This is a genomic window from Pseudoalteromonas sp. Z9A4 (assembly GCF_011378845.1).
In the GTDB taxonomy this organism is placed as follows: domain Bacteria; phylum Pseudomonadota; class Gammaproteobacteria; order Enterobacterales; family Alteromonadaceae; genus Pseudoalteromonas; species Pseudoalteromonas arctica.
On the sequence record NZ_WTLA01000007.1, the window covers coordinates 1 to 115,343 of the forward strand.

A 115,343-nucleotide genomic window follows, 5' to 3' on the forward strand; every position below is an offset into this window, starting at 1 on the left:
CAAGGTAAAACAAAAATGCAGGCAATTGGTGCTGCAATGAGAAAGCTGACACATATCTGTTTTGGTGTTGTGAAGAATCAAACTGAATACCAGCCTCAAGCTATTTAAAGAAAGCTTGAGGCTGGTTAGAAGAGATGGTATCTACGCCCATATCATTTATGGCAATCACCACACACAAAAAAGCCGTTGCATTGCTGCAACGGCTTTTATAATTTTGATAAATTCCCAAACTATAATGGGATTTACTACCCATTAAAGTTCAAAAATTAGTCTCTGCTCTTAATCGCGGTATGTCTCTACCGGTGGGCATGAACATACCAAGTTACGGTCGCCGTATACGTCGTCTATACGAGTAACGGTTGGCCAGAACTTGTTTTTAGCCACTGCAGGCACTGGGAATGCAGCGTAAAAACGGTCGTATGCACGATCCCATTCGTTACCTAACACGTCACCTTGTGTATGCGGTGCAAACACTAGCGGGTTGTTTTCGATTGACCATTCGCCAGAGATTACTTTTTCGATTTCGCCTTTAATTGACACCATTGCTTCGATAAAGCGGTCAATTTCACCTTTTGATTCAGACTCAGTTGGCTCAATCATTAATGTACCAGCTACTGGGAACGACATAGTGGGTGAATGGAAGCCGTAGTCTTGCAAGCGCTTAGCTACGTCCATTTCAGTAATGCCTGATTGCTCTTTAAGCGGGCGTAGGTCAACAATACATTCGTGAGCAACACGGTTGTTACGACCACGGTATAAAATTGGGAAGTGCTTGCTTAGCTCATGCGTTAAGTAGTTAGCATTAACGATTGCCATTTCAGTGGCTTGTTTTAAGCCCTCTGACCCCATCATGGTAATGTAAGCCCATGAAATAGGTAAAATAGCGGCTGAGCCGTAAGGCGCTGCCGATACTGCACCGTTACCAATGCTAGTACCTGGCACGTTAATTACGCTGTGGTTTGGCATAAATGGCGCAAGGTGCGATTTAACACCAATTGGGCCAACACCTGGACCACCGCCACCGTGTGGAATACAAAACGTTTTATGCAAGTTTAAGTGCGATACGTCTGAGCCAATAAAGCCTGGGCTTGTTACGCCAACTTGTGCGTTCATGTTTGCGCCGTCCATGTAAACTTGGCCGCCGTGCTCATGAATAATGTCACAAATTTCGCGAATTGTTTCTTCGTATACGCCGTGTGTAGACGGGTATGTGATCATAATGCACGATAAGTTTTCAGACACTTCTTCAGCTTTCGCTTTAAGATCAGCCATGTCTACGTTACCGTTTTTGTCGCAGTTAACTACCACAATTTTCATGCTCGCCATTTGCGCTGATGCAGGGTTAGTACCGTGCGCAGAGCTTGGGATCAAACATACATTACGGTGTGCATCGCCGCGTGACTCGTGGTATTTACGAATCGCGATTAAGCCTGCGTATTCACCTTGCGCACCAGAGTTTGGCTGAAGTGATACTGCATCGTAACCGGTAATATTTACTAGCCAGTCGTGTAGCTCGCCAATCATTATTTGGTAACCTTCTGCTTGATCTAGCGGGCAGAATGGGTGAAGGTTTGCAAACTCAGGCCACGTAATTGGGATCATCTCTGCGGTCGCGTTTAGTTTCATGGTACATGAGCCTAACGAGATCATTGAGTGATTAAGCGATAAATCTTTGCTTTCTAGTCGCTTAATGTAGCGAAGCATGTCTGTTTCGCTGTGGTAACTGTTAAAGTTTGGATGCGTTAGTACTTCGTCGTCACGTACTAAACTTGCAGGGATAGACTCGCTGCCATTTGCTTCAACGTCTGCTGCAATAGCATCAACACTTAGGCCATGGCCTTCGCCTAAAATAATATCGAATAGCTCAGCAATATCTGCACGTGTTGTTGTCTCTGATACCGAAATTGAGTACTCGCCTTCGTGGTTTGTTGCAAAGTTAACGCCTTTTGCAATTGCACGTGCTATTACGTCGTCTTTGCTGTCGCTTACTACTGTTAGCGTATCAAACCAAGTACTGTGCTTAAGTGCAATGCCTTTAGCTTTAAGGCCGCTTGCTAAAATATCAGCAAAGCGATGTATACGCTGCGCGATAGTTTTTAAGCCTTGTGGGCCGTGATACACAGCGTAAAACGCTGCCATGTTGGCAAGTAATACTTGCGCTGTACAAATGTTTGAATTGGCTTTATCGCGGCGAATGTGTTGTTCGCGCGTTTGCATTGCCATACGTAGTGCGTCGTTACCTAAACGGTCTTTAGATACACCAATAATACGACCAGGTAATGAACGTTTGTATGCGTCACGTGTTGCAAAAAATGCAGCATGAGGACCGCCGTAACCCATAGGTACGCCAAAACGCTGAGCCGAACCAAGTACTACGTCTGCGCCTAGTTTACCCGGTGCTTTTAATAGTAATAAACTCATTATGTCGGCAGCAACACAGGCAATGGCCTTTTTGCTTTGTACGCCAGCAATTAGGTCAGTTATGTCTACCACTTCGCCAGATGTAGATGGGTATTGGAATAATGCGCCAAAAATGTCATGGTTAACGGCATCTTCTGCTTTACCTACAATTATTTCAAAACCAAACTGCTCGGCACGCGTTGTTACTACGTCGATTGTTTGTGTGTGTACGTCGTCGGCGATAAAAAAGGCATTGGCTTTTTTAGCTTTTGATACGCGTTTTGCAAGGCCCATAGCCTCTGCAGCCGCTGTTGATTCGTCAAGTAGTGATGCGCTTGCTAAATCAAGGCCGGTTAAATCTAGAGTCATAGTTTGGAAGTTTAATAATGATTCTAAACGCCCTTGTGCAATCTCTGGCTGATACGGTGTGTACGCTGTATACCAACCTGGATTTTCTAGTACGTTACGTAAAATTACGTGCGGTACGTTAGTTGGGTGGTAGCCTTGGCCAATGTACGATTTGAAAACTTTATTTTTGCTTGCTACTGATTTTAGGTAGCTTAGTGTTTCAACTTCAGTACGGCTTTCGCCAACTGTTAGCGGTTGTTCTAGACGAATGCTAGCCGGTACAGTTTGGTCAATGAGCTCTTGCACACTCGATACTTCTAAAGCACTTAGCATATCGCTTACTTGTGCTGGGCTTGGCCCAATATGGCGGCGAATAAAATCTTGCTTTTGCTCTAGTTCTTCAAGAGATTTGGCGTTTGACATGAATCCAGATTCCTATGATCCTAAATGCTAATGGGTAACTAGCATTAATTAAAATATTTGACGATTTAACAGTTCACTCAGTATGGGGTGGTGAGCTGTAAAATCATAAAAGCCCCATTTTTATACATTAAACGGGGCTTTTAGTTATCTACAAAAAATGATTATTCTTCGTCGATAGTGTGCGAGTAACCTTCAGCGTCTAATAAGTTGTCTAGCTCAGACTCGTCAGATGCTTTAATACGGAATAACCAACCGTCGCCGTAAGCGTCGCTGTTTACTGTTTCAGGTGAATCTTCTAGCTCTTCGTTAATAGCAACAATTTCGCCACTGATAGGTGCGTAAATGTCTGATGCTGCTTTAACTGACTCTGCTACTGCACAGTCTTCGCCAGCGTCTACTTCGTCGCCAACTTCTGGTAATTCAACAAATACCATGTCGCCAAGAAGTTCTTGTGCATGCTCAGAAATACCAACAGTAAATGTACCGTCGCCTTCACTGCGAACCCACTCGTGTGAAGGTGCGTATTTTAACTCGCTAGGAATATTGCTCATTTTATTTGTCCTTTGGTTTATATTGGGAGGATACCAATCGCAATAATTATTGTGATTGGTATAACCAAATTATTTAAATTATTGATTTACCGTTACGTACAAAGCTAGGCTTTACTACTTTAACGTTTACTAATTTTTTACGCATTTCTACTTGAGCTGTGTCGCCTGTTGAACGTGGTACACGTGCAAGGGCTACACTAAAACCAAGTGTTGGTGAAAAAGTACCTGATGTAATAATACCTATCCCACCGTCAACAATTACTTTAGAACCGCTACGCAAAACGCCTTTTTCTTCAAACACTAAGCCAACTAGTTTGTCAGTGCTTTTTTCTGCGCGTTGCTTAACAAGTACGTCACGGCCAATAAAGTCGCGATCTTCTGGTTCCCATGCAATGGTCCATGCCATGTTAGCTGCAAGTGGTGATACGCTTTCGTCCATATCTAGGCCGTAAAGGTTCATACCGGCTTCTAAACGTAGCGTGTCGCGTGCACCTAAACCAGCAGGCTTAACACCTGCGTCTAGCAGTTGTTGCCATAAATCGGCTGCTTGGTCGTTCGGTACTACTATTTCGTAACCGTCTTCGCCAGTATAACCCGTTGTGGCAATAAATAAATCACCTACTTGAACGCCAAAAAACGGCTTCATACCTTCAACGGCTGCTTGTTGCTCAGCATTTAAAAGTGTGGCTGTTTTTGCTTTAGCGTTAGGGCCTTGTACTGCAATCATTGCAAACTCTGGGCGCTCTGTAACAGTTACGTCAAAGTCGCTCGATACGTTAGCTAAATGTGCTAGGTCTTTTTCGCGCGTTGCTGAATTAACAACTAAGCGGTAAAAAGTTTCACTGAAGAAATAAATAATTAAGTCGTCTATTACACCGCCTTGCTCGTTAAGCATGCCTGTGTAAAGCGCTTTACCTGGTACGGTTAATTTTGCAACGTCGTTAGCTACTAGCTTACGTAAAAATGCTTGTGCTTGAGGCCCTTCAATATCAACAATAGTCATGTGTGATACATCAAACATACCTGCGTCGGTACGCACGCTATTGTGTTCTTCTATTTGTGAGCCGTAGTTGATTGGCATTTCCCAGCCATGAAAATCAACCATTTTTGCGCCCGCTTCTAGGTGCTTAGCATGTAGTACAGTTTTAGAAGTCATAACATTCCTTCACGTTTAAATTAACCCTATTTAGGGCGTGGCTTAAATTAGTTTTTACTTAACCGTAATTAAAAACAGGTAAACATTGTTATGCTCACCTGTTGTTTGTATTCGTTATGCGGCTTCACTATGCATAAGTGCAAAACCTTGCGCTTGCATGTAGCTTTGCCATTTTTGTAATTCTTGTTGTTTAGCTACTAATACAAAGTGTTGTTCGTCGTTTTTATCAATGGCGGTAATAAATACATCACCACTTTGCGCACCGTAGCATAGTTGCGCGTCAGAAAGGCGCAAACCTGGTGTTAATTTAAAAGCATTTACTAGAGTATCAAACGCGTTGTCGCCACTTAAAATAAAGCTTGCTAGGTCGGTGCGTACTACATAGTCAATATCAAAACGTAGCTGTTGCTCGTTTATAAGTGCTTGTAGTTGAAGGCTTGCATTGTGTGGCAGTACGAATCTAAAGGCGGTTTCGCTAAAGTAATAAACAGCAAAGCTGTAGTCAGAATTATAGTCGCCATCAAGCGTGCCTTTTAAGCCTAAACCGCTGGCGGTAAGCTTAGTTAAATCGAGCCCTAAAATAGTGCTTAAAAATACACTGGTTTCGGTGCCGCTAAAATCCATTACAACGTGATTGTTGTTAGTTTGCAAAGCGTTAGTAACCGCACTACTTGCGTTGCTGTGGCGGGCAAACATTATTGGGTTAAAAGTCATAACAAACACCTGTGTATTTTCGATTACAAAAGTATATTGCCCACGCCTACCAACAACAAATTGTAATTTTTTATCAATTGATAAATAATACTTATATATATAGCTATATAAATTGTAATTTTAAATATGAAAAACATATCAACAGACGGTTTACGTACTTTTGTAATGGTAGTTGAAATAGGTGGCTTTGCTAAAGCAGGCGATTTACTTGGCTTGTCGCAACCTGCTGTCAGTTTGCAAATAAAGCGCTTAGAAGACGTGCTTGGCTATAAACTATTTAAAAAACAAGGACAGCGCCAAGTATTAAACCAGTACGGCGAGCTATTATTGCCTATGGCAAAACAAATGATGCAACACAACGATGCTATTTTGCAGCAGTTCACATCAGAAAACATCGCAGGTAAAGTGCGCTTGGGTATTCCGAGCGAATTTGCAGCGCGTATTTTACCTTCTATTATTGGCGACTTTGTGGCGCTCTACCCTGAGGTGTCGTTAGAAGTTAAATCGCGTTTAAGTAAACATTTACTTTCGGCCTCAAGGCAAGATCAGTTCGATTTAGTACTTGCACTAAATGAGCGGCTCAACTCTGATAAGTTTCCTATTTTTATGCAAGACGAATTAGTGTGGGTGGGCGATCTATCACTTGCGCAAAACGATGTGGTTACGCTAGTTACCGCACCAGAGGGGTGTATTTATCGTCGCCGTGCAATTGATGCATTAAAAAGTGCAGGCATAAAATACCGTATCGTATATAGCAACGCCGATTTAACTGGCCTTATTGCGGCATTAAAAGAAGGCTTAGGCATTACGGTACTCGCTAAAAGCACAGTACCTAGCGAGCTTAATTATCAAGTTCAAACCAAACATTTACCCACTCTTGGCAATATTGGTATTAGTTTAATTAAAAGCTCGGGCGAATCGGATCATGCTGTAGATAAACTCGCGGAGTTTATAGCGCTACGCTTAGGTTATAGCTAATCAAAACTTTATAACGAGCAAAGCAATTACAAACTAATACAAAAGAAACGATTTAGTTAACAAAGTTGCATAAGTAGGTATTTTTAGTTCTATTAAACTGAATAATTAAATACTTAATAACATTGATTCGTATTCGTTAACGTGTTCAAATTACGCCAATTAAGATAATTGACATGATTAGGAACACAATGAACCCTAAGTTTTTAGTATCTACCTTGGCAACTGCGGTTGCTTTGTCTTTTAGTGCTACTGCAATAGCAAAAGACACCAGCGATAAAGAACAACGCTTTGAGCAAATTACCGTTATTGGCTCTCAGCAGGCAATTAACGATATTCCGGGTTCGGCTACGTTTATTTCTGATGAAGAACTTCAAAAATTCAAATTTACTGATATTTCTCGCGTTTTAGCGTCTGTTCCGGGCGTTTACGTGCAAGAGGAAGACGGCTACGGCCTTCGTCCTAATATTGGTATGCGCGGCACAGGTACTGGTCGTAACGATAAAATATCAGTAATGGAAGACGGTGTATTAGTTGCACCAGCACCATACTCAGCACCATCTGCTTACTACTTCCCTACTACGGGTCGTATGGAGTCTATTGAAGTATTAAAAGGCGCGGCATCAGTTAAGTATGGCCCGCGTACTACGGGCGGTGTTTTAAACTTACTTTCGCGCAGCTTACCTACTGAGCCAAATAGCTCAAAAGGTATGGTAGATGCAGCCCTTGGTGGTGATGGTTACTACAAAGGTCACGCTTACTTCGGTAAAGAAAAAAACAACACAGCAGGCTTAATTGAAGTATTTACTTACGGCGCAGACGGCTTTAAAGAGCTGCCAGTAGGTAATGACAACACCGGCTTTGAAAAAACAGATTTACTATTAAAGTTTGGTCATACGTTTGGTCAAAACGATGCGCATAATTTAGAGCTAAAAATTAAGTACTCTGACGAAACATCAGACGAAACATACATGGGCTTAACTGACGAAGACTATCAAGAAAGTCCTTACCGTCGTTATGCTGCATCGCAAAACGATGAAATGAACACCCGCCACAACGCATACCAACTTAACTACGCGTACCGTTTTGGTGATGGCTATGAGTTTTTAGCTACGGCTTACTTAAACGATTTTCATCGTAACTGGTATAAAGCCAGTAAAGTAAGCGAAAGCTACCTTGAGCAATACAGTGAATTTGAAGCAAACCCGACAAGCGAAGGTATTGAAGGTATTGGTATTAAAGCTAATAACCGCGATTATCAAGCTAAAGGTATTCAGTCTGAATTACATATTCCTGCAGGCGATCACTATGTAACTGTTGGCGTACGTTACCACGAAGACGAAATGGATCGTTTTCAATGGGAAGACAAATACACACTTAATCAAGACCTAAGCTTAACGCTTACAGAGCAAGGCGTTCCGGGCTCTGACAGCAACCGTGTAGATAGCGCAGAAGCAAGTACCTTGTTTATTCAAGACGAGTGGACAATTGATGCATTAGTAGTAAGTGCAGGTCTTCGTTATGAAGATATTACTATTACGCGTGAAGAGTGGTCTAAATCAGATCCAACACGCAGCAACGGTTTAACTAAAGATGTGTCGAACGACACTGAAATTTTAGTTCCGTCACTAGGTGCTACTTACACGCTTAACGAAAACGTAACGCTACTTGCGGGCATTCAAAAAGGTTATGCACCAGCAGCACCTGGTAATGCTGACCAAGAAGAAGAAGAAAGTGTAAACATTGAGTTTGGCTCTCGCTTTAATATGGATGGCTTTAGCGGTGAAGTAATTGCGTTTTACTCTGACTACAGCAACATGCACGGTAACTGTACTGCAGCGGTTGGTTGTAGCGACGACAACATTGGCGACCAATACAACTACGGTGAAGTAGAAGTAGCGGGCTTTGAATTTAGTGCAGCACATACGTTTGCAACTGATACAGCTATGTTCCCAGTTAAATTAACGTATACCTACACAGACTCTGAGTTTAAAAACGATTTTGATTCAGAAATTTGGGGCACGGTAGAAAAAGGCGATGCAATGCCTTACGTACCAGAAAACCAAGTAGCGTTATCGTTAGGTGCTGAGTTTTCTGCGTTTGTAGTTAACAGCCAAATACGTTACGTATCTGATGCGCATGCTAACTTAACGCAGTCGGGCTTAAACGCAATTGATAGCCGCGTAGTATGGGATTTAGCTGCTAAATACTTAATCGATGAAAATCAAAAAGTATACCTAAGCGTTGATAACTTGTTTGATAAAACATACGTTGCTAACCGTTCAAACGGTGGCATTCAACCAGGTAAGCCGCGTACTGTACAGATGGGCTACACTTACTCATTCTAAATTGAAAGCTGGTTAAACGGTTCACTAACAGCGTTAATAATTTTTTATGTAAAAGCACTACACATCTAAATTATTGCCTTGTTATTAAACCGTTTACCTGCGCTTTGTATGAGATAAACGGTTCACTAACAGCGTTAATAATTTTTATGTAAAAGCACTACACATCTAAATTATTGCCTTGTTATTAAACCGTTTACCAAAGCTTACAAAGTTAAAGCGTAAGTTACAGATACAAAAAAGCCGAGATTGAACTTCAATCTCGGCTTTTTTAATACTTAATTTAAATTAGGTATTATTAATTAGGTATTAGTTATTTGCGTTACGTTGGCGTAATACTTCAAACAAACAAATACCCGTGGCTACCGATACGTTTAAGCTTGAAACAGTACCCGCCATTGGGATTTTAACAAGCATATCGCAATGCTCACGCGTTAAGCGTCGCATGCCCTCGCCTTCTGCGCCCATAACAATCGCCATTGGGCCCGTTAAGCTTGCATCAAATACGTGGTTATCAGTTTCGCCAGCGGTGCCTACAACCCATACGCCTGCATCTTTAATTTCGCGAAGCGTACGTGCAAGGTTAGTCACTTGAATAAGCGGTACTGTTTCGGCTGCACCACAAGCAACTTTACGTGCTGTGCCGTTAAGCTTGGCAGAGCGATCTTTAGGTACAATTATAGCGTGAACACCAGCAGCGTCTGCACTACGTAGGCATGCGCCTAAGTTATGCGGATCGGTAATACCATCAAGCACAAGTAAAAACGGTGTGTCTTCACGAGCGATGATCGCATCAAGATCTTTTTCGTTAAACGTTGGCGCTGCTTTTACGTTGGCAATAATACCTTGATGCTGCTCACCCTTTGATTTGCTATCAAGGGCTTTACGCTGCATAAACTGTACTGAAATACCAAACTTACGTGCTTCATCAATAATCGGAGTTGAGCGTTTGTCGTCACGACCTTTAAGGGCGTAAATTTCTACAAAGCGCTCTGGCTCGCTTTCTAAAATTGCTTCAACAGAGTGAAAGCCAAAAATTAATTCATTACTCACGTATTATCTGCTCCTGGGCTAGTACTTTTACGGGCATTTTTGCCAGCTCTTTTAGGCTTTTTAACTGCCTTCTTCTTAGGCTTTTTCTTTACGGCAGTGTCTGCTGCTTTTTTATCTGCGGGTTTAGTTGCAGACTTATTTGCAGGCTTGCCTTTATCTTTATTTGCTGGCTTTTTTTTACCTTTTGGTTTGTCATCGCTGTGCGACTTTTTACCCGGTACTTTGCCTGCTTTTAATTGCGAACGCACACTTGCTGGCGCATGCTCAGATTTACCTGAACCTTTTTTTGGCGCACGACGACGTGAGTATCTGTCTTGTGCAACATCGCCTTTAAGCGTTAAGTTGATACGACGGTCGTCTAAACTAACCGACGCAACTTTTACTGTTACTTTATCGCCAAGGCGATAAACTTTGTGAGAGTGCTCACCTATTAGGGTGTGTTTTGCAGCATCATGCGCAAAAAACTCGTCGCCTAAATTAGTAACGTGAACAAGCCCGTCAATTTGTAAATCGTCTAAACGAATAAACAAACCAAAGTTAGTGACCGATGAAATAACACCATCAAACTCGCCACCTACGTGGTCTTGCATAAATTCACATTTAAGCCAATCAGCTACTTCGCGAGTTGCATCATCGGCGCGGCGCTCTGTGGTAGAACACTGCTCACCTAGTTGATCAACTTCGTCGTCGGTATAAGCGTATTCGCCAGACGTTTGCTGACCTTGTGCTTTTATAACTGCTTTAATAGCACGATGTACTACTAAATCTGGGTAACGACGTATTGGCGATGTAAAGTGCGCATAAGCCGATAACGCTAAACCAAAGTGACCAATGTTATCTGGCTGATATACAGCTTGTTTCATTGAACGCAGTAGCATAGTTTGAATAAGCTCGGCTTCTGGGCGGTCACCTAGTCGCGCTAATACTTGGGTTATTTCTTTTGGTGTTGGCTCGTCGCTTAATGTGCTTTCGATTCCTAACTCGCCTAAAAACTTAGTAAAGTTACCTAGCTTTTCGCTGTCTGGTTCGTCATGCACACGATAAAGCGCGCTTGCTTCGTGCTTTTCAAGAATTTTAGCCGCCGATACGTTGGCTAAAATCATACATTCTTCAATTAGTTTGTGCGCATCGTTACGAATAACAGGCACTATTGATTCTATTTTACGCTGAGCGTTAAATACAAAACGTGTTTCTAGGGTTTCAAACTCAATGGCACCACGGTCTTGGCGTGCAGCTTTAAGTGCCATATACATTTGCTGTAAGTCAGTTAAATGTGGCACTACGGCTGAGTATTCTTCGCGTAGTTTTTCGTCGTTTTGTAAAATGGCATTTACTTTGGTGTAAGTTAAACGCGCATGCGAGTTCATTATCGCTTCGTAAAACTTATAGCCCGAAAGTTTACCCGCGCTCGATACGGTCATTTCGGCAACCATACATAAGCGATCTACTTTTGGATTAAGCGAACATAATCCGTTAGAAAGCACTTTTGGTAGCATCGGAATTACTTGCTCAGGAAAATACACTGAGTTACCACGCAAAATTGCTTCTTTGTTAAGCGGCGTGTTCATTCCTACGTAATGCGATACATCGGCAATGGCAACCCATAAGCGCCAGCCACCCGATTTTTTAGGTTCACAGTATACGGCGTCATCAAAGTCGCGAGCGTCTTCGCCATCAATAGTTACAAGTGGTAAGTCACGTAAATCTACGCGGCCTTTTTTGTCAGCGTCTTCAACAAACTCACCTAGGTGAGCAACCTGTGCTTCAACTTCTTCAGGCCATACATGTGGAATATCGTGATTGCGCAGTGCGACTTCAATTTCCATACCTGGGGCTAAATGCTCACCAAGTACATCAATAATTTTACCTACCGCGTTCATGTTGCGACTCGGATTTTGAGTGATTTTAACCTGCACCATTTGGTTATGGCGGGCACCGTTTTCGTTGCCTGGTAAAATCATTATATCTTGCGTTATGCGCGGGTCTTCAGCTACCACAACGGCAACACCATGCTCTACAAAGTAACGGCCAACAATTGGCGCGCGCTCGTTAGTAAGCACTTTTATAATACGTGCATCGCATTTTGAGCCAGAGCCACGTTTAGTGCCTTTAGCTAGTACAATGTCGCCATGTAACACCATATTCATTTGGTGCTTAGCAATAAACCAATCTTTACTCTCGCCTTCAACTTCTAAAAAGCCAAAACCGTCTCTGTGGCCTATTACTTTGCCTTTGGTTAAACCGGCTTCGTCAATTAGGGCATAGCATTTAAATTTATTAAAATACAGCTGTCCGTCACGCTCCATAGCGCGAAGGCGGCGTTTAAATGCTATTTGGCGTTCGTCATCATTTACTGCTAGTTCTTCACATAATTGCGCGTAGTTAGCAGGTTTTGAACGCTCTTGAAGGTGAGTAAGTATAAACTCACGACTAGGGACTGGGTTTTCGTACTTTTCTTGTTCTCGACTGAGATTTGGATCTTGGTTTGACATTCACTATCTTGTTAGTTGGTTATGTAGGTATTTTAACCCATATAGTTATAATGAGACAGGTAAAAGCTATTAAACTTTTAAGAAAGCGCTTTTACCTTGGTGTTTACCTTAGTGTATAGTTTAGAAATCTAGCGCAATGGGGCTTAACGACCCCTTAACTGCAAAGTGTTTAGTCATCTAGTAGCAATGCTAAAACCCTTTGGCGCTATTATAACCTGAGCTCTGGATAATAAATCTATCTCGAGCAGCTATTTTCAGCGCTAACAGCGTTGAATATAGCTGCAATAGGCCAGCTATTGACGCGTAAATTCGCCTTGTTTTCACTAAAAATCTCTGGCTAGAGAAAATAAATTTAAATATCGGCATGATTCAATACGTTAGTAAATCTCTTAACCAGAGCTCCGGTTATTTATACTATTTTTTTTGTAGGTTTTTCCAGAGCAATTTACTTATATTATCAATAAAGCTTGGATCTTCTTCTTTCATTGTAAGCAAAATTTCTTTGTTCATTTGTGTTTTGTTTTGAGCGTAAATCCAACGGTTTTTATTAAACTGCTGGGCAAACTCAAGTACACCTGCTTGTAGTTCGTCGTTATTTGCAAACACAGCTTCAACCACTTTATTGTCTAGCAACTGCTGTGCACCAACACGCTCTCCTGACATAGCTAGGCGATTAAAGAATGTTTGCGAAATTGCTTTATTAATTATAGGAAACATCGACGGTACAAAAGGCACCATTACATCAACTTCAGGAAAACAAAAAAAGCCTTTATCTGACTTCATAAATCTAAAATCGCACGCACACGCAAGCACAGCACCATTGCCATAGGTATGCCCGTTTAACGCAGCAATAATAGGCATAGGAAAAGTAACTATGCGCTTAAACAAGTCACTTATTTGAATCATAAAGTCAGAAATAGCTGCAGGTAAAATACTTGGATTGGACATCCATTGAAGGTCGATGCCTAATGACCAGTTTTTGTCACTCGAGGACGTTAAAATAACTGACTTAATATTTTGATCTGCCTCAATGTGGTCAAGATGTAAATTAAACTCAGCCACAAACGCTGGATTGTGGCGGTTTTCAGCGGTATTCATAGTGAGTATTGCAGTACTATTTTTAGTTATTAGTTCTATTAGATTTGCCATTAAACCCTCTTTTAACGCTTTTTAAGCTAACTTTAAGCACTGTTCGTTACTTTTATAAGTAACATAGTAATACTTTGCTTATAATTTATAAACCCACTATTTAAAGCCATCCTTTTTGTTTAGCTATACGCGCAGCATCTATACGGTTAGTGGCGTTTAGCTTAGCAATAGCGTCTGATAAATAATTACGTGTGGTACCTTCACTTATACATAACTGCTTGGCTATGTCGCTTGTTTTAAGGCCGTCGCTTGCAAGTTTAAGTGCTTTGCGTTCTTTATCTGTAAGCGGATCTGCGTCGTCTAATGCATTGATAGCAAGCTCTGGGTCTATCACTTTTTGTCCCTGCATTACTTTTTTAAGCGCATTTATTAGCTCTTCACTGGGTGCTTCTTTTAAAATAAAACCTTTAACGCCTGCCGTAAGCGCTCGCCTAATATAACCCGCACGAGAAAATGTGGTCATAATAACCATTTTTATAGCGGGGAACTTAGCGGCTATTTTTTCACTCAGCTCTATACCATTCATGGTTGGCATTTCTATATCGGTTAAAATTATATCGGGATGTAAATCACTATCAAGTGCTTCAATTGCATTAAGTGCATCTTGCCCGTTACTTGCTTGCCCAATAATCTCAATATTAAAATCGAGTCCTAACAATGCTGCTACTGCGTCGCGCACAAGCGCTTGATCTTCCACTAAATACACTCTGATCATTGTAAATCCTTAGCTGAAATTGGTAGCATTACATTTAAAGTAAAAATATCGCCACAGGTAAATGTTGCACTGCCATTGAGTTGCTCTGCTCGCTCTTTAATACCATTTAGGCCATTGCCCGAATTTAATGTAGAGCACGGTGCACGATCAATAACGGTAATGAGTAGCTGCTGCGCTGTTTGTTCTATATTTATTTCGCAATTTTTTGTGCTGCTATGACGTAGCAAATTGGTAACGGCTTCTTTAATTATAAGGCCTGCGATGCCCTCTACTTTAGCGGGTAGAGTATTTAAAACTACATTAAATGAAACGTTAAAGTCTTGTTCTATTAATCTTTGTTTTAACTGTGCTACTTGGCTAACAAGGTTAAGCTGTTTTAAATCACTAACGGCGCTTCTTACATCACTGAGTAACTGCCTTGCCAGATCGGCCACTTGTGCAATTTCGCTATTTGCTTGAGCGTAACGCTCACCTTGGTTTAATTTATTTGCAAGCTCAGCTTTTAAAGCAATAGATGACAGTGAGTGACCTAAAATATCGTGCAAGTCGCGGGCTATCCGTTCACGCTCAGCAATTGCTGCTAATTGCTCTAATTGGTTAGCGCTTTCTTGCTCACGTTTTTTGTACAGGCTCTCTCTTTTAGCTGCAATACCGTAACTAAATAAGGCTGCACATAAAATCAAAGCAACGGCTAAAAAGTATTGAACCTTCCCTATATCACCAATATATGCGCTTAATAAAACCGTAGATATAATCGCGAGTGCAGCATAAATTCTTTGATGGTAGTTGTATGCATAGCCTGCTACGTAGGCTGCAAAGCCAAATAAAGTAGGAGTACCTGTGGTGTAAAAAGTAGCGCAAAAACAAATTAATAGCATGGCTACAAACAACTTGGTCACCCCTGCACTTTTGCAGTTTATTGCTTTTACATATAAAAGAATAAAAGCAACATAAAAGGCTAAAGACATCGTTATTTGGTTAGCAGTAAAGCTCGCAAAATTAATTATTAATGGGAGTAAATAAAAGCCTGTAAAAATTAAATGCCCATATTTCCAAAAACCTTTATCACTTTGTTGAGAAAAGGAGTTAAGCGAGCTCATACAAATACCTCTGGCATATTATTTTTACTTATAGGACTATTTTTATTAATAAATATAAATAACATAAAAATGCATGCCAGCATAAAGCAATCTGCGTACGTAATCGTAAAACTTAATGCCTCTAGCACTTCATTAATAGTTAAGCTGATTAAAATTAAAGAATTCATAATTATCCCCTGTTGAGTAAGGTAACTATGCCAGCGTACAAAAATAATAAGAGTGTGAAGTGTCATCAACTTTTATGACATTTGTCATGCGATAAAAAAATTCATCTTAAGAATTTTTAAGCAATGTTAATATGTTCAAAAAGTACAACAAGGAAACTAAATGCAATCTCAGCAGCAAAGTTTAATTTATTTGCACATAGCGGTATTACTTTTTGGCGGAACCGCTTTATTTGCCAAGCTTATTGGTTTAAATGCTTTAGATATTACCGTTTACAGAACTGCAATTGCAGGAATGGCTATTTTAGCCATGCTGTATTTTCAAAAAAAACAAATTAAACTAAACAAGCCTAAAGACTACCTTATTGCATTATTTTTAGGTGTTGCGGTGGGTATTCACTGGGTAACCTATTTTGCTGGTATGCAAATGGCCGGTATAACAATTGGGATGTTGGCATTTTTTAGCTACCCCGTAATGACGGTATTTTTAGAGCCCTTATTTAATAAAAGCAGGCCAAAAGCAAAAGATATAATAAGTGCGGCGGTGGTTGTTTTAGGGATTTACCTGTTAGTACCAAGTGCAAACTTGGGCGACGATGTAACCTTAGGTGTAATAACAGGTGTGATATCGGCATTGTTTTTTTCAATCAGAAACATTACCCATAAGCGCTACTTTAGCCAATATGGTGGCCCGCAAACGATGTTTTATCAAACCTTAGTGGCAAGCATTATGCTGTGCGCATTTATAGAAGTGCCGGTATATGAGGTTAGTCATCACGACCTAATTTTAATTGCCATAGCGGGTGTTATTTTTACAGCTACACCGCACTCGTTATTTGCAGCAAGTTTAAAGCATTTATCAGCGGCAACTGCGGGGTTAATTTCTTGCTTACAACCACTTTATGGCACCATACTGGCTATAGTAATTATTCATGAACGTCCTACTGTTATGACGTTAGTTGGTGGAGCACTTATTGTTAGTGCCGCTTGTTTTGAAACGTGGTCAATCACTAAAAAGGCTCGACAATGAAAGTATTTGCACACCGTGGTGCCAGTGGGGATTTTCCTGAAAACACCAAAAGCGCTATTTTAGAAGCGTTAAAAGTAGGTGTTGATGGTATTGAAGTAGATATTCAAAGTTCCATCGATGATTACATGTTAATACACGACTCATGGCTCGATAGAACCACCAGCGGTAAAGGTAGAGTGAGTAACTTTACGGCACATGAACTATCTAAACTTGATGCTGGAAATGGTGAAAAAATTCCCACTCTTCAACAGTTGTTTGATTGGAATAACAATAAATCTTTATTAAATATTGAGCTTAAACATACATTTGAACTAGAAAGGTTTGTGGCTCAACTTGAAGAAAATATTGAAGCTAACAAAATATCGAAAGCGAATATTTTAGTATCATCGTTTGATCATCATCAACTACAGTGGCTTAAAAGCAAGCTACCATGGCTTAAAATAGGCGCCCTTACTTCTTCTATTCCAATTAACTATGCAAAGTTTGCAAGTGATTTAAACGCTTATAGCGTACATGCAGATAAAACCTTTATAAATAAGGCTTTTGCCGATGATGCAAAAAAAAGAGGCTTAAAGATTTATGCTTATACGGTCGATAGAGAACAAGATATAGCGCTAATGCTTGAGTATGGCATAGACGGAATTTTTACAAATTACCCAGCGCGAACCAAAGCTTACTTGTTATCGTTACAAAAAAGCTAACTTACACCTCCCTAACTAAAATAAGAATCGTAGGGCTTAAGCATAATGAGTAGTTTTATGAAAATTTATAACTATATAGAGCAAACATTCTTTTTTACGTTAACGCGTAAAATAATCGGTAATTTAAGTTTTGTATTATTGTTCCAAGCAATTACGTTATTTTGGCTGCATCAGAGTTTAAGCGAACAACAGCAAAGTACAGGGCTATTTTGGCTGCTTACGCTTGTTATTATATCTGGTTTTATTTTTACTCTTTTTTATATGCGTTTTTTAATTGTTCGCCCTGTTACCGCTATGCGCGATACTTTGATAAAAATAAACCAACAAGATGCAAATTTAGCAGCAAAACTTCCCCACTTTTCGTATGACGAATTTAAAGATTTAAGTTCACAATATAATATATTTACTGCCCATTTAAGTGAGTTACTCAGCACAACATATAACAGTGCTCAAGCTAGTGCACACAGTAATATACAAGTCACTGAATCGATGAAAAATACTGAGCAATCAAGTGAGCAACAAATACAGTTAAGCCACAGTATTATTAATGGCAGTATGCAAATAACCCAAAGCTTACAAAACATAGTAAATAATACAGATAGCGTGCATAACGTTAATAATGAACACCTTAACTTTGTAAAACTATCTGCGTCAGAACTCGCTGCTTTAGTAAAGCAGGTTAAACTTATTACTAATATGCTAGGTAGCTTTTCAAATACAATTGCGGGACTGAAAGAGAACAGTGAAAACATTCGTAGTATTTTAAAAATGGTTGAAGAGTTTTCCGATCAAACTAATTTGTTAGCCCTTAACGCCGCAATAGAAGCAGCTAGAGCGGGTGAAGCTGGTAGAGGGTTTGCCGTAGTTGCAGACGAAGTACGCACACTTTCAATAAAGGTAAGTGGCGCAACTAGGCAAATAAGCGACTTTATTACTCAAATGAATGAGCTAGTAAATGAAACAAATAAAGAGTCAGAGCAATTAATGACTCACTCCAATAATGCACAAAGCTCAATTAGTGCAACCTGTGAGGGTTTTACAAAAATGCTTAGTGAGTTTGAGCACAACCAACAGCAACTACAACAAATAGCCAGTGCTGTACATACGCTTGAGGGCACTCAAACTAATACTCACCAATCGGTAGAGCAAATCGTAGCTTTAGGTGAGCAAGCTAAACAGCAAATAGATACGGCATTAGCCGATAGCGAGCAATCTCAACAGTTAAGCTTACAAACTCAGCAACAGTTAAAGCGCTTTGTGCGCTAAGAGGCGTTTTCGGGCTCAGAGAAATATGGTAAATTACGCAGCTATTAATTTAAGTGTGTGAAGTGTGTGAGCAACCCTACCCCAGACTATGAAAAATTAGCCCTGCAAATAAAAACCTGGGGACAAGAGCTTGGCTTTAGCGAAGTGGGCATTACTGATATTGACCTATCTAAGCACGAAGCCCAATTGCAACGTTGGCTTGATGCTGGCTACCACGGCTCGATGGATTATATGGCTGCTCACGGTATGAAACGCGCCCGCCCTGCTGAATTAATCCCTGGTACACAGCGTGTTATATCCGTAAAAATGAATTATCTCCCTCCCGATGCTGGCTTTGCAAAAACCTTAAAAAATAAAGAAAAAGCATACATAAGTCGTTATGCACTGGGTCGTGATTACCATAAATTAATGCGTAATCGTTTAAAAAAACTCGGCCAAAAAATAGAGCAAGAAATTGGCGAATATGGCTTTAGACCCTTTGTAGATTCAGCTCCTGTACTTGAGCGTCAACTCGCCGAAAAAGCCGGTTTAGGGTGGCGTGGTAAGCATTCGTTGTTAATTAATCAAGAGGCAGGATCGTGGTTTTTTTTAGGTGAGCTATTTATTGATTTACCCCTACCAATAGATGCAGAGAACACGTTTGAAGGCTGCGGTAAATGTGTTGCTTGTATTACTCTTTGCCCAACAGGTGCAATTGTAGAGCCTTACGTTGTTGATGCACGTAAATGCATATCGTACTTAACGATAGAACACCAAGGACCCATCCCCGAACAATACCGAACTTTATTAGGCAACCGTATTTATGGCTGCGATGATTGCCAGTTAGTATGCCCTTGGAATCGTTATGGACAAATAACAGATGAAAATGATTTTCATCCCCGTACTCAATTAAAAAATAAAGATTTACTTGAGCTATTTGCTTGGGATGAGCCTACATTTTTAAAAAATACCGAAGGCAGCCCTATTCGCCGCATAGGTCACGAACGTTGGTTACGTAATATAGCGGTCGGTTTAGGTAATGCAGAGTTTAGCCCGGCTATTATTCATGCCTTACAAGATAAAAGCCAAATATGCAGCGAGCTTGTTTTAGAACATATTGAATGGGCGCTTGCTCAACAAAACGATAAACAACGATTACAAATTCGTAAAACGGCTAGGTTAATCAGAATCGTAGAAAAAGGCTTACCCAGAGATGCATAATGCAGTTGGAGTAAGCCTTAAAGTAACATTATTTAATTAAGTATATTTAGCTCTTTAAAAGCAATGACAGGTCTTGCTCAATTTCAGAAAAAGCTGCTTTTACCTGTTTAACAGACCTCTCTGAGGCCACTGAGTTTTGGAAAGTTTCATCTACTTTTTTATAAATAAACACCTCCTGATCTTCATCTAATCCCATTGATGGGATACGTTCTGCGAGTCCTTCTTGTAACTGTTTAAACACTTTTTCGTTGTTTTGACGATTGTCATTCAATAAGCTAATTAAGCCATTAAACTTACTATGAACTGTACTTGCTACGGCATTAAGTTTTGCGTGTTGTGATTCAAGCATTTTCTTAGTCATGATGGCGCGTAGCTGCTGCTCGGTAACACTGACAATAAAACATACATGGTCACGGATACGCCCATGTTTGTCTGGGTCGTGATCTGGCATATTTAAAATAAGTAAGCTGATCAATTCATAGTTAACTAAAATTCGGTGCGAAAATTCATGTAAGCGCCCTTTATTTTTAAGCATCTCAAATAACTCCACCACAATAGGTGAACACACGCCATTTAATGCAAAGTGGCTTATTTGATCATTATCTCTAAACTCAATATTACTTTGTAAATCGAAAGACTGTAGGCAATCTATAAGCGCTTTACCTAGCTCTTGAGGGTCGTTAATAAAACCTATATTTTCGACGTAGTTAACTATTTTCCCCATTTCACTACTATTAGCCATTGCATTAAATGCAGTTGATGTAGCATCTTCAACTTGTTTTTCAAGACTTTGCTTTTCAACGAGTACTTGGTTTAAATTTTTAAGCTTTGACTTAAGTTCGTCATGGCCAAAAGGTTTTACAATATAATCTTCTGCACCAACCGAGTAGCCTTCCATACGCTCTTCAACTGTGCCTCGAGCAGACACAAACATAACAATAATGTGTGCCGTATTTGGATTTGCTTTAAGTGCTTTACATACTTCATAGCCATTCATTTGCGGCATACTTACGTCGAGCAATATAACCTGAGGCATATAGCCTTCAACCATGTTTAAACACTCAGGACCACTTGTTGCTACTTGTAATTCAAAATCAAGCTCCTCTAAAATTTCATCAATAATTTCAAGGTTAAAGGGTTCATCATCAACGGCAAGTATTTTAGTTAAGGCCATAATTTATCATCCATTCAAATTCTCAAAAAAGTTACTTGGCTTGCCAAAAAACAATTAATTACTGTGTTGTATTAATTGCTCTTCAGCCAAATGATCATCTAGATTTATTTCTAATGGCACCTGTATAGATATAGTTGCACCACCATTTTCGTTGTTACGTGCAGTGATCTCACCTTGATGTAAAGACACAAACTCTCTACACAATGCAAGGCCCAATCCGGTACCACCGGCACCGCTATTTGTTTTGCTGCTTTGTACAAACTTAGTAAAAATATGTTCCAGCTCATCTTCTGGTATACCGACCCCATTATCGGTAACCTCTATAGTAGCAAATCGACTATCTGACTCTAAATTTATCTGTATTTTACTTTTTGGTTCACTAAATTTGAGTGCATTACCTAATACGTTTCGAAGTAACTGGTTTATTTGCTCTTCATCACACTGCGAAATTACAGGTAGCGGCTGCTCGGTAAATACAATCTCAATTTCTTTCTCCATTGCCGTACCAGATACATCATCAATACTTGTTTTAATGATGTTAGCTAGATTATACGGACGAGGATTAAATGGAAACTTACCCACATCTAACTTAGATAGATCGAGTAAATTATTCAGTAATGACAGTAAACGCTCACCACTACTCTCTATTCGCGATAGGTATTTAATGAGTTTTTCTTTTGCAAAATCTCCAGCATCTAATTTGCTTAAACCAAAACGTGAAAAACTTAAAATCGAATGCATTGGTGTGCGAAGTTCATGTGACATATTTGCTAAAAATTCTGATTTACTTAAATTTGCAGCTTCAGCAATATTTTTTGCATGTTCAAGCTGTGAGGTACGCGCTCTTACTTGCTCTTCAAGGATATCTTTTGCTTCAAGTAGTAAATCTTCTTTTTGCTTAAGGTGGGTTACATTTTTAAATATTACGGCAAGTGCTATTTCTCCGTGATGATCTATCTCATTAAAAGATCCCACTAGCGGTATATAGCCCCCTGCTGTTTTAGATAAACGTAAGTCGCAACTAAATTGGCGATTACTATTTAATGTCGATATTTTATTTTTAATACCTAATGTTGAATCATCATCTAAAAAGCTAAATACTGATTTACCTTCTAGTTCGTTAAACGGTAAGTTAAATAGTTTTAAACAGGCATCATTAGCTTCTATCACTCTACCGCATTTCTCAAACAACATAATTGCATCGGGCGTATGCTTATAAATAACCTGAAGTAGGCTGTCTTTTTCAATCAGGGCATCAACCGTATCTTGTAGCCTTTCGACAAGTTCTGCGTTATGGCGTTTTAATAACTCTGTTTGCCACAGTTTATGTATTGATTGTAATAATGAGCTGTCGTTCAATGGCTTAATAAGTACGTCTTCTACACCTTGACGAATAGCTTCAATCATTGAAACTTGATCGGGACGTGAGGTAAATAATAAGCAACGGCAATGTGGTTGCATTATTTTTAAGTTTGAAAAAATTTCTAGACCAGTTCCGTCATCTAAAACAAAATCACTTATCAGTATATCGATTTGCTTTTCTTTCGTAATTTCTAAAGCTTCTGCAGAGGTGGTTGCTGTATGGGTCTCGATATGAGCACCGATCAAGCTGTTTTTCATTTTTTCGAGGCGCTCAGGAACATGATCGACGAGTAAAATAGCGGGTAATTGCAAAATATGATTGGAGCCTAATTCTAGTAGGCTCTCTAAAAGAGAAGTAATTTCTTTATTAGAAAAAAACGGGTAGATCACGGTTGCGTCAGGCGCAACATGATTGAGCTCACTAAACGCAGTTAGTTGCTCACCGCTTTGTGCTTTTGGAGCAAGCAGCATAAAACGCTCTTGCGCTACTTGACTAACAAGCGGTTTTATAGAATCAACAGGCACACCATGGGCAACAACAACTAAGTCGTAGTCGCCTATATTGATATACATGTCTAGCATGCTGAAATGAATTAATTCGACTTCACATCCTATTAATTCTAAAAGCACTTTCACACGCATTGCGATGACACTGCTACTATCAACAATTAATATTTTTCGAATCATCAAGCTAAACTTAAAATTAATAAACTTAATATGTTAATAGCGTAGTCTATTTTTACTTGATTAGCATAAATCCTTATATTTATTTTGTAAAAAAACATAAGGAGTTTTTACTATAATTTATTAGAGGTGTTTTCCAAAAATAGTAAGGCTGTACGCCTTATCATCCATTATGGCAACGCTTGGCAACTCCCCCCATATTTCAAAATTAAAATGTTTAAACAGATTAACGCTGGGTGTGTTATGACTAAAAATAAAGCCGAGTAATACTTTCATATTTAACTGCTTAGCTTGTGTTTGAGCAAATATCATTAGCTTTTTACCAAGCCCTTTACCTTGCGCTTTACTGGTAATGTAAATGCTCATTTCTACTGTACCATCATAAGCAGGGCGCCCATAAAACGACTTATAACTTACCCAAGCAAGTACTTGGTTATTTTCGCAGTAAACATAAATAGGCCTTTTATCGTTGTGGCTATTAAACCAGTCACGCTTTTCATCAACGCTCACTTCTTGCGTATCTGCTGTTACCATTCGCCCTGCAATGGTTTCGTTATAAATTGCTACAATTTCATTAAGATCATTAATAGTTGCTAAACGGATTGTCATAGGTCATTAGAGTGTTGATCAATTTGTTCCATATTAGCGTATGATTATCCATTCAAACAATCGTAAAGTTTAGGTAATGTAATGCTTAAAATAATTATAATAGGTTTAACGGCTTTACTTATTAATGCTCCCCTTCAAGCTCAAACACCATCAATCATAAATAAAACCTCTACACAGGACTGCCAAGATTTTACCAATGTAGATATACGAAAGCTTCGCTCAAAAGAATCTATTAACTTGTGCCAATTTAAAAATAAACCTTTGTTAATAGTAAACACGGCAAGTAATTGTGGTTTTACATATCAATTTAAAGGCCTTGAAGCGCTATATCAACAATACAAAGAGCAAGGTTTAGTCGTATTAGGGTTCCCCTCTGATGACTTTTTTCAAGAAGAAGACAATGAAAAAGAAACAGCGAAAGTATGCTTTGTAAATTATGGTGTAACTTTTCCCATGTTTGCCACCAGCAAAGTTCGTGGTAGCGAAGCAAATCCAATTTTTAAATATTTGAATGAGCAAACTAGCTCTCCAAATTGGAACTTTTATAAATACTTAGTGTCTGCTGATCGTAAAACAGTTTTACGGTTTAACAGCAAAGTGGCACCTAATTCAGAGCTAATGATTACTGCAATTGAAACTGCGTTTTCTGATAAATAAGTTTATACTGGTACAATTAGTTGAAACTAACTAGAATGATATTTTAATTTGGTTAAAAAAACACCACACTATATTCGGGAGATTTTATGACAGTAGCAAGCGCACGACATATACTTGTAGACAGTGAAGCACAATGCTTAGACTTAAAAACAAAAATTGAGCAAGGCGAAGACTTTGCTGAATTAGCAAAAGCACATTCTAATTGCCCTTCAGGTCAGGATGGAGGTGCTCTTGGTGAGTTTGGCCCTGGTATGATGGTTCCAGAGTTTGATAAAGTTGTGTTTTCTGCGCCAATGAATCAAGTACAAGGCCCGGTACAAACTCAATTTGGTTATCATTTACTTGAAGTTACTAGCCGTTCAGAATAAATTAAACTGTACTGTAAGTAACATTTAATAAAAGCCGCTTATGCGGTTTTTTTATGGAGTAATTATGCAATTAATTGGTTCTGTACCTTCACCTTACGTGCGTCGCATTAGAATTTGGGCACAACAAAACAGCTGCAAACTAGAGCTTGTAAGTCTCGATATATTTTCTGAGCAAGATCGCCCGACTATGGTCAGTAAAAATCCAGCTCGAAAAATCCCAATCCTGGTAGATGGCGATTTAACACTTAGCGATTCTAATTCTATATTGCGTTATTTACTTGAAAAAACAGGTCAGCCAAAACTAACGTGGCCTCAAGAGCACTTACTTACGACTATAAACGCTTGTAACGATTCGTTAGTAGAAATGGTGTTATGTAAACGTTCTGGATTTGACACCAAAAGCGATAAATTATTTTTTAATCTGCAAAACGAACGTATTGAACAAACATTAAGCTTTTTAAATACCCATTTAAGCGATGAAGAATTTAAAAGCTGTGAATACCTCAACATCAGTTTATACTGCCTGCTTGATTGGATTTGCTTTCGCGAATTAGCTGACTTTAGTCAGCATTCAGCGCTTGTTGCTTTTCATAAGCAATATGACGAGCGCCAAGCAGCAATAGATACCAATCCTCGTCACTAATTTAAAAGGGTAAATACATGAGCGATATCGAAATTGAATCACAACTAGTTAACTTCGTAGAAAAAGTACGTATTAGCGAAGTAATTTGGGCACTTGGTGCAGAAGATAATGGCTTTGTAGTGTGCGATTCTAACCAATTTGATGAAACTGACGTATTACTGCTTTGGGAAAGTGAAGCAGCAGCTAAAGCACAATGTAAAGAAGAATGGAAAGACTACAGCCCAGTAGAAATCAATCTTGATGAGTTTTTAGATGCATGGGTTGAAGACTTAAACGAAGACAACGCACTTGTTGGCATTAACTGGAATGATGACCAAGTATGCACAGAAATTGAGCCTACAGGTTTAGCTCGCGCATTGAGTGAATAATACTTTATACGCTTTACGTTAAAAGCGAATAAAACCCGACTAGCATCTACTGCTAGTTGGGTATAAAATAAAACACATCATTATTTTCAAGGTATTACGTTGAAAACCCATCTTGGTCGTCGGCCCTTTTCAGCCATGGAACTGCACACTCTTTATAATGGATATATATACGGTGATTTTAAAGTTGCACGAGAGCAACCAAAACACTGGCATTTTTGGCTCCCTTTAATTGCATATTATAGCGGTGCTTATAGCGATGAGATTGGTTACTTAACGCTTGATGATCTGTCCCTTGAAAAAAACGTCTTATGTTTTAATTTTCATACCCACGGTAAAATAAAACCTCGCCTAGTTCCTGTACATCAAGCACTTATAAATGCTGGATTTAATGAATATATAACGTTCATCAAATCGCAAAACCAACACCGATTAATGTTCGACTTACCGGCTAAAACTGGCAGGTACAGTGAAAAAGTCCGCATTTGGTTTTCAGGGGAAGGTGAGCGAGCCGGTTACCTGCAAAAATGTGATATACCAAACGTAGATCAACTCGGCATGAAAACAGCAATAAGCAGTCTTCGTCTTAACTTTGAGCAACAAATGCGCATATACGCCCTGCAAGCTAACTCTAAAGACACATTTAATTATTTAATGGGCTTTAACGAGTATCCACAGGATGTGTTTAGCGATACCCACTTATTAAATACCGTTGTCCAACAAATACGTATTATTAACTCACACCTGCATTGGCAGCGTTTTATAACACGCGAAAGCCACTGACAAACTTTGTTACTATTTCCCCTTAAAGTCACCGTTATAATCAATTACTCTATTTAAAAAAACTGTTAGGATATCTAACCCCCTAATTATATGAGCATAAAAAAGCCTATTTAGGGTAGTTTCTAACAACAACAATCTAGGGATCACTATGTTTCTTAAAAGCCTCTTAACAGTGAGCGTTGCTTTAGCAATGGGTGCTGCAAACGCTAACGAATTCGTTATTGAAAAACTCGCAAAACCAAGTTCACAACAGGTGTCGTTAACACTCGACCCGAGCCAAGATACATTCACAGGGATGACTGAGATTTCCCTAGAAGTACTAAAACCAACAAAATACATTGAGTTAAATGGCGTAGCTTACGCTGTTAAAATGGCGCAACTGCTTGGCGACGAAAACTGTGATTTAAACAACGAAATGCTTAAAACAGGTAAAGTAAAATTTAGCTGTGATGAGCAAATTCAACCAGGTAAATATACACTTAAAGTTGATTTTTCAGCGCCATATAACCGTCAAAGTGTTGGTTTATACAAAACATTAGACCAAGGCACTCCTTACTTATTTACTCAATTTGAAATGAGTGATGCACGCCGTGCATTTCCTGTTTTTGACGAGCCAAGTTACAAAATTCCATTTCAGTTAACGATTACTGCGCCTACATCACAAAAAGTATATTCAAATACGCCAGAGTTAAAAACAACAGTTAATGGCGATATGACCACACACTTTTTTGATAAAACACCGCCAATCCCTTCATACCTAGTAGCAATGGCTGTTGGCCCGTTTGAAGAATTAGAAATTAAAGGTATGCCAATTCCTGGTCGTGTAATTACCCCTCAAGGTAAAATTCACTTAGCCCAATACGCAAAAGAAAACATGCCAAAAGTACTGGGCGCACTTGAAGCGTATTTTGGTATTCCTTACGTTTACAAAAAATTAGACTCAGTAGCAGTGCCAGAGTTTCCATTCGGCGCAATGGAAAACTCAGGCTTAGTAACCTACAGAGAAGATATTTTATTGGTTGATTTAGCTGCCGCAACACGCAGTAAAAAACAGCGTAATGTATCTATTATTGCCCACGAACTGGCTCACCAATGGTACGGTAACTTAGTAACCATGAAATGGTGGAACGACTTATGGTTAAACGAAGCGTTTGCTAGCTGGATGGCAGCTAAAATTACTAAGCAGCTTAACCCTGAGTTTGAATCGCACTTAGACTTACCACAAAACAACGTAATGGCACTTGATGCACGCCTAAGCACCAAGCCTATTCGTAAGCCAATTAAAACCGAAGCCGACATTATGGATGGTTTAGGTCTTGCTTACAGTAAAGGCAGCTCAGTACTTGCTATGGTCGAAAACTGGATTGGCGAAGATGCATTTCAAAAAGGTATTCAAAGCTACTTAAAAGAGTTTTCATATAAAAACGCAGAAGCGGCCGACCTATGGGAAGCACTTGGTAAAGCATCAAATAAAGACGTAGCGAGTGTTTTAAAATCGTTTATTGAACAGTCTTCTTTCCCACTAGTTAAAGTAACTCAACAAGGTAGCAAAGTAACTATTTCACAAAGCCGCTTTGTAAATGCAGGCGTTGATGCGCCAGAGCAGTTATGGAATGTACCGGTTGCAATTAAATATGGTGCTGGCGATAAAGTAAAAACAGCAAATGTATTACTTAATAAACAAAGCCAAACGCTAGACTTAGACTTTGAGCCAGAATGGATTTATCCAGATCAGGGTGCACTAGGCTACTACCGCTGGGTAATGGATGACGCACAATTTAGCGCACTTGTTAAAAAGGCGCCAAGCGTACTGAGTGACCGTGAACGCTTAGCGTTGTTATCGGCTACTGATGCACTACTTGACGCTGGTGTTATATCTGCTGCTAAGTTAATGCAAACACTTGAAGTGTTCGTAAGCGATAGCCATCCTCGCGTAGCAAATACCGCACTAGGTTACTTAGTATCGCAACAACGTACTTTTAAAGACGATAGCAATAAAGACCTATGGCCTGAATTTATTCGTAATGCAGTAACGCCTGCAGCTAAAAAATATGGTTTAGAAGCTAAAGCGGGAGAAGACGGAGCTATTGCACAACTTCGTGCGGCCGTTGTATCACGCTTAGGTTTTGATGGTGAAGATCAAAACGTAATCAGTAAAGCGAAAGAACAAACACAAGTTTATTTAAATGATCCACAAAAAGTAGACCCTTACTTAGCGGGTACGTACTTAACTCTTGCTGCTTTTCATGGTGACAAAGCGCTGCTTGATCAATTCATGACAACGTTTAAAACAACGAAAGATCCACAAGTACGCACTAACATGCTTGCTGCAATGGGCTTTTTTGGTAAACCTGAATTACAAAAAGCGGTATTAGCTTATAGCTTAACGGATGAAGTAACTGCCTCTGACATGCGTACTATTTTGTCAGGTCAAAGTTATACAGATGAGCGCCAAGCGTTATTTATTGACTGGGTTTACAGTAACTACGATAAAGTAACAGCAAGCTTACCGCCTTTCTTTATTCCTAACTTACCGTACTTTACAACGGCGAGTTGTAATGCAGAAAGCTTAGCTAAAACAAAGACCTTTTTTAACGAAAAAGTAGCTGATGTAGCCGGTTACGCTCGTACATTAAGTAAGCTTGAAGAAAGTACAAACGATTGTATCGCGCTTAAAACACGTGAACTAGAATCGGTTAATAGCTTCTTAAAAAGTAAGTAACCCTTAGGTTTATTAAGCTATAAAAACACAAAAGCCGCTGAATATAAATTCAGCGGCTTTTTACGTTTATATTTTTGCTTTATTAATTACCAATAATCATCGTTAGCTTAGCAATAAAGTCTTTTGCTGCTTGCTCAGAGTTTATTTTAAATGCCACACCGTAGTGAATAGGCTGAGCACTTTTAAAAATACGTGTAGGAAAGCGTGTCATCTCGCTGCTATGAAAGTAGCCTTGCGCACGCGTTACGCCATCAATATCACTAAAGTCATCGCTAAACACCTCAAATGCTGGGCGAATTACTATTTTACCCTTACCGCTTTCGCTGTGGGTATAAAATGCTTCTTTAGAGTTTACTAACATGTACTCTGCAATATTTTTAATCTTAAAATTACTTCTACACTGTAATTTAATGAGCTGTTCTGTCAGCTCGTCTGCACTATAAGCCACGTGTAATCCCTATTAGTTAATTTGCGTATTAGATTAACGCATACACACAATAAAATCTGAATTTATTTGTCTGCTTTACTGCGTTATATCACATACAAAAGCGAGTTTTTCATTGTTGTAACTCATTCTTGTTATATTTGTTTCGCAGTAGGTGCTTAAATTAAGCCATTGCGATACTTCATCACTTCCATCAAGTTTACGCTGATAAACGCGGTTTTTAATAGCATAAGCGATAGTTGCATCATCTTTCAAAATAAAATCTTGAACTTGAGCAGGTAACCTTAGTAGGTCTTCAACTTGTTTATCCTGTGGATTAAAACTCGCTAAAATATGTTGCTCGTTTTTAGTGTAACTAAATAAAAATGCAGCTGTAGAGTTGTTATAAATAAGCGTTCGGCCAATATTACTGGCAGCTATTTTCCCCTTCGCTTGTGCAACAGAAGTATATTGAAGAGTATGAGGCTTTCCTAAAATAAACATTACTAAATCATTTTGAACACCCCATGCATGGTACCCAACAGGTTCAATCCAATCAAAAATACGACTTGGCGCATCTTCGCTTTTGAGTGGGTATTGCCACAGTTTTTGCTTACCATCTGCCTCTACAACAATCGCTGATACTGTATCACCACTTGGCATAACCGTTGGTGAATATTCGCTTACGGGAGAGTTACTGATATTAATAACTTTTTTTGATGTTAAATCATAATAAGCAATATCGGTTTGGCTTTGCTCACCTGCAATCACCTCATGAGTAAAGTATAAACCTGTACTTGTTAAGTACGGTTGGTTGTTATAACTGTTTTTATCACTCACTATACTAACTTGTACCCCGAAAGGTGTATTTAAATCAGCAAGTAATACTTGGCTTTTTGGCATGCTAGCCTGCGCCATAATTGGGCTAAGCGCTGCTATAGAAAAGACCCCAAGTAATGGTTTAATAAGTTTCATGCTTTCTCTCGTTTTAATTTTAAGCACCTCATGATAACGTTATTTGCTGATGGCGTCACTTGAGCTAAGTCAGTCAACTCTTAAGATACCCAAACGGCTTAAAATAATGTTAAGTTTAGTCTGGTTATAAAACCTGGTCCTAAAAAAGAGAATTAACATGTCAGCTAAAAATCCTATTATTGCGATTACGGGTTCGTCTGGTGCGGGTACAACCACCACAACCAATGCAATTAAACATATTTTCCGTAGCCTTAATATTGAAGCGGCTTTTATCGAAGGAGATAGCTTTCATCGTTACACTCGCCCTGAAATGGATAAAAAAGTACGTGAAGCACAACAAGAAAATAAACACATTAGTTACTTTGGCCGAGAAGCAAATGACTTTGGTGCTTTAGAAGCGTTGTTTGAAAACTATAGTGAAACAGGCCAAGGTAAGTTACGCCGATACTTACACACCTTTGATGAAGCCGTCCCATACAATCAATTACCGGGTACATTTACTCCTTGGCAAGACCTTGATAGTAATACTGATATTTTGTTTTATGAAGGGTTACACGGTGGTGTAGTTGATCAAGATGTAAACGTTGCAAAGCATGTCGATTTATTAATAGGCATGGTACCTATTATTAACCTTGAATGGATTCAAAAATTAATACGCGATACATCCGAACGAGGCCACTCCCGCGAAGCGGTTATGGGCTCTATTGTACGCAGTATGGATGATTATATTAATCATATAACCCCTCAGTTTTCTCGCACCCATATTAATTTTCAACGTGTGCCGACCGTTGATACCTCAAATCCATTTAGTGCCAAAGATATTCCATCGCTAGATGAAAGCTTTGTCGTTATTCGCTTTAGAGGGATTGATGATGTTGATTTTCCTTATTATTTACGCATGATCGAAGGCAGTTTTATGTCTCGTATTAATACGCTTGTAGTACCAGGCGGCAAAATGGGCTTGGCTATGGAGCTTGTGCTTACCCCATTAATTAAAGATATTATTTTGAAAAAGCGTGCACTGGAAAACCTAGCACCACTCGATTTACCTATTTGATTACCGACTCTTTTTTGTTAAAGCTAACTCACGTACACTGCTGATTTTGCTCAAGGTGAGATCAGCATGTCACAACAATTAAAAATTATTGTCGGTTCTAAAAATCCTGTAAAAATAAATGCCGCTAAACATATTTTTACTATGTATTTTCCAGAATGTATCATTGACTGTGAAGGTGTGAATGCTCCCTCAGACGTGCCCGATCAGCCTATTGGCGAAGACGAAACACGTATTGGCGCGCAAAACCGTGTTAATTATTGTAAAGAGCACCACCAAGCTCACTATTACGTTGCAATGGAAGGCGGTGCAGAACAATTTAGCTATGGTGCAGCAACCTTTGCTTACGTTGTTATTGATAATGCCTTAAATCAAGTTGTAGGGCGTAGCAGCAACCTTCCTCTACCCCAAGTACTTTATAATGCATTACTTAAAGGTGAAGAACTTGGCGATGTAATGGACAAAGCATTTAATACCACCAACGTTAAACAAAAAGGTGGCGCTATTGGTCTACTTACCAACAATCATGCCACGCGCGAAAGTACCTATACACAAGCACTCACTTTAGCTATGGCGCCTTTTTTACACCCTGAGCTATACAGCCAAACAAATTAATTTAGGAAGTTTAATGAAGTACAACTATATATTGTTTGATGCAGACGAAACCTTATTTAGGTTTGATATTTTAGCGGGCATGACTCGCATGTTTAAAGCTTACAACGTAGATTTTAGCCAAGACGATTATATTCATTATCAAAAAACCAATAAGCAGCTGTGGGTTGATTATCAAAATGGCACTATTAGCGCAGATTACTTACAAGTAACACGCTTTAATGAGTGGGCTTCAAAACTTAATGTGCCAGCAAAAGAGCTAAACGATGCTTTTTTAGATTCTATGGCGCAAATTTGCGAGCCATTACCTGGTGCTATTGAGCTTTTAAATAAACTTAAACCAAATACTAGATTAGGTATTATTACTAACGGATTTGCCCGCTTACAAACCGTACGCCTTGAGCATACTGGCTTAAAAGATATGTTTGAATGGTTAGTTATATCTGAACTTGTAGGTATAGCAAAACCGAATAAAGCGATTTTCGAGCACACATTTGAGCTAATGGGTAACCCAGATAAAAGCGAGATACTTATGGTGGGTGATACTGCTGCAAGTGACATACTTGGCGGCAACAATGTTGGTATTGATACTTGCTGGTTACAGCACCCTGGTGAGCAATTAGCCGACGGAATAAAGCCAACCTATACCGTAGCTAGTTTAAATCAGTTACAAGCTCTTTTGGAGTTATAATAAATTATAGAGCTATTAAATTTCACGCAAAAAAATGACGCTAATTAGCGTCATTTTTTATAACTGTTTTTCGAGCTGCTCTTTTACTGCTTTTAGGCTGGAGCTAACTCAAGACCGGGTGCAGGCATCGTCACAGGCGTTTCAAATGTTGCCCACTCCCATGCTGACTCTGTAGCCATAATTTTACGAAGTAATTTATTATTTAAATCATGACCCGATTTAAATGCAGTTACTTTACCTAAAAGATTATGGCCTGTCATAAACATGTCACCAACACAGTCTAATATCTTATGCTTAACAAACTCGTCGCTATAACGTAAACCGTTAGGATTTAAAACTTTGAACTCATCAAGTACCACAGCACTATCCATGCTACCACCTAGCGCTAGGTTGTTTGCATGCATGTATTCAATATCTTTCATAAATCCAAAAGTACGCGCACGGCTAATTTCTTCAATAAAGCTTTGCGTTGTTATATCCAACCCAATACGTTGGCGACTTTCATTGATAGCTGGGTGGTTAAATGCAATCTCAAAGTCGATATGAAAACCATCATATGGTTCAACTTCAGCCCACTTATCACCTTCTTCAATGCGTACTTTTTCTTTAATACGGATAAAGCGTTTAGCAACGTTTTGCTCTTCAATTCCGCCTTTTTGTAACAGATATATGAATGGTAATGCACTACCATCCATAATCGGCACTTCTGAGCTATCTAATTCTACAATTAGATTATCAATCCCCATTGCAGCCACGGCTGCAATAAGATGCTCAGTAGTTGATAAGCGAACACCATCTTTGTTAATTAAACAGGTACACAACTGCGTATCACCAACGGCTTCAGGTGTTGTTTCAAAATCAACAACCGGATCAAGGTCGACACGACGAAATACAATCCCAGTATTTGCGCTCGCAGGTCGGAGAGTTATTGTGACCTTCTCACCTTTATGAAGTCCAATTCCTATGGCTTTGACTACTTCTGCAATCGTACGCTGTTTAATCATAGGTATGCTCACTTTTAAATCAGTTACAGTTAGACGACGGAGTTTAACATAAATCCTTTTGCCTTTCAATATTTGTACGTATATCAAACAAAAGTATGATTAAATATTAATCAGCCTGCTTGCGTAAGAAAGCGGGAATATCAAAATAATCACCGCCTTCTGATTTATCTACTTTCTTACTGTTTTGCGCTGAAGAACTTGATGCACTGCTTGAACTAGTTGAAGGCGCTTTTTCTTTGCTTTGCGTTTGCGCTTTATCAGTGCTTTCTTCAGCATTTGTATCTTGGCTTGCAAAGCTTGGTACGTACATGCTGCTCGTTTGGTTTGATGTGCTTGCAACATCAGAACCTGATGCTTTTTTAAAGCCGTTATCAACAATACCAAACTGTGGACGACGATCGCCGCCTAAGCCAGTTGCAACAACCGTTACACGTAGCTCATCAGTCATTTCTGGGTCGATTACCGCACCAACAACAACCGTTGCGTTTTCTGACGCAAGTGCTTTAACGTGATTACCAACAATTTCAAATTCTTCAATCGCAATGTCCATACCTGCGGTGATATTAACTAAGATACCTTTAGCACCTGTTAAATCAACGTCTTCTAGTAGTGGGCTTGAGATAGCCGCTTCTGCTGCTTCTTGTGCACGATCAGGACCTGACGCAGACGCCGTTCCCATCATTGCAGTACCCATTGCAGACATTACAGTTCTAACATCGGCGAAATCCACGTTAATTAAACCAGAACGTGTAATTAGCTCTGCTATACCTTGTACCGCACCAAATAATACGTCATTAGCTTTAGCGAAGGCATCTAGAAGTGTAGTCCCTTTTCCTAAAACTTTAAGCAATTTATTGTTCGGAATTGTAATAAGTGAATCTACAATTTCTGACAATTCATTAATGCCTTGTTCAGCGGCTGCTGCACGTTTTTTACCTTCAAAATCAAAAGGACGTGTTACAACTGCAACGGTTAAAATACCGAGTTCTTTAGCAATTTTAGCAACTACTGGTGCTGCACCAGTACCTGTACCACCGCCCATACCGGCTGCAATAAATACCATATCGGCGCCTTCAAGACTGGCACGAATTGTATCTGCATCTTCTTCAGCCGACTTACGGCCTACTTCAGGGTTTGCGCCCGCACCCAACCCAGAGGTTATTTGCGTGCCTAGCTGAACTGTAATATCGGCAGCAGAGTTACGTAATGCTTGCGCATCCGTATTAGCGGCTATAAAACGCACGCCTTCTATTTGTTGTTTAACCATGTGCTCAACAGCGTTACCGCCACCACCGCCCACGCCGATTACTTTTATTACAGCTTCTTCGCTGTGTTGTTCCATTATATCAAACATGTTTACTCTCCGACTTGAGTCTTAAAACTCGCCTTGGAACCATTTAGTAATGCGGTTCCACCAATTATTGTTATCCTCTGCTTTCGACTTTTGTGCATTCATCGATTGCATGGTACGCCCGTATTGTAACAAACCAACAGCGGTTGCGTACGAAGGATCATCTACATAGTCTGTCAAACCAACCATCCCGATTGGCTTGCCTATTCTTACTGGCATTTGGAAGATATCTTCTGCCACTTCCATCGCGCCAGTCATTTTAGCAGTTCCGCCTGTTATAACGAGACCTGCCGCAATTTGGTCTTCTAAGCCTGAACGACGAATTTCTTCCATCGCAAGCTCAAATAATTCTCTAAAACGAGGCTCTACCACCTCAGATAATGTATGGCGCGACATTAACCTTGCTGGTCGCCCGCCCACACTTGGTACTTCAATTGTGTCTTCGCTACTTGCCATTTGGCTACTGGCACATGCGTATTGTACTTTGAGTGACTCTGCATGTGATATAGGTGTGCGAAATATTTTTGCAATATCACCAGTAACTTGGTTACCCGCCACTGGAATAACCGCAGAGTGACGCAATGCACCATTAATATAAATGGTGATATCCATAGTACCGCCCCCTATATCAAGTACTGCAACACCAAGCTCTTTTTCATCTGGCGTAAGCACTGAATAACATGATGCTAAAGCAGTAAAGATAAGTTGATCAACTTCAAGACCACAGCGCTCTACGCATTTCTCGATATTTTTTGCCATATCGTTTGAACACGTAATAATATGTGCACGCGCTTCCATACGAACACCACTCATACCAAGTGGGTTTTTAATGCCCTCTTGCATGTCGATACTGTATTCTTGCGGCAATGCATGCAGCATTTTACGCTCTGCCGAAATAGGCACAGAGCGCGCAATATGAATTACATTTTCAATGTCTTCGTCAGTGACTTCAGTGTTGTTAATTGCCACCACGCCACTTTCGTTTTGACACTGTATATGTTTGCCAGAAATACCCAAATACACAGAGCTAATACGACAATCAGCCATTAGCTCGGCTTCATCTATTGCTCGGCGAATAGACTCAGACACTAAGTTTAAATCGTTAACGCCGCCTTTATCCATACCATGAGATACTTGGCTGCCCACACCAACAATGCTGAGCTTGTTATCTGCGGTGATTTCGCCTACCGTGGCAACCACTTTCGAGGTGCCAACGTCTAACCCTATTACTAGGTTTCTTTCTGCTGACTTAGTCATGCCTTACTCTTATTTTGTAATTGTTCTTCTTGCACTGGCTTAAAGCTGACTGCAAGGCCGGTATCATACCGTAAATCTATTGTATCTACTTGTGCATCTGCACGTTGTTCCATTCGTGGATAAACGTCTATAAAACGTTGTACACGCTTGGCTTTATCTTTACGTCCTAAATTCAAACGTATTCCGTTATCTAACCATAGTTGCCACGAAAAGCGCTCCGACAATGCCAAACTTGTTAACGTTAAGCCGTTAACTTTTAGCATTTCATCAAATTGCTTAAAAGCAATCCACGCTTCCTCTTCGCTGCCTTCTGGGCCGTATAACTGCGGTAAGTTATCATCTAACTTATCGCTGTTGGCTTGAAATGCTTGACCACTTTGGTTGAGCAATAAGTCGCTATTCCAATGTGCTACTACTTCATGTTCAACAACATATACTTGTATAGTATCAGGCCATTGTTTACGTACCGAAGCGGTAGCAACCCAGGGCAAGTCTTGTACTAGCTGCTGCACATGCTTAACATCAAGTTCAAAAAAACTACTTAAATCGGCTTTTTTAATCGCTTTTATAATTGCCGTTTCATCTGTGTATTTAGGCTGCCCTTGCACTGTAAGGTGCTTAATTTGAGCATCCTTGTTTTCAACTAACCAATCCGATACACCTGTCGTAATTTGCACTAAGCCAATTACAACAATCAGAAAAAAGCTCACACCAAAAATCAAAGACCAATTAAGTTTCAGTTTGATTTCCTGAGCTTTTTCTAAAAGGGGATGCATATTAAAGCGTTTGCTCTAAAATGCGAACAACTAATTGTTCAAAAGTTGCCCCATTCGCTTTTGCCGCCATTGGCACTAACGACTTTTCAGTCATGCCTGGTACTGTATTTACTTCAAGCAGGTAAAAATTACCTTGCTCGTCTTGCATCGCATCAACACGACCCCAACCACTTGCGCCCACTAAATCAAATGCATCTAGCGATATAGCTTGTAAGTACTTAGTATCTTGCTCTGATAAATCTGCAGGGCAATGATACTGCGTTGTATTTGATTGATACTTAGCTTGGTAATCGTAAAAACCATTTGGCGTAGTCATTTCAATGACTGGTTGTACTTCATCGCCAAGCACTGTAACTGTGAATTCACGTCCCGTGATCCACTGCTCTACAAGCACTTGATTATCAAACTTAAATGCATTAGCTAGTGCGTCTTCAAGTTCTTGTGCTGTACTTGCTTGCGCCATACCTATGCTTGAGCCTTCGTGCGATGGCTTAACCATTACCTTTTTAAACTCACCCATAATAGCTGCAGCGTCAAAGCCTTTTTTAGCGTCAACTACGGTATAAGGTGCAGTGCTTAAACCCGCTGATTTAAATAAGTGCTTACAACGTACTTTATCCATTGCAAGTGCTGAACCCAGTACATTACTGCCCGTGTAAGGCAGGTTCATAAATTCAAGAGCACCTTGTACAGTTCCGTCTTCGCCACCACGACCATGCAAAGCAATAAAAACGCGCTCTACATTTAATTCTTTTAACTCCCACAAAGAACGACTTTGTGGGTCAAATGCAATTGCATCAATGCCACTATTTTGCAGCGCATTTAAAACAGCCTGACCCGATCGTAAAGACACTTCACGTTCTGCTGATTTACCACCTAGCAGTACCGCTACTTTACCAAACTGTGTGTTTACCTGAGTCATACTTCACCTTGCTTAAGTTTTTCTATCGACATACCCGTCGCAGCTAATGTTTTAACTAACTGACCTATATTACCAGCGCCTTGGGTTAATACTAAATCATTATTTTGTAAATTTGCGGCCAAAACGCCTGCAAGCTCTGCATTTGTTGCCACATGCAGCGGCTCTTTGCCACGTTGACGAAGGCTACGGCATAAGCTTTTGCTGTCTGCGCCCACAATAGGATCTTCACCAGCGCTATACACATCAAGCAGTAGCAACTGATCTACATCAGCAAGTACTTTTACAAAATCTTCGTATAAGTCGCGTGTACGGGAAAATCTATGAGGTTGATATACCATTACTAAACGCTTATCAGGCCAACCTTCACGTACTGCTGCAATTGTTGCTGCAACTTCTGAAGGATGATGCCCGTAATCATCAACTAACATCACATTGCCACGCTCGTTTTCAAATTCACCATAGTGTTGAAAACGACGACCAATACCTTCAAACTTCTGCAGCGCTTCTAAAATTGCATGATTCGCAATGTTTTGATCTTTTGCCACAGCAATCGCAGCGGTTGCATTAAGTGCGTTGTGTCTACCTGGCATATTCAACGTGGCAGTTAAACACTCACCTTGCTTGTTAGTTACTGTAAATCTGCATGTATTAGCTGATTGGCTAAAGTCGCTCATGCGGTAATCAGCATCCTTCGATTCGCCATACGTGATAACTGGGCGACCAAAACGCGGGATAAGTTCAGCAGCAACTTCAGAATCAATACATACAACAGCTAAACCATAAAACGGCAAGTTATGGATGAAATCTACATACGTGTCTTTCATTTTTTCAAGACTGCCGCCATAAGTATCCATGTGATCTTCTTCAATATTTGTGATCACCGATACCATTGGCTGTAAGTGTAAAAACGACGCATCGCTTTCATCAGCTTCTGCAATTAAAAAATCACTTTTGCCTACTTTTGCGTTACTACCTGCGCTATTTAACAAGCCACCAATAATAAAGGTTGGATCAAGCCCTGCTTGTCCATAAATACTCGCAATTAAGCTTGTTGTCGTTGTTTTACCATGCGTCCCCGCAATCGCTATACCGTGGCGAAAACGCATTAATTCAGCCAACATTTCTGCGCGGCGCACAACGGGAACTCTTGCGGCTTTAGCTGCAATAATTTCAGGATTTGTTTCATCAATCGCACTTGAAACAACGACTACATTGGCATCTTTCACGTTATTTTCATGATGGCCAATAAATACCTCAGCACCGGCTTTAATTAAACGATCTGTCATAGCGCTATGGGCAATGTCAGAACCTGTAATACGGTAGCCTTCAAAAGCGAGTACTTCAGCAATACCGCCCATACCTGCTCCACCAATACCAATAAAGTGAATGGTTTCTATTCGGCGCATTGCAGGGCGTGTGTGTTTTTCTTGTACTGACGTTTCTTTCACTTATTTTCTCTTATTTGTTACTTGCTCACAGTGCGTTGCTACGCTTGCTGTGGCATCTAAAATGGCTTGTTTTTTTGCATTTGTAGCCATTTCAGTAATTAATGAAGGTTGGGCTAAATACGGGCTTAATAGTTCAACAATTGATTGTTTATTAAACTGCCCTTGTGGCATTAATAATGCGCCATTAGCCATCACTAAATATTGTGCGTTAGCTGTTTGATGGTCGTCCACGGCATGTGGAAACGGAACAAAAACGGCCATTTTACCTGCCGCTGCAATTTCGCTAACAGTTAACGCACCAGCACGGCAAACAACAATGTCAGCCCAGTTATATGCTGCGTCCATATCATCAATAAATTCAGCTATTTTTGTATTACTGCCTGTAAAAGCATACATTTTATAAGCGGCTTCTACGGTAGTTAAATGACCCTTACCTGTTTGATGCCATACACTTATTGGAGCTGTATTATTTAGTACTTTAAATGCTTCTGGTAATGTTTGATTAAGCACTTGTGCACCAAGCGAGCCGCCCACTACTAAAATATTAATAGGGCTTGATACATCGCGTTTGGCTATATTCATAACGCTTTGGCGAACTGGGTTACCTACTAGCTCGGCTTGACCCTGTGCAAAAGCACTTGGAAATGCAGCTAATACTCGTGTAGCCACCTTAGCTAGCAGTTTATTGCTCATACCCGCTACAGCGTTTTGCTCGTGAATAACCAGCGGGATACCTAAACTTTTTGCGGCAATTCCCGTTGGACCCGTAACATAACCGCCCATTGCAAGTACTACATCAGGACGCTGTTCTTTCAATACCTTACGCGCCTGCAATACTGCATTAATTACCATGAATGGGGCTTTAATAAGACGCTTTAATCCGTTACCACGAACACCTTTAACATTAATAAAATTAATATCTATATTGTGCTTAGGTACAACGCTCGCTTCCATTCGATCTGGTGTGCCGATCCAGCTAACTTGCCAGCCCTGCTGTTTTAAATAATCGGCCACTGCAATACCGGGAAAAATGTGTCCGCCAGTTCCACCAGCCACTACTACTAATTTTTTACTCATCGCTTACCTCCGCGTGAGGTGGCTTGTTTGGTTGCCATTTTGGTTTCAAAATCTACGCGTAATAAAATACCCGTGGCAATCGTCATAATTAATAAGCTTGAGCCGCCATAAGAAATAAACGGCAGGGTTAAACCCTTCGTCGGTAAAATACCCGCGCTCGCACCTACATTCACCATGGTTTGAAATGCAAACCAAATACCAATGGCAAATGAAAAGTAGCCTTCGTATTCCTTGCCGCACTTAAGGGCTTGTTGGCCTATTAATAAGGCTCTAAATACTAAAGTAGCTAATACCGTTAAAATACTTACAACGCCTATTAAGCCAAGTTCTTCACCTATAACGGCAAAAATAAAATCGTTATGTGCTTCAGGTAAATATTGTAGCTTTTGTACACTGTTACCTAAGCCTTGACCAAACCAACCACCCTGGCTATAAGCCATTAGCGATTGCACCAACTGATAACCCTTGCCAAAAGGATCATCCCAAGGGTCTAAAAAGCCAACAACACGTGCCATACGATATGGTTCAACAATAATAAGTAATACAACCAGACCAACGCCCGTTAAAATAAGTACAAAAAACTGCCATAACTTAGCACCAGCTAAAAACAATAAACCAACCGTTGTTACAAACATAACAACCACTGTGCCTAAATCTGGCTGCAGCAGAATAAGCAGTGCATACACTGCAAATACAGCAATTGGCTTTGCAAAGCCTTTAATATTTTCTTGTACTTCTTCGCGTTTTCTTACCAAATAACCCGCAATATAACTAAAAAAGTACAACTTAGCGGCCTCAGCCACCTGAAAACCAACAGGTCCAATAGGTATCCATCGTTTAGCGCCGTTTACTTCACGCCCAATAATCAATACCGCTATTAATAGCACCATGCCTAGTATTAATAGATAAGGGTTTGATCGTTTCCACCACTCCATTGGCACACAAACGCTTATCCAAAAAAGAACAAAAGCCATTGCCAAAAACATGCTGTGGCGAATGGTAATATGGTATGGGTCATCAAATAACCGCTCTGCGGTAGGCATTGATGCGCTGGTCACCATTATGAAACCAACACCAATTAGCATGATTACGCAGTACAACAGCGGTACGTCGTACAGTTGATTAGAAGGTTTAGGTGTTAGTGCATCTCTTATATCGGCAAAAGCAATCATAATTGCCCTTCCGTTACGCACTGAACAAAGTCATCGCCGCGTTGCATATAATTGTTATACATATCAATACTGGCACATGCCGGTGCTAACAAAACAATATTGCCAGTACTACTAAGTACTTTGGCTAGAGTAACGGCCTCTTCCATGTTGTTAGTTAAATAGCTCTTATTGGTAATCGCAGCTAAGTCACTTGCATCTTTACCAAAACAAATTAATGCTTTTACATGCTGCTCTATGTAAGGTTTAAGCGCATTTAAATCAGCGCCTTTGGCATCGCCACCAGCAATAACAATCAGATTTTCACCGTCACTAGCTAAACTATCTATTGCAGCAATGGTCGCTCCAACATTAGTTGCCTTTGAATCGTTAAAATACTTTACACCGTTAAGCTCAGCTACAAATTGGCAGCGATGAGCCAAACCATTAAATTGACCTAATGCATTTTTATATTGCTCTTTGCTTACTTCAAACGGACTTAAGAGCGCCATTACTGCAAGCGTATTTAAATAATTGTGCTTACCCACTACCGCAAGTGTATCAACAGGTAAAAAGGCATCGCCTTTAACCATAAAGTGAGTTTCGCCATTGTGCTGCGCTAAATGGTAATCACCTTGTTGAGCACCAAAGCTAATTAAAGGGGTTGTACCGCGCTCAACTGGATGTGTTTGACTATCGTCTGCATTGACAACAATAAGCTCTGCAAAATTATAAATACTTAGCTTTGAGTCTATATAAGCTTGGTAACTGTCGTAGCGGTCAAGATGATCTTCTGACACATTTAATACCGTTGCACTTACTGGTTTTAAACTCGTTGTGGTATCTAACTGAAAACTCGATAACTCAAGCACATACACATCAAAATCATCATTGAGTAAATCAAGTACCGCTGTGCCAATATTCCCACCCAAAGCAACTTTATAGCCGGCTTCTTTTAACACTTCATAAGCGAGCGTAACCACGGTTGATTTACCGTTAGAGCCCGTTACTGCAACAACAGGTTTTGAATTAATACGTGCAAATAACTCAACGTCGCCAATCACTTCAACACCTGCGTTAATTGCATCTGCAACAGCTGGTATTTTTAAGCTAAGCCCAGGGCTTATAATAATCATATCGCTTGAACAAAGCTCTACGTCATCCAAATTACCGAAGTGGGTATCTAGAGTTGGCGCGTGCTCTTTTAACCAATCAATCCCCGGCGGGGTTACTCGGCTATCAACGACCTTTGGTGTTAGGCCATGAGATAATAGAAAACGCACAATGCCCAGACCGGTTACACCGAGTCCGAGCACTGTTATTTGTTTGTTTTTTATCTCGTTTAAATACTGCATTTATCGAATCTTTAAAGTAGCTAAGCCAGCAAGCACTAGCACAACAGAAATAATCCAAAAGCGCACAATAACGCGAGGCTCTGGCCAACCTTTTAATTCATAATGATGATGAATCGGCGCCATTCTAAAAATGCGTTGTCCGCGTAATTTATACGACCCCACTTGTAATATTACCGATAGCGCTTCCATTACAAATACACCGCCCATAATAATAAGCAGTAATTCTTGGCGTACTAAAACAGCAATAATACCTAATGCGCCACCAAGTGCTAATGAGCCAACATCGCCCATAAATACTTGTGCTGGGTACGTGTTAAACCATAAAAAGCCAAGCCCTGCGCCCACAATGGCAGTACACACAACCACAAGCTCACTCGCCAGCGGTAAATGTGGAATATGTAAGTAAGCCGAAAAGTTAATGTTACCTGTTAAGTAAGCAATAATTGCCAATGCTGAAGCCACCAAAATAATTGGCACAATCGCCAAGCCATCTAAGCCATCGGTCAGGTTTACCGCGTTTGATGTACCTACTATCGCAAAATACGTAAGCACGATATAAAACAAACCTAATTGCGGTAACACGTCTTTAAAAAATGGAACAACAAGTGATGTTTCAGACGCTTGTGCACTGGTAAAGTACAAGGCAGTGGCCACAACTAATGCAATCACCGATTGCCAAAAGTACTTCCACTTAGCAATTAAACCTTTTGGATCTTTACGAATAACTTTACGGTAATCATCAACAAAGCCAACAATACCTAACGAGCCAATTACAAACAGCGTTGCCCATACATATTTATTCGATAAATCAGCCCATAGGAGCGTGCTGGTAAAAATAGCTGCTAAAATAAGTAAGCCACCCATGGTAGGTGTGCCCGATTTTGACAAATGTGACTGCGGACCATCGTCTCGAACTGTTTGACCTATTTGCATACGTTGCAAACTACGGATTAATTTAGGCCCTAAATAAAGAGACATAATTAGCGCAGTTAAAATACCTAAAATGGCACGTAGCGTTAAATACGAAAAAACATGAAAACCACTAAAATACTGTGTTAAATACTCTGCCAGCCAAACTAACATTATGATACTCCATTGATGGCTTGTTGCTGGCCATTAACTAAATCGGTTACTAATAATTCCATGCGAGAACTGCGCGACCCTTTCACTACTATTGTTGTTTTAGTATTCACTTTATTAATACTTTCTTGAATTTTTTGCTGCATCTGTTCGCGACTCGAAAAGTGGCGATTAGGTAGTTCAAACACATCACTTGCGTATTTACTTAATACACCTAATGTAAATAGCTCATCAATCCCTTGCTCAAGTGCGTACTCACCAACTTCTTGATGGTACTTACGTGCATCTTCACCTAGCTCACCCATGTCTCCGAGTGCTAAAATGCGATGACCTTGCATATCACTTAACAAGTCAATCGCAGCCTTTACAGACTTAACATTGGCATTATAGGTATCATCAACCACGGTGAGTAAATCAGACACTTCAATTAAATTAACGCGCCCTTTTACATCCCCCATTGTGGCAAGTGCATTGGCTATTTCTTCAAGGGTTACATTAAATTCACTAGTCAGTGCAGCAGCGATAAGTGCATTACTAATATTGTGCTTACCCGGAAGTGCCAAAGTAACAGGTACTTGCTTGTTTTTAGTGCAAAGCGTAAAGCTTGCACGCGCATTGGCATCAAGCGTGATGTTCTCTGCCCAAATATCTAGTTTTTTAGTTGTAGAAAAACGTTTAACATTACGCCCTTCAAGCTTATCTAACCAATATTGGCTAAATTCACTATCGCAGTTAACAATCGCAACACCGTCATCTTTAAGGCCATCAAAAATCTCACCTTTAGCTTTTGCGACGCCCATTAAACTACCAAAACCTTCTAAATGGGCTGCAGCTACATTACATACTACCGCCACATCTGGTTTTGTCATTGCTGTGGTGTAGGCAATTTCACCTAAGTGGTTTGCGCCAAGCTCAATAACAGCAAAGCGATGTTGTGGCTCTAAGCGTAACAATGTTAGTGGCACGCCAATATCGTTATTAAAATTACCTTTAGTAGCTAATACATCACCGTGAACCGACAAAATTGCCGCACACATTTCTTTTACGGTGGTTTTGCCTACACTCCCTGTAATTGCAATTGTTTTAGGCGCCACTTGTGCCATAACAGCGGTGCCAATTGCACCTAGTGCAATACGTGTATCGCTTACTATAAATTGTGGAATATCTACATCAACTTTGTGCTGAACAATAACGCCAATAGCGCCCTTTTGTTTAGCCTCAGCTATAAATTTATGACCATCAAAATTTGGCCCTTTCAGTGCTAAAAACACTTCACCATCGCACACTGTACGAGTATCAGTATTTATATTAAGCACGTGTTGATTATCACCTTGATAATCGGTTGTTAGCACATTAGCTAACCAATCAAAATCCATTGGGATCATTGTGTTATCCCTCTTACTGCTTTTTTTAGTTGTTCTTGTACATACCGGCGATCGCAAAAGTCGATTCGCTTATCGCCTATAATTTGATAATCTTCGTGGCCTTTACCTGCAATCAAAATAACGTCATCAGCTGTAGCATTTTCTATAGCAAAACGAATTGCAGTTGCTCTATCAGCCTCTAAATGTGCATTTCGAGGATGGGTTAAACCGCCTGCTACATCTGCAATAATGTCATCAGGGTTTTCTGAGCGAGGGTTATCACTGGTAATAATAACTTTATTAGCGTTTTGCTCTGCAGCTTGCGCCATCAATGCACGCTTTCCTTTGTCTCTGTCACCACCGCAACCAAATACACAACTTACACCACCTGGCACATGCAGCTGCAATGCTTGTAATGCAAGTGCAAGTGCATCGGGTGTATGTGCGTAATCAACAACACACGTCGGCATGCCTGCTTGGCTAAATGCTTGCATTCGCCCTGCTACTGGCTGTAACTGCGCACAACCTGCAACTAATTGCTCAAGCGGATAATCAAGCCCTAGTAATGTAGCGATCGCGGCCGTTAAGTTATATAAATTAAATTCGCCAAACAGAGGCGATTTAATCGATATATCACCCCAACTAGTCGATAACTGAGCCGAAATACCTTCACTTGAATATTCAACATCAGAAAAATAAACGTACTGAGCATTCTTAGGGGCTAAGTTTTTGCGGCCATAACAGATTAGGTTATTGAAATCATACTTTTCAAGCCATTGCTCAGCTTGAGAATCATCTTGATTAAGCACTACAACTTGCGGCTCAAAATCACGGAAAAGCATTAGTTTCGCATCACCGTAACTTGCCATATCACCATGGTAATCTAAGTGATCGCGCGAAAGATTAGTAAACACAGCCGCTTTAAACGCGCATTTAGCAACACGCTGCTGCACTAATCCATGAGATGACACTTCCATGGCTACCAGCTTTTTATGCTGCGAATTTAAATCACTCAAAATATGTTGTAAATCAACCGTTGAAGGTGTGGTATTAATCAGTGGAATTAAGTTATCCGGATGACCATAACCTAAAGTGCCAATAATAGCCGAATCAGTACTGCAAAATTGCGCTAAGTGGGCAATCATTGCTGTGGTGGTTGATTTACCATTTGTACCTGTTACACCAATTAAATCAAGGGCCTGACTTGGCTGGCTATAAAATCGACTTGCTAATTCTGGAAGCCTTTTATCAAGCTCAGAGACTAAATATAGTGGCTCAAAACTTGTTTCAAATTCACATAATCTGTCAGCAATAATAGCTGTTGCGCCATTTTCAATTGCTTTATTAATAAATTGACCGCCATCAAGTGCATGGCCTTTAATAGCAACAAATACATCACCTGGCGTTACTTCACGGCTATCAAGGCGTAAATGTTTTACCAGTTGCGAGGGCGCATTTATTTCGATGTATTTTAAAATATCCTTTAAATCACGCATCGTTATCCTTACCTTGTATGTATGCAACCTCTTCCTTGTCTGGCGCTACGTTTAATATTCTCAATGCGTTAGAGATGATTTCTGCAAATGCAGGGCCTGCGGTGGCACCTCCATAGTACACATCACCACCTGGTTCATTAATCATAACTACCACGGCTAAACGAGGATTACTTGCCGGCGCTACACCTGCAAAGTAACCTACATATTCATCACCATAACCACCTGCTACGGCTTTTTTAGATGTACCTGTTTTACCAGCAGCACGATACCCATCAACTTTTATGTTGCGAGCAGTACCGTCTTTTTCAAATACACTTTCCATCATGTGCACTACGGCTTCTACGTCTTTTTGTTTAAAAATACGTTCGCCTTCAGGTACATTATCTTGCTTTAAAATAGTTAGAGGTCGGTTAACTCCACCAGCGCCTAACATGGCGTAAAAACGTGCCATTTGTGCAGTACTTACCGAAATCGCATAACCGAACGATAAAGTGGCAATTTCAAAGTCAGACCAACGGCGATTAGGATAAAACAAACCGCTGCTTTCACCCACCATGCCAGTACCTGTGTCACTGCCAAATCCTACTTTTTGGTATAAACCAACAAGGTAATCTTTAGGTACTAATTGCGTTACTTTAGCAACCCCCATATTTGAAGAGTACTTTAATATTTCACGCAGTGTTAGTTCACCGTGATTTCGGGTATCTCTAACTAAACTACCGCCTAAACGCATCCAACCTGGGTAGGTATCAATCGTATCATCTGCCTGAATGGCGCCGTAGTCTAGCCCAGCCAAAATGGCTAGAGGCTTAACAGTTGAGCCTGGTTCAAACAAATCGGTAATTGCGCGGTTACGACGCTTATGAGGTGCAGCATCGCTTAAGTTATTTGGATTAAATGAAGGGCTATTTACCATTGCCAGTACTTCACCGGTTTTAACATCAACTACCATAGCTGAGCCCGATGTGGCTTTGTAAGTCAGTACTGCTGATTTAACAGCTTTGTACGCAATAGCTTGAATACGTTGGTCAATGCTTAGCTCTATGCTTTCAGGCTCTACACGTTCACGTTCGTCAAGTACTGCTACTTCGCGCCCTTGGGCGTCTTTACGAATAGTACGGCGGCCTTCCTCGCCCGTTAAAGCGTTTTCATATAGCTTTTCAATGCCTTCAATGCCTTTACCATCGATATTGGTAAAACCAATAACATGCGCGGTAACTTCACCTGCGGGGTAGTAACGTTTAGATTCATCTAGTAAATGGATACCAGGCAGGCGTAAATCGCCAATATAATTTGCTACAGCAGGGGTAACTTGGCGCTTTAAATACACAAAACGACGTGAAGGATCGTTTAAAAGGCGAGAATTAATCTTTTTAGGATCAATACGCAGTACATCTGCAAGCTCACGCCAGCGTAAGTCATTTTTATAATAAAGTGCAGTACGTTTATCAAGTTCAGCAGTGTTTTCTGCTAATGATAAATGGTCTTCACCGTTTTTATGCGCTTGTTTGGTCACTTTGGAGACAAGTGATTTATGTAATGCTTTAGGATCTGCATATACACTTACCACAGGCACACTTACCGCTAACTCTTTACCGTTACGGTCAAAAATCATTCCGCGTTGTACATGGAGCTTTTCAACGCGTACTGTACGTTTATCACTTTCTGAACGTGCTTTATCAGGTTCTATCACTTGCAGATAAGCGGCGCGAGATACGAGTGTTACAAACACCATAAACACAACTGTACACACCAGCATAAAGCGCCATGTGATTAAATTAGTGACTGGTTTTTTGCCTCTATTTCTCATTGTACTATTATTACCTGCTCATCTTGACTCGTAGGTCGTTTCATTTTTAATTGTGATATGGCGACTTCTTCAATGCGTGCATGTTGCGAATAAAATTCTTCCTCAACAAGTAAGTAGCGCCACTCTAAATCGAGTTCATCACGTTCTTGTAATAATTGGTCTTGCTTTATAAGTTGGCCACGAGCTAAGTGTGTTGTTTGCACAACAGCTAAACTAGAAGCGAATATCACAACCAACAAGGCCGAGGTTAGCTTGTTAGCTCCTAGGCCTTTTAATATTTCAAAGAATAAATTAGGTTGCCGATAGCTCGCTTTTTTACTCATCCCAACCTCTGTGCAATCCTAAGTACAGAACTACGAGAACGTGGATTACGTTCTACTTCAACAGTACTTGGCTTAATAGCCTTACCCACTGCTTTTAACGTCAAATTTTTATTTATTTGTGCGTCAGTTAAAGGCAGACCTCTGGGTAACACTTCTCCCCGACTCTGTTTTCTAATAAACTGTTTTACAATGCGATCCTCTAGTGAATGAAACGAAATCACCACTAAACGTCCGCCTGGTTTTAGCACTTTAACAGCTGACTGTAGCGCAGTTTGAATCTCTTCAAGTTCACTATTAATGTAAATACGAATAGCCTGAAAAGTACGTGTTGCAGGGTGCTTAAACTTATCTTTTACCGGTACTGCTTCATCGACAAGGTCAGCAAGTTGCTTGGTAGTTGTGATTGGCGTGTGCTCACGAACTTCAAGCACTTTGTGCGCAATGCGTTTACCAAACTTTTCTTCACCCAACTTTTTAATTACGTGGGTAATATCATCTAACTCGGCCTCTGCTAACCACTGTGCGGCACTACGACCTGTTGTAGGGTCCATACGCATATCAAGTGGACCATCTTTCATAAAACTAAAACCACGCGCAGCGTCATCAAGTTGTGGCGACGAAACACCAATGTCTAATAAAATGCCATCCACTTTACCAATCAGATCGTTTTGCTCTGCTACTTCGTATAAGTTTGAGAAACGAGTATGTGCAATTGCAAAGCGTGGATCGTCAGCAAATTTTTCGGCTGATTGTATCGCTTGTGGATCTTGGTCAATAGCTTGCAAACGCCCCTTATCACCAAGGCGTGCTAATATTTGTCCAGAGTGGCCGCCACGTCCAAACGTACCGTCCATGTATATACCGTCTGGCTTAATTGCGAGGGCATCGATGGTTTCGTCCATTAATACGGATACGTGTTCAAATTGCGCTGTCATTAGCTGTTGTTTGCCTTTTCTTGTGCAGTTAGAGTGTAAAATTATCTAAATCTTGGTTAGGTTCAAAATCGCCGAGCCTTTCAAGCTCAGTATCTTGGTGCATCTGCTCGTGCCAACGCGCCTCATCCCAAATTTCAAATTTATTCATCAAACCAACTAGCATGATTTTTTTGCCAAGTGATGCATGAGCCCGCAGTGACGGTGCAAGCAAAATTCGACCATTTTTATCAAGTTGATATTCAGTGGCATTCCCGAGCAACATACGTTGCATTCGCCGAGCTCGTGGATTCATGTTAGATATTTTCGCTAAACGGCTTTCTATTTCAAGCCATTCAGCAAGCGGATACAACCATAAACACGGCTCATTTAATGCGACGGTACAAATAACTGTTCCCTGCTCTTCAGACAATAGAGATTCTCGGTACTTGGTCGGTACCGCAAAACGCCCCTTATCATCCAAACTCAGTGAACTCGCGCCACGAAACATAAAAAACCTACTTTAAAATTGTTTTATTCAACTTTTGTTTATTTTTACCCAGTGTGACCCACTAAAAACCACTTTTTACCACAGTGCTCCAGTTTAGGGCTTGACAAGCCATTTTGTCAAGTAAGCTGACCAGCTTTAGTGACTACCAAAGCTAGAAAAAATAAGGGCTCAAGTGAAACGTTTGAATTACGAGGGAAAAGTGGAATTATGATGAAAAAAAATATCGATTCTGCTTTTATCACTTTTACTTCACACGCTTGATTTACTGAATAACCAATGAATATTTACAATTTTTAAAGTACTTCACTTTTTTGTAAAATTTACTTAGCCGTGTGGTAATAGTTACTGTTTTCTTCAAATTACAAGTTATAAAAAACAAATAGAAAATAGGTTAAATACTTTATATTCAATATGTTAAATTAAAAATTAAATTTGGTTTAATCATTGCATAATCTAAATCACTATTTAAATTTTTTAACTTATTAAGGATTGATTATGGCTACTACAACAAATACGAAACCAAACACAACTTCAGATATTAAGCCTGACGTTAAACTAACAAATACTGAATCTCCTCTTACAGAGAAGGCAACATCAGCGGCGCACGATGCTGTAGATGCACTTTCGAGCAAAGCAGCAACAGCTGAAAGCAGTGTTCGTAAAGGCGCTTCTAGCTCAGCAGATGCACTAAGCGAAAAACAACTTATTGCACGTGAAAAGTTAAGTGAATGTACAGCTAAAACACGTGCATTTGCTTCTGAAAATCCATTAGCAACCGCGGGTATTGCTTTTGCTGCGGGTATGCTGATTACATCACTATTTCGTCGTAAGTAATCAGTGATGAATAACCCACAAACAAGCGCAGCCAAGGATGGTGAAGCGCAAAACCAAACTACTGAGCAGCAGAGCCAAAAGGACGATTGGCAAGATCATGTAGCAAAGCTTTTAGAGTACTCTAAGCAGCTCAAGGATGATTACCAAACTCAAGGAAAGATCACCCATCAGCTTGCTAAAGCTGAATGGCGGTTATCGCTTAGATCGCTTGCATTGATCACTATATTTTTAGGCTGTTTTGCCAGTGGTTTGGTTTTGTTGTGGGCAGGATTTCTAGGTGCTGTTGGATACGGTGTATATGATCTTTTTGGGTCAGTATGGCTAAGTATTGCAACAGCTACTTTGCTGCAAGTTGCTTGTTTAGCATGGCTTTGGAAAAATACGGTTTACCTAAGCAATAAAATTGGCTTTAGTAAAACACTTAAAAGCTTAAAACAACTGTTTAACTTATAAGGAAATTACTATGTTAGTTAACTACTTAATTAAAGCACCTAATGAAAACGTTGATGCTCTGAGTAATCAAATGGACACGCGCAGTGAGCTGAAACGCCAACATCATGCAGCGTTTCAATATAGACTAAAGCGTTTTGCCGCAACTAAAGTGGGACTAACAAGTGCCTTTTTAGCCGGTGCAGCTGTACAAGCGGGGAAAGGCGAAACCAGCTTGGTAAGAAAATACGGTTGGCTTGTTAGGCTTTTTGCTTAAACGTTAAACATTTCTACCATGATCAGATAAGTAATCAATACTTGGGCCACTTGGCACAATTTGTGTTGGATTAATCATTGTATGACTAAAATAGTAATGACGTTTAATGTGGTAAAAATCAACTGTCTCTGCTACTCCCTTAACCTGATATAACTCTCTAAGGTATCCGCTCAAAGCAGGGTAGCTTTCAATTGTGCGTAAATTACATTTAAAGTGGCCAACATACACACTATCAAACCGAATGAGCGTGGTGAATAATCGCCAATCAGCCTCTGTGAGTTCATTTGTGGCTAAATAACGCTGCTTGCTCAGTATCCTCTCTACTGTATCGAGTGCTTTAAATACATCACTAAATGCCTCTTCATACGCATCCTGAGTTGTAGCGAACCCCGTACGATAAACACCATTATTTATGTTTGGATAAATCAGTGCATTTAATTCGTCAATTTTTGGTTGCAGTGCCTCAGGATAGTAATCATCTTTATTACCTGTTAATTCATTAAACGCACTATTGAACATACGTATAATATCGGCAGACTCATTACTAACAATTTTATTCAGCTTTTTATCCCACAATACGGGAACCGTTACTCGCCCAGAATACTCAGGGTTATTTTTTGTATACACTTGATGTAAGTAATTACTATTAAATAATGCATCGCCAGTACTGTGGTTTTGCGTATCAAACTCCCAACCACTATTAAGCATATCAGGACTAACAACCGACACAGTAATTAAATCTTGTAACCCTTTTAACGCTCTAAATATAAGCGTTCGGTGAGCCCAAGGACACGCGAGTGATACATATAAATGATACCTGTTAGCTTGTGCTTTAAAACCGGCCTCGCCCGTTATTCCAGCGCTACCATCAACAGTTATCCAGTGACGTAACTGCGCCGCCTCGCGCTCAAACTTACCATTACTTGAATCAGTGTCGTACCATTTATCTTGCCATTGGCCGTTAACTAATAATCCCATAAAACTCTCCTAAAAATACCGTTAAATTTTGCCAAACTCGCCGTTTTGATAATCACGCACTGCTTGCTGTACTTCAGCTTGCGTCGTCATTACAAACGGCCCCATATGAGCAATCGGCTGATTAAGTGGATCGCCGGCTAAAACCAGAACACCAGCGCCGCGCTCAGAGCTAATATTAATGTCACTGTCTGGTTCCAAAATAAGTAACTTACCCGCTGGTATTGTTTGGTTGTCGCTCATTATTAGTGAGCCGCTATGAATATAAAGCATTACTTTTTGTTGGCTAAGACGCTCTAAATCCATGCTTTTACCAGCAGGTAATGTAATATCAGCGAGCGCTGCATTAGCAGCTAAACTTTGCAAAGCGCTTGTAAGCGTTTCACTTTCGAACTGCCACGATCCCGCAAGTGCTTTTAACGTCACACCTTGCGTATTTGTAAAACTCGGAGCTGGGTTTTTAGTAGTATCTTGATAACGTGAATCACGCATTTTTTCTGCACTTGGCATGTTGATCCAAATTTGAAAGCCATGCAAACCGTTAACAGTATCAGCGAGTGGCATTTCACTATGCATGACGCCGCGCCCGGTACTCATCCATTGCACATCACCTGCTTTAATTGCTTTTCTGTTACCCATTTGGTCACGATGCTCAAAGCCACCTTTTAGAATATAAGTAAACGTTTCAATACCTCGGTGCGGATGCTCAGGAAAGCCTCCCATATAATCTTTTTTGTCGTCTGACTTAAGTTCATCAATCATTAAAAAGGGATCTAAATATTTACCATCAAACCCAGGTATACGGCTAATGCTAATGCCATCGCCATCTTGAGTTGCATAAGCTGTAAGTATTTTTGATATTTTCATTTTTTAATTCACTCTAAAAAATAAGTTTATGAGGCTATTAAATCATTCATTAAACAAAACAACTATGTCTTTAAATCGACCTTAACATTCCAAAAAATAGAACTATAATGATTCATTGGTTACATTTTCAACCTTATAATTACTATGGTTATTTGGAGTGAATTTGGCTACAATTGTTATTGCAAAATACAAAACTAAGGAATGGTTATTTTTACTTATTCTCTCAAACATCAGCTTTATCGTTTGCTTATATTGCTAAGTATTCCGGGCATCGCTGTAATTATTTTTACACTGCTGCTTGAACGCAATCACTCTATTGAGCAAAGTAAAAAAGAAGTAGAAAATATCGCTAAGCAATTAATTTCACAGCAAAAGCACTTAGTCGATGATATTGACCGTTTAGCACGTTACTTGGCTAAAGAGGAAAGTAAGAAAGAAAATATAGCAACAACCTGCCCTAATTATTTTAATCAATTTAAATCTATTTACGCGCATGTTGCCAATATCGGGATCATAAATCCAAATGGCATTGCCATATGTGCAACAAGTGGGTTAACCAGAACGATAAATATTGCCGATCGTGCATATTTTCAGAACGCCTTAAAAAGTAACCAACTGTCAGTAGGTTATTTTCAGCATGACCGAAGCCTGCAAAAAAACACTCTTAATTTTGCGTTACCTATTATTAATAAAAAAAATGTAACTCAAGGTGTTGTAGTAATCGTTGTTGCGCTTGACTGGTGGAACAATGCTTTTAATGACATTGAACTTCCGTCAGGCTCTATTGCTGCAATTGCTGATTCTAACGGAAAAATTTTAGCGCGTTACCCGCCTACAACGGCCGCGCTAGGCGATAATATTGCACAGACTTTATTAGCAACTGATTCTTCTATTGATAATGAGGCATCAACAAAAATAAAATCGATTGAGGGTGAAGATCGAATACTTCATCACTCTGTTATTTATAGCGATCCGAGTAATAACAGCTTAAATATACATATTGCACTTCCTGTCACGCATGCTTTAAAGCAAATTAATAATAATTTTTTTATAGCGATTGGTGTATTTATTTTATCGCTGTTAGTACTGTCTTTAATTGCACGTAAGCTACTTAAAACCAGTATTATTGATCCAATTAATAATCTAACAAGCGCAACAAATGTGTTAGCTAAGGGCGAGATGCCAGCACAAAGAATACAACCCAATAATCCAGAGCTAAATACTCTCTATCAGCGTTTTAAATCAATGACGCAAACTCGGTTAACAGCTGAGGCTAATTTAAAAAACAAGCATGATGAGCTTACTAGCTTGCTTAATACTCTGCCCGATAGTTACGTTAGAATTAACATCCATGGCGATATTCTCAACATAACAGGGCAATTTAAGCATCAAGTAGACCCAAACAACAATGCAGTACCCCATTTATCATCAATACTTTCACACAGTAATGTTCAGCTTTTATTGGCACAATTACCTAAACTTAATATTTCGAGCAATTTAGAAATCACACTCGAAAAATCAGATCCTAAGCGCAGCTTTGAAGCACGTATTAGCAAAATGCAAAGCAAAAATGAATACGTTGTAGTACTACGCGATATAACCCAGCGAAAAATTAATGCAGAAGCACTCCACCTTGCCTCGTTAGTTTATAACAACAGTAGTGAAGGCATGGCAATCACCGATCCAACGGGTGTTATATTTGATGTAAACCCTGCGTTTTGCAAAACGACTTTATATAATAAAGAAGAAGTTATTGGGCAGTCGTCTGCCATTCTTTCATCAGGAAAACATGATAAGAATTTTTACAATAAAATGTGGTCCGAATTACAGCAAACTGGCCGTTGGCAAGGCGAAGTAATCAATCGTAAAAAAAATGGGATTCTGTATGCTGAGTGGCTCACAATCGATACTGTTTATGATAAAAATAATGCACCTGTTAGTCGTATCGCGATATTCACAGACCTCACAGAAAAAAAACAAGCTGATGAAACTATTTGGCGACAAGCTCATTTTGATCACCTAACTGACTTACCAAATCGCTTAGAGTTAAAGGAGCGGTTAAATCAACGATTTTCAAATGTTGTTACTTCAGATAATCAATTAGTTGTTATGCTTTTAGATATAGATCACTTTAAAGATATTAATGACACATTAGGCCATCACTATGGCGATAACTTATTAAAACTCGTATCGCAACGTATAGTGCAGTCGGCAAAAAATGCTGAGTTTGTGGCACGAATTGGGGGAGATGAGTTTGTTATTGTATTTAATCACATTAAAAGTACGCGCCATATTAATCAAATTGCGAGTAATATTTTACTTAGCTTATCGTCAGCTTTGCATCTTGAACACGAAGAGTTATTTATTAGTGCAAGCATAGGCATTGCTTGCGCTCCTAATGATGGTGAAAATACTGAACAGCTTTTAAAGGCAGCCGATCAGGCTATGTATAAAGCAAAAAGTAATGGTCGTAACTGTTTTGAGTTTTTCTCTACTGACATGCGCGAATATGCACACGCGCGCATGGTGCTATTAAAAGACTTACGAAGTGCCATAGAACTTGAACAATTTGAGTTATTTTATCAGCCCATAGTTGCTTTAAATGATTTACATATTCATAAAGCTGAAGCGCTTATTCGTTGGCAACATCCCGAAAAAGGCCTAATCAGCCCTATCGCATTTATCCCACTTGCTGAAGAAACCAGGCAAATAAATGCAATTGGCCAATTTGTATTTGCCCAAGCTTTGCAAACACTTAACGATATAAAAACACTAACCGATGATACTTTTCAAATAAGTGTAAACGTATCGCCAGTGCAATTATCCACGCCAGAGAGTGGCATAGATGAATGGTACGATATGCTAAAAGCAGCAAAACTGCCTGCTTCGTCAATTGTCGCAGAAATAACTGAAGGCTTAATGGTTAACCCTGAAGCACTTACGCAAAGACGCCTAAAAGAAATAGTAAAATCAGGTATGCAGCTTGCTCTTGATGATTTTGGTACCGGGTATTCGTCGCTCGCTTACTTACAAGAAATGGACACCGACTATTTAAAAATAGATAAACGTTTTGTTGATAATATTCAAATAGGTAGCCAAGAACTTGCATTGTGTGAAGCCATCATTGTTATGGCGCATCAGTTGGGCTTAAAAGTAATCGCCGAAGGAATTGAAACTAAATTACAAATGCAGCTACTACTTGAAGCAGGATGCGATTACGGTCAAGGTTATTTATTTTCAAGACCTTTAAATAAAAGCAGTTTTATGGCACTTCTAGCTGATAAAAAAGTAGCTTTGTTAAAATAAACAGACAAAAAATCACTGTTACGCAATAAATAATGCGTCTGCGCGGTCAAGTTAAGCAATCAGATATAAAGTAGTAACAGGATTTAAAAATGGCAAAAGCAACATTAGAGCAATGGCGAATGTTTAAAGCGGTAGTGGATCATGGCGGGTTTGCAGGCGCAAGCGCAGCTGTACATAAAAGTCAGTCAACCGTACACCATGCTGTGCAAAAACTTGAAGCCGCCTTGCAAATTAAGTTGCTTGAAGTAAAAGGCCGTAAAGCATTTTTAACCGATAGCGGTAAGCTGATTTTACGCAGAGCCGAGTTTTTAATTGAGGAAGCGACTAAAATAGAATCGGTAGCAAGTACACTAAGCGAAGGCGTGGAAAGCACATTAAAAATAGCTGTTGATGAGGTTTTTCCACACGCTATTTTATATCAAGCACTTGCTAAAACGAGTGAGCTTTACCCTCTTTTAAAAATTGATTTAGTAGAAAGCGTGCTAACCGGTGCAAACGAATTATTACATAACTCAGTGGTTGATTTAGCTATTTCGTCAATTCCTATCTATGGAATTAGTTGCAGTACGTTATGCGATATAGAGTTTATAGCGGTTGCGCATAAAGACCATGTATTACAACAATATACTGAACAACTCAACTTTCGCGATTTAAAGCTACACCGGCAAATAGTAGTTCGCGACTCAGCAACCCACACCAGTCACAATGAAGGCTGGCTAGGTGCAGATATGCGCTGGACAGTAAGCCACTTACGCAACTCTATTGATATGGTTAGTCAAAATTTAGGTTACGCTTGGCTGCCAAAAACACAAATTGCACACTTAATTGAAGATCAAACCCTCATCGCACTTAATTTAGATCAAGGTACAACCCGTACTCTTAATTTATATTTAATGTGCAACGACAACGACAGGCTTGGTCCTGCAGCACAAGAATTTAAAGATCAAATTACTGCACTTATTAACTTAGCTAACTAATCTGCAATTTATTCGTTTTTTACATCGAGGTGATCTGCTACATAGGCGCCTCGCTGCCCACGCTCTTTAGCCGGCCCTACAGTGCTATCTTTACCTGTTTGCTGCTCAGTAGCTGCATTAATTACAGCACCTAATGTGATTATGTAAGCGCTGATATACAACCACATCAGCATGATCACTACACCACCTAGTGAGCCGTAAGTTTCGTTGTAACTAGAAAAACGCGATACATAAAATGAAAAACCTATAGATGCCAAAATCCACAGCACGGTAGCAATAGACGACCCCATTGTGATCCAACGCCATTTAGCAGGTTTACGATGTGGGGCATAACGATATAAAAGTACCAATGCAAAATTAAAGGTAAAAGCCAATAATGGCCAAGAAATGAGTTTAATTAATAAATCTATGCTTTCTTTTAGTCCCACTAAATTAAGTACAATAGGTAAAATACCAATAATTAATAGTGCAAAAATTGCGACTACAATCGCTCCTACCGAAAATAGAATACGGACTAATTGAGCCTGAAAAAAAGAGCGTTTTTCATATTCACGATAACTAATATTACACGCAGTAATAAGTGCTTGGCTGCCTTTAGAACTACTCCAAATTGTAAGTATAAGCGTACCAATTGCACTTAAGCTCAAGCTTGCACTTGATGTTTTAGCAAGGCTAGAAACCTGAGATAAAATCAGTTCGCTGGTGCTTGGTGGAAGCAAAGTAACTATTTTACTTAAGTGCTCACTAATATCTGTTGGGGATGAAAAGTACGCATACACTGATACCAACGCCGCAATGGCTGGAAAAATAGCAAGCAGTGCATAAAATGCCACACCGGCAGCCACTATAGATAAGTTATCTTCACTCATTTGCTTAAAAATACGTTTAACAATATCCCACCAACCTATAAAAGGGATATGTGCAGGCTGCTCTGCTTGCTGTCCTCGTTTAGCTTCTTTCATTCTAAACCTCAATATTTGTATTACGTTACTACAGCAAAATATTTGCCAAGTTATAAGCGTTTGGTACCAAACTTGCTAATATTTATCTATAAATGACTATAACACGGAAGATGAGCCATGCTCGGTACCCTAAAAAGCAGTGTAGCGCTAAATAATACAACACCAATAACTGACGTGATCAAAGTTGATACACTTTCGTGGAATTTCTTTTATGGGCAAGGCGTGCAATTACTTCACGTAACAGCGCAAATATTACCCACTCTTTTACTCGGCATAATGCTTTTAGTACTCAGTTACTTAATTTCAGGACCACTTTCTAGATTACTAATCAAACCCATTGACTATATGACTGACAGCAAGCTTGTTCACCTAGTCATAAGGCGCAGCATAAGCACCCTGATAATTTTATTTGGGGTGTATTTATTTTTACGTTTAGCAGGGCTTACTCAGTTTGCTGTTGCTATTATGAGTGGGACTGGGTTGATAGGTTTAATACTCGGCTTTGCTTTTAGAGACATAGCAGAGAACTTTATTGCTAGTTTATTACTGAGCGTACAAAGACCTTTTAAAATTGACGATGTAATTGAAGTGGATGGCCGATTAGGTATTGTTAAAAAAGTAACAGCAAGAGCAACCACACTTGTTGATTACGATGGCAATCATATTCAAATACCTAATGCGACTGTATATAAAAATACCATTAAAAACCTGACTGCCAATCCAAAAATGCGCGGCAAAGTAGAAATTGGTATTGGCTATGATAACGATATACGCAGCGCACAAACCCTCGCCCTAGATATTGCCAATCAACAAAATGCAGTACTTAGCGACCCACCCGCACAGGTTTTAATAAAAAACTTAGGCTCATCTACTATTAACTTCGTTTTGTATTTTTGGGTTAATAGCGAGCAGCACAGTCCATTAAAAGTAGCCTCCCAACTTATGCGCGAATTAGTCAATGAGTTCACAAAACAAAAAATCAGCATGCCTGATGACGCACGAGAGAGAATTATACTCACCGACCCTAATGAAAGTGTTTCTAGTTTAGAGGAAGAACAACCATCGCAAATACAAAGCGAAAAAAATGAAACTGTCGAGCAAACTAAAACACTTGATGATGTAAGCAGTGATACTGACGAAATACGTGAACAAGCAGAGCAATCTCGCGATCCAGAACAAGGGAAAAATATTATTTAATAATACTTAAATTTTATTAACTAAAATTTAAACACAAAAAAGCCCGCAGCGTTAACTACGGGCTTTTTATTGAATGAGTGAGTCAGCCGTATAAGCCGGGTTTTGTCCTTTCCGAAGAAAGTGATAATCATTCGTCTAGGCCATAAATCGCTCTATGGCTCAAGCAACCTACCCGGTTCCAACGTGGGCCACGCCATAAGGAACCCTATTTGGTCTTGCTCCGAGTGGAGTTTACCTTGCAACCGACTATTACTAGCGGCCCGGTGCGCTCTTACCGCACCCTTTCACCCTTACCAATCGAGATTGGCGGTCTCCTCTCTGCTGCACTTGTCGTGGGCTCACGCCCCCCAGCCGTTAGCTGGCACTCTGCCCTATGGAGCCCGGACTTTCCTCCCCCTGATCATTTTCGTCACAGGCAGCGATCATCTTGGCTGACTCGGCGCGCAGTATACATGAGGCTAATACCAAGCGCAGTAAAATTTACTCTTTTTCTTCAATAATTGTTTTATATAAAGCGTTTTTCTTCATACCAAAGTATTCTGCAACCACACCACAGGCTTTTTTCATTGGCATTTCACTTTCAAGAAGTGCCAGCATTTTGCGCGCTTCAGGCGGAACATCGTCTATTTGCTTTGGTTTGCCCGGAAGCATAAGCACTATTTCGCCGCGCTGCTTGGTAGGATCATCAGTTAAAAACTGTTTAAGCTCACTTACACTACCATTAAAAAATGTTTCAAAGGTTTTGGTTAGCTCTTTAGCAAACACAACTTGCTGCTCATCACCAAGGGCTAGTGCTAAATCATCAAGGCTTGCCATAATACGGTGCGTACTTTCGTACATTATGCTGGTAATGCCTGAGTTAACAGCTTCGATAAAAAAGTCTTGGCGAGCTTTGCTTTTAGCTGGCGTAAAACCAATAAACTGAAAGCGGTCGGTTGGTAAGCCTGAACAACATACGGCTGTAATTGCAGCACATGCACCTGGAACAGGTGTAACATGGGCGCCTTGTTCGCGGCATAGATTTACAACAGCGTAGCCTGGATCACTAATTAGTGGCGTACCAGCGTCAGATACTAAAGCAATATTTAAACCTTGATTAAGTTGATCAATAATTTGTTGTGCTTTTTGCTTTTCGTTGTGGTCGTGTAATGCAAACGTTTTTGCCTTAATACCAAAGTGGCTAAGTAGCTTGCCGGTATGGCGAGTGTCTTCAGCAGCTATTAAGTCAACTTGCGATAATGTCGCAATGGCACGGTGACTTAAGTCGTCATAATTGCCAATTGGGGTGGCAACAATGTAAAGAGTGCCAATTTTCTGTGAATTCTCCTCATTTAACATTGAGGTCTCCTGCGTCAGTCAGTAATATAAGCAAATCGCGTTAACGTATTGGGAAATCATTGTGCGACTTAAACTAGTTAGTCTATTAATTATATTGTCAGGGTTATCGGCGTGTAGCACAACCGAAAAACCAACTAAAAACAGCGATAACGTAAGTAACCGCACTAATGCACTGCAAAATCAGGCAACCAGTGCGCAATCTATCTATCAATTGGCGCAAAACCGCCAAGGTGCCGATAAAATACAGTTATTGTATAGCGCCCGTGATGCAGCAATTAGTGAGCAAAACTGGCCTTTATTAGAGATAATTGGGAATGAGCTTGAATTAACCGCAAGTGTTGATCAAATCCAGAACCGTCTTTATATTGCATTTGCACAAAAACAACAGAATAAAAATGATCGAGCTTTGGTTATTTTACAGTCGCTAGACGGACAACTGACTCAACCTGAGCATTTTGCTTGGCATCAGTTTTTAACGGCCAGCATTTACGCATCGCAAAATTTTCCTAAAAAAGCTGCACCCTACTTTTTTAGAGCCTCTGAAACAGCAACAAAAAATAATATAGAAATCCCTCAACTTAATCAAAATTTGTGGGATAACTTAAAGCAACTTTCTTCTTACGCGCTTGAACGCTTTAACCGTGGTTCGGTTATTCAGCAAGGGTGGGCTAACCTAGCGTTATATCATCAAGTATATGCAAGTAGTGGCGTAGAGTTAGATCAAGCGATCAACAATTGGCGCAGACGCTATATTGGGCATCCGGCTTTTACTATATTACCTGAACAAGGTGAAATGCTTACTGAGCTTGCTCCTATCAATATAGAGCGCTTAGTTGTACTGTTTCCACAATCAGGCCCTAACGAGCGTTTAGGTGATGCCCTTAAAGCTGGCGTATTAGCTGCACTTGATACACAAAATATCAACGACACTATTTTTATTGATGAAAACCTAAGTACAGAAGAAATTGCAGCGCAACTTGAAGAAATAAAGCCTGATTTTGTAATTGGTCCTCTACTTAAAGCAAATATTGATAAACTTGCTAATGCACAAACTCTTATTGATACTCCGGTACTACATTTAAACACCTTTGATGGTGAGCGAATTTCGCTTCAGCATTATTACTTTGCACTTAACCCTGAGCACGAAGTACAACAAGCCTTAGAACACTTTTTAACTAAGGGCTATCAAAAACCTATGTTGCTTGCACCAAATAACGCAAATGGCCAACGCTTGGTTGATTACTTTAACTTACAGTGGCAACGCTATAGCGAAACCAAGCCGCAAATAGGTTTTTATAACGATAAAAAAGATATGCCAAATACAATTACCAGCTTGTTAGAAGTTGATAAATCAAAAGAGCGCATAAAAACGATTAAAGCACTATTTAAACAGGAAGTAGAAAACGAAACCCGTTCGCGTAGTGATATAGACGTTATTTATATTTTGGGTGATGCAATAGAAACACGCTTAATTAAACCTTACCTTGATGTAAACGTAAGTACATTTGCAGATCGTATTCCACTTTATGCCAGCTCTAAAAGTCATAGTAAACAAATTGACAGTACTGACAAAGGCGACTTAGACGGCCTATACTTTACTGAATTACCTTGGATGCTTGATTCGCAAATTAAACAACATAATTTACGCCAGCAATACAATTCTTTATGGCCAGAGCAAGTAGATATTAGCCAACGCTTATTTGCAATGGCCTACGATGCTGTATCAATATTACATGACATCAGGCAGTTAAGCGTAATGCCAGGCAATCAATATAGTGGTTTAAGCGGTAAGTTATCTGTTAATACCAACGGCCATATAGAACGTATGCTCGACTGGGCTCAATATACAAACCGTCGCATTAAGCCTGTGCAATTAGAAACACAACGCCCTGTACCATTGTTTATGCAATCAGCAGGTGACATACAAACTATAAATTAAACTTAATTAAGGGGGCGGCATGTCGTGGTTTAAAGAGCTGTGGCACAATAGTCGCGAAAAAGGCCAGTATTATGAGCTTGAAGCGCAAAAATACTTAACTACTCAAGGGTTAACACCCATTGAACGTAATTATTACTGCCCCTTTGGTGAGCTTGATGTCATTATGAAAGAAGGCGATACCCTTGTATTCGTTGAGGTTAAGTTTCGTAAAAATAATGCCCGTGGCGGTGCCAACTATGCGCTTAGCCCGCAAAAACAAGCTCGATTAAAACGTAGTATTTATCATTACTTAGCAGCTAAAAATTTAACTAACCAAGCACTAAGAATTGATTATGTAGCCATTACAGGAGAAGCATCTCCTAATATTAATTGGCTTAAAAATGTATTTTAAACGCAAATACAAAGATAAATTATTGGTAGGCTATGCAAGACACAATTAAAGAAATTTTTACAGAAAGCATTCAAGTTCAAATCGCTGCTGGTGAAGTGCTACCTAGTGCGCTTGAGTCAGCTGCATTTACTATTGCACAAAGTCTGATCAACGGAAATAAACTCATTTGCTGCGGTACTGCAAATTGCCACATGCTAGCTCAGCATATAGCGGGTGTATTGGTTAATCATTATGAAACCGAACGTCCCTGCTTACCTGCAATTGCTCTATCGCAAGAAAACGTTAATCTTGGACAAAGTACTCAAGTAGACGATCACGATACATTTGCTCGCCAAGTCCGCGCTTTTGCCCAGCAAGGTGATTTACTGCTTGTACTGGCTATAAACGGTAACGAAAAACATGTTATTTCTGCCGTTGAAGCTGCACTAACTAAAGATATGAAGGTCATAGTTATGGTTGGTGATGATGGTGGCGAGTTAGTAGGCCTACTTGGACCTAACGATGTTGAAATTAGATCGCCATCTAAACGCCCTAGCCGCATTATCGAATCCCATTTAGTTAACTTACATTGTTTAAGCGAACTTGTTGATTTAACGCTTTTCCCTCAGGATGAAAATTATGTTTAAACGCTCTCTTATTGTTTTAGGTACTGTTGTATTACTGCAAGGCTGCGCAGCCGCTGTTATTGCAGGTACAGCCAGTGCAGTAACTGCAGCGAACGACCGTCGTACCATTGGCTCTCAAATTGACGATAACAATATTGAAATAAAAGCCAGTATTGCACTTAGCGAAGTAGAACGCCTTGAAAAGTTTGCCAACGTAAGCGCTGTAAGCGTTAATGGTATTGTTTTACTTGTTGGCCAAGTGGCAAATGAAGAAATGAGAAACGAAGCACAGCGTACCATTGAAGGCGTTTCAGGTATTCGTAAAATACATAACCAAATTCGTATTGGCTCAAATATTGGCATTACTACACAAACTCATGACTCTTGGCTAACTTCTAAAGTAAAAGCCCAGCTACTAACAGCAAAAGACATTAGCAGTAATAACATTAAAGTAGTGACAGAAAATGCTGAAGTTTTTTTAATGGGTTTAGTGTCTGACTCTGAGTCAACTCAAGCTGTAAATATTACCCGTAATGTATCTGGCGTAGAGCGTGTGATTAAAGTATTTGAATATATGTAACCTCACCAACTCTGGTGATAATTTATAGTTAAGAAGATTAATTTTCTAATTCAATGACTATAAAATTTAATGAGTTATTACAGACATAAAAAAACCGCTTATTCAGCGGTTTTTTTTGGCATTTACTTATTATTTAATAACGCGTAAATGAGAGCCCTTTTTCTTCTCAGGCTTTTCTGGTGGTGTTTCATCAATATACTCAGCTGATGAATCAACACTTTCAAGCTCTGGCACAAAATCGTCTTCGTCCTCTAAAAACTCATCTGCGGTAAAGACTGTTCCTTCGCCATTTTCACGCGCGTATATTGCAAGCACAGCACCTAGAGGTACATACACTTGCATTGGCTGACCACCAAAGCGCGCACTGAAGCTAAGTTGGGTTAAGTCTAACGAAAACTGTGTGACCGCTGATGGACTTATGTTTAAAACAATTTGTCCGTCTTGAACAAATTGTGTTGGCACTTGTACATTTGCAAATCCAGCGTCTACCACTAAATGCGGTGTACACTCGTTATCGACTATCCAATCAAAAAAAGCACGTAATAAATAAGGACGATTAGGCGTCATTATAAACGGATCTCACGCTCAGCTTCAGTTAAAGAGGCTTGGAATGACTCACGTTCAAATAAACGGATCATGTACTCTTTAAGCTCTTTAGAACCTGCACCATTAAGCTCAATACCAAACTCTGGTAAACGCCATAATAGTGGAGCTAAATAACAGTCTACTAAGCTAAACTCTTCACTCATAAAGTAAGGTGCTTCGCTAAAAATAGGTGCTACAGCAAGCAATGCTTCTGTTAGCTCTTTACGAGCTTGAGCAGCATCAGACGTGTTGTTACTGATTTTGTCAGCTAGGCTGTACCAATCAGTATCAATACGGTGCATCATTAAGCGGCTACGACCACGCATTACCGGGTAAACAGGCATTAGTGGAGGATGAGGAAAACGTTCATCAAGGTATTCCATGATGATGTTTGCCTGGTATAAACCAAGCTCACGGTCAATCAGTGTTGGCACTGTACCGTAAGGGTTAATTTCGTGAAGTGCTTCTGGCAAGTTATCTTTTTCAGCCAAATGAATATCTACACTTACACCTTTTTCCGCAAGTACAATACGTACTTGGTGGCTATACATACAGTTAGCACCAGAAAAAAGGGTCATTACAGGGCGCTTATTGGCAGCTACGGCCATGCCTATACCTCCATTAAATAACTAAAACAGCAAAAGGGGCTTAAGCCCCTATTGCAAAATTACCTTTAAAAATGTTCAACCTAATGAACATCTCTCCAGTATTCTTTCTTAAGCATAAATGCCAAGATAAACAGGATAATTAAAAATCCTATTACCTTAATACCTAGCGCTTCCGATTCAAGACGTGAAGGTTCACCCACGTACTCAAGGAAGTTTGTTAAATCACGAGCCGCTTGGTCGTATTCATCTACGCTTAATTCGCCCGTACCATCTGTTTCAGTAGCAATAACTTTAGTCACAGTGTGACCATGCTCTTCTACTTCTTTAGTGATAGGTGTTGGTAAACCTTGTAGTTCTTGAAGAACGTGAGGCATACCTACCGATGGGAAAACAATGTTGTTAACCCCAAACGGGCGAGATTCATCTTTATAAAACGATTTTAAGTACGTGTAAATATAATCTGGTGATTTTACACGAGCAATTAGAGTTAAATCCGGCGGAGCCGCACCAAACCATTTCGCTGCATCGTCTTTTGTAATCGCGTTAGTAATATGACTACCTACTTTAGAACCGTCAAAAATCAACTGCTCTAAACCAACCTCTGTTGGGATACCGATATCACGAAAAGTACGTTCATAACGTTGATACTGCATTTGGTGACAACCAAGACAGTAGTTCATGAACAACTTTGCACCGCGTTGTAAAGATGGTTGATCAGTAAGGTCGTTGTTCGCTTCCATTAAAGGAACCGATGGACCCGCTGCCATAACCATGTTCGGTAACAAGTTTACTGATAAAGCAAATAAACCAATAATAAGCTTCTTCATCATTTCGTTAACCTCTCTGGCAATGGCTTAGTTTTTTCGTTCTTACTGTATACAAACAACAGTACGAAGAACATAAAGTAAGTCACAGTACAGATTTGAGAAATAATCGTTTTCATATCAGTTTGCGGAGTTGCACCCACCCAACCTAGAAGAACGAAAGTTACAACAAAACCTGCAATGTTCCATTTATGGAAACCACAACGGTAACGAACCGATTTAACTCTACCACGGTCTACCCAAGGTAGTAACGCAAGTACCACAATCGATGCACCCATCGCCGCAACACCGATTAACTTATCAGGGATTGCACGTAAGATTGCATAGAATGGCGTAAAGTACCAAACCGGGAAAATATGCTCAGGTGTTTTAAGTGGGTTAGCTGCCTCGAAGTTTGGACCTTCTAAAAAGAAGCCATTCATCGCTGGCATAAAGAACACAACCCAACAGAACAATATTAAGAAACCAACCACACCCACAATATCTTTAACTGTGTAGTAAGGGTGGAACGGTATCGCATCAACAATATCTTTCTTGTCAGTGTAATACTCATGAAATTTAAATTTAGGCTTATCTTCTTCAGCTACTGAGCCTTTCTTACGTTTAATCTCAATACCTTCAGGGTTATTTGAACCCACTTCGTGTAGAGCAACAATGTGTAAGAAAACTAAGATTACAATAACCAGTGGTAGTGCAATTACATGTAATGCAAAGAAGCGGTTAAGCGTTGCACCTGATATTACATAGTCACCACGGATCCAAAGTGTTAAGTCATCACCAATAACCGGAATAGCCCCGAATAAGGAGATGATTACCTGTGCACCCCAGAACGACATTTGCCCCCATGGTAATAAATACCCCATGAATGCTTCAGCCATTAGCGCTAAGAAAATAAACATACCAAATAACCACAGTAACTCACGTGGTTTTTGATAAGAACCGTAGATCATGCCACGGAACATATGCATATATACAACGATGAAAAACGCTGATGCACCGGTTGAGTGCAAGTAACGTAATAACCAGCCATATTCTACATCACGCATGATGTATTCTACTGAAGCGAATGCGCCTTCAGAAGACGGAACAAAGTTCATCGTTAACCAAATACCCGTTAGGATTTGGTTTACTAGTACCAACATGGCTAATGAGCCAAAAAAGTACCAGAAGTTAAAGTTTTTAGGTGCTGGATACTGTGCAATATGCATGTTCCAAACACGTGTCATTGGGATACGGTCGTCTATCCAACCAATAATCTTACCAAACATTAGGCTGCCCCTTTTTCTTCGCCCACTAAAATAGTGGTCTCATCAAGAAAAGTATAAGGTGGTATCTCTAAGTTTAATGGAGCAGGTACCGATTGAAATACACGGCCAGCCATATCAAATTTAGAACCATGACATGGGCAATAGAAGCCATCATCGGTTCCTTCAACTTTCTCACTAAAGTTACCTTGGAAAAAGCCCGGTGAACACCCTAAATGCGTACAAATACCTACAGCCAGAAAGATTTCTGGACGTAATGAACGGTAATCATTTGTTGATGATTCTAATTGTTGTGGCTCTTGCGAATGCGGATCACGAAGTTGACCTTCATGTTCTTTCATTTGCTCAAGCATTTTTGGGGTCCGTGATACAACCCATACAGGTTTACCACGCCACTCGACACGTATTAATTGTCCCGGTTCAAGTTTGCTGATATCTACTTCTACAGGCGCACCCGCAGATTTAGCTCGCTCACTTGGATTCCAAGACGCAATAAAAGGAACAGCAGCCCCAGCCGCACCAACACCACCTACAACAGAGGTAGCTATGGTTAAAAAGCGACGTCGGCCATTGTCTACAGGCGCATTGCTCATCCACTTATCTCCACTATGATTCTCAACACTTGCTATATTGAGAACATCAGTTACAGCAGGTTAATTATTCGAATTTTTAAAATAGAAGCGATCATAATTAAAACCCTTGATTAAAACAAGGTTATTCAAAGCCCTATGCTCGAATAAAACTAACTTGATCAAAATTTGATTAAGTAAGCTCGAGAATAAAGCCGAACGACTATAATAACGCTTCTGTAAAAACAATATACTGACCAAGATCAACACCACTAAGAGGAAACAGTAAAAACTGTACATAGTGCGGTTAAACTCACTCATTTTACTTCAATGCCAATTGTAGCAAAAAATTCCACCAATTAACTGATGGATTTAAACTAATTACGATAATTATTTAACTTTTTTGCAGCTATCTGAGTGTTTTTTAACTTTCGTTTGATTAATACGCAGTTATTAATCAATTTGATCATCATTAATTGCTGCAATCACCCAGTATCACCGTCGATATAAATAACTTTATATTAAGTTGCAAATGTAAACATTTTGATTTGAAAACAAAAAACCCAGCATAAGCTGGGTTTTTGAATTCTTGATAACGTACAGATTAACGTTTTGAGAACTGTGGACGCTTACGCGCTTTCTTAAGACCCACTTTCTTACGTTCAACTTTACGTGCATCACGTGTAACAAAACCTGCTTTACGAAGTTGTGAACGTAATGATTCGTCAAACTCCATAAGTGCACGAGTGATACCATGACGGATAGCACCAGCTTGACCAGTTGTACCACCACCAGAAACGGTGATGTAAAGGTCAAATTTTTCAGTCATATCAACTAGCTCAAGAGCTTGATGAACAACCATGCGTGCTGTTTCGCGACCAAAATACTCTTCTAGAGAGCGTTTGTTGATTACGATGTTACCAGTGCCTGGGCGTAAGAATACGCGAGCACTTGAACTTTTACGACGACCTGTACCGTAGTATTGATTTGCCATGATGGTGCTCCTTAAATGTCTAGAACCTGAGGCTGTTGTGCAGCATGGTTGTGCTCAGTACCTGTGTAAACTTTAAGTTTACGGTACATAGCGCGGCCTAAAGGACCACGTGGCAACATGCCCTTAACAGCCTTCTCGATGATCATTTCAGGCTTTGCAGCTTGAAGTTTATCAAAAGTAGTAGACTTAAGACCACCTGGAAAACCAGAGTGTGAATAGTACACTTTGTTTTTGAATTTGTTACCAGTTACAGTAACTTTTTCAGCGTTGATAACGATGATATAATCACCAGTATCTACGTGCGGTGTATATTCAACTTTATGCTTACCGCGTAGGCGATGAGCGATTTCAGTAGCGATGCGACCTAAAGTTTTACCTTCAGCGTCAACTACGTACCAGTCACGTTTTACTGTTTCTGGTTTAGCAACAAACGTTTTCATTTATAAAAATCCAATGTTTTTCAATTAAAACCACAAGTAGTTAATATTAACTACTGCTCTAAGTTTGCTATAACCCCTTCGAGTTTTAGACTTTTGCGCCGCTCACAAGTGGCTAGACTATATGAGGGCATAGAACGCAACGTGGCAGACGCGGGAGTATACCAGCACTTAAAACACATTGCTACTCGCCGGTTGTTTTTTCCACAAGAAATTTTAGAAATAAGAAGTACTATATATGCACCTCTTATTTTTAATGGCTAACCTATTACACTTTTACCTACTTATTTAAACCAAATGCTCTCTAGCTAAATACTCTAGAGACTGCATTTCTTGCAAACGGCTTATACAGCGCTTAAATTCAAAGTTTAAATTACCTTGGGTATAAAGTTCGGTAATAGGTTTTTCAGCCGATATAATTAAAGTTACATGGCGCTCGTAAAATTCATCCACTAAAGCAATAAAGCGTCTAGCGGCATCATCATTAGTTTGCCCAAGCTGTTTTACGTTAGAAATAATCACCGTATTATATAAACGGCTAATCTCCATGTAATCAACCTGACTACGCGCTGTTTCGCACAATTCACTAAACTCAAACATCACCACGCATTTAGCTACTTTTCGCGTTTTGATTTTTCGCCCTTCTATTTCTATCGGCTCATCTAATTGTCCAGGCTCTGACGATAGCTTATCGAAGTATTCAAATAGGTTTTTATCTGCATCTTCATCTAACGGACTATGAAAAATTTCGGCTTGCTCTAAAGTGCGTAACCGGTAATCAATACCTGAGTCTACATTAACTATTTCTGTATTGAGCTTAACCAGTTCTATAGCAGGGACAAAGCGTGCACGCTGCAGGCCATTTCTGTAAAGCTCATCAGGCACTATATTAGATGTAGCAACAAGTACTATACCCCGTGCAAATAGCGCTTCCATTAAGCCACCTAGCAACATAGCATCGGTAATGTCTTGAACAAAAAACTCATCAAAACAAATTATGTCTGTTTCAGCTTTGAAAGTGTCGGCTATTTTTTCTAATGGATTAGCCGTATTGTTTAGTTTTTTAAGCTCATTATGCACTCGGTGCATAAATCGATGAAAGTGCACGCGCATTTTACGTGTGCCCGGTAGTGATTCGTAAAAAGTGTCAACTAAATAAGTTTTACCACGCCCTACTCCACCCCAAAAGTACAAACCTTTTATAGGCGCAGGTTCATCTTTACTAAATAACTTAGCAAAAAAACCTTTTTGTTTTGGCTTTGCCTGAGTTAGGTCATCGTATAGACGTTGTAAATGGCGCACAGCATTTTCTTGTGCTGCGTCGTGTACAAAGTCATCTCGCTTTAAGTCTTGTTGGTATGTTTGCCAAGGAGTCATATCTATTTACAGTTAAAACACAGTTTAATTTGCAAAGCATATTAACACGCATCATAACTCGGGGTATATTACACTTAGTATGATTTATAATTGAATCGGCATTCGTTAGTTATTTTCCCAAAGGGGTAGTTTTTATGGGCACAGTTATGTGGGTAGGTTTAATTGTTATTGCTGCTGTTGTAGCATTTTTTATTGGCGCATTTGTTACTAAAAAACAATTCAAACAAGATGAATTAAAAGAGCAGGCAGAGCAAGCTGAAAATGCGTTAGAGCAGTATCGTCAAGATGTAGCTGATCATTTAGCGAATACTGGCAAGCTCGTAAATAAAATGAAAGAAAACTATGATCAACTGCTTAGTCACGTTGAAGAAACAAACCAACTTCTTCTAGAAGATAGAAATAAAGCACCAGCAGAACCTTATTTTTCTAAAGAAACAACAGAACAGCTACAAGCGTCTTTAAAAGAGCGTCGTTCAGATCGTTCTTCAGCCGCAGCACAACCAGCTGATTATGTATCGGGTGAATCTGGTTTATTTGCTGGTCAAAATAAAGTTTCAGAACATTCTAAAGTATCTTGATGAACTTTTTTTAGACCCCATAGTCTTTAGATATAACAGCTTTGTTGTTTTATCTTAATAAACCAAAAAGGGCTGCTTTTAAAGTAGCCCTTTTTGTTTTTGCTTTTCTTAAGTGGAGTTACCCCTGACTATGAAAATGAAAATGAAATTATCACTTATCAGCGCAGCTATTTTATCTACAAGCTTATTAATGAACCCTGTAGCGTCTTATGCAAAAATGCCAATTGCAGTAAATGGTCAACAACTACCCACTCTTGCCCCCATGCTAGAGAAAATATCTCCTGGTGTTGTAAGTATCCAAGTTTCAGGCTCTAAAGAAGTACGCCGCCGTGCAGATCCTCTCGAATACTTTTTTGGACAGCAACAGCCTCGCAGTCAAAAACGCCAATTTAGTGGATTAGGCTCAGGGGTCATTATTGATGCTGATGAGGGCTATGTAGTGACTAATAACCACGTAATCCAAGACGCCGAAAAAATGGTAGTTACTCTCGAAGATGGCCGTGAATTTGAAGCTACTAAAATTGGTACTGACACAGAATCAGACATCGCTCTTTTACAAATAGACGCTGATGACTTAACTGAAATCAAACTCGCAAACTCAGATAATTTACGAGTGGGTGACTTTGCTGTCGCTATTGGTAACCCATTTGGCCTTAGCCACACAGTTACATCAGGTATTGTTAGTGCCCTTGGTCGAAGTGGTTTAAACATTGAGGGCTACGAAGATTTCATTCAAACCGACGCAGCTATTAACCAAGGTAATTCTGGCGGTGCCTTAGTTAACCTTAATGGTGAGTTGATTGGTATTAATACCGCTATTTTAGGTGCTTCTGGCGGCAACGTGGGTATTGGTTTTGCGATTCCATCTAATATGATGAAAAATCTAGTCGATCAAATTATTGAACATGGTGAAGTGCGTCGAGGCTCGTTAGGCATTTCTGGTCGTCCACTTGATGCAGGACTTGCAAAAGCACAGCAACTTGATGTCAAACAAGGTGCTTATGTAATGCAAGTAATGGACGACACTGCTGCAAGTAAAGCAGGTATAAAAGCAGGTGACGTTATTGTTAGCATTAACGGTGGTGACATTAGTGGCTTTCATGAACTACGCAGCAAAATTGCTACGCTAGGTGAAGGCCGTGAGATAAAACTAGGCATTTACCGCGATGGTAAAATTAAAACAGTGAAAGTAACCCTTGATGGTGCATCAGGTGTTACAGCGACCGGTGAAGAACTCCATCCTGCATTCCAAGGCGCGACACTTGAAAATGTACAAAAAAACAGTAATAAAGGTGTTGAAGTTACTTCTGTAGATCCTCGTTCACCTTCTGCCCGTGTTGGCCTTGAAGAAGGCGATATTGTTATGCAAGTGAATCGTCAACGAGTAGAAACAATTCGCGACATGAATAAAATCATCGACAGTACAAAAGGTAATATAGTACTTGGCGTGCAACGTGGTCGTGAGTCTATATTTATTTTAATTCAGTAATAAATAGCACTATTAATGTAATAAAAATAACAGTGGCACTTGCCGCTGTTATTTTTTTTATGTCATCATAAAGAGATTGCTCACTTACATAATAAGAAAATCGTGCTGAAACTAATAAAATTTATTCTTCCCCCTTTATTTGCAGGCCTAAGTATTGCTTTTTTAGTGGTTTTTTTCAGCCCTAATATGCGAGCGGCTTTACTTCCAAATGTTCCCTTGCCAAGCGCAATGAGTTCGAGTCACCTGAGTTTTTCTGATGCAGTTAAACGAGCAGCGCCTTCTGTGGTTACTATTTTTTCAGAAAGTATTTCCAAAGAACCTCGTTATAAAAGAAAAAACACGGTACAAGAGCTAGGCTCTGGCGTCATCATGTCGCAAGACGGTTACATTCTTACCAACTACCATGTTGTTAATAATGCAGATCAAATTATGGTTATTCTAACCGATGGCAGACGCTTTTTTGATGTACAGCTAATTGGTTTTGATACTATTACTGATTTAGCCTTACTTAAAATCAATGCAGATCACCTCCCGGTAATTCCTGTAAATGATAGCTATGTATCCAGTGTAGGCGATGTTGTACTTGCCATAGGTAACCCGCTTAATTTAGGCCAAACAATCACGCAAGGCATTATTAGCGCAACGGGTAAGCAAAAAATTACAGACAGTCCGTACAATAACTTATTGCAAATGGATGCGGCTATTAATGTGGGCAACTCTGGCGGCGCATTAGTTAACTCCAATGGTGATTTAGTCGGCATTACTTCTGCGCAGTTTAAAACGCGTGAGAACTTGAATATTCAAGGAATATTCTTTGCAGTCCCTTACTCACTTGCTAAAAAAGTAATGGGTAAGCTCATTCGTCATGGTCGTGTTGTGCGCGGCTATTTAGGCTTTGAAGGCACAGCAGTAGATAGTACCGGTAAAGAAGTAAACGACAGCCTAACCCCAGTTACTGGCATGCGTATTACTAATTTAGACCCTTTGGGACCAGCATGGCAAGCGGGTATTGAAGAGCAAGATATTGTTATTAAAATTGCAGGGCTTTCGGTAGCAAATCCACAAAAAGTGCTGGAAGAAATAGGTAATACAGAGCCCGGTAAAGAAATAGAATTTGAGCTTTACAGAGATGGGAAAATAGAAAAAATAATGGTGGTGGTAGCTGAACTTGAAACAAAGCTATAAAGATAGTTCCCCCTACTAGTACTGCTAATTCTTACTGGAACGTTACTCCATCTGAAATAGGTTAACGGTTTTAATATAAGGCCAGATTATCTTCGCTTCTGGCCTTATTTAAGCTTATGGTTCTGACCAGTACTCTTAAGTTTAAACAATTATTTATTGATTCAACGCAGAGCTTTACTTTGCCTTTAAAAATACAACTCGTTAATCATAGAAATAAACCACCTTTGCCATCAAGATACTTTAGCCCAAGTTTATAGCACGCATTTTAAATTTAACGATTGCGTAATAAACTCGATATTGAGTATAGGCCAAATAGCTTGCTCCGTAAGAAAACAGCGCTGCAGAAAACGCTTTACCTACTCGTTGAACTGCTTTTTAGAAAGTACAGCAGCAAAAATCGGCTCTACAAGAGGCATAAAAGCTACACCTAATTTACTCGGCTTCTAAGCTTTTGGAACAACCAACTTAACCCCACCAACGAAAGTCCTAATCCAATAAACGAAAGCGCTTTAAGTAAGCCCTCCAAGTTAGCCATATCAATTAAAAACACTTTAACAATAACTGCAGCTAGTAAGCCTAAGCCTACTTTTTGTATTAATAACTGGTTTTTTAAATGACCAAAAATAACAGTACCCGCCCCCATTACTAACCAAATAACAGAGTAGCTATAAAGCTCTGCATTACTTGCGCCTTTTGATAAGTAAATATAAGGCCCTTGCCAGTATTGGCGAATAAAGCTGTTTATTGCCAATAATATAAACCCACCCGCAACGGCCAATATAAATGGCGTAGCTTTAGCGTTTATTGGTTTTACAAGCTTGGCCAGCCAAAGCGTTAATCCTGCAGGTACTAACCACAATAGTAATAACCAGTTAAATATTGGCAGCTCACCTATGTAAAGTGATTCAAATAATGGGTTGTCGTCAAGCAGTGTTTTAATAGCAAAAAGCCCTGCTAACCCTACAAGTGCAAAGCCCGCCACTTGGTATAACTTAGCTAAAGTACCGGCAAGTTTTGCTCTGTGTAAATACACACACCCTAATGCCAGCCAGTTACAGGTAAGGAGTATTTGTTCGTAAAAGTTAAGTGAATCAAATTGCGGATAATGCCCTACTAACTGATAACTTGTTTCGGTTGTAATAAAAAGTGCTAAACAATGAAGGGCTGCACCTTCTAACCATACTTTTAATTGAGATGCTTTAAAGCACCTAGCTGCGGCAAAAAATAACGCAATACATAACGGATAAACCACAATGCTCCAATGCAAACCAAATACCGTGAGTGCATCGTAACTTGGCGTCCAAGGTGAAAGCGTAAGGCGCAGTAATAACGCAGCAACCAAGGCTTTTATAGGCCAATGTGGCATAGGCACGCTATAGCGTTTAATAAGTACGCTTATAAGTAATACTTGTACAGCAAGAGCAATGGTTAGGCCGCTGTCACTTAGTAGCATGGTAATTGCTAACGTAATATTGGCATTAGCGCCTACCCAATAAGTAAAACGCTGAAATAGCGTTGTATTATGTTGCGCGAGCTTTATTAAAATAGCGGCGACTACAAACAATACAACGGCCCAAAGTGGATATGCAGTACTTAACGCGGAATTAGGAATAAGCGTATATAAAGTCGCTATCATTACAAATACACTAAATGCTCCCGTAATATGAAACGCTAAACGCTTAATCTGTTTTTTACCGTAATAAAGCCCAAAAGCGGTAAGTAACAATCCGAGTAATAAACCCAAACCGTATTCATTTTTGAATACAAAGAGGGCGTCATCAAATAGGTTTGGCGAAAGATGCGTGCGCTGAGCGCCTATCACTAATAGTGTTGAAATAACTAACGCTACGCCCTGCCAAACATCCCAACGGCTATTTTTAAGGACTAAAAACAACACCAATACAATACTCAACACGCCGATTGTTTGCCACTGCATATCAAAGTGACTTATTAGCATGGTAAATATTAAGGGCGCCATAAAGGCGAGTAATAATGCATGATCTGGAAGCACTTTAATTAAGCGTTTTAAACTGTGCGGGCGATGTTCAATAACATTCAGTTTTAGACCTAAGCGCGGTATAGCAATTAACCCAATAATACTAAGTAAAGCAAATGCCCCCATTAACCAAACGGTATTAATTTTAAGTAATGTAAAACCAACTAAATACCAACCAATATGCCCTGCCCATAATAAATACCACAACCAAGCTCGCTGTACTTTATGTGCAACTAACGCGGCTGACAAACTTACAAAGCCAATATACATTAACAGCGCAAACAAGTTACCACTGCCAGTGCTAACCCATATTGGTACGCTGTAAGCGCCAATAATACCAAGCACGGCCAATAGCGGGCCTAACCTAAGCGCCATCGCGCTTGCACTAATTGCTATAATAGCTAACGCAAAAAATGCCACGGTAGGGCTAAGCATATCGTAGCTACTGTAAGCTAAAAGCGTTAAAGCAAAACAGGTAATAAACCCGCCGCTTGCAAGCGCTGCGGGTATGTAATTATTAAAGCCTTCAAATACAATGCGTTTATGGTGTAAATAAGCTGCGGCTGCAATTAGGCCAAGCCCAAATAAGCCACCTAAACTCAACCTCATTACAGGCGATAATAATCCAGCTTCTAGGCTGTATTTAGCTAAAAACATGCCCCCAAACGCAAGCGCTATTGCGCCTATCCAGGTCATCCAGTTCTCTTCAAACCCTGCGCGTAATTTATTAAATAGTAATTCTATGGCTGATGCTTCAGCTGGTTTGGCTTTTTTAGGAGGCGCTGATAGCTGATTTATTACAGGTGGCGACACGCTTTGGGGCGTTGAGGCTGTAGAATTACTCATTTTTAAGAAAAACAGCCTGTTTTATGGGTTCCAAATGCATTACCTAATGCTTTAAAAACGCTTAGAGTTAACTACAGGAGCTCGCTTTTTTAATTGAATTTGGCTGTTGGAGTTATTCTACAGTCTCGTTAAGTTTGGCTGTGCTTTATGAGCAATTGGCTCAGATCTTGAAAGCGCTGCCTGAGCCGTAGATGCTTCACTTTGAGGTTCACTTTGCGATATCGATTTATGTGTTTGTAGATGTGTTATTTTGACCCTTAAAACAGCAACTTCTTGTTTTAATCCATTTAACTGCACTAGCGCTATTAAGCCGCAAATAGCACCGGCAACTACAACCAGTATTACTATGACGGCTAACCCAACTAAATCATCCATGGCACACTCTTATTAATTATTATGCCCTGAGTGTACCTAATTATTAATGAGTAGGTAAATTTTGTTCAATAAAAAAGCCTAAGTACTTAAAGTGCTTAGGCTTTATGCTACTTAATATGTTTAGATTTATTCAACACTATCGGTAATAGTGCGCTCTAGGGTCATTTTATAACCTGAGCTTGTTGTTTCATCATGCTCTAAAATCAATATGTAGTTACCCTCTTGTGTAAAGTCCATATCGCTTTGCTGAATAAGCACAATTTGCTGGCCATTATCTTCATATACAACATAAACCGTGTAAATTTCGTTATCTACAACCTGCTCTTCTTGGTCATACTTATCTAGGCCATCGACTACGTTACTGGTGTCGTCTACCGTTTCGCCGTTAAGTGTAAAGTACACATCTACATCTGAAACCGATTGCCCTGCGTAGCTTTCAATTAGGTTTACAACCGATACCGTATGGCTGTAACTACTTGGTGTTAGGTTTTCTTCAACGCTCAACATACGTAAACCGTTATCAACGTCGTTATAAAAAATACCCACCGCACTTTGCTCACGCTCTAGCGTCATTAAAAAGTTATCAGCTAGTTTTGTACCTTCTTCGTCGTACATCGCTACGCTGTAACTATTAGGCGAAAGTTCAACATAATCGGTATAAGAGTCACTAGCAACTGTATTTGTTGTGTTTACAGTTGTACCGCGTGTAGCAGAAAAGCTTACTGGCGAGTAGTCATCAACCGTATTTATAAAACGTAATTGCCCCAGGGCAGATTGATGTTTAAGCTCAGTAACGTAGTTATTATCGGTTACTACATCAAGCGTAATACCGCCTTCTTCTGTAGCATAACTTGGGCGGATCATTGCTACATAGCTTGCTTCATCGTATAAATAAACAGATGACGACTCGTACACAACATCACTGCTGCCCGCTTCTGTTATGTAAATAGTGTAATAGCCTTCATCAATGCTTTGTAGATCTAACTCACTTAAATATTGAGCCGATGAAAAAAGTGTCGCGCTTTCAAATACGCCATCATCTGTTGCTAAGTAAATATCGTAGTTAGTATCCTCCCCTGCAATATTATAAAACCCTAAGTTAAACTCACCCGTATCGCTTGTGATAGGTACGCTAAGCTCTGTAAATGTAGGCTCATCAAAGTTGCCGCTCATTACTACTAACTGTGTTTTATCACCTTTAATAGAAATTTCTTGGTCGCTAATTGTTATATAGCTGTCGTTAGCATCTAGGTATTCAAAACTTACATCATAAGTGCCTGTGCTGTAGTTATGGCGAGTAGTTACATCGGCAAAATCAGCGCCTGAACGTTCTGTTTCTTCAACAAACAAACGTGTGTATGGGCTATTGTAAGAGCCGTTATACAATTGGATGTAACCTGTAGAGCTTGAGCTATCATCAGAGCCGCAGCCCGACAAAATAGTAATTAGACTTAAGGGTAATGCAGCTTTTAAAAGGGAGTTGGTCATTAAGGTTATTCCTTATTATTAATATCCCCATTATGACCCAAACATTCTATTTTAATTTCATGATTTACAAAGCATTACCCTCACTGACATTTCCTTACGAAAACGTTAAAAAGTGTAGTAAATGTGCAAACAATAAGGACGTGTTTTTATATAATTAAAAACGCTTACGGGGCAATTTCAAAACGATCTCGGCCACTCTTCTTAGCTAAATATAAAGCTTGATCAGCGCGCTTCACTACTTTATCTAAAGGCTCATTAGGCGTTTGCATTGCAACACCTATACTTACTGTTAAGTGGCGAGAATTTTGAACATTTATGGTGTGCGCAAGGTCAATTAATTGCTGCGAAAAATCACATGCTTGCGTCATATTATTTGTAGGCAAGTAGCCACCAAATTCTTCACCACCGAGGCGAGCAAATTTGTTTTGGTGCGTAAAAGCATTGTCGTATTTAGTTGCTAGTTCTTTAAGCATTACATCACCAACATCATGACCAAATTCATCATTAATTGCTTTAAAGTGGTCTATATCGATAATTAAAATAACGTAAGGTGAGTGCTGAGCATCTTTAGCGTGCTGATAAAAATAACGTCTGTTATGTACCTTGGTTAAATCGTCAATAATTAGCTCACGCGCTAATCGATTATTAATACTTTGTATAAAGCGCATCGTTTTAAATAAACCATAGGAAGTTAAAAGCATGCCGCTGGTTCTGCATGAATCTTCAAAATAAATACTTACCCAGTAAGGCTGTATCACTATCTCATCGATTAAATCAGCTGTATTACCCATGGACCAAAGCATTAATCCGAGAGTCGAAAATGTATATGCAAGCTTTGAAAGTTTGGAGTACTGAACCATCCAAAATAAAAAAATAAGAACAATTAAATTAATAAAATCAGTTGTAAAACCGTAAACATTATTTTGAACTTGTAAGGGAGGAAAGTTAGTTAGGGAGTAGGCTGAAAAAATAACAATATAAGCTAATAAAAATAGGCTTACAGTTTTATTTTTCCAGCTCATTTTAAAAAAATTAGAAAGCCTGATAGTGAGTTTTACCGTTTCAACCATATTTACCCTAAGCTTTTCGATACTATATTAAAAAACTATAGCACATTACCAAAAAGGCTTATTAGAATAAGGTGGTTAATAACCTTTAATAATGAGCTTAAATCACCAAGCTTAATCCCCAAACCCCTAACACAAGTAACGTTATTAAAACCATTGCCTTAGTTTTGTGTTTACTAATGATTCGCTCAGCTTCATTACCTGCATAATAAACAATAATAGCCAGACCAAAGTAACGAATAGAACGCGCAATACCTGAGGCCAACAAAAACAGCCAAATAGAGTACTTAGTCGCGCCTGCTGCAAGCATCGCTATTTGAAACGGAATAGGCACTATGCCTAGTGTTATTACAAACCAAAAACCTTGATCTTGCATTTGCTGTTTAACGTTTTCAAATTGCTCAGGGCTCGAAAACGTATTAATAATCCAATCGCCAACCGCATCAAATAAATAATAACCCAACGCATAACCAAACAATGCGCCTACAATACAGCCTAATGTCGCCATTAACGCGATAAGCCATAGCTTCTCTCTACGTGCTTGCATTAGCGGCACTAACACAGCCTCAAGCGGAATAGGCACTATGGTGGACTCTAAAAAAGATGCCACAGTAATACCACTAAGCATATGCTTAGAGTCGATAAAGTTACGTGTTTTTTCTTTTAGCTTTTTTTGAATGGCCATATGCATTCCTTATCGTGGCGAAAGTAAGTATGAACGGCTTTAATCATTACACAATCAGGTTAATACAGCCTGAAAATACTTAACTTTGTTAGTCAGCTATTTATCATTAACAAATTCGCAATACTTATAAGAATATTTTATTATGTGCCCATGCAGTTAGATTCCCTATCACGGTAGTTATTAATTTATGCAAAGTGCGCGTTTTATTCCCTTTAGAAAGCAAGATATTGTTGATATGTGTAGCGAAGAGCTTAAAAGCAGTACACAAAAAACATCGTTTAAACAATTTTGCGATTTACTAGCAAGCCTTATTCATTACGATTACCACTCAACACTTGAGTCACTTAAAAACAACTACGCCCCCTTTGATCCCAATAGTGACACGCGATCGTTAGCGCCAGTATCGGCGGATCAAAAAGCGCAGTGCCAACATGAGTTTGCTAAAGATTTTGCTAAGGTGCTTAATGCCGCTAATTTTGAAGTGATCACCAATGAAGACTTACAAGATGCATTAAACGAAGAGTCACTATTTAAGGTGCGCCTTGAAGTTGAATTTGACGACTTTGAAGAAGTGGTTTTTTATCGCCGTGGCGAGTCGCAACTCACTGAAACCATTACCAGCTTTTGGGGCTTGCGTAAAAAGCCGCTGCACTTTACTAATTACGACCGTGTTGCCGTGTTTATTCGCTTTAAAGACAGCGCTTATTTTGAAACTAAAAATAAAACGCCAATGGGATTTGAGCCAAGCTCAACCATAGTAAAGCTGTTTCAAAATGTGCCAAAGGCCGATCTCGAAATGCTATTTCCTAATAGCGAAGTACGCATGCGCCCTATTGATAAAGCAATTATTGGCTCATCGGCTTTAGTTGGCGGTGCGGTGGTGCTTATAACTAAGTTAGGCGCATCAATCGTATTATTGCTTGCTCTGTTTGCTTTTTGGGGTGGTTTTAGAAGTGAAGCTGTAGAAATGACCCAACAACATTTTATTACCTTTGCTATTGGTATGGGGGTTTTTGGCAGCTTTATTTTTAAAGAATGGAGTAAGTTTAAAAACCGCAAAATAAAATTTATGAAAGCCCTAAGCGATAACCTCTACTTTAAAAATCTCGATAACAACGCGGGCGTATTTCACACGCTTATAGATGCCGCCGAAGAAGAAGACATAAAAGAAGCCCTGCTTGCGTATACCTTTTTACTAAAATCAGAAAGTGGCTTAAGCGCACAAATGCTTGATGAGCAAATAGAGCTTTGGTTTAAAAGCAAATACCAGTGCGATCTCGATTTTGAAATTACTGACGCGCTTGAAAAACTGGTGCGTATGCGCTTAGTAACGTGCATTAATGGTGTGTATAGCGCAATAAATTTAGATCACGCAAAAACCATACTGGATGAGCGCTGGGATAATCTTTTTCAATATAATTAATGTAGTATTTTTGCTAAATAATACCTAAATAAAAAAGCAGCTGTAAGTACAGCTGCTTTTTTGATTAGCTTAAAATCGATAATATTTAGATTAACTCAGCCTCTTTTTGCTTATTAAACTTTGCATGCACTAATTTATAAAGTGCGGGCAAAATTAACAGCGTGAGTAAAGTGGATGAAATAATTCCGCCAACCACTACTGTTGCTAAAGGTTTTTGCACTTCAGAACCCGTCCCCGTATTAAGTGCCATGGGTATAAAGCCTAAGCTCGCCACTAGTGCTGTCATCAATACTGGGCGCAGGCGCTGTAATGCGCCGCTGTGTATTGCTTCAAACAAACTCAAACCGTCGCTTCGTAATTGCTTAATAAACGAAAGCATAACCACGCCATTTAATACGGCTACGCCACTTAGGGCTATAAAGCCAACACCTGCTGAAATTGAAAGCGGCATATCGCGCAGCAATAATGCAAACACACCACCAGTCAACGCCAAAGGCACGCCACTAAATATAATTAACGAATCTCGCAACGATCCAAAGGCGCTATAAAGTAAGCCAAATATAAGCAATAAAGTGACCGGCACAACCAAGGATAACCGCTTACTTGCCGATTGCAATTGCTCAAATGTGCCACCGTATTCAAGCCAATAGCCACTTGGTAAGTTAAGTGATTCATTCATACTTGCTTGCGCATCACTTACAAAACTTGCTAAATCGCGCCCTTCTACATTGGCAGTTACCACTACGTTGCGCTTACCACTTTCGCGGTTTATTTGGTTAGGACCTTTTTCAATGCTGATAGTCGCCACTTCACCTAGCGGTACAAACGCAAGTTCCGGGTTGCTATCTTTAGGTAAAGCAACTGGCAAACGGGAAAGTGCTGATACATCGCTAGACCAACGCTTATCAAGGCGCACTAATAACGAAAAGCGTTTATCACCCTCGTAAATTAGCCCGGTTTGCACACCACCAACAGCGGCGGCAAGTGTTTGTTGAATGTCGTTTACACTTAAGCCTAATAACGCCATGTGGTCGCGCATTGGTGTTACCGAAAGTGTTGGCAACCCTTCCATTTGCTCCAAACGTACATCGGTAGCGCCTGCAATATTACGCATTAAGCCTGTCGCTTTTTCGCCAAACGCTTTAAGTACGCTTAAGTCGTCACCATAAATACGCAGTGCCACATCGGCGCGCACGCCAGCAATTAACTCGTTAAAGCGCATTTCTATTGGTTGTGTAAATTCGTAATTATTACCAGGGACATCGTTAACACGGGTACGAATTTGCTGAACCAATTCTGCTTTAGTAAGTGCTGGATTAGGCCACTCATCTTGCGGTTTGAGTATTAAAAAAGTATCGGCAACATTAGGCGGCATAGGATCGCTTGCTACATCGGCAGTACCAATTTTTGAAAATACGTTAGCAACCTCAGGCTGATCTAATATGGCTTGCTCAAGTTCTTTTTGCATTTGCACAGATTGCTCAATACCAGTGCCGGTAATGCGCAGCGCGTGCATAGCAATATCGCCTTCATCAAGTTTCGGTAAAAATTCTGCGCCCATGTTTTTAACTTTAAAACCAAGCACCAATACTAATGCCGTGGCTATACCCACCATCAGCCACGGTAATTTAAGCGATATACCAAGTAATGGCTTATACACTTTTTTAACGCCGCGCATGACTGCGTTTTCGGTTTCATCAACCTTACCGCGAACAAACACTGCAATAGCAGCCGGTACAAATGTAACGCCAAATATAAGCGCGCCAATTAACGCCGCAACTACAGTAAACGCCATTGGCTGAAACATTTTGCCTTCAACGCCGCTTAGTGCAAATAAAGGTAAGTAAACCAGCATAATAATAACAATGCCAAATACAGCCGGTGTAAATACTTCTTTGGTGGCTGCGGTCACTACATTTAAACGCTCGTTTAAGGTAAGTAGCCTGCCATGTTTATGCTGAGCTACACCGAGTTGGCGCAGGCAGTTTTCAACAACAATTACAGCGCCATCAACAATTAAACCAAAGTCGATTGCACCTAGGCTCATTAGGTTACCCGATACGCGATTACCCACCATACCTGTAACGGCAAACAACATACTCAACGGAATAACCATTGCCGTAATAAGCGCGCCCGTTACATTACCCAGCAGTAATAGCAAAATAACTATCACTAAAACGGCACCTTCAAATAAGTTGGTTTGCACGGTTGCTATGGTTTTATCAACAAGAGTTGTACGGTCGTAAACTGCCTCAACAATAACGCCAGCGGGTAAGCTTTTTTGCACATCAATTAACTTATCAGCCATGGCTTTTGCCACTATGCGGCTGTTTTCGCCAATTAGCATCATGGCGGTGCCGAGCACGGTTTCCTCGCCGTTATAAGTGGCCGCGCCGGTTCTAAGCTCTTTGCCTAAAAGCACGTTAGCCACATCTTTAATGCGTACAGGCGCATCGTCCCGCTTAGCTATAACGGTATTGGCTATGTCTTCTAGTGTTTTAAGCTGCCCAGGCGAGCGTACTAAATATTGCCCGTCAAAGCGCTCAATATAGCCTGCGCCTCGGTTACTGTTATTAACCTCAAGTGCACTAATTACATCGCTAATAGTAAGCTTATAGGCAATGAGTTTTTCGGGCACTGGCGCTACTTGGTATTGGCGCTCAAAACCACCTTGGCTGTTTATTTCGGTAACGCCTTTTACTTTTAAAAGCTGCGGGCGAATAACCCAATCTTGCAAAGTGCGCAAGTCTTCGGCGTTGTAAGCAGTGCCGTCTTCTTTTAACGCATTAGGCGCGGCGTGCACACTATAAGTAAATATTTCGCCTAAACCACTGGCAATAGGACCCAAGTTTGGCTCTACGTTATTAGGTAAGTCGGAGCGAATACTTTGAATACGCTCACCAATTTGCTGACGCGCCCAATAAATATCGGTGCCTTCATTAAAAATAACCGTTACTTGCGAAAGCCCATAACGCGAAAGCGAACGGGTATAATCAAGCTTAGGTATGCCCGCCATGGCGGTTTCTACCAAATAGGTAATGCGTTGCTCTACCTCTAATGGCGTAAAACCCTGCGCTTTGGTATTAATTTGCACTTGTACGTTAGTTATATCGGGTACTGCGTCTACTGCTAAATTTTGAATGTTGTATACACCAAATCCAGCAAATAAAAATGTAAGCGCAAGCACCAGCATGCGGCGTTTAACCGCAAAAGAAACTATCCAATTAATCATGGTGCCTCCTAGTGAGCGTGGCTTGCGCCGCTTTTTAAAATATCAGCTTTAATGACATAACTATTGTCTGTTACGTATTCGCTACCCGCGTTTAAGCCTGTAAGTACTTCTACCCACTCACTATTTTTTGCACCTAAGGTAACGGGGCGTACTTCAAATACATTATTTTTACGAACAAACACACTGGGTTGACCGTTAAACTCTTGAATAGCTTGTGGCTTTACACGCACGCTGGCATTTATTTTAGCCACACTTACATCGCTATTTATATGCATGCCTGGGCGCCAATGCCCGTCTGGGTTATTAAGCTCTATACGGGCACGCGCTATGTGCCCGCCTGTCATCATTGGGGCTATAAAAAACACTTTGCCTTGCGTATTTAAATGATGATGTAAGTCGTATACCTTAGCGCTTTGACCAATGGCTAGTTTTTCAATGTTTTCAGGAAAAGCCGACAGCTCAACCCACACTTTATCAAGGTTAACTACCTGCATAAGTGCGCTGGTGCTTGCAAGCTCGCCACGCTTTAAGTATTGCTCGGTTACAACACCGCTAATTGGACTTTTAATGGGGTAATTTTGCAGTGTTTCACGGTTGGTTACGCTGGCAAGTACTTCGCCTTTTTTAACGTTTTGACCAATGCTTACAAAAATATCACTGATCAATCCTGTATACGGTGCCATTACTTCTACCGTGCCGTGCTGCGTTGGGGCAATAACGCCAAAAAGCGTATCGGTAATATCCACTTCACCACTTTGCGCTATCTCGGTTTTAATGCCTGCGCGCTCAATAGCTCGCTCTGTTAACGTGGTTTGCCCTTCGTGTTGATCGTACTCATAGCTAATGCTCTCACCGTTATAATTAGCAGTAACGGTAAGTGCAAACGAATGCGGTTCGTTAATTGATTGCGTGCTCACAAGGTAGTCGCCCTCAGCTGTAAACTGTATATTTTGCGGGGCTTCAACTAAACGTTTTAAACTCATTGTTATGTTTAAGTCGTTTATATTAATTGGCTTATTTTGTTTATAGCCGTATACACGTAGCTCAACATTACCTGCAAATTCTTGCAATTTAAGCTCAAGTGTTAATTTAGGGTCAGTTAATAAAAAGCCGCCGTGTGGACCTTGTTTTTTCTCGTGTTGCTCTGTTTCTTTATGACCTGACTCGCCATGCTCAGCAGAGGCAAATACACCTGTGCTTACAAAGCTGCTGGCAAACGAAAGTGATACTAATAATGCGATTATATTTTTATTCATGATTGATGAGTCTCAATTAAAGATTGGCCTGTTAAACGCTCAAGAGTAAGTAGCACTTGGTACAGCTCTGCGTGAGTGGTAATAAGTGTGCGTTTAGAATCAAAAAGTGCTTGTTGAGCATCAAGCAATTGCAACACCGAAATTTGTCCGCGTTGATAACTTTTTAGGCTTTGCTCAATCAATGTCTGTGCCTGAGGAATAATTTGATCAGATAATAGCTTTGCCTGATTAGCTCTACCTTGATAATAAGCGTACAAAGTACGTACTTGCTGGCGTAGCTGGATGCGCAATTGCCCTTGCTGCTCATTTAAAAGCATGAGCTGACTATTTGCAGCTGCAATATTGCCGCTATTAGAATTGCTTAATTGCAGTGGCATAGAAAACGAAAACACTAACGAGCTGGAGTCATTTTGCTGGTTATAGCGCACGCCTCCCCCTACGTTAATATCGGTTTGTCCGTTTGCTTTTTGTAGTGTTAAGTTGGCTGTTTGCTGTAAATATTGCTGCTGTAATAATGCAAATTCAGGAGCTTGGTTAACCGCATCTAAAAGTGCTTGTGCTGATTTAAGCGCAGTAATTACATTAATATTGCCAGCAAAAGTATCGTAGGGTTGCTCCTCACTCCACAGCTCGTTAAGCGATAAACTTGCTCGCTCAAATTCACTATTAAGCATGGCTTTATCAAGCTCTACTTGGCTAAGTGCATAACTCATGCGCGTTACATCAGCTTGCGACGCAGCACCTGCATTAGCTCTTTGTTCAATCGCTTTAAGTGCTTGGGTAACTACCTGTTTACGCTCGTTGTTCAAACTTAATAATGTTTGAAATTTAAGCCCTTGGTAGTATCGCTCAGCAGTGGTTGCTAATAAGGCTAAACGGGTATTTTGATACTGTATTGCTTGGGCTTTTATATTGGCGGTTGCGTAATTAATACGGCTTTGGCGCTTATCGCCCAGCTCTATTAGTTGGCTAAGCCCAAGCGTTATTTCAGCGCCTTGAATGCCACGCGCCTTGTTTGTGCCCAGTAAGTTTTCAGCTTCAACATTCAATACAGGATTAGGCGAAAGAGCAGCTTGAGATTTAAGCGCACTCAATATTTTTTGATGATAAGGGTAGCGTTTTAATACCAGATTTTGTTGTTCGGTATTACTCAGTGCCTGCTTAAGGGTTAATGTTTTAACATTCGCCAAAGTACTAAAAGCAGGTAGCGCGCACATTAGCGCCACCAGCATAATTGGTTTTTTATTCATATAGCGTGTCCGTTTTTTAACAAACAGAGTTAACTTAATCACTACGCCTATTTTAAAAACAAGCGCGATCAAGCAACCTAAATATGTAAATAGCTAGCCTAATAGCGCACAAGCGCAGGCAGTTTTTTACAAAGTATTTAAAATTAAAAGCTAACTAAGTGAATTGGGTGGCGGTACATCTGGCGGGTAATTTAACCCGTTATAGCACGCAGGCGAAGTTGCTTTACTTTGCTCTGGGCTTATTGAGTGGCTAGAAGTGCTGTTGTAGCCACAGTGGCAATGTTGGTGGGCATGAATCTCGGTAGTTGATGTTTTATCGCTTTGGTTATCATCGGCCGTGGAGTCGCCTTGCGATAACGAACTGGTTACGTGATCAACGTCTTCTTGCAAATGATACGCAGCGCCATCACAGCTAATAAAGCTATGTACAAGCACTAATAATATCACTATTAAAAAACGGTTTGAGCGCATTACCTACCTAAAACTCTAAAATGCAATTTAAGAAATCGCACAATACCTTAAATTTATTCAAATTTCAAATGTAGAGAGCCGCTAACGTTATTTTCTAAATTCGCTTGGCGACACACCTACCGACTTCTTAAAACGTTTGGAAAAATTAAAAATATTAGAGTACCCCACATAACTTGCCACATGCGAAATTGGCCAAGCCGTGTTTAACAGTAAGTTTTTAGCTCGCTCAATGCGTAAATAAATAAGTTGTTGTATTGGACTTTTACCAAATTGCGCTTGGCATAAACGATGCAAATGCGGCGATGAGTAATGCACATGTTCGCACATTGCCTCTATTGTCCAATCAAACTGCAAGCGCTTATCTACCTCTTCAAACAGACTAATTAAACGATTATGCGCCGCACCCTGAGAGTTATTTTGCAGCGTAGCATTTAAGTAATGACTTAAAATAGGCGTTACGCTTTCGCGTAAATTAGCATTGGGCTCGCTGTATAAAAGCTCCATAGCAAGGTGTAACGGTTCAAGTTTTTGCTCGGTTAGTACCAGTGCTTGCGCTAAGTTTAAATGCTGCCAACGTTTAGTATTTGCAAGGTTTAACCAAATAACATCCCAATGTTTAGCATCAATTTTCACTTCAAAGCTTTGCTTTGCTGGTAGCACAATAAGTGTATTGGCATTAAGTGTGTACTGCTCATTTTGTGTTGTTAATTTACCCTGCCCTGCAAGCGTATAAAAAAGTGTATGTTCTAGCGGTGCTGAGCGTGCTACGCAATAACGACCCGATAGGTTTGAGCAACCCGCAAGTGCTATTTCAAGGTTTGGCATTTGCGCGAGCGTTTGTGAATCAATAAAGCGTTCTATACAACGCGGACCAATATCGAGTATGTCTTTAATGTTATAGCGCATAATTACAATGATAGTTTTGGACAAATAAAGGAGAGTTTTAAGCATAACCCCTGCGATTATTTTTAGCTATATTGAGCGCATTATAATTGCCCGCTTATGCAATAGGATAAACATGACCCCTTTACAGCACATAATTAATCGCCGAGATTGGGAAAACCCAATTTCAGTACAAGTTAATCAAGTAAAAGCGCACAGCCCACTCAATGGATTTAAAAGCGTTGGCCATGCCCGTACTAACACGCAATCGCAAAAACAAAGTTTAAACGGTCAGTGGGACTTTAAATTATTTGATAAACCCGAAGCGGTTGATGAATCGTTGCTAAGTGAAACACTAAACAGCAACTGGCAAAGTATTACAGTGCCTTCTAACTGGCAATTACACGGCTTTGATAAACCTATTTACTGTAATGTTAAGTACCCGTTTGCAGTTAACCCGCCTTTTGTACCAAGCGATAACCCTACAGGCTGTTACCGCACTGAATTTAATATAAGCGAAAGTCAGCTAACTCAGCGTAATCATATTATTTTTGAAGGCGTTAACTCGGCGTTTCACCTGTGGTGTAACGGACAGTGGGTGGGTTATTCACAAGATAGCCGTTTACCGAGCGAGTTTGATTTAAGCGAACTGTTAGTTGCAGGCACTAACCGTATTGCCGTTATGGTTATTCGTTGGAGCGATGGCAGTTATTTAGAAGATCAGGACATGTGGTGGCTAAGCGGTATTTTTCGCGATGTTAACTTACTTACAAAACCACAAAACCAAATACGTGATGTGTTTATAACCCCCGATTTAGACGCTTGCTATCGCGATGCAACGCTACATATAAAAACGGCGATTAATGCGCCAAATAACTATCAAATAGCAGTGCAAGTTTTTGATGGCGAACAGGCATTATGTGAGCCGCAGATTCAAAATACTAACAATAAACGTGTTGATGAAAAAGGTGGCTGGAGCGATGTTGTATTTCAAACAATTGATATACAAAGCCCTAAAAAATGGACCGCCGAAACCCCGTACTTATACCGCTGCGTTGTAAGTCTGCTTGATGATCAAGGCAATACCATCGACGTTGAAGCTTATAACATTGGCTTTAGAAAAGTAGAAATGCTTAACGGGCAGCTTTGCTTAAACGGCAAACCGCTACTTATTCGCGGTGTTAACCGCCACGAACACCACCCAGAAAACGGCCATACAGTTACTACCGCCGATATGATTGAAGATATTAAGCTGATGAAGCAAAATAACTTTAACGCCGTGCGTACTGCTCACTACCCTAACCATCCACGCTTTTACGAGTTATGTGACGAACTAGGTTTATACGTAGTAGATGAAGCCAACATAGAAACCCACGGCATGTTTCCTATGGGGCGTTTAGCTAGCGATCCGCAGTGGGCTGGTGCATTTATGTCGCGTTATACACAAATGGTTGAACGCGATAAAAACCACGCCTCAATTATTATTTGGTCATTGGGCAACGAATGCGGACACGGCGCAAATCATGATGCTATGTACGGCTGGTCAAAAAGCTTTGACCCTTCTCGCCCCGTTCAATACGAAGGCGGCGGTGCAAACACAACGGCTACCGACATTATTTGTCCAATGTACGCCCGTGTAGATACCGATATTAAAGACGATGCGGTACCTAAATACTCTATTAAAAAGTGGCTAAGCCTACCAGGTGAAACTCGCCCGCTTATTTTATGTGAATACGCCCATGCAATGGGTAACAGCCTAGGTAGCTTTGACGATTACTGGCAAGCATTTAGAGAATACCCACGCCTGCAAGGCGGCTTTATTTGGGATTGGGTAGATCAAGGTTTATCTAAAACAGACGAAAACGGCAAGCATTATTGGGCTTACGGCGGCGACTTTGGTGATGAACTAAATGACCGTCAATTTTGTATAAACGGGTTATTGTTCCCAGACCGCACGCCGCACCCTAGCCTGTTTGAGGCTAAATACAGCCAGCAACATTTACAATTTACATTGCGTGAGCAAAATCAAAACCAATACAGCATTGATGTATTTAGCGATTACGTATTTAGGCACACCGATAACGAAAAGCTCGTTTGGCAGTTAATGCAAAATGGCATCTGTGTTGAGCAAGGCGAGCATGTACTTAATATTGCTCCGCAAAGTACGCACACGTTAACTATTAAAACTAAAACAACGTTTGAGCAAGGTGCGCAATATTACCTTAATTTAGATGTAGCATTAGTTAACGACTCACACTTTGCAAACGCTAATCACGTTATGGATTCAGAGCAGTTTAAGCTTATAAATAGTAACAATTTAAGCAGTAAGTCATTTGCATCATCATCTGAGCAAAACGCTATAAGTGTTAGCGAAACCGACTCTCAACTAAGTATTGAAAACGATAAATTTAAACTTATTTTTAGCAAGCAATCAGGGCTTATAGAGCAGTGGTTACAAAACGATATTCAGGTTATTAGTAGCCCACTGGTTGATAACTTTTATCGTGCCCCACTTGATAACGACATTGGTGTAAGCGAAGTAGACAATCTAGACCCCAATGCATGGGAGGCTCGTTGGTTGCGTGCGGGTATAGGGCAATGGCAGCGAACATGCAGCTCAATTCACGCAGTGCAATCAAGCGTTGATGTACGTATTACTTGTGTATTTAATTACGAATTTAATGGCGTGCTACAGGCTCAAACACAGTGGCTATATACACTAAATAATACCGGCAATATTAGCTTAAATATTGACGTGCACTTAAACGACACTCTGCCGCCAATGCCGCGTATAGGGCTAAGTACAACACTTAACAAGCAAAGCGATACAAAAATAAACTGGCTAGGTTTAGGGCCTTTTGAAAACTACCCAGATCGTAAAGCCGCAGCACGTTTAGGTTATTACAGCTTGAGCTTAAATGAGCTACATACACCGTATATATTCCCAACTGATAATGGCCTGCGTAGCGATTGCCAATTGCTGAGTATTAATAACTTAACTGTAACTGGCGCGTTTTTGTTTGCCGCCAGTGAGTATTCGCAAAGTACGCTAACGCAAGCAAAACACACTAACGAACTCATTGCTGATGATTGCGTACATGTACACATTGATCATCAACATATGGGTGTAGGTGGCGATGATTCATGGAGCCCAAGTACTCATAAAGAGTATTTACTTGAGCAAAAGCAGTACAGTTATTCTTTAACTTTTTCAGCTAAATAATTTAGTAGTTAACCTACAAAAACAGCGGCCAAATTGGCCGCTATTTTTCTAATTTAAAAACTCTATTTTTTTAGCTAGCTTTTTAACTAATACGTTATCAAGCGAAAAGCTTCCCGCTCCTTGAATTGCTAAAACTACAGTTACTACAAGTAACGTTAATGCGTATTCATAGCCATTGTTTGCCATAAATAAGCCATTACTAATATGTACGCTAAAAATAGCAATCAGCATAGTAAAGCCGGCAACTACAGCAGCTGGGCGAGTTAACAAACCAATTGCTAATGCAATGCCACCAAAAAACTCAGCGCTACCTGCCATCATTGCTAACCAATAGCCAGGCTCTAAACCAATACTCGCCATCCATTGACCTGTACCTTCAAGCCCGTAACCGCCAAACCAAGCAAATAGTTTTTGTGCACCATGCGCCGCTAAAATAAGGCCAACTGGTACTCGTAAAATTAATGCTGCTACGCCTGCTTTTGAGCTAAGTAATGTGTTTAGTAATTTCATGAGTTTAGTCCTGTTTTAATTTATTTAATCGTTAGATTTTTTTTAACCGTTGAGCACAGTTTACTATCATCATTAAAAAACATTAATACAGACTTTATTGGTTAATTAGCAACGCAGTATTTATAATAAACCATAAAAAAACCGCCAACCTAAAGGTTGACGGTTTTTTATTAACGCTAAAACTTAGTATATTTAAGTAAGCGCTTAGCTTTGAAAATTAAGCAACTGCTTGCTCTAAAATTTCGCGACTTTCTTTAAGCGTAATAGCTTGGTTTTCACCAAGTGCCAGCATGCCGTGTGCTTCAAGTTTGCCAATAATATTGTCAATAGCAGCGGCTTTATCATCGCCATGCTCAGTAAGCTGGGTCGCTACGTCAAGGCTGTGGTAAAACGCTTCGATTGCTAAAATTGTTTTCTCAGCTAAATCGTCAGATTGCTCAAGACCAAATACGTTTTTACCCATTTGCTCTAGTTTTGCTTTTTTAACTGCAAATTGGTTGCGTAGTAAAGAAGGCTGAACAATAGCAAGTGAACGAGCATGATCAACGCCGTAAGCAGCTGTAAGCTCGTGGCCAATCATGTGTGTTGCCCAATCTTGCGATACACCAGAACCAATTAAACCATTAAGTGCTTGGTTAGCTGCCCACATAAGGTTTGCACGCCATGCATCGTCTTGGTTTTCAAAGTTATCGCCCAGTGTTTTAAGCGTTCTTAAAAGTGCCTCTGCGTAACCTTCTTGAACCAATGCTGTTTCAGGGAATGTTAGGTACTGCTCACAGGTATGTACCCATGCATCTACTAATCCATTCACAAGTTGGCGCTGTGGTAATGTTTTCATTACATCAGGGTCCATAATCGCAAATTTAGGAAGTACTTCTGGTGATGCAAACGGTAGTTTTTGCTTTGTTGCTTCTTTGCTCACAACTGAGTTTTGGTTAGACTCTGAACCCGTTGCAGGCAATGTTAATATTGCACCAATTGGTAATGCGCTAGTAATAGTGTGCTTACCAGTAGGAATATCCCAACCTTCTCCATCATAAACTGCAGATGCTGCAATGTATTTAACGCCGTCGATTACTGAACCGCCGCCTACACCTAGTACAAAGTCGATGCCTTGTTCTTTACAAATTTTTACTGCTTGGTCTAGTACTTCTATAGTTGGGTTAGCGCCAACGCCCGAGAATTCAACCCAATCAAAGCCTTCAAGTGCTGCTGCAACTTGGTCGTACACGCCGTTCTTTTTAATTGAACCGCCGCCGTACACTACAAGTACTTTTTGATCCTTTGCGATCAAATCAGTTAGTGAGGCAATTTGTTCTTGGCCGAACTGGATAAGTGTTGGGTTTACGTAGCTAAATTTCATTATTTTGCTCCTAGGTGACGGTTAAATACTAAATATAATGCTTAGTTACTAACTAAGCTAAACTTCAATGAGTGCATATTAGTGGCAAAATAAACATAAAAAAAGCCCAATAACTCGCAAAAGCTTGCCTAAAACTGTCAAGATTGATATTTTACGCAAAATTCGTACGATAGTAGAAGTTTTAATGTCCTCAATAGCCAACATGATGCAAAAATTTGCAGAGCACAATAATTTACTTAACTTTGAAGGCAACATGGAAACCATTATTCCAGGTGTGTATTTTCATCGTGCAAGTAAAAGCTCGCCGCGCCAGCCACTTATATATAACTCAGGTATTATTATTGTTGGGCAAGGACATAAGATAATTCATTTCCCTGATCATCAAATAAAATATGGTGAAGGCGACTACCTTGTTTTAGGTGTACCAGTGCCACTTGAATGCGAAGCTTTTACCGATAACAACCAGCCTGTTATGGGTATTGTTATAGATATAAACCCGGTAATGTTACATAAATTAGTAAACCAAATTGGTACACATAAGCCATTCACCACTGGGCAAATGAGTGGCGTTCAATCGGCTAAAATAGATGGCGCAATGGAGCAAGTAACCCACCGTTTACTTAGCGTGCTTAATAACCCCATTGAAGCTGACGTTTTTGGCGAAGATATAGTAAAAGAATTGGTATATCGTGTACTTTGTGGTCCACAAGGACATACTTTAATAGGGCTTGCTATGCATGATGGGCATTATGCGCGTATCGCCCGTACGCTCTCAACTATGCACAGTAGTTATGCCAATCAAATTACAGTTGAGGGGTTGGCTGAAGATGTAAACATGAGCGTATCGTCGTTCCATCGTGCTTTTAGGCAAGTAACATTTGAGTCACCTTTGCAGTATTTAAAAAAAGTACGCTTAGCTAAAGCTAAAGAGCTTATAACCAGTAGTGGAAGCAAAGCCAACGAAGCTGCATTAAAGGTTGGCTATACCAGCCCATCGCAATTTAGCCGCGAATTTAAACGCCACTTTAATAAAACCCCCAGTGAAATGTTAATTCAACTACATAACTAGGTAATGGCTTTAGATATGTAAGTTAACCGAGCGAGTCAATCTTAAGCACTGCTTTTTTGGTGTTTAGCATAACTTGCTTGGTAAATTGGCGATTAATAAATTGGCTAAAAATAATAGTAAATAACGTTGAGAAAATGGCAGCTGTTGCGTACACCTGCCAAATCATAAAGTTATGTTTTAACATAAACGCAATCACCGCAAAAAATACACATCCACCTAATGAACCAATAATACCGCCATTAAGAATTTTAAACGTTGAGGCTTGTTTGTCACTAAAATGGGCAACACTGCCCATTACCGCCAAAATAACCGGAAAGGTAGATATTAACCCGCTCCACGCAGACCCTATATGCTGTGATATAAACGTAACAAGCACGATAAAGCTCGTCACTAATATCATTTTTACCGGAAGCTCCCAGCGGGCATTTAATGGTTTTGCATCAACTGATATATTTAGCTTTGTAGAGATAATAGTTAAACCAAGTAAAATACAAAGTGAAACCACACTCGCTACAATAATATTCACGGGTAAAAATAAAGTAATAACGCTAAATACACACCAAATACTCAACGCTGTAAAAAGCGATTTAAGCATTCCAAACCTTCGTGATACAACCAAGTAACTAAAACAAAATAAGCCTATACCGCTCATACCATAAAGAGAGGCCACCGCTGAGTTAGCTGCAAATAATTTACCTTGCTCTAATGCTATAAAATAAGAAATAGGCCCAGAGGTAATAGGCAGCCAGGAATTATGCCGCTAACAAAACTACCAAAGCGTTTTTGGGCGAATCTTATTAGTAAAATAAGTAAAGGTGCAATTATGAGTTTAAGCAGCATAAATAACAGTAAAGTATGAGATTTTAAATTAAATCTACGTGTCTATACCTACATTGTAGAATGAATAAAAATCATGCATGTAGTGTGATTTTTTCCCTTGTAAATGTTAGGCGATTTTTCAACATATTATTACGTTTGTCAGTTCTAAATGTGTAATACCAATCTGCTTATATATGGGGTCTATTTAACGTTAAGAAAATCACGCTAGAACTAGGAATTTTTTTATCTAGTTGTTCTAAATAAAAATTTTAACGACATTATAGTAAAATTTAATTCGTTAAGTTGCTCAAAGGTTTATGCAGGTTGATATAAACACTTATTAGAACTATATGTAAGACACAAATAAGGCGTAGTTAAAAACTACGCCTTATTCTTTTGCTAAAGTAGTCAATTAAGTTAAATCGCTCAAAACATAAAATCCTGAGCAAAGCTCACTATTAACTACTTCTACGTTTAATGTTTGCGCCTAATGCACTTAGTTTATCTTCAATGCGCTGGTAACCTCTATCAACGTGATAAATACGGTCAACAACCGTTTCACCCTGTGCCACTATACCCGTTAAAATTAAACTAGCTGAAGCGCGTAGATCGGTTGCCATCACTTGCGCACCCGTTAAGCTTTCAGTCTCACCACAAATTGCGGTATGCCCTTCTAAACGAATATTAGCGCCCATACGCTGTAACTCTGGTACATGCATAAAACGGTTTTCAAAAATCGTTTCCGTAATAGTCGCACTACCATTTGCTACTACATTCAATGCTGTAAACTGAGCTTGCATATCCGTAGGGAAACCTGGATGTGGAGCTGTTTTAATATTCACGGCTCTAAGTTCTCGGCCGCGCATATCAAGATAAATACTGTCGTTATGCACCTCTAGGTGTGCATTCGTTGCGCGTAGTTTTTCAATCACAGGCTCAAGAGAATGAAAGTCAGTGTTTTTACAAAGTACTTCACCACCGGCCATTGCTGCAGCGACTAAAAACGTACCTGTTTCTATTCTGTCTGGTAAAATGCTGTGCTCGCATCCTGCTAAACGCTCAACGCCTTCAACTTCAATGCGGCTAGTGCCTGCACCCGTAATTTTAGCGCCCATAGCAATTAAGCAGTTAGCTAAATCAATTATTTCGGGCTCGCGTGCAGCATTATCAAGTATGGTTTTACCATCAGCGAGGGCTGCTGCCATCAATAGATTTTCGGTAGCGCCTACGCTTACCATTTCCATAAAGATTTCAGCACCTTTTAAGCGACCGTTTACCTTGGCATTAATATAACCATTTTCAACGTTAATTACCGCGCCCATGCGCTCCAAACCCTGAATATGAATATCAACTGGGCGAGCACCAATAGCGCACCCACCAGGCAAAGACACTTGAGCTTCACCAAAACGTGCAACCAAAGGTCCCAACGCAAGCACTGAGGCACGCATTTGCTTAACTAAGTCGTATGGCGCTAATGTTTTATTAACCGTTGCGCCGTCAATCACTAGCGTATCGCCGTGCCAATTAACATCAGCACCTAGAGTTTTTAATAATGCTTCAGTAGTCACTATATCGCGAAGGCGCGGTACATTAGAAAATGTACTTTTTCCATCAGCTAATAATGAAGCAAACAAAATAGGAAGTGCGGCATTTTTAGCGCCAGAAATAGTCACTTCACCAGCAAGTGAAGTACCACCTTGAATTACAAATTGATCCATTAAGAGGCCCTATTTATTGCGGTAAAATAAATTTTTGTTCACGCTTCCACTCTACAGGAGTAAATGCACGAATAGATACTGCGTGAATTGTGCCATCTGAAATTGTATTCATTAATGGGCCATAAACTAGCTGCTGCTTTTTAACTCGGCTTAAACCGTCAAAGCATTCACCTACTGCAACAACTTCATAATGACTACCATTGGCTTTTACATGCACTTCAGCTAATTGAAGTTCTTCGCGTAATAATGTTTCGACTTGGCTAGTTTCCATAACTCTCACTCAAATAGGGTTGTAACCTGACCCAATTGCATTAAATTTTGCAATTGCTCAGGTAGGTTTTGCAATTCAAGGCGAATGCCTTGCTGCTTTAATTCTGCAAAAGAGTGAATTAACCAAGCTAAGCCCGCTGTGTCAACCCTAGATACACCACTTAGGTCGAAATAGATGATTTTATGCTTGGTTAATAGCTTGTTGTTCAGAAGCTGTTCATCGCCAATTGAATTTCGAGTAAGCTCACCGCTTACTCGAAAATGTTGTCCATCAACTTGGCTTATTGCCAATTTAGTCATTCGAGTTACTGCCTCTAAACTGAACTGGTAGCTGACTCTTTTGCTCTAAAAGGTTACTTACATTATCAATACCTTGCTGACGCAAAATACCTTGTAGTTCACTTTGTTTTGCATCTAGTAAACTAATGCCTTCAGCAATCATATCGTACGCGCGCCATTCACCATCACGGTCTTCACGTACTTTAAAATCGATTCTGATATCAGGTTTACCGTCTTCAATAATTTTAGTCTTAACGACAACGACATCTTTACCTTTAAATGCTTGCTCGGCACCAAACTCAACTTTTTGGTTTGTATATTGAGTAAACACACCGGCATAAGTAGCTACTAAGTACTCTCTGAATACACCAATAAAGCGCTGAATTTCTTTAATTGCTTTGGCTTTTTCAGCTTCGTCGGTAATTGCACGTACTTTAGATACTTCACTACCTAGTACGCGAAGTGCTGCATATTTGTAGTCGATATAAGGCATTAATTCTTCTTCAACGATTACGCGAAGATGCTCTTGATCTTTAACAATTAATGGCTGGTCTTTTTTAATACGTGCAAATGTATTATCGGCAACTTGGCGTACCATTTTGTTCGGATCGATTAATTTTACATCTGCTGCACTTACGCTTTGAGTTAGCGTCATTGTGCTAATTGCTACAATAGCTAAAAACTTTTTCAACATAATAATTACTCACTACCTTGGTTGAATAAAAACTGCCCGATTAATTCTTCAAGTACAATGGCAGACTTAGTATCAGTAATTGAATCGCCATCACCTAGTGCTTTGCTTTCCACACCAAATAAATCGTCAATTGCTTCATCTTGCTTGTTTTCAGTCACTGTTTCGCCTAAACAACGTTGCTTAGCAGAATCTGGAGAAATTACAGGGTGAATACCTAAGTACTGCTCACCTAAAATACCCGACGTTAAAATAGAGATTGAGCTTGTGTCTGAAAAGCGACATAAGTACTGTGCATCAATAGTCATATTAACGACTGGTAAAAATTCTTGTGGGTGAACATAAATTGATTCAACACGACCAATTACAACACCACCTACTTTTACTGGTGCACGTGCTTTTAATGAGCCAATGTTTTCAAACTTGGCATTAAGCGTATATGTTTCGCCAGAGCCACTAATACCTGAATTGGCAACTTTAAGTGCGAGCATCGCAAAAGCTAAAATGCCAAGTGCTACAAAAAAACCAACTAAAATTTCTAATTTCCGTGAATTCATTATCTATACCCTATTAGCTGGTAAACATTACCGCTGTCAAAATAAAGTCAAAACCTAAAACTGCTAATGACGAATGAACAACCGTTTCGGTGGTTGCTTTGCTGATCCCTTCTGAGGTCGGCACACAGTCATATCCTTTATAAAGCGCAATCCAGGTCACCACTATGGCAAATACAAAACTCTTAATAATACCGTTTAGTATGTCTTGCTGAAACGACACTTGTGATTGCATGATTGACCAAAAACTACCTGTATCAACCCCCAGCCAATCTACACCCACTAAATGAGCGCCTATGATTGCTACGGCTGAAAATATCAATGCAAGCAATGGCATGCTTATAAAACCCGCCCAAAAGCGCGGTGCAATAATACGTTTTAGCGGATCGATTGCCATCATCTCAAGTGATGAAAGTTGCTCTGTTGCTTTCATTAAGCCAATTTCAGCAGTCAATGCGCTACCTGCGCGTCCTGCAAATAGTAATGCAGTAACAACCGGGCCCAGTTCTCGCAATAAACTCAGAGCCACTAACGGTCCTAAACTATCCTCAGCGCCATAACCAACTAATACGGTGTAACCTTGTAGAGCCAACACCATGCCGATAAACAAACCCGACACCATAATAATGAGTAACGATTGCGAACCAACCATATAGAGCTGGCGAACAAGTAACGGTGTGCCTTTTTTAAAATTAGGAACATGCGCTAATGCACTAAACAGCATATAAGCCGAACGGCCAAGAGCCGCAAAACGTCCTAGCGTTTTATGCCCTAGCTTTTGAAATAAATCCAACATTATGCTTTTTCTCCAAGCAGTTCATCTGCATAAGCTTGAGCCGGAAAATGAAATGGTACTGGACCATCCGACAAGCCTTTTAAAAACTGTTGAACTAAAGGAGATTCATGATTGCGCATTTCATCAGGAGTACCACAACCAATTACACCTTGATCGGCGATAATTATAACGTGATCGGCAATACTCATTACCTCTGTCACATCGTGTGTCACAATTAAAGACGATAAACCCAATACTTCGTTAAGCGACTTAATTAGCTTAACCAATACGCCCATCGAAATAGGGTCTTGTCCTGCAAATGGTTCATCGTACATGATTAGCTCTGGATCAAGTGCTATAGCGCGCGCAAGTGCAGCACGTCTTGCCATACCGCCCGATAACTCAGAGGGCATTAAATCTTTAGCGCCACGTAGCCCAACCGCTTGTAATTTCATTAATACAACTAATCGAATAAGGTCTTCACTCAGCTTTGTGTGCTCTCTTATAGGAAACGCAATATTGTCAAATACCGACATATCAGTAAACAGCGCACCACTTTGAAAAAGCATGCTCATTTTAGTACGTGCTTCGTATAACTCTTTACGAGACATTTTAGGAATGCTGCCACCTTCAAATAAAATATCACCTGAATCTGGTTTAAGCTGACCACCAATTAAACGCAACATAGTGGTTTTGCCAATTCCGCTTGGCCCCATGATCGCAGTAATTTTACCTTTAGGAACGCTAAAACTCATATTTTTATATATAGTTCTATTGCCTCTCGAAAAGCTAACATCCTTGACTTCTACTATTGATTGCGACAAGTCGCTCTCCATAAAAATGTTCACTAGTGCACCTATTTTAAAGCTTTTTTGTCAAAGATGGAAAAAACAATTCGTAAGATTTTGTAATACATCCATGAAAAGGATTATAAGACTCGCTTAAAACAGCTTAACCCCGGCTTAAATTTTTAAATTAGCTGTTTAAAAGCAGCATTGTTACGTAGTTGACCTTACTCTTTTATTTATACTTTCATCTTGGCTTTTGTTACTATTCGCGCCATCCGTATTTTGTATAACTGGCTTAACACAATGGTTACCTCGTTTGTTATTTTAATTCTTGGTTTTGCAGCTCTTGTTTGGAGTGCAGACAGGTTTGTTTATGGCGCTGCGGCTCTTGCTAAAAACTTTGGTGTACCTACACTTATTGTTGGTTTAACCGTGGTAGCTATGGGCTCTTCAGCACCCGAAATGATGGTTTCAGCCTCTGCCGCTCTGGCTAACAAAACCGACACAGCGGTTGGCAATGCTGTTGGCTCTAATATTACAAACATTTTACTTGTGTTAGGTATCACTGCTCTATTTCGCCCTCTTTCAGTTTCATCAAGTACATTAAAACGTGAAATGCCATTAGTGATGCTCGTATCTTTAGCTACTTGGTATGTGTTCTCAGATAACTACTTTTCATTTAATGAAGGTGTTGCACTTTTGGTTGGCTTTATCGTATTCATCGGTGGGTTAATTATTGTATCTATGCGTGCAAAAAACCAAGATGACCCATTTGTCTCAGAAGCCTGCGACGACGTCCCTAACGATGTACCTACGAAAAAAGCGGTATTTTGGTTAGTTGTCGGCATGATACTCCTACCTGTTAGCTCTCATTTTTTAATAGGTTCGGCTGTAGATATTGCTAAATACTTCGGCTTAAGCGACTTAGTCATTGGCTTAACAATTATTGCCATCGGTACTAGTTTGCCTGAACTTGCCGCTTCGGTTGCAGGTGTACTTAAAAATGAAGATGATTTAGCACTAGGTAATATTGTTGGCTCAAACATATTTAATATTCTAGCGGTATTACCACTTGCCGGTATTATTAACCCTTCTGCCATTGACCCATCATTAGTAAGCCGAGACGTATTAATTATGATTGGCGCAACACTTGCTCTTATTATTATGTCATTGAACTTTAGAGGCACCCAACGTATCAATAGAGTAGAAGGCGGCTTATTGCTAATAGCGTTTTTGGGTTACCAAGGGTATATTTTTAGTCAAGTAGGGTAAATAATGGCAACGCTAAATTTTATTGAACAAGGCCTTCGCGTTTTAGATGTTGAACGCCAAGCACTTAGTGATATTGCACAATATGTAGATGAGAATTTTCATAACGCATGCCAATTAATGTACGACTGTGAAGGCCGTATTATTGTCATTGGTATGGGTAAATCAGGTCATATTGGCAATAAAATAGCAGCAACCCTTGCAAGCACTGGCAGTCCTGCATTTTTTGTTCACCCTGGTGAAGCAAGTCATGGTGATTTAGGTATGATCACTAAAAATGACGTGGTTATGCTTATTTCTAATTCAGGTGAGACCAGCGAAGTTTTAAATATCATTCCCGTTTTAAAACGACTTGGTGCCAAAATGATATCGATGACTGGCAATACGCAATCAACCATGGCGACCCTTGCTAATGTGCATGTGTGCATTAAAGTAGAAAAAGAAGCCTGCTCATTGGGACTAGCTCCTACATCAAGTACCACTGCAACACTTGCGATGGGCGATGCCATGGCAGTTGCATTATTAGAAGCTCGCGGCTTTACTGCTGATGACTTCGCGTTATCTCACCCAGGTGGTAGTTTAGGTAAGCGCTTATTACTCACTTTAAAAGATGTTATGCACGGCGGCGTAAATACACCTATTATTAGCGTTTCACAAACAGTTAAAGACGCCCTTATTGAAATGTCTGCTAAAGGGTTAGGCATGACAGCCATTGTTGATGATAATCAGCAATTAGTAGGCCTATTTACCGATGGCGATTTACGTCGTATTTTAGAGCAAAGAATTGATATTCATACAACACAAATAGATGTTGTTATGACTAAGTCATGTACTACGGCTACGCAAGATATTTTAGCCGCTGAAGCGCTTAATATTATGGAACACAAACGTATAAATGGCTTAATCGTTGTCAATGAGCTAAATCAGCCTATTGGCGCATTGAACATGCAAGACCTATTAAAAGCAGGAGTGTTATAAATGCAATTTGAAGAACTCTATCAACCGCTGAGCGATGATGCAAAAGCACGCGCTAAAAAAGTAAAGCTACTTATATGCGATATTGATGGTGTATTTTCTGATGGCCGTATTTATCTTGGTAATCAAGGTGAAGAGCTAAAAGCATTTAATACAAAAGATGGTTTTGGCATTAAAGCGCTTATAAACAGTGGCTTTGAAGTTGCTGTAATTACTGGTCGTCATTCACAAATAGTGCAACAACGTATGAGCAGCTTAACCGTACAGCATATTTATCAAGGCCAAGAAAATAAGCTCATTGCCTATCAAGAGCTAAAAGATAAACTCAACCTTAGTGATGAACAAATTGCTTATATCGGTGATGATGGTCCTGACATGCCCGTTATGGAATTCGTCGGCTTTGCTGTTGCAGTAAATGATGCCCATCCACTTATTAAACGTTTATCACACTATGTAACGCAAATGCCTGGCGGCTTTGGCGCAGTGAGAGAGCTTACCGACCTGCTCATGCTTGAAAATGGTAAAGCATTAACTACACAAGGCACTAGTTCATGAATGCAGCGCGCATAATATTAAGCGTTTTATTCATTAGCTGTATGGTTTGGCTTTGGTACCCTTATTTTACACAAACTAATGTTGCACCTCAGGCTGAGCCTGAAGTTATTGCAAAACCTGACTACATAGCTATTGAACTCAAACAAACAGCCTATGACGAGCAAGGTAAAATTAGCCACAAAGTCACTGCTGCTAAAATGGAGCTATATCAGCAATTAGGTTTTACATTTTTTGAAAAACCCATTTTTACTTTATATAACGAAAAGCAAACGTGGCAAATAAATGCAGACGAAGCAACATTATACGAAGACAAGCAATTAATTTTAGAAGGTAATGTGGTTGCCAAAAACTTAACCGATAACGCCATGATAGACAAAATCAATGCTGATAATATTCAGGTAGATATAAAGCTATTAACAATGCGTTCGGAGCAACCCGTTATCATCACCGGACCCAATTTAAAAATCACTGGTAAAGGCCTAGAAGCCGACTTAAAAACCGAAGTGATAAAACTAATTAACCATACGCGAACCATATATTATGACCAATAAAATATTAAAATCACTTATTATTCCTACACTTATACTAGCGTTTAATAGTAGTGCTGCAGAGCAAAACTCGCAACCTGCTGCAAATCAAATTTCAATAAGCGCCGATAAGCAAGAAGGCCAATTAAAAGCTAACGTGGGTATTTTTGAGAAAAACGTTGAGATTATTCACGGTAATCGCCGAATTACAGCAGACCGCCTCGAAGTACATAAGCGCGATGAACTTGGTGATAACCAGCAACTATTAATTGCCACGGGTAGCCCTGCTCGCTTTGAAGAGAAGCAATCAGATGGCACAACTATGAGCGCCAGTGCAGACGAAGTTCGTTACGATGTATCTAAACGTTTTTTAACGCTCGTTGGTAATGCAGAAGTATCGCAAGCAGGACAAAAAATTAATGCTAAAAGTATTACCTACGATATAGAACAACAGTTAATCAGTGCCGAAAAAGATGAAAACTCAACTGACCGCGTTCACACTATTTTAGTGCCTATCGAAACTAAAAAAAGTAAAAAAGACGATAAAGGTCAGCCATGAGTACATTAAAAGCAGAACTATTAGCAAAGAGCTATAAAGGTCGTGAAGTTGTCAAAAACGTCGGCCTTGAAGTCAAAGCAGGCAGTATTGTTGGTTTACTTGGTCCTAACGGCGCAGGTAAAACCACCACGTTTTATATGATTGTGGGACTTGTACCTAGCGACAAAGGTAAAATTTCTATCGATGATAACGATATTACTCTTTTACCTATGCATAGTCGTGCTAGATTAGGCATTGGCTACTTACCACAAGAGTCTTCAATTTTTAGAAAACTGACTGTTTATCAAAACTTAATGGCAATTTTAGAAACACGCAAAGAGTTAAATAAGCAAGCCCGAGAAGACACGCTCGATAAATTATTAGATGAATTTAGCATACAACACATTCGTGATAGCCAAGGTATGGCATTATCGGGTGGCGAACGTCGCCGCGTGGAAATAGCACGTGCGCTGGCAGCCGATCCTAAATTTATATTATTGGATGAACCATTTGCAGGTGTTGACCCGATTTCGGTATTAGATATAAAGAAAATAATAGAACATCTCAAAAATCGTGGGATTGGTGTATTGATTACCGATCATAACGTAAGAGAAACCCTTGATGTTTGTGAAAAAGCCTACATTGTTTCTCATGGGGAGCTGATTGCATCAGGTACTCCAGAACACGTATTAAATGATAAAACAGTACGCGATGTTTACTTAGGCGAGCAATTTAGGCTGTAACATTTACGCCATGTCTTTAAGCATCTGCTAGTATTAATTATAACAACATAAAAGGATTGTTAGAGATACATGAGGCAATCACTACAGCTGCGCATGGGCCAGCAACTTACAATGACTCCACAGCTGCAACAAGCTATTCGTTTGTTGCAACTCAGTACATTGGATCTCCAGCAAGAAATACAAGAAGCTCTCGACAGCAACCCGCTATTAGAGGTTGAAGAGGCAGATTATTCAGAAGACGCTGCAGGTAAAAACGAGCAAAAAGCTGATACCGATGACATAACTGTTAGCGCATCTGCCGATGATGCTCCAAGCGAATATGAACAAGATAGTGGTGAAGCACTTGCAAAAGACACGCTAAGTGACGACATGGCTATGGATGTTAGCTGGGATGAGTACATGAGTGCCGCCCCTGCAGCATCATCAGGTCCAATGCCTGAAGACGAGTCAATATACCAAGGCGCCTCTACTGAAACGCTCCATGAGTATTTAATGTGGCAGTTACAACTAACGCCATTTAGCCCTACAGACGAAGCTATTGCTATTGCGATTGTAGAAGCCGTCGATGATTCAGGTATTTTAACACTAAGCTGCGAAGAGATTTTAGAAAGCTTTAATCAAGAAAACGAAGATGATAACGAAGTCGAACTTGATGAAATTGAAGCTGTATTAAAACGCATCCAACTGTTTGATCCTGTCGGTATTGCTGCGCGTAGTTTACAAGAGTGTTTGTGTATTCAGCTTAACCAGTTTGACAAAGAAACACCTTACATTAATGAAACAAAAATGATTTTAACCGAGCATATTGATTTATTAGCTGCTCGTGACTATCGTACATTAATGAAGAAAACTAAGCTCAAAGAAGAAGAGCTTAAAGAAGTAATGACATTAATACATACTCTTAGCCCTAAACCTGCAGATACTATTGTAAGAGAAGAATCTGAGTATGTTATTCCTGATGTGTCAGTTAAAAAAATAAAAGGCCGCTGGGTTGTTGAACTAAACCCAGATAGCATGCCTAAAATTCGTGTTAATAGCCAATACGCAGCAATGTCTCGCACTGTAAAATCCAGTGGTGACAGCCAGTTTATTCGCTCGCATTTACAAGAAGCTAAATGGTTTATTAAAAGCTTAGAAAGTAGAAATGACACGCTATTAAAAGTAACCAATTGCATTGTTAAGCAACAACAAGGCTTTTTTGAACACGGCCCTGAAGCCATGAAACCAATGGTTTTAAATGATGTTGCTGAAATGGTAGAAATGCACGAATCAACGATTTCGCGCGTAACAACCCAAAAGTATATGCACACACCCCGTGGTATATTTGAGCTAAAATACTTTTTCTCAAGCCATGTAAGCACCGAAAACGGTGGTGAATGTTCATCTACGGCTATACGTGCTCTTATCCGAAAATTAATCGCTGCAGAAAACTCAGTAAAACCATTGAGTGATAGCAAAATAGCGGATATATTGGCTGAGCAAGGAATTAAAGTAGCGAGACGCACAATCGCAAAATATCGCGAATCTCTGTCTATTCCACCGTCAAATCAACGTAAAAGTTTGATTTAAGACGCTAAACTAAGAGGGTAATGCTTATGCAACTAAACTTAACTGGTCGCCACGTAGAATTAACCGATTCACTAAGAGACTATATTAATACTAAATTTGCGAAGCTAGAAAGACACTCTGATCATATTAATAATGTTCATGTCATTCTCGATGTAGAAAAATTAAACCAAAAAGCAGAAGCCACGATACACGTAAGCGGTGCTGAGCTATTTGCCTCTACAGAACATCAAGATATGTATGCCGCCATTGACTCGTTGATCGACAAGCTCGATCGACAAGTAATTAAACACAAAGAGAAGCTTGCTCGACACTAATATGATGAAATTAAGCTCACTTATATGCCAGGACTGCAGCAAAGCTGCGGTCCTTTTTAATAGCAAAAAAAGAATTTTAGAGTTCATTAGCGAACTTGCTCACGACAAACTTCCGTACCTACCGCAACAAGATATTCTTAATGCTTTAATGAGCAGAGAAAAATTGGGTAGTACAGGTATAGGGCGTGGCATTGCCATTCCTCATGGAAGAATGAGCGGTGCAGAAGAGCCTTTGGCTTTAGTACTCGTTAGCGAAACTCCAATAAATTTTGATGCGATCGATAATCGCCCTGTTGATATTTTCGTCGCACTCATCGTACCAGATGGCGATAACCAGCAGCACTTAAAGACTCTAGCAACCATTGCTGATAAACTAAACAACAAAGATTTTTGTAAACAGTTACGCAGTGCAAAATCAGATACTGAGCTTTACCAAGTTATTGTCAATCAATCATAGTTTTATAAAGGGTGTTAAATGGAGTTAATTATCATAAGCGGCCGTTCTGGTTCTGGAAAGTCGGTTGCTTTACGCGTTGTAGAAGATTTAGGTTATTATTGCGTAGATAATATTCCAGTTAACTTGCTTCCTTCATTAGTTCGCAGTGTGTCTGATAGCTACGATAAAATTGCTGTTAGCATTGATGTGCGTAACATCCCTAAACAACAAGATGAATTTAACGATATTCTTGAATACTTGCCAGGCTTTGCAAACCCTACGTTATTTTATTTAGATAGCGACGATCAAACATTGATCAAACGTTTTTCTGAAACTCGTAGATTACACCCACTATCAATTGACTCGTTGCCTCTTGATTTAGCCATCAAAAAAGAAAAAGAATTACTTGATGTATTAATCACTCGCGCCGACTTTATGATAGACACGACTGATTTGAGTGTTCATCAACTTGCTGAATCTATTCGTGAAAAGATTTTAGGTAAAAAAGATAAGCAACTGATTGTCACGTTTGAATCATTTGGTTTTAAATACGGCATACCAAAAGAAGCCGACTATGTATTTGATGCACGCTTTTTACCAAATCCACATTGGGAACCTGAATTAAAACCTTTAAATGGGTTAGATCAACCCGTTAAAGATTATTTGGCCAATCACAGCATTGTGCAAAAATTCACATGGCAAATTCAAACATTTGTACAAACGTGGTTACCGCACTTAGAGCGAAATAACCGCAGTTATTTAACTATTGCTATTGGGTGTACAGGCGGACAACATCGCTCTGTATATTTAGCGCAAACCATCGGTGAAAGTTTTGCAATGACACATCCCAATGTAAAAATTCGCCATCGCGAACAAGAAAAATAATATAGCGGAATAAGAACCTGTTCAGCTTAGGTAGAGTAAATTATGCATTGTGAAGACACTTTTTTAATAAAAAATAAATTAGGATTACACGCCAGAGCTGCTACCGTGCTTGCCCAGTTGGCAGTGCAGTTTGATGCTACAATTACATTATTTCAAGACGACAAAGAAGCGGCAGGCGATAGCGTACTTGCACTAATGTTACTTGAAAGTAGCCAAGGCAAAGAAGTAAAAGTTGTATGCAAAGGCCCCGATTCTGAGCAAGCTTTGCATGCTGTTGGAGAATTAATAGCACAACGTTTTAATGAACAAGAATAAACAGTTATAAGAATAATACTCGCATTACAAATGCCTCGACTAAAACAGATATATAAAATAAATACGGTTAGTGACGCCAGTTAACTCACCTCTCCCCATAAAGTAACATAAGAATTTATAAAGGACGCCAATGCCTGAAGCTTTTGAACAAGATTACCCGCTACAACAACTAAAGCAGGTGACTAAGTCACTCAATAGTGGTCAATTTGTTCAAGTTAGGCGCATGCTCGCAAAAACAGCTCCTTGTGATACCGCATTATTATTAGAATCATCACCGCATAAAATTCGCCGACTCCTTTGGCAGTTGGTTGATCCTGATGTGCAAGGTGATGTTCTTGAAGAACTATCTGAAGATGTTCGTTTAGGCATTATTGCCCAGATGGAACCTAAGCATATTGCAGCCGCAACAGAAGATATGGGCCACGATGACTTAGGTGAAGTATTACGTAGTCTACCAGACACCGTCTACAAAGACGTTGTTAGCGCGATGGACATTCAAGACCGTGAACGTGCAACACAAGCACTTTCGTATCAAGAGCGCTCTGCAGGCGCGCTAATGAACACCGATACGGTGACCATCCGCCCTGACGTAACACTCGATGTTGTACTTAGGTATATTAGGCTACGTGGCGAGTTACCAGAAGGTACCGATGATTTATACGTTGTTGATAAGCATAACTGCTTTATAGGCGCTTTATCGCTGAGTACATTATTAACTAACCCGCCAGAAAAAATTGTTCGCGATTTAATGGATGAAGATTGTGAATCCATTCCAATCTCAATGGATGAAAGTGAAGTCGCGCAATTATTTGAACGTCATAATTGGATATCGGCACCCGTAGTTGATGATAACGATCAGCTCCTTGGTCGTGTCACTATCGATGACATCGTTGACGTAATCCGAGAAGATGCTGAGCATAGTTTATTGGGCTTAGCCGGTCTTGATGATGAAGAGGATACATTCGCTCCTGTACTAAAAAGCTCTAAAAAACGCTCAGTTTGGTTAGGTGTCAACTTACTAACTGCACTTGCAGCTGCTTTTGTAGCTAGCTTTTTTGAAGGCACTTTAGATGTTTTACCTATTTTAGCTGTACTTAACGGTATTGTTCCTTCAATGGGCGGTGTTGCAGGTAGCCAATCGCTAACTCTCGTTATTCGTGGTATTGCAGTAGGTCATATTAATCAAACTAACCAACGCTTTTTAATGATGAAGGAGCTTGCTATTGGCGCGTTAAACGGTGTTTTGTGGTCGTTGTTAATTGCAGGTGTTATTGCACTATGGCAATGGGACTTTATGCTTGGTGGCGTACTTGCCTTTGCTATGTTTATGAATCTGGTTGTGGCCGGCGTTGCTGGTGCGAGTATCCCTATTATTCTTAAAAAGATGAATATAGATCCCGCTCTTGCAGGTAGTGTAGTTTTAACTACAATTACAGATATTGTGGGTATATTCGCCTTTTTAGGCACCGCAACATGGCTGCTGATATAAGTTTAAAATGTAAATTTTTGAAGTTAACATATTTAGAGAAAAATCAGCCATTATGACAACTAATACCAAAAATAAAAAAGACACACCTAAAAAAGCGCCAAAACAAAAAGGCCTATCAATATTAAAGAGTGTGTTGATATATGGTTTCATATTTTTCGTAATTTATAACGCTGTAAATTGGTGGCGACAACCTGTTATGCCAGCAAATCCTCAATTACAATTAATAGATTATAAAGGGCAAAACATTGATTTAGCAGCAATGAGCCAAGATAAACCAACACTTGTCTATTTTTGGGGAACTTGGTGCCCTATTTGTAGTATTACCTCCCCTGCCATAAACGAACTCGCAAACGAGAATAACTACCCTGTAGTGAGCATCGCAGTAAAATCAGGTTCGGATCAAAAACTACATGAGTATCTAAATGATCATGGCTACAGTTTTACCACTGTCAACGATCAACACGGTGAGATATTTGCCGATTGGCAAGGGCAAGTCACGCCATCTTATATAATCTTAAAAGATAATAAAATGACGCAAGGGCTAACAGGCATTCAGCCGTTATGGTCACTTAAATTACGTTTGTGGTTATCATCAACGTTTTAAGAAAAAACTAACTGCAAGTATATAGGCACTAAATACGTGCTATCTCAAGAGGGGTTTCTAAAAGCTCGCTCTTTATCACCTACAATAATATAGATAATAAAGAGCAAGGTTTACTTAATTTACGCATGAAAAGGGCTTAAAAACCCTTGGCGTAATTAAACTAATCTACTAGTTATTATTAGATTGAATCACTAACGTGTACTTTGACGATTACCGCCTACTTTTGGTTTAGTGTTTGCCTTTTTAAATTGGCTAAAGCCGGTATGTCGCGTTAGTGCAGGACGTCCGCCTTTACTGCCACCTTTACCTGCTTTTTCATCACGCCCTTCTTCAGGCACTAAACAGTTAGGCCCTTTACCAATTAAATTAGCTTTACCCATTTTACGCAGTGCTTCACGTATCATCGGCCAACCTGCTGCATCATGGTAGCGTAAAATAGCTTTATGTAATCTACGTTGGCGAGCACCTTTAGGTACTGGAACAACTTCTGTATTGTTTTTTATATTACGTAAAGAGTTCATTTCTGTGTGGTAAATAGTCGTCGCATTAGCCATCGGTGATGGGTAAAAATTTTGTACCTGATCAAGCTTAAAGTCGTTTGATTTAAGCCATAAAGCCATGTTTACCATGTCTTCATCTTTTGTCCCTGGGTGAGCAGATATAAAGTAAGGAATTAAATACTGCTTTTTACCGGCTTCTTTAGAGTACTTATCAAATAATTCTTTAAATTGATCGTACGCACCCATACCTGGTTTCATCATTTTTGATAATGGACCATCCTCTGTATGCTCTGGCGCTATTTTTAAGTAGCCACCTACATGATGCGTTACTAATTCTTTAACGTAACGCGGGTCGCGTACAGCTAAGTCGTAACGAACACCAGAAGCAATCAATACCTTTTTGATACCCTTAACTTCACGTGCTTTTTTGTATAAGTCTATTGTTGGCGTATGATCTGTATCCATATGCTTACAAATTTCAGGGTACACACATGATAAACGTCTACAGGTACTTTCTGCCTTTTTGCTCGTACAACGCAGTTTATACATATTTGCCGTTGGGCCACCTAAATCAGAAATAACACCAGTAAAACCGGGTACTTTATCTCTAATCTGTTCAATTTCTTCAATAATTGATTCTTGCGAACGGCTTTGAATAATACGCCCTTCATGCTCCGTAATTGAGCAAAACGAACAACCTCCAAAACAGCCGCGCATAATATTAACTGACGTTTTTATCATGTCGTAAGCAGGAATTTTAGAGTCGCCGTAACTTGGGTGAGGAATACGCTGATACGGTAAACCAAACACGGCATCCATCTCGTGTGTTTCTAATGGGTATGCTGGCGGGTTTACCCAAATAGATCGATCGCCGTGTCGCTGAAACAGTGCTCTTGCACAACCAGGATTTGTTTCTTGATGTAGAATACGCGAAGCGTGGGCGTATAAAGGTTTGTTAACACTTACTTGCTCATAAGCAGGTAGCTTAACGTAAGTTTTTTCCCATGGCTTAGGTCGCGCAGGCTGAACCATAATTGGTTTTGCAGCTTCTACCTTTAAGTCTATACCCGCTTGTTTAAATTCAGATTTACTACAGCCAACATCATCAGCGCCGTATGGATTTGGAATAGGGTCGATTTTACCAATTTTATCTATAGCGGTGGAGTCACTTCCACGCCAACCTGGTAAAGGTTCTTTTCTGATAACAGCCGTGCCGCGAATATCTTGAATAGTATCCATTGTTTCGCCTGCGGCAATACGGTGTGCAACTTCAACTAACGGACGCTCTGCGTTACCGTAAATTAAAATATCAGCTTTTGCATCAAACAAAATACTACGACGTACTTTTTCTTGCCAATAGTCGTAATGAGCTATACGACGAAGACTCGCTTCAATACCGCCAATAACAATTGGGATACCTTTGTATGCTTCACGGCATTTTTGCGAGTAAATCATTACGGCGCGATCTGGACGTTTACCACCTACGTTATCTGGCGTGTAAGCATCATCGTGGCGCATACGCTTTTCAGCTGTATAGCGATTGATCATCGAATCCATGTTGCCAGCTGTTACACCAAAAAATAAATTCGGTCTGCCTAGTTCCATAAATGCATCTTTAGAGTCCCATGCTGGCTGGGCAATAATTCCCACTCTAAAGCCTTGCGCTTCAAGTACACGGCCAATTACCGCCATACCAAAACTAGGATGATCGACGTACGCGTCGCCACTAATTATTATTATGTCGCAGCTATCCCAGCCAAGTGCATCCATTTCTTCACGTGTAGTTGGTAAAAATGGCGCGGTGCCATAACATTCAGCCCAGTATTTAGGGTATGAAAATAAGGCGCGCTTAGCTTTGAGTGTGCTCATAATTGTGGCCGTAGAATAACAAAAGGCGCGAATTATACCCTACTAAATTGTTTATATATACAAAGTAGTCAAAGCATATCGCGCCCTAAATTCTAAATCGTTCATTAGCTTAAATAATAAGTTAATCTTTTTAGCGTTTATTTATAAATTCTATTAATTCATTTTCAGGCATGGGTTTAGCATACATAAAACCTTGTACTTCATCGCATCCTAAATTTTTTAAGAACTGGGCTTGCTCTTGTGTTTCGACCCCTTCAGCAATCGTTTTTAAGCCCAACTTAGCACCAAGTGATATAACTAAGGCAGCAATAGCGCCAGTGTCGTCATTTGGTAAATCTTTAATAAATGCACGATCTATTTTCAACCGATCCAAAGGTAAACTTTGAATGTAACTCAGCG

The 115,343-nt window shown here is 39.9% G+C and carries 108 protein-coding genes, 1 other RNA gene and 1 pseudogene (1 of these 110 running past the window's edge); 45 read left to right on the plus strand and 65 right to left on the minus strand.

The window, feature by feature from the left end; translation table 11 throughout:
* Positions 1–108: pseudogene (locus GQR54_RS19570) on the plus strand (IS110 family transposase); the annotation flags it as partial.
* A 171-nt stretch (positions 109–279) separates the two neighbouring features.
* Here the strand turns inward: GQR54_RS19570 and gcvP are convergent.
* The 4 genes from gcvP to GQR54_RS07245 all read right to left on the minus strand — a co-directional run bounded on the left by gcvP (position 280) and on the right by GQR54_RS07245 (position 5,592).
* Positions 280–3,171, minus strand: coding sequence for an aminomethyl-transferring glycine dehydrogenase (gene gcvP, locus GQR54_RS07230; RefSeq protein WP_166376989.1), 2,892 nt, complete (start codon positions 3,169–3,171; stop codon positions 280–282).
* Positions 3,172–3,332: 161 nt separating this feature from the next.
* The gene (gcvH, locus tag GQR54_RS07235) at positions 3,333–3,722 is read right to left on the minus strand and encodes a glycine cleavage system protein GcvH (RefSeq protein ID WP_165727660.1); all 390 of its coding nucleotides are present in this window, start codon (positions 3,720–3,722) and stop codon (positions 3,333–3,335) included.
* A 73-nt stretch (positions 3,723–3,795) separates the two neighbouring features.
* Positions 3,796–4,878, minus strand: a complete 1,083-nt coding sequence (gcvT, locus tag GQR54_RS07240; protein WP_121955113.1) for a glycine cleavage system aminomethyltransferase GcvT — start codon at positions 4,876–4,878, stop codon at positions 3,796–3,798.
* A 114-nt stretch (positions 4,879–4,992) separates the two neighbouring features.
* Positions 4,993–5,592 carry a hypothetical protein gene (locus GQR54_RS07245; protein ID WP_002958026.1) on the minus strand — a complete coding sequence of 200 codons (600 nt, stop codon included), beginning with the start codon at positions 5,590–5,592 and terminating at the stop codon, positions 4,993–4,995.
* Between the two features lie 126 nt (positions 5,593–5,718).
* On the opposite strand from GQR54_RS07245, the gene GQR54_RS07250 reads away from it, so the two are divergent.
* Together GQR54_RS07250 and GQR54_RS07255 are read left to right on the plus strand one after the other, a co-directional pair.
* A complete protein-coding gene (locus GQR54_RS07250) occupies positions 5,719–6,570 on the plus strand; it encodes a LysR family transcriptional regulator (protein ID WP_007579940.1) in 852 nt (283 codons plus the stop codon).
* 188 nt (positions 6,571–6,758) lie between these two features.
* Entirely contained in the window at positions 6,759–8,915 is a 2,157-nt protein-coding gene (locus GQR54_RS07255; protein WP_166376990.1) for a TonB-dependent receptor, read from the plus strand.
* A gap of 306 nt (positions 8,916–9,221) precedes the next feature.
* On the opposite strand, the gene rlmB is transcribed toward GQR54_RS07255, so the two are convergent.
* The 5 genes from rlmB to GQR54_RS07280 form a co-directional block, all read right to left on the minus strand.
* Positions 9,222–9,965: a 23S rRNA (guanosine(2251)-2'-O)-methyltransferase RlmB gene (gene rlmB, locus GQR54_RS07260; RefSeq protein ID WP_007378377.1), complete on the minus strand. Its 744-nt coding sequence runs from the start codon at positions 9,963–9,965 to the stop codon at positions 9,222–9,224.
* On the minus strand, positions 9,962–12,457 hold the full coding sequence (rnr, locus tag GQR54_RS07265; protein ID WP_166376991.1) for a ribonuclease R: 2,496 nt from the start codon (positions 12,455–12,457) through the stop codon (positions 9,962–9,964). Before rnr ends, rlmB begins: the two co-directional genes overlap by 4 nt.
* Before the next feature lie 414 nt (positions 12,458–12,871).
* Positions 12,872–13,606 (minus strand): enoyl-CoA hydratase/isomerase family protein, encoded by a 735-nt coding sequence (locus tag GQR54_RS07270; RefSeq protein WP_166376992.1) that lies wholly within the window; start codon positions 13,604–13,606, stop codon positions 12,872–12,874.
* A 100-nt stretch (positions 13,607–13,706) separates the two neighbouring features.
* The gene (locus GQR54_RS07275) at positions 13,707–14,321 is read right to left on the minus strand and encodes a response regulator transcription factor (RefSeq protein WP_166376993.1); all 615 of its coding nucleotides are present in this window, start codon (positions 14,319–14,321) and stop codon (positions 13,707–13,709) included.
* The gene (locus GQR54_RS07280; RefSeq protein WP_165727667.1) at positions 14,318–15,421 is read right to left on the minus strand and encodes a sensor histidine kinase; all 1,104 of its coding nucleotides are present in this window, start codon (positions 15,419–15,421) and stop codon (positions 14,318–14,320) included. The genes GQR54_RS07275 and GQR54_RS07280 overlap by 4 nt, the downstream gene beginning before the upstream one ends.
* A gap of 327 nt (positions 15,422–15,748) precedes the next feature.
* Here GQR54_RS07280 and GQR54_RS07285 point away from each other — a divergent pair, with 327 nt between their 5' ends.
* The 4 genes from GQR54_RS07285 to queG all read left to right on the plus strand — a co-directional run bounded on the left by GQR54_RS07285 (position 15,749) and on the right by queG (position 19,782).
* Positions 15,749–16,615 carry a DMT family transporter gene (locus GQR54_RS07285; RefSeq protein ID WP_010554316.1) on the plus strand — a complete coding sequence of 289 codons (867 nt, stop codon included), beginning with the start codon at positions 15,749–15,751 and terminating at the stop codon, positions 16,613–16,615.
* Positions 16,612–17,316, plus strand: a complete 705-nt coding sequence (locus GQR54_RS07290; RefSeq protein WP_165740593.1) for a glycerophosphodiester phosphodiesterase family protein — start codon at positions 16,612–16,614, stop codon at positions 17,314–17,316. Before GQR54_RS07285 ends, GQR54_RS07290 begins: the two co-directional genes overlap by 4 nt.
* 45 nt (positions 17,317–17,361) lie before the next feature.
* The gene (locus GQR54_RS07295; RefSeq protein WP_166376994.1) at positions 17,362–18,582 is read left to right on the plus strand and encodes a methyl-accepting chemotaxis protein; all 1,221 of its coding nucleotides are present in this window, start codon (positions 17,362–17,364) and stop codon (positions 18,580–18,582) included.
* Between the two features lie 66 nt (positions 18,583–18,648).
* Positions 18,649–19,782 carry a tRNA epoxyqueuosine(34) reductase QueG gene (queG, locus tag GQR54_RS07300; protein ID WP_024592883.1) on the plus strand — a complete coding sequence of 378 codons (1,134 nt, stop codon included), beginning with the start codon at positions 18,649–18,651 and terminating at the stop codon, positions 19,780–19,782.
* 46 nt (positions 19,783–19,828) lie between these two features.
* Here the strand turns inward: queG and GQR54_RS07305 are convergent, their stop codons facing one another.
* The 3 genes from GQR54_RS07305 to GQR54_RS07315 form a co-directional block, all read right to left on the minus strand.
* Positions 19,829–20,956, minus strand: coding sequence for a response regulator (locus GQR54_RS07305; RefSeq protein ID WP_166376995.1), 1,128 nt, complete (start codon positions 20,954–20,956; stop codon positions 19,829–19,831).
* A 54-nt stretch (positions 20,957–21,010) separates the two neighbouring features.
* Entirely contained in the window at positions 21,011–23,005 is a 1,995-nt protein-coding gene (locus tag GQR54_RS07310) for an ATP-binding protein (RefSeq protein WP_166376996.1), read from the minus strand.
* 120 nt (positions 23,006–23,125) lie between these two features.
* The gene (locus GQR54_RS07315) at positions 23,126–23,611 is read right to left on the minus strand and encodes a GNAT family N-acetyltransferase (protein ID WP_166376997.1); all 486 of its coding nucleotides are present in this window, start codon (positions 23,609–23,611) and stop codon (positions 23,126–23,128) included.
* An 81-nt stretch (positions 23,612–23,692) separates the two neighbouring features.
* Between GQR54_RS07315 and GQR54_RS07320 the strand changes: the two genes are divergently transcribed.
* The 6 genes from GQR54_RS07320 to GQR54_RS07345 all read left to right on the plus strand — a co-directional run bounded on the left by GQR54_RS07320 (position 23,693) and on the right by GQR54_RS07345 (position 29,149).
* Complete coding sequence (locus tag GQR54_RS07320; RefSeq protein WP_166376998.1) at positions 23,693–24,268, plus strand: glutathione peroxidase; 576 nt, start codon at positions 23,693–23,695, stop codon at positions 24,266–24,268.
* An 86-nt stretch (positions 24,269–24,354) separates the two neighbouring features.
* Positions 24,355–24,636, plus strand: coding sequence for a peptidylprolyl isomerase (locus tag GQR54_RS07325; RefSeq protein WP_166376999.1), 282 nt, complete (start codon positions 24,355–24,357; stop codon positions 24,634–24,636).
* A gap of 64 nt (positions 24,637–24,700) precedes the next feature.
* A complete protein-coding gene (locus GQR54_RS07330; RefSeq protein ID WP_166377000.1) occupies positions 24,701–25,279 on the plus strand; it encodes a glutathione S-transferase family protein in 579 nt (192 codons plus the stop codon).
* Positions 25,280–25,296: 17 nt separating this feature from the next.
* Positions 25,297–25,647 carry a DUF2750 domain-containing protein gene (locus tag GQR54_RS07335; RefSeq protein WP_165740589.1) on the plus strand — a complete coding sequence of 117 codons (351 nt, stop codon included), beginning with the start codon at positions 25,297–25,299 and terminating at the stop codon, positions 25,645–25,647.
* A 99-nt stretch (positions 25,648–25,746) separates the two neighbouring features.
* On the plus strand, positions 25,747–26,427 hold the full coding sequence (locus GQR54_RS07340; protein WP_101164452.1) for a hypothetical protein: 681 nt from the start codon (positions 25,747–25,749) through the stop codon (positions 26,425–26,427).
* A 148-nt stretch (positions 26,428–26,575) separates the two neighbouring features.
* On the plus strand, positions 26,576–29,149 hold the full coding sequence (locus GQR54_RS07345) for a M1 family metallopeptidase (protein ID WP_166377001.1): 2,574 nt from the start codon (positions 26,576–26,578) through the stop codon (positions 29,147–29,149).
* A gap of 82 nt (positions 29,150–29,231) precedes the next feature.
* On the opposite strand, the gene GQR54_RS07350 is transcribed toward GQR54_RS07345, so the two are convergent.
* Together GQR54_RS07350 and GQR54_RS07355 are read right to left on the minus strand one after the other, a co-directional pair.
* Positions 29,232–29,597: a hypothetical protein gene (locus GQR54_RS07350; RefSeq protein ID WP_007579906.1), complete on the minus strand. Its 366-nt coding sequence runs from the start codon at positions 29,595–29,597 to the stop codon at positions 29,232–29,234.
* Positions 29,598–29,672: 75 nt separating this feature from the next.
* Positions 29,673–30,548 carry a hypothetical protein gene (locus GQR54_RS07355; RefSeq protein ID WP_166377002.1) on the minus strand — a complete coding sequence of 292 codons (876 nt, stop codon included), beginning with the start codon at positions 30,546–30,548 and terminating at the stop codon, positions 29,673–29,675.
* A gap of 157 nt (positions 30,549–30,705) precedes the next feature.
* On the opposite strand from GQR54_RS07355, the gene GQR54_RS07360 reads away from it, so the two are divergent.
* From GQR54_RS07360 to yjjG, 3 genes are all read left to right on the plus strand, one after another.
* The gene (locus GQR54_RS07360; protein ID WP_166377003.1) at positions 30,706–31,605 is read left to right on the plus strand and encodes a phosphoribulokinase; all 900 of its coding nucleotides are present in this window, start codon (positions 30,706–30,708) and stop codon (positions 31,603–31,605) included.
* A gap of 66 nt (positions 31,606–31,671) precedes the next feature.
* Complete coding sequence (gene yjjX, locus GQR54_RS07365) at positions 31,672–32,217, plus strand: inosine/xanthosine triphosphatase (RefSeq protein WP_166377004.1); 546 nt, start codon at positions 31,672–31,674, stop codon at positions 32,215–32,217.
* 13 nt (positions 32,218–32,230) lie between these two features.
* Positions 32,231–32,905, plus strand: coding sequence for a pyrimidine 5'-nucleotidase (yjjG, locus tag GQR54_RS07370; protein WP_166377005.1), 675 nt, complete (start codon positions 32,231–32,233; stop codon positions 32,903–32,905).
* A 92-nt stretch (positions 32,906–32,997) separates the two neighbouring features.
* Here the strand turns inward: yjjG and lpxC are convergent, their stop codons facing one another.
* The 16 genes from lpxC to mraZ all read right to left on the minus strand — a co-directional run bounded on the left by lpxC (position 32,998) and on the right by mraZ (position 50,738).
* Positions 32,998–33,909 carry a UDP-3-O-acyl-N-acetylglucosamine deacetylase gene (gene lpxC / locus GQR54_RS07375; protein ID WP_007582940.1) on the minus strand — a complete coding sequence of 304 codons (912 nt, stop codon included), beginning with the start codon at positions 33,907–33,909 and terminating at the stop codon, positions 32,998–33,000.
* Between the two features lie 106 nt (positions 33,910–34,015).
* Positions 34,016–35,263 carry a cell division protein FtsZ gene (ftsZ, locus tag GQR54_RS07380; RefSeq protein ID WP_166377006.1) on the minus strand — a complete coding sequence of 416 codons (1,248 nt, stop codon included), beginning with the start codon at positions 35,261–35,263 and terminating at the stop codon, positions 34,016–34,018.
* Between the two features lie 21 nt (positions 35,264–35,284).
* On the minus strand, positions 35,285–36,517 hold the full coding sequence (gene ftsA, locus GQR54_RS07385) for a cell division protein FtsA (protein ID WP_010554299.1): 1,233 nt from the start codon (positions 36,515–36,517) through the stop codon (positions 35,285–35,287).
* The gene (locus GQR54_RS07390; protein WP_166377007.1) at positions 36,514–37,293 is read right to left on the minus strand and encodes a cell division protein FtsQ/DivIB; all 780 of its coding nucleotides are present in this window, start codon (positions 37,291–37,293) and stop codon (positions 36,514–36,516) included. The genes ftsA and GQR54_RS07390 overlap by 4 nt, the downstream gene beginning before the upstream one ends.
* Before the next feature lies 1 nt (position 37,294).
* Positions 37,295–38,215, minus strand: a complete 921-nt coding sequence (locus GQR54_RS07395) for a D-alanine--D-alanine ligase (protein ID WP_166377008.1) — start codon at positions 38,213–38,215, stop codon at positions 37,295–37,297.
* Complete coding sequence (gene murC, locus GQR54_RS07400) at positions 38,212–39,663, minus strand: UDP-N-acetylmuramate--L-alanine ligase (RefSeq protein ID WP_166377009.1); 1,452 nt, start codon at positions 39,661–39,663, stop codon at positions 38,212–38,214. Before murC ends, GQR54_RS07395 begins: the two co-directional genes overlap by 4 nt.
* The gene (gene murG / locus GQR54_RS07405; protein WP_166377010.1) at positions 39,664–40,740 is read right to left on the minus strand and encodes an undecaprenyldiphospho-muramoylpentapeptide beta-N-acetylglucosaminyltransferase; all 1,077 of its coding nucleotides are present in this window, start codon (positions 40,738–40,740) and stop codon (positions 39,664–39,666) included.
* Positions 40,737–41,912 carry a cell division protein FtsW gene (gene ftsW, locus GQR54_RS07410; protein WP_166377011.1) on the minus strand — a complete coding sequence of 392 codons (1,176 nt, stop codon included), beginning with the start codon at positions 41,910–41,912 and terminating at the stop codon, positions 40,737–40,739. Before ftsW ends, murG begins: the two co-directional genes overlap by 4 nt.
* Positions 41,909–43,243, minus strand: a complete 1,335-nt coding sequence (gene murD / locus GQR54_RS07415) for a UDP-N-acetylmuramoyl-L-alanine--D-glutamate ligase (RefSeq protein WP_166377012.1) — start codon at positions 43,241–43,243, stop codon at positions 41,909–41,911. The genes ftsW and murD overlap by 4 nt, the downstream gene beginning before the upstream one ends.
* Entirely contained in the window at positions 43,244–44,326 is a 1,083-nt protein-coding gene (gene mraY / locus GQR54_RS07420; RefSeq protein ID WP_166377013.1) for a phospho-N-acetylmuramoyl-pentapeptide-transferase, read from the minus strand.
* Positions 44,326–45,708 carry a UDP-N-acetylmuramoyl-tripeptide--D-alanyl-D-alanine ligase gene (gene murF, locus GQR54_RS07425; RefSeq protein WP_166377014.1) on the minus strand — a complete coding sequence of 461 codons (1,383 nt, stop codon included), beginning with the start codon at positions 45,706–45,708 and terminating at the stop codon, positions 44,326–44,328. Before murF ends, mraY begins: the two co-directional genes overlap by 1 nt.
* On the minus strand, positions 45,705–47,183 hold the full coding sequence (murE, locus tag GQR54_RS07430) for a UDP-N-acetylmuramoyl-L-alanyl-D-glutamate--2,6-diaminopimelate ligase (protein ID WP_166377015.1): 1,479 nt from the start codon (positions 47,181–47,183) through the stop codon (positions 45,705–45,707). The genes murF and murE overlap by 4 nt, the downstream gene beginning before the upstream one ends.
* On the minus strand, positions 47,176–48,993 hold the full coding sequence (locus tag GQR54_RS07435) for a penicillin-binding transpeptidase domain-containing protein (protein ID WP_166377016.1): 1,818 nt from the start codon (positions 48,991–48,993) through the stop codon (positions 47,176–47,178). Before GQR54_RS07435 ends, murE begins: the two co-directional genes overlap by 8 nt.
* The gene (ftsL, locus tag GQR54_RS07440) at positions 48,990–49,316 is read right to left on the minus strand and encodes a cell division protein FtsL (protein WP_007582915.1); all 327 of its coding nucleotides are present in this window, start codon (positions 49,314–49,316) and stop codon (positions 48,990–48,992) included. The genes GQR54_RS07435 and ftsL overlap by 4 nt, the downstream gene beginning before the upstream one ends.
* Positions 49,313–50,251 carry a 16S rRNA (cytosine(1402)-N(4))-methyltransferase RsmH gene (gene rsmH, locus GQR54_RS07445; protein ID WP_166377017.1) on the minus strand — a complete coding sequence of 313 codons (939 nt, stop codon included), beginning with the start codon at positions 50,249–50,251 and terminating at the stop codon, positions 49,313–49,315. Before rsmH ends, ftsL begins: the two co-directional genes overlap by 4 nt.
* 28 nt (positions 50,252–50,279) lie before the next feature.
* Positions 50,280–50,738, minus strand: a complete 459-nt coding sequence (mraZ, locus tag GQR54_RS07450) for a division/cell wall cluster transcriptional repressor MraZ (protein ID WP_166377018.1) — start codon at positions 50,736–50,738, stop codon at positions 50,280–50,282.
* 495 nt (positions 50,739–51,233) lie between these two features.
* Between mraZ and GQR54_RS07455 the strand changes: the two genes are divergently transcribed.
* From GQR54_RS07455 to GQR54_RS07465, 3 genes are read left to right on the plus strand one after another with little or no spacing between them, the layout of a single operon-like run.
* Positions 51,234–51,572, plus strand: coding sequence for a DUF883 domain-containing protein (locus tag GQR54_RS07455; RefSeq protein ID WP_166377019.1), 339 nt, complete (start codon positions 51,234–51,236; stop codon positions 51,570–51,572).
* A 6-nt stretch (positions 51,573–51,578) separates the two neighbouring features.
* On the plus strand, positions 51,579–52,025 hold the full coding sequence (locus tag GQR54_RS07460) for a threonine/serine exporter (RefSeq protein WP_166377020.1): 447 nt from the start codon (positions 51,579–51,581) through the stop codon (positions 52,023–52,025).
* A 10-nt stretch (positions 52,026–52,035) separates the two neighbouring features.
* On the plus strand, positions 52,036–52,278 hold the full coding sequence (locus tag GQR54_RS07465) for a hypothetical protein (protein ID WP_166377021.1): 243 nt from the start codon (positions 52,036–52,038) through the stop codon (positions 52,276–52,278).
* A 3-nt stretch (positions 52,279–52,281) separates the two neighbouring features.
* Here the strand turns inward: GQR54_RS07465 and GQR54_RS07470 are convergent, their stop codons facing one another.
* A complete protein-coding gene (locus tag GQR54_RS07470; RefSeq protein WP_166377022.1) occupies positions 52,282–53,256 on the minus strand; it encodes a glutathione S-transferase family protein in 975 nt (324 codons plus the stop codon).
* A gap of 21 nt (positions 53,257–53,277) precedes the next feature.
* Entirely contained in the window at positions 53,278–54,120 is an 843-nt protein-coding gene (locus GQR54_RS07475) for a pirin family protein (protein ID WP_166377023.1), read from the minus strand.
* Between the two features lie 201 nt (positions 54,121–54,321).
* Here GQR54_RS07475 and GQR54_RS07480 point away from each other — a divergent pair, with 201 nt between their 5' ends.
* Together GQR54_RS07480 and GQR54_RS07485 are read left to right on the plus strand one after the other, a co-directional pair.
* Positions 54,322–57,426 carry an EAL domain-containing protein gene (locus tag GQR54_RS07480; protein WP_166377024.1) on the plus strand — a complete coding sequence of 1,035 codons (3,105 nt, stop codon included), beginning with the start codon at positions 54,322–54,324 and terminating at the stop codon, positions 57,424–57,426.
* Positions 57,427–57,515: 89 nt separating this feature from the next.
* A complete protein-coding gene (locus GQR54_RS07485; protein WP_166377025.1) occupies positions 57,516–58,403 on the plus strand; it encodes a LysR family transcriptional regulator in 888 nt (295 codons plus the stop codon).
* A gap of 8 nt (positions 58,404–58,411) precedes the next feature.
* Here the strand turns inward: GQR54_RS07485 and GQR54_RS07490 are convergent, their stop codons facing one another.
* Positions 58,412–59,365 carry a YihY/virulence factor BrkB family protein gene (locus GQR54_RS07490; protein WP_166377026.1) on the minus strand — a complete coding sequence of 318 codons (954 nt, stop codon included), beginning with the start codon at positions 59,363–59,365 and terminating at the stop codon, positions 58,412–58,414.
* 117 nt (positions 59,366–59,482) lie between these two features.
* Between GQR54_RS07490 and GQR54_RS07495 the strand changes: the two genes are divergently transcribed.
* Positions 59,483–60,562 (plus strand): mechanosensitive ion channel family protein, encoded by a 1,080-nt coding sequence (locus GQR54_RS07495; protein ID WP_166377027.1) that lies wholly within the window; start codon positions 59,483–59,485, stop codon positions 60,560–60,562.
* A gap of 75 nt (positions 60,563–60,637) precedes the next feature.
* Here the strand turns inward: GQR54_RS07495 and rnpB are convergent.
* An RNA gene (gene rnpB / locus GQR54_RS07500) (RNase P RNA component class A) lies at positions 60,638–61,000 on the minus strand.
* 42 nt (positions 61,001–61,042) lie between these two features.
* The gene (gene rsmI, locus GQR54_RS07505) at positions 61,043–61,900 is read right to left on the minus strand and encodes a 16S rRNA (cytidine(1402)-2'-O)-methyltransferase (RefSeq protein WP_024607458.1); all 858 of its coding nucleotides are present in this window, start codon (positions 61,898–61,900) and stop codon (positions 61,043–61,045) included.
* Positions 61,901–61,961: 61 nt separating this feature from the next.
* Here rsmI and GQR54_RS07510 point away from each other — a divergent pair, with 61 nt between their 5' ends.
* The 4 genes from GQR54_RS07510 to dolP are packed head-to-tail and all read left to right on the plus strand — an operon-like array spanning position 61,962 to position 65,415.
* A complete protein-coding gene (locus tag GQR54_RS07510; protein ID WP_166377028.1) occupies positions 61,962–63,839 on the plus strand; it encodes a penicillin-binding protein activator in 1,878 nt (625 codons plus the stop codon).
* Between the two features lie 19 nt (positions 63,840–63,858).
* Complete coding sequence (locus GQR54_RS07515) at positions 63,859–64,230, plus strand: YraN family protein (protein WP_166377029.1); 372 nt, start codon at positions 63,859–63,861, stop codon at positions 64,228–64,230.
* A gap of 32 nt (positions 64,231–64,262) precedes the next feature.
* Complete coding sequence (locus GQR54_RS07520; protein WP_166377030.1) at positions 64,263–64,856, plus strand: SIS domain-containing protein; 594 nt, start codon at positions 64,263–64,265, stop codon at positions 64,854–64,856.
* Entirely contained in the window at positions 64,849–65,415 is a 567-nt protein-coding gene (gene dolP / locus GQR54_RS07525; RefSeq protein WP_166377031.1) for a division/outer membrane stress-associated lipid-binding lipoprotein, read from the plus strand. The genes GQR54_RS07520 and dolP overlap by 8 nt, the downstream gene beginning before the upstream one ends.
* A 129-nt stretch (positions 65,416–65,544) precedes the next feature.
* On the opposite strand, the gene GQR54_RS07530 is transcribed toward dolP, so the two are convergent.
* From GQR54_RS07530 to zapE, 8 genes are all read right to left on the minus strand, one after another.
* Complete coding sequence (locus GQR54_RS07530; RefSeq protein ID WP_024593995.1) at positions 65,545–65,982, minus strand: ClpXP protease specificity-enhancing factor; 438 nt, start codon at positions 65,980–65,982, stop codon at positions 65,545–65,547.
* Positions 65,982–66,608, minus strand: a complete 627-nt coding sequence (gene sspA / locus GQR54_RS07535; RefSeq protein ID WP_002957965.1) for a stringent starvation protein SspA — start codon at positions 66,606–66,608, stop codon at positions 65,982–65,984. The genes GQR54_RS07530 and sspA overlap by 1 nt, the downstream gene beginning before the upstream one ends.
* Positions 66,609–66,688: 80 nt before the next feature.
* A complete protein-coding gene (locus GQR54_RS07540) occupies positions 66,689–67,438 on the minus strand; it encodes a cytochrome c1 (RefSeq protein WP_002957964.1) in 750 nt (249 codons plus the stop codon).
* The gene (locus tag GQR54_RS07545; protein ID WP_007580335.1) at positions 67,435–68,700 is read right to left on the minus strand and encodes a cytochrome b N-terminal domain-containing protein; all 1,266 of its coding nucleotides are present in this window, start codon (positions 68,698–68,700) and stop codon (positions 67,435–67,437) included. The genes GQR54_RS07540 and GQR54_RS07545 overlap by 4 nt, the downstream gene beginning before the upstream one ends.
* On the minus strand, positions 68,700–69,290 hold the full coding sequence (gene petA / locus GQR54_RS07550; RefSeq protein WP_007580333.1) for a ubiquinol-cytochrome c reductase iron-sulfur subunit: 591 nt from the start codon (positions 69,288–69,290) through the stop codon (positions 68,700–68,702). The genes GQR54_RS07545 and petA overlap by 1 nt, the downstream gene beginning before the upstream one ends.
* Positions 69,291–69,870: 580 nt before the next feature.
* Positions 69,871–70,263 carry a 30S ribosomal protein S9 gene (rpsI, locus tag GQR54_RS07555; protein WP_024590200.1) on the minus strand — a complete coding sequence of 131 codons (393 nt, stop codon included), beginning with the start codon at positions 70,261–70,263 and terminating at the stop codon, positions 69,871–69,873.
* A gap of 8 nt (positions 70,264–70,271) precedes the next feature.
* Complete coding sequence (gene rplM, locus GQR54_RS07560; RefSeq protein WP_007378318.1) at positions 70,272–70,700, minus strand: 50S ribosomal protein L13; 429 nt, start codon at positions 70,698–70,700, stop codon at positions 70,272–70,274.
* A 285-nt stretch (positions 70,701–70,985) separates the two neighbouring features.
* Entirely contained in the window at positions 70,986–72,074 is a 1,089-nt protein-coding gene (gene zapE / locus GQR54_RS07565; protein ID WP_121953721.1) for a cell division protein ZapE, read from the minus strand.
* A gap of 134 nt (positions 72,075–72,208) precedes the next feature.
* Here zapE and GQR54_RS07570 point away from each other — a divergent pair, with 134 nt between their 5' ends.
* From GQR54_RS07570 to GQR54_RS07580, 3 genes are all read left to right on the plus strand, one after another.
* Entirely contained in the window at positions 72,209–72,652 is a 444-nt protein-coding gene (locus GQR54_RS07570; protein ID WP_007580324.1) for a YhcB family protein, read from the plus strand.
* A 136-nt stretch (positions 72,653–72,788) separates the two neighbouring features.
* A complete protein-coding gene (locus tag GQR54_RS07575; RefSeq protein ID WP_166377092.1) occupies positions 72,789–74,141 on the plus strand; it encodes a Do family serine endopeptidase in 1,353 nt (450 codons plus the stop codon).
* A 102-nt stretch (positions 74,142–74,243) separates the two neighbouring features.
* The gene (locus GQR54_RS07580) at positions 74,244–75,326 is read left to right on the plus strand and encodes a trypsin-like peptidase domain-containing protein (RefSeq protein ID WP_166377032.1); all 1,083 of its coding nucleotides are present in this window, start codon (positions 74,244–74,246) and stop codon (positions 75,324–75,326) included.
* Positions 75,327–75,753: 427 nt separating this feature from the next.
* Here the strand turns inward: GQR54_RS07580 and GQR54_RS07585 are convergent, their stop codons facing one another.
* From GQR54_RS07585 to GQR54_RS07605, 5 genes are all read right to left on the minus strand, one after another.
* On the minus strand, positions 75,754–78,168 hold the full coding sequence (locus GQR54_RS07585) for a DUF2339 domain-containing protein (RefSeq protein ID WP_240918905.1): 2,415 nt from the start codon (positions 78,166–78,168) through the stop codon (positions 75,754–75,756).
* Positions 78,169–78,285: 117 nt separating this feature from the next.
* The gene (locus tag GQR54_RS07590) at positions 78,286–78,543 is read right to left on the minus strand and encodes a hypothetical protein (protein ID WP_166377033.1); all 258 of its coding nucleotides are present in this window, start codon (positions 78,541–78,543) and stop codon (positions 78,286–78,288) included.
* 126 nt (positions 78,544–78,669) lie between these two features.
* Positions 78,670–80,031 carry a hypothetical protein gene (locus GQR54_RS07595; RefSeq protein WP_166377034.1) on the minus strand — a complete coding sequence of 454 codons (1,362 nt, stop codon included), beginning with the start codon at positions 80,029–80,031 and terminating at the stop codon, positions 78,670–78,672.
* 164 nt (positions 80,032–80,195) lie between these two features.
* Positions 80,196–80,822 carry a GGDEF domain-containing protein gene (locus GQR54_RS07600; RefSeq protein ID WP_346766076.1) on the minus strand — a complete coding sequence of 209 codons (627 nt, stop codon included), beginning with the start codon at positions 80,820–80,822 and terminating at the stop codon, positions 80,196–80,198.
* A gap of 376 nt (positions 80,823–81,198) precedes the next feature.
* Complete coding sequence (locus GQR54_RS07605; protein WP_010554604.1) at positions 81,199–81,783, minus strand: VTT domain-containing protein; 585 nt, start codon at positions 81,781–81,783, stop codon at positions 81,199–81,201.
* Between the two features lie 187 nt (positions 81,784–81,970).
* Here GQR54_RS07605 and GQR54_RS07610 point away from each other — a divergent pair, with 187 nt between their 5' ends.
* Positions 81,971–83,206, plus strand: coding sequence for a TMEM143 family protein (locus tag GQR54_RS07610; protein WP_166377036.1), 1,236 nt, complete (start codon positions 81,971–81,973; stop codon positions 83,204–83,206).
* A gap of 85 nt (positions 83,207–83,291) precedes the next feature.
* Here GQR54_RS07610 and GQR54_RS07615 read toward each other — a convergent pair whose 3' ends face one another.
* The 5 genes from GQR54_RS07615 to GQR54_RS07635 form a co-directional block, all read right to left on the minus strand.
* Positions 83,292–86,438 carry a CusA/CzcA family heavy metal efflux RND transporter gene (locus GQR54_RS07615; protein WP_166377037.1) on the minus strand — a complete coding sequence of 1,049 codons (3,147 nt, stop codon included), beginning with the start codon at positions 86,436–86,438 and terminating at the stop codon, positions 83,292–83,294.
* An 8-nt stretch (positions 86,439–86,446) separates the two neighbouring features.
* Positions 86,447–87,694 (minus strand): efflux RND transporter periplasmic adaptor subunit, encoded by a 1,248-nt coding sequence (locus tag GQR54_RS07620; RefSeq protein WP_166377038.1) that lies wholly within the window; start codon positions 87,692–87,694, stop codon positions 86,447–86,449.
* Positions 87,691–88,944: a TolC family protein gene (locus GQR54_RS07625; protein WP_166377039.1), complete on the minus strand. Its 1,254-nt coding sequence runs from the start codon at positions 88,942–88,944 to the stop codon at positions 87,691–87,693. Before GQR54_RS07625 ends, GQR54_RS07620 begins: the two co-directional genes overlap by 4 nt.
* A 150-nt stretch (positions 88,945–89,094) precedes the next feature.
* The gene (locus tag GQR54_RS07630; RefSeq protein WP_007378232.1) at positions 89,095–89,415 is read right to left on the minus strand and encodes a hypothetical protein; all 321 of its coding nucleotides are present in this window, start codon (positions 89,413–89,415) and stop codon (positions 89,095–89,097) included.
* A gap of 87 nt (positions 89,416–89,502) precedes the next feature.
* The gene (locus GQR54_RS07635; RefSeq protein ID WP_166377040.1) at positions 89,503–90,321 is read right to left on the minus strand and encodes a helix-turn-helix domain-containing protein; all 819 of its coding nucleotides are present in this window, start codon (positions 90,319–90,321) and stop codon (positions 89,503–89,505) included.
* A 112-nt stretch (positions 90,322–90,433) separates the two neighbouring features.
* Between GQR54_RS07635 and GQR54_RS07640 the strand changes: the two genes are divergently transcribed.
* Positions 90,434–93,520, plus strand: coding sequence for a beta-galactosidase (locus GQR54_RS07640; RefSeq protein WP_166377041.1), 3,087 nt, complete (start codon positions 90,434–90,436; stop codon positions 93,518–93,520).
* A 48-nt stretch (positions 93,521–93,568) separates the two neighbouring features.
* On the opposite strand, the gene GQR54_RS07645 is transcribed toward GQR54_RS07640, so the two are convergent.
* Positions 93,569–94,030: a DoxX family protein gene (locus tag GQR54_RS07645; RefSeq protein WP_166377042.1), complete on the minus strand. Its 462-nt coding sequence runs from the start codon at positions 94,028–94,030 to the stop codon at positions 93,569–93,571.
* Positions 94,031–94,247: 217 nt separating this feature from the next.
* On the minus strand, positions 94,248–95,393 hold the full coding sequence (locus tag GQR54_RS07650) for an iron-containing alcohol dehydrogenase (protein WP_007587207.1): 1,146 nt from the start codon (positions 95,391–95,393) through the stop codon (positions 94,248–94,250).
* A 184-nt stretch (positions 95,394–95,577) separates the two neighbouring features.
* On the opposite strand from GQR54_RS07650, the gene GQR54_RS07655 reads away from it, so the two are divergent.
* The gene (locus GQR54_RS07655; protein WP_024594102.1) at positions 95,578–96,462 is read left to right on the plus strand and encodes an AraC family transcriptional regulator; all 885 of its coding nucleotides are present in this window, start codon (positions 95,578–95,580) and stop codon (positions 96,460–96,462) included.
* A 22-nt stretch (positions 96,463–96,484) separates the two neighbouring features.
* On the opposite strand, the gene GQR54_RS07660 is transcribed toward GQR54_RS07655, so the two are convergent.
* The 8 genes from GQR54_RS07660 to GQR54_RS07695 form a co-directional block, all read right to left on the minus strand.
* Positions 96,485–97,057: a hypothetical protein gene (locus tag GQR54_RS07660; protein WP_231609292.1), complete on the minus strand. Its 573-nt coding sequence runs from the start codon at positions 97,055–97,057 to the stop codon at positions 96,485–96,487.
* Between the two features lie 682 nt (positions 97,058–97,739).
* Positions 97,740–98,999, minus strand: coding sequence for a UDP-N-acetylglucosamine 1-carboxyvinyltransferase (murA, locus tag GQR54_RS07665; protein WP_166377043.1), 1,260 nt, complete (start codon positions 98,997–98,999; stop codon positions 97,740–97,742).
* 13 nt (positions 99,000–99,012) lie between these two features.
* Positions 99,013–99,270, minus strand: a complete 258-nt coding sequence (locus GQR54_RS07670; protein ID WP_002957953.1) for a BolA family protein — start codon at positions 99,268–99,270, stop codon at positions 99,013–99,015.
* A 5-nt stretch (positions 99,271–99,275) separates the two neighbouring features.
* Positions 99,276–99,569, minus strand: a complete 294-nt coding sequence (locus GQR54_RS07675; protein WP_024599262.1) for an STAS domain-containing protein — start codon at positions 99,567–99,569, stop codon at positions 99,276–99,278.
* Positions 99,562–100,242 (minus strand): ABC transporter substrate-binding protein, encoded by a 681-nt coding sequence (locus GQR54_RS07680; protein WP_166377044.1) that lies wholly within the window; start codon positions 100,240–100,242, stop codon positions 99,562–99,564. The genes GQR54_RS07675 and GQR54_RS07680 overlap by 8 nt, the downstream gene beginning before the upstream one ends.
* Before the next feature lie 5 nt (positions 100,243–100,247).
* Entirely contained in the window at positions 100,248–100,796 is a 549-nt protein-coding gene (gene mlaD, locus GQR54_RS07685) for an outer membrane lipid asymmetry maintenance protein MlaD (protein WP_002957950.1), read from the minus strand.
* Between the two features lie 13 nt (positions 100,797–100,809).
* Positions 100,810–101,589 (minus strand): lipid asymmetry maintenance ABC transporter permease subunit MlaE, encoded by a 780-nt coding sequence (gene mlaE, locus GQR54_RS07690; protein WP_002957949.1) that lies wholly within the window; start codon positions 101,587–101,589, stop codon positions 100,810–100,812.
* The gene (locus GQR54_RS07695) at positions 101,589–102,404 is read right to left on the minus strand and encodes an ATP-binding cassette domain-containing protein (protein WP_076915496.1); all 816 of its coding nucleotides are present in this window, start codon (positions 102,402–102,404) and stop codon (positions 101,589–101,591) included. The genes mlaE and GQR54_RS07695 overlap by 1 nt, the downstream gene beginning before the upstream one ends.
* 255 nt (positions 102,405–102,659) lie before the next feature.
* Between GQR54_RS07695 and GQR54_RS07700 the strand changes: the two genes are divergently transcribed.
* The 13 genes from GQR54_RS07700 (at position 102,660) to GQR54_RS07760 (ending at position 112,575) form a co-directional block, all read left to right on the plus strand.
* Complete coding sequence (locus tag GQR54_RS07700) at positions 102,660–103,628, plus strand: calcium/sodium antiporter (protein WP_024607453.1); 969 nt, start codon at positions 102,660–102,662, stop codon at positions 103,626–103,628.
* A gap of 3 nt (positions 103,629–103,631) precedes the next feature.
* Positions 103,632–104,603 (plus strand): KpsF/GutQ family sugar-phosphate isomerase, encoded by a 972-nt coding sequence (locus tag GQR54_RS07705; RefSeq protein ID WP_166377045.1) that lies wholly within the window; start codon positions 103,632–103,634, stop codon positions 104,601–104,603.
* Positions 104,604–105,155, plus strand: a complete 552-nt coding sequence (gene kdsC / locus GQR54_RS07710; protein ID WP_166377046.1) for a 3-deoxy-manno-octulosonate-8-phosphatase KdsC — start codon at positions 104,604–104,606, stop codon at positions 105,153–105,155.
* A complete protein-coding gene (gene lptC / locus GQR54_RS07715; protein WP_149593485.1) occupies positions 105,152–105,706 on the plus strand; it encodes an LPS export ABC transporter periplasmic protein LptC in 555 nt (184 codons plus the stop codon). Before kdsC ends, lptC begins: the two co-directional genes overlap by 4 nt.
* A complete protein-coding gene (gene lptA, locus GQR54_RS07720) occupies positions 105,696–106,241 on the plus strand; it encodes a lipopolysaccharide transport periplasmic protein LptA (protein ID WP_166377047.1) in 546 nt (181 codons plus the stop codon). Before lptC ends, lptA begins: the two co-directional genes overlap by 11 nt.
* Entirely contained in the window at positions 106,238–106,963 is a 726-nt protein-coding gene (lptB, locus tag GQR54_RS07725) for an LPS export ABC transporter ATP-binding protein (protein WP_007580304.1), read from the plus strand. Before lptA ends, lptB begins: the two co-directional genes overlap by 4 nt.
* Before the next feature lie 69 nt (positions 106,964–107,032).
* On the plus strand, positions 107,033–108,532 hold the full coding sequence (locus GQR54_RS07730; protein ID WP_166377048.1) for an RNA polymerase factor sigma-54: 1,500 nt from the start codon (positions 107,033–107,035) through the stop codon (positions 108,530–108,532).
* Between the two features lie 26 nt (positions 108,533–108,558).
* Positions 108,559–108,846, plus strand: coding sequence for a ribosome hibernation promoting factor (gene hpf / locus GQR54_RS07735; protein ID WP_007580301.1), 288 nt, complete (start codon positions 108,559–108,561; stop codon positions 108,844–108,846).
* A 4-nt stretch (positions 108,847–108,850) separates the two neighbouring features.
* Complete coding sequence (ptsN, locus tag GQR54_RS07740; RefSeq protein ID WP_024590190.1) at positions 108,851–109,303, plus strand: PTS IIA-like nitrogen regulatory protein PtsN; 453 nt, start codon at positions 108,851–108,853, stop codon at positions 109,301–109,303.
* An 18-nt stretch (positions 109,304–109,321) separates the two neighbouring features.
* Positions 109,322–110,167, plus strand: coding sequence for an RNase adapter RapZ (rapZ, locus tag GQR54_RS07745; protein ID WP_166377049.1), 846 nt, complete (start codon positions 109,322–109,324; stop codon positions 110,165–110,167).
* A 42-nt stretch (positions 110,168–110,209) separates the two neighbouring features.
* Positions 110,210–110,482, plus strand: a complete 273-nt coding sequence (locus GQR54_RS07750) for an HPr family phosphocarrier protein (protein WP_002957937.1) — start codon at positions 110,210–110,212, stop codon at positions 110,480–110,482.
* Between the two features lie 130 nt (positions 110,483–110,612).
* Positions 110,613–111,971, plus strand: a complete 1,359-nt coding sequence (mgtE, locus tag GQR54_RS07755; protein WP_166377050.1) for a magnesium transporter — start codon at positions 110,613–110,615, stop codon at positions 111,969–111,971.
* Positions 111,972–112,023: 52 nt separating this feature from the next.
* A complete protein-coding gene (locus tag GQR54_RS07760) occupies positions 112,024–112,575 on the plus strand; it encodes a protein disulfide oxidoreductase (protein WP_166377051.1) in 552 nt (183 codons plus the stop codon).
* A 191-nt stretch (positions 112,576–112,766) separates the two neighbouring features.
* Here GQR54_RS07760 and GQR54_RS07765 read toward each other — a convergent pair whose 3' ends face one another.
* Positions 112,767–114,944, minus strand: a complete 2,178-nt coding sequence (locus GQR54_RS07765) for a YgiQ family radical SAM protein (RefSeq protein WP_166377052.1) — start codon at positions 114,942–114,944, stop codon at positions 112,767–112,769.
* 130 nt (positions 114,945–115,074) lie between these two features.
* A protein-coding gene (locus GQR54_RS07770) for an EAL domain-containing protein (protein ID WP_166377053.1) crosses the window boundary here: on the minus strand, positions 115,075–115,343 show its end. 1,921 nt of this gene lie beyond the right edge of the window; only the last 269 of its 2,190 coding nucleotides appear in the window; its start codon lies off the right edge, out of view — the gene reads right to left on this strand; it ends in the stop codon at positions 115,075–115,077.

What these genes read in the sequence shown, in the direction of transcription:
- gcvP (WP_166376989.1), bottom strand. Translation starts at nt 3,171, where the DNA reads ATGTCAAACGCCAAATCTCTTGAAGAACTAGAGCAAAAGCAAGATTTT.
- gcvH (WP_165727660.1), bottom strand. Translation starts at nt 3,722, where the DNA reads ATGAGCAATATTCCTAGCGAGTTAAAATACGCACCTTCACACGAGTGG.
- gcvT (WP_121955113.1), bottom strand. Translation starts at nt 4,878, where the DNA reads ATGACTTCTAAAACTGTACTACATGCTAAGCACCTAGAAGCGGGCGCA.
- GQR54_RS07245 (WP_002958026.1), bottom strand. Translation starts at nt 5,592, where the DNA reads ATGACTTTTAACCCAATAATGTTTGCCCGCCACAGCAACGCAAGTAGT.
- GQR54_RS07250 (WP_007579940.1), top strand. Translation starts at nt 5,719, where the DNA reads ATGAAAAACATATCAACAGACGGTTTACGTACTTTTGTAATGGTAGTT.
- GQR54_RS07255 (WP_166376990.1), top strand. Translation starts at nt 6,759, where the DNA reads ATGAACCCTAAGTTTTTAGTATCTACCTTGGCAACTGCGGTTGCTTTG.
- rnr (WP_166376991.1), bottom strand. Translation starts at nt 12,457, where the DNA reads ATGTCAAACCAAGATCCAAATCTCAGTCGAGAACAAGAAAAGTACGAA.
- GQR54_RS07270 (WP_166376992.1), bottom strand. Translation starts at nt 13,606, where the DNA reads ATGGCAAATCTAATAGAACTAATAACTAAAAATAGTACTGCAATACTC.
- GQR54_RS07275 (WP_166376993.1), bottom strand. Translation starts at nt 14,321, where the DNA reads ATGATCAGAGTGTATTTAGTGGAAGATCAAGCGCTTGTGCGCGACGCA.
- GQR54_RS07280 (WP_165727667.1), bottom strand. Translation starts at nt 15,421, where the DNA reads ATGAGCTCGCTTAACTCCTTTTCTCAACAAAGTGATAAAGGTTTTTGG.
- GQR54_RS07285 (WP_010554316.1), top strand. Translation starts at nt 15,749, where the DNA reads ATGCAATCTCAGCAGCAAAGTTTAATTTATTTGCACATAGCGGTATTA.
- GQR54_RS07290 (WP_165740593.1), top strand. Translation starts at nt 16,612, where the DNA reads ATGAAAGTATTTGCACACCGTGGTGCCAGTGGGGATTTTCCTGAAAAC.
- GQR54_RS07295 (WP_166376994.1), top strand. Translation starts at nt 17,362, where the DNA reads ATGAGTAGTTTTATGAAAATTTATAACTATATAGAGCAAACATTCTTT.
- GQR54_RS07305 (WP_166376995.1), bottom strand. Translation starts at nt 20,956, where the DNA reads ATGGCCTTAACTAAAATACTTGCCGTTGATGATGAACCCTTTAACCTT.
- GQR54_RS07310 (WP_166376996.1), bottom strand. Translation starts at nt 23,005, where the DNA reads ATGATTCGAAAAATATTAATTGTTGATAGTAGCAGTGTCATCGCAATG.
- GQR54_RS07315 (WP_166376997.1), bottom strand. Translation starts at nt 23,611, where the DNA reads ATGACAATCCGTTTAGCAACTATTAATGATCTTAATGAAATTGTAGCA.
- GQR54_RS07320 (WP_166376998.1), top strand. Translation starts at nt 23,693, where the DNA reads ATGCTTAAAATAATTATAATAGGTTTAACGGCTTTACTTATTAATGCT.
- GQR54_RS07325 (WP_166376999.1), top strand. Translation starts at nt 24,355, where the DNA reads ATGACAGTAGCAAGCGCACGACATATACTTGTAGACAGTGAAGCACAA.
- GQR54_RS07330 (WP_166377000.1), top strand. Translation starts at nt 24,701, where the DNA reads ATGCAATTAATTGGTTCTGTACCTTCACCTTACGTGCGTCGCATTAGA.
- GQR54_RS07335 (WP_165740589.1), top strand. Translation starts at nt 25,297, where the DNA reads ATGAGCGATATCGAAATTGAATCACAACTAGTTAACTTCGTAGAAAAA.
- GQR54_RS07345 (WP_166377001.1), top strand. Translation starts at nt 26,576, where the DNA reads ATGTTTCTTAAAAGCCTCTTAACAGTGAGCGTTGCTTTAGCAATGGGT.
- GQR54_RS07355 (WP_166377002.1), bottom strand. Translation starts at nt 30,548, where the DNA reads ATGAAACTTATTAAACCATTACTTGGGGTCTTTTCTATAGCAGCGCTT.
- GQR54_RS07360 (WP_166377003.1), top strand. Translation starts at nt 30,706, where the DNA reads ATGTCAGCTAAAAATCCTATTATTGCGATTACGGGTTCGTCTGGTGCG.
- yjjX (WP_166377004.1), top strand. Translation starts at nt 31,672, where the DNA reads ATGTCACAACAATTAAAAATTATTGTCGGTTCTAAAAATCCTGTAAAA.
- yjjG (WP_166377005.1), top strand. Translation starts at nt 32,231, where the DNA reads ATGAAGTACAACTATATATTGTTTGATGCAGACGAAACCTTATTTAGG.
- lpxC (WP_007582940.1), bottom strand. Translation starts at nt 33,909, where the DNA reads ATGATTAAACAGCGTACGATTGCAGAAGTAGTCAAAGCCATAGGAATT.
- ftsZ (WP_166377006.1), bottom strand. Translation starts at nt 35,263, where the DNA reads ATGTTTGATATAATGGAACAACACAGCGAAGAAGCTGTAATAAAAGTA.
- ftsA (WP_010554299.1), bottom strand. Translation starts at nt 36,517, where the DNA reads ATGACTAAGTCAGCAGAAAGAAACCTAGTAATAGGGTTAGACGTTGGC.
- GQR54_RS07390 (WP_166377007.1), bottom strand. Translation starts at nt 37,293, where the DNA reads ATGCATCCCCTTTTAGAAAAAGCTCAGGAAATCAAACTGAAACTTAAT.
- GQR54_RS07395 (WP_166377008.1), bottom strand. Translation starts at nt 38,215, where the DNA reads ATGACTCAGGTAAACACACAGTTTGGTAAAGTAGCGGTACTGCTAGGT.
- murG (WP_166377010.1), bottom strand. Translation starts at nt 40,740, where the DNA reads ATGAGTAAAAAATTAGTAGTAGTGGCTGGTGGAACTGGCGGACACATT.
- ftsW (WP_166377011.1), bottom strand. Translation starts at nt 41,912, where the DNA reads ATGATTGCTTTTGCCGATATAAGAGATGCACTAACACCTAAACCTTCT.
- murD (WP_166377012.1), bottom strand. Translation starts at nt 43,243, where the DNA reads ATGCAGTATTTAAACGAGATAAAAAACAAACAAATAACAGTGCTCGGA.
- mraY (WP_166377013.1), bottom strand. Translation starts at nt 44,326, where the DNA reads ATGTTAGTTTGGCTGGCAGAGTATTTAACACAGTATTTTAGTGGTTTT.
- murF (WP_166377014.1), bottom strand. Translation starts at nt 45,708, where the DNA reads ATGATCCCAATGGATTTTGATTGGTTAGCTAATGTGCTAACAACCGAT.
- murE (WP_166377015.1), bottom strand. Translation starts at nt 47,183, where the DNA reads ATGCGTGATTTAAAGGATATTTTAAAATACATCGAAATAAATGCGCCC.
- GQR54_RS07435 (WP_166377016.1), bottom strand. Translation starts at nt 48,993, where the DNA reads ATGAGAAATAGAGGCAAAAAACCAGTCACTAATTTAATCACATGGCGC.
- ftsL (WP_007582915.1), bottom strand. Translation starts at nt 49,316, where the DNA reads ATGAGTAAAAAAGCGAGCTATCGGCAACCTAATTTATTCTTTGAAATA.
- rsmH (WP_166377017.1), bottom strand. Translation starts at nt 50,251, where the DNA reads ATGACAGCGCAATTTGAACACGTATCCGTATTAATGGACGAAACCATC.
- mraZ (WP_166377018.1), bottom strand. Translation starts at nt 50,738, where the DNA reads ATGTTTCGTGGCGCGAGTTCACTGAGTTTGGATGATAAGGGGCGTTTT.
- GQR54_RS07455 (WP_166377019.1), top strand. Translation starts at nt 51,234, where the DNA reads ATGGCTACTACAACAAATACGAAACCAAACACAACTTCAGATATTAAG.
- GQR54_RS07460 (WP_166377020.1), top strand. Translation starts at nt 51,579, where the DNA reads ATGAATAACCCACAAACAAGCGCAGCCAAGGATGGTGAAGCGCAAAAC.
- GQR54_RS07465 (WP_166377021.1), top strand. Translation starts at nt 52,036, where the DNA reads ATGTTAGTTAACTACTTAATTAAAGCACCTAATGAAAACGTTGATGCT.
- GQR54_RS07470 (WP_166377022.1), bottom strand. Translation starts at nt 53,256, where the DNA reads ATGGGATTATTAGTTAACGGCCAATGGCAAGATAAATGGTACGACACT.
- GQR54_RS07475 (WP_166377023.1), bottom strand. Translation starts at nt 54,120, where the DNA reads ATGAAAATATCAAAAATACTTACAGCTTATGCAACTCAAGATGGCGAT.
- GQR54_RS07480 (WP_166377024.1), top strand. Translation starts at nt 54,322, where the DNA reads ATGGTTATTTTTACTTATTCTCTCAAACATCAGCTTTATCGTTTGCTT.
- GQR54_RS07485 (WP_166377025.1), top strand. Translation starts at nt 57,516, where the DNA reads ATGGCAAAAGCAACATTAGAGCAATGGCGAATGTTTAAAGCGGTAGTG.
- GQR54_RS07490 (WP_166377026.1), bottom strand. Translation starts at nt 59,365, where the DNA reads ATGAAAGAAGCTAAACGAGGACAGCAAGCAGAGCAGCCTGCACATATC.
- GQR54_RS07495 (WP_166377027.1), top strand. Translation starts at nt 59,483, where the DNA reads ATGCTCGGTACCCTAAAAAGCAGTGTAGCGCTAAATAATACAACACCA.
- rsmI (WP_024607458.1), bottom strand. Translation starts at nt 61,900, where the DNA reads ATGTTAAATGAGGAGAATTCACAGAAAATTGGCACTCTTTACATTGTT.
- GQR54_RS07515 (WP_166377029.1), top strand. Translation starts at nt 63,859, where the DNA reads ATGTCGTGGTTTAAAGAGCTGTGGCACAATAGTCGCGAAAAAGGCCAG.
- GQR54_RS07520 (WP_166377030.1), top strand. Translation starts at nt 64,263, where the DNA reads ATGCAAGACACAATTAAAGAAATTTTTACAGAAAGCATTCAAGTTCAA.
- dolP (WP_166377031.1), top strand. Translation starts at nt 64,849, where the DNA reads ATGTTTAAACGCTCTCTTATTGTTTTAGGTACTGTTGTATTACTGCAA.
- GQR54_RS07530 (WP_024593995.1), bottom strand. Translation starts at nt 65,982, where the DNA reads ATGACGCCTAATCGTCCTTATTTATTACGTGCTTTTTTTGATTGGATA.
- sspA (WP_002957965.1), bottom strand. Translation starts at nt 66,608, where the DNA reads ATGGCCGTAGCTGCCAATAAGCGCCCTGTAATGACCCTTTTTTCTGGT.
- GQR54_RS07540 (WP_002957964.1), bottom strand. Translation starts at nt 67,438, where the DNA reads ATGATGAAGAAGCTTATTATTGGTTTATTTGCTTTATCAGTAAACTTG.
- GQR54_RS07545 (WP_007580335.1), bottom strand. Translation starts at nt 68,700, where the DNA reads ATGTTTGGTAAGATTATTGGTTGGATAGACGACCGTATCCCAATGACA.
- petA (WP_007580333.1), bottom strand. Translation starts at nt 69,290, where the DNA reads ATGAGCAATGCGCCTGTAGACAATGGCCGACGTCGCTTTTTAACCATA.
- rplM (WP_007378318.1), bottom strand. Translation starts at nt 70,700, where the DNA reads ATGAAAACGTTTGTTGCTAAACCAGAAACAGTAAAACGTGACTGGTAC.
- zapE (WP_121953721.1), bottom strand. Translation starts at nt 72,074, where the DNA reads ATGACTCCTTGGCAAACATACCAACAAGACTTAAAGCGAGATGACTTT.
- GQR54_RS07570 (WP_007580324.1), top strand. Translation starts at nt 72,209, where the DNA reads ATGGGCACAGTTATGTGGGTAGGTTTAATTGTTATTGCTGCTGTTGTA.
- GQR54_RS07575 (WP_166377092.1), top strand. Translation starts at nt 72,789, where the DNA reads ATGAAAATGAAATTATCACTTATCAGCGCAGCTATTTTATCTACAAGC.
- GQR54_RS07585 (WP_240918905.1), bottom strand. Translation starts at nt 78,168, where the DNA reads ATGAGTAATTCTACAGCCTCAACGCCCCAAAGCGTGTCGCCACCTGTA.
- GQR54_RS07590 (WP_166377033.1), bottom strand. Translation starts at nt 78,543, where the DNA reads ATGGATGATTTAGTTGGGTTAGCCGTCATAGTAATACTGGTTGTAGTT.
- GQR54_RS07595 (WP_166377034.1), bottom strand. Translation starts at nt 80,031, where the DNA reads ATGACCAACTCCCTTTTAAAAGCTGCATTACCCTTAAGTCTAATTACT.
- GQR54_RS07600 (WP_346766076.1), bottom strand. Translation starts at nt 80,822, where the DNA reads ATGGGTAATACAGCTGATTTAATCGATGAGATAGTGATACAGCCTTAC.
- GQR54_RS07605 (WP_010554604.1), bottom strand. Translation starts at nt 81,783, where the DNA reads ATGGCCATTCAAAAAAAGCTAAAAGAAAAAACACGTAACTTTATCGAC.
- GQR54_RS07610 (WP_166377036.1), top strand. Translation starts at nt 81,971, where the DNA reads ATGCAAAGTGCGCGTTTTATTCCCTTTAGAAAGCAAGATATTGTTGAT.
- GQR54_RS07615 (WP_166377037.1), bottom strand. Translation starts at nt 86,438, where the DNA reads ATGATTAATTGGATAGTTTCTTTTGCGGTTAAACGCCGCATGCTGGTG.
- GQR54_RS07620 (WP_166377038.1), bottom strand. Translation starts at nt 87,694, where the DNA reads ATGAATAAAAATATAATCGCATTATTAGTATCACTTTCGTTTGCCAGC.
- GQR54_RS07625 (WP_166377039.1), bottom strand. Translation starts at nt 88,944, where the DNA reads ATGAATAAAAAACCAATTATGCTGGTGGCGCTAATGTGCGCGCTACCT.
- GQR54_RS07630 (WP_007378232.1), bottom strand. Translation starts at nt 89,415, where the DNA reads ATGCGCTCAAACCGTTTTTTAATAGTGATATTATTAGTGCTTGTACAT.
- GQR54_RS07635 (WP_166377040.1), bottom strand. Translation starts at nt 90,321, where the DNA reads ATGCGCTATAACATTAAAGACATACTCGATATTGGTCCGCGTTGTATA.
- GQR54_RS07640 (WP_166377041.1), top strand. Translation starts at nt 90,434, where the DNA reads ATGACCCCTTTACAGCACATAATTAATCGCCGAGATTGGGAAAACCCA.
- GQR54_RS07645 (WP_166377042.1), bottom strand. Translation starts at nt 94,030, where the DNA reads ATGAAATTACTAAACACATTACTTAGCTCAAAAGCAGGCGTAGCAGCA.
- GQR54_RS07650 (WP_007587207.1), bottom strand. Translation starts at nt 95,393, where the DNA reads ATGAAATTTAGCTACGTAAACCCAACACTTATCCAGTTCGGCCAAGAA.
- GQR54_RS07655 (WP_024594102.1), top strand. Translation starts at nt 95,578, where the DNA reads ATGTCCTCAATAGCCAACATGATGCAAAAATTTGCAGAGCACAATAAT.
- GQR54_RS07660 (WP_231609292.1), bottom strand. Translation starts at nt 97,057, where the DNA reads ATGCTTAAATCGCTTTTTACAGCGTTGAGTATTTGGTGTGTATTTAGC.
- murA (WP_166377043.1), bottom strand. Translation starts at nt 98,999, where the DNA reads ATGGATCAATTTGTAATTCAAGGTGGTACTTCACTTGCTGGTGAAGTG.
- GQR54_RS07670 (WP_002957953.1), bottom strand. Translation starts at nt 99,270, where the DNA reads ATGGAAACTAGCCAAGTCGAAACATTATTACGCGAAGAACTTCAATTA.
- GQR54_RS07675 (WP_024599262.1), bottom strand. Translation starts at nt 99,569, where the DNA reads ATGACTAAATTGGCAATAAGCCAAGTTGATGGACAACATTTTCGAGTA.
- GQR54_RS07680 (WP_166377044.1), bottom strand. Translation starts at nt 100,242, where the DNA reads ATGTTGAAAAAGTTTTTAGCTATTGTAGCAATTAGCACAATGACGCTA.
- mlaD (WP_002957950.1), bottom strand. Translation starts at nt 100,796, where the DNA reads ATGAATTCACGGAAATTAGAAATTTTAGTTGGTTTTTTTGTAGCACTT.
- mlaE (WP_002957949.1), bottom strand. Translation starts at nt 101,589, where the DNA reads ATGTTGGATTTATTTCAAAAGCTAGGGCATAAAACGCTAGGACGTTTT.
- GQR54_RS07695 (WP_076915496.1), bottom strand. Translation starts at nt 102,404, where the DNA reads ATGGAGAGCGACTTGTCGCAATCAATAGTAGAAGTCAAGGATGTTAGC.
- GQR54_RS07700 (WP_024607453.1), top strand. Translation starts at nt 102,660, where the DNA reads ATGGTTACCTCGTTTGTTATTTTAATTCTTGGTTTTGCAGCTCTTGTT.
- GQR54_RS07705 (WP_166377045.1), top strand. Translation starts at nt 103,632, where the DNA reads ATGGCAACGCTAAATTTTATTGAACAAGGCCTTCGCGTTTTAGATGTT.
- kdsC (WP_166377046.1), top strand. Translation starts at nt 104,604, where the DNA reads ATGCAATTTGAAGAACTCTATCAACCGCTGAGCGATGATGCAAAAGCA.
- lptC (WP_149593485.1), top strand. Translation starts at nt 105,152, where the DNA reads ATGAATGCAGCGCGCATAATATTAAGCGTTTTATTCATTAGCTGTATG.
- lptA (WP_166377047.1), top strand. Translation starts at nt 105,696, where the DNA reads ATGACCAATAAAATATTAAAATCACTTATTATTCCTACACTTATACTA.
- lptB (WP_007580304.1), top strand. Translation starts at nt 106,238, where the DNA reads ATGAGTACATTAAAAGCAGAACTATTAGCAAAGAGCTATAAAGGTCGT.
- GQR54_RS07730 (WP_166377048.1), top strand. Translation starts at nt 107,033, where the DNA reads ATGAGGCAATCACTACAGCTGCGCATGGGCCAGCAACTTACAATGACT.
- hpf (WP_007580301.1), top strand. Translation starts at nt 108,559, where the DNA reads ATGCAACTAAACTTAACTGGTCGCCACGTAGAATTAACCGATTCACTA.
- ptsN (WP_024590190.1), top strand. Translation starts at nt 108,851, where the DNA reads ATGAAATTAAGCTCACTTATATGCCAGGACTGCAGCAAAGCTGCGGTC.
- rapZ (WP_166377049.1), top strand. Translation starts at nt 109,322, where the DNA reads ATGGAGTTAATTATCATAAGCGGCCGTTCTGGTTCTGGAAAGTCGGTT.
- GQR54_RS07750 (WP_002957937.1), top strand. Translation starts at nt 110,210, where the DNA reads ATGCATTGTGAAGACACTTTTTTAATAAAAAATAAATTAGGATTACAC.
- mgtE (WP_166377050.1), top strand. Translation starts at nt 110,613, where the DNA reads ATGCCTGAAGCTTTTGAACAAGATTACCCGCTACAACAACTAAAGCAG.
- GQR54_RS07760 (WP_166377051.1), top strand. Translation starts at nt 112,024, where the DNA reads ATGACAACTAATACCAAAAATAAAAAAGACACACCTAAAAAAGCGCCA.
- GQR54_RS07765 (WP_166377052.1), bottom strand. Translation starts at nt 114,944, where the DNA reads ATGAGCACACTCAAAGCTAAGCGCGCCTTATTTTCATACCCTAAATAC.